This window comes from Alicyclobacillus kakegawensis NBRC 103104, from assembly GCF_001552655.1.
Lineage (GTDB): Bacteria > Bacillota > Bacilli > Alicyclobacillales > Alicyclobacillaceae > Alicyclobacillus_G > Alicyclobacillus_G kakegawensis.
The window spans coordinates 1-95,856 of sequence record NZ_BCRP01000012.1 but is presented as its reverse complement, the minus strand read 5'-3'; the positions used below and the strand labels follow the sequence as shown (position 1 = coordinate 95,856).

The window sequence follows — 95,856 nt, the reverse complement described above, 5'->3', positions numbered from 1 at the left end:
GAGTGATCCGTCATTTTCCCCGAAAGAGTAAACATAGTGTAGAATAGAACATTGAGTTGCGTGAATCCGCGGATTCGTGCGCCTGAGCGGCCCTCTCGCGCACCCCGGGGCCATGCAGACAACCGACAGCATGCGCAACACAGAAGAGGATGCACGAAAAAGGGATCACGTACATGGGGTTGAACGGGTTGACCGAGGCCAAAGACCTACTCCTGAACATCGCCAATATCCTGGTGCCGTTGTTTGTCTGCCAGGGTATCATCCATCAACGGGAGCACATCGACAGCGTGCAGGCCAAGGCCATCGCCACCGCCTGCTCAGTCGTGTCTATACTCTTGTGCATGACATTTCCCGCATCTATCGCCCACCAAAGTTACGACCTGCGCGCTGTGCCATGGATGATTTCCAGTATATATCAAGGATACTGGGCGTGCATGGTCCTGACCCTCACGGTGTACGCCTATCAGGCCATACTGCACGGTGCTGGATCCTATCCGACGCTCATCAGCTACGTGTATGTGCTGCCGGCGTTGTACGTGGTCATCGGAAACTTCCGGAACCAAAACCGGCGCCGACGCATCGCCACCGCGGTCCTGTTGACGAGCACGGCAGCCTTTGCCGTACTGGTGACGACAACACTGTTCCAAATGGCTGATGGCGAGCGGAACCTTTTCGCACCCGAGCGGTTGTTCCTCGACAGCGTCTACCTGCTCGCCCACTCAATCCTGGCCTGGATATCCGTGGCCATCATTGAGCACCAAAACGAGTTCCGGCGTATGCAGCGGCGCGTACAGGACATGGAGCAGACCCAGGTATTGGGTCAATTGGCCGCCTCCATCGCCCACGAGGTCCGCAACCCACTGACGGTCGTTCGCGGGTTTCTGCAGCTTCTGCTGGGAGACGCGGACCTCCCGCCCGAGAAGCGGCGTATGTATATCGAAACCAGCATACAAGAATTGGATAGGGCGGAAGACATCATTTCTAGGTACCTGGCAATGGCCAAATCCACCGGAGGGCAGAAAACGCGGATCGACGTGCGGGAACGAGTGCGACTCCTGGTGGACATGATGTCGCCCTACGCGGTGTTGCGCGGCATCGACATCGTGGAATTGTGCGAGCCCGAGCTGTATGTATGGGGAGACCCCAAGCGGTTGGACCAGGCGCTCATGAACATCGCAAAGAACGGCATCGAAGCGATGCCAAAAGGGGAAACCCTGCGCATCTATGGGCACCGTGAACATGAGCAGGTGGCCTTGGTCATTGCCGACGCGGGGGTCGGCATGACGCCAGAGGAAATCGAACGGCTGGGCACCCCCTACTACTCGACAAAAACATCCGGCACCGGCCTGGGCCTGATGGTCAGCTACCGCATCATCCGCGATATGGGCGGCCGCATTGAGGTGCAGAGTGAAAAAGGATTCGGCACCCGCTTCACGATTTACCTGCCGACTGCGGGACCATAGAAACCCACAGCCCATGCAGCAAGTGTCCCTTCTCCGGGGCTGATGGGCACAGAGACTGTCCACCCTCGCCGCTGGACGCCGATTCTGCCGATACAGTTCGGGCCAGGTCCACCGCAACCACCCGCTCACCGCGGATCGCAAGTACCTCCACGGACCGCGGCAGGCGTCGCGATGCGGCCGGCCACAAGCAGAGCGAGGCGCCACCCACATCCCAGACCACCGCCTCCCCCCGGAGTTCCGGGAGAGGGAGAAACGGACCATAATACTGAGACAACCGCTCACTTGTCCGCGCGGGACTTTGCACCAGTGCGTGCATGCGCGCTAGGCGGAGGTTGCCATCCGCAACCGGTGCGTCCCCCGGCTCCTTTTCTGAGCCGTGGCCGCTGTTCCGTAACTGGCCAGGTGCGGCTGGCCCTGTCCTGTCCGCCGATACAGACCCCTGTGGACGCGACCCCCACTCAATGAGAAACGGCAGCGGGAAATTCTCTCCCGCCTCGCGCGCCGGAAATAGCAGGCGCCAGGTCAACTCCAGCCCGTCTGGTCGCAGGCGTCGCCCTCTGACTGGGCCCACGAACGGAAGACCTGCCCGCCTCCACGCATCGGCCACCGTGTCCAGGGCGTCGGTGCGCAGCGCCAGCTGCGAAACCCCTTCTCCCCGAGCCAAATCGTAGAGCAACCAGCGGCCGAACTCGTTGGCGGCGGCCAGGGCGCTATCGAAGACCGCCGCCCATTCCACATACACCGATCCCAGATGAGCCAGTGTGTTGTATGTTCCCCACGTCTCGTGACGCCCGCCCTCGCTGGTCGCCAGGGGGAACCGATGCGCAAAGGTACGGCGTGCCTGGTGGGCGTCGCGCACCGCGTGGACAACGTGATCCAGCACAAACCGCATATGACATCCCCCTTGGACGCGCCAGCGTTACGACTTGGGGCCCGCCTTGAGGACGCGAATCAAGTCCGATTCGCTCATGTTCGAACGGAACGTGTAGGTCCCCGGGCGCAGGTCTTGGTCCGCGTGCGTGTCCTTCATCTTCATGTCGAACGCGATGGCGCTCTTGACCAAATGGTGCTGTTGCAAAAACACCGACAGGTCGTGCACAGGCGTTCCCAGGCGCAGAGTGTACGTGTAGGTTTTCGGCGCGATGGAAGCCGCATGCTGACTGGACGGGGATGTGGACTTCGCGGCGCCGGCGGTTTGCTTGTCACTGGCCGAAGCGGAGGATGCCTTATCCCCGCTCGCCGTTTTTCCCGCGCCCACCGAGGAGGATGTGGCGGCAGACGTCGAAGCGGACTGGGAGCCCGGTTTCACCAACTGATAGCCGTGACTCTGCGCCCACGATTCCACCCCCTGCTTGGTCAGCTCAGCCGCGGCCGCGGACGTTTTGTCACCGTGGTGCAGGCTGTCAGCCAAGAAAAACCCGATGCAACCCGCAACCACCACACAGGCCCCTGAAACTATGCGGGCAAAGGCGCGTGTGCGCGTGAACGGCACATGGTGAATCGATGTCACTGATTGCACTCGCCACTCGTCGGAGCGATAGCGCAGCCGCACATCGATGCACAACCCCCCGGAGAGGCGCGCGCGTACGTGAAACAGCATACCGCCGTCGGTCAACGGCTCCACCGCCAGCACACGCCCATGCAGGACAGCCCTCCAGACGTCGGCGCGAATATCGGGAGTGTTGGGTTTGTCAAACGCCGCGGTGTCCAAATAAGGCCGCAGCTCATCTACAAACGGCGTCTGCGGCAAGTCCGCGCAGCCAAGTTCGCGTGCTGCTTTGGCAAACGGCATGGCAACCGCCGAATTCAGCAGCGAGTACAGAGGTTGCAACGACTGAAACTCCGGATTGGCCACGGATTCTCCTCCTCCAAATGTTGAGCATGCGGGCAAGATTGTTCAGTACCCGCGCTGTCTATCCACCAGCCCCATCAGGGGCTCACCCGTTTCGTATCATCTCAGGTCATTATCCCTTTGACCATAGGCTGTTTGCTTGGAGCTTGTCAAGCATCAGGATCTACCTGCTCACTGGGCGTTGTAACCTGGCGGTGCTGTCGAGAGGCGCCGAGGGCTCGGCCAAGGCCAGCGCAGACGGGCTGCAAACAGCAACAGGGCGGCCACTTTGGCCGCCCCTGCTTGTAAGGTAGCGCTTGTGTCGTCGCAACCACGCCTCATGCGGAAACCCTTGATACGTAGGCCTGCGGTAGCATCGCACATCCGCCTCCCTTACGCCCTGTAGTATTGTCGGTCGAGGCTTGGCCCATGCAGGATCAATGCCGTTTCGTTTGGAAAGCGGTTTTACTTGTGGGAATCCGTGTCCAGTTACCCCCACATTTCCGCTGCCGGAGACGGAGTATATGAGGACCAATGCAGAAATGGGAGGTACCGGACATGAAGACCACAGGCATAGTCCGGAAGGTGGATCAGCTCGGACGGATTGCCATCCCGGCCGAACTGCGCCGCACCTTCGGCATCGAAATCAAAGACCCGCTGGCCATCTATACCGATCGTGACCGCATCATCCTCAAGCGCTACGAACCTGCCTGCATCTTTTGTGGAAATCTGGACGAGTCCATTGAGTCCTTCCACGGACGCATGATCTGCCGCGAGTGCCGCGAAGAGCTGCAACAACTGGCAATGGCGCGCATGTCCTAATCACCGATGGGCCACTGGGGCCTACCAAGGCGCCCCGGTGTGGCGGCTCAGACAGGCCCAAACCTCCGCTTCGCTCGGAAGCGCGGGAATTGCCCCGCGTTTTGTCGCGGTCAGCGCCCCCGCCGCGTTGGCGAATCGGAGTGTACGCAGCCAATCGGATGGTGTCAGCGCATCGAGATCAAAGTCAAATTCCGAAAGACGGGCCAACACCCCGGCCATGAACGCGTCCCCGGCACCGGTGGTATCGACCGCCTCCACCGGTGCACTGGGAACATGGATGACCTCCTCACCGGGTACATATACAAGCGATCCGTCCGCTCCCAGTGTGACCAACAGAGCACGCACTCGGTACGCGTCCGCCAAGCGACGAATGGCATCGGCGAAGCCTGCAGACAACCGCTGGCGTTGGCCATCGCTCTCCCACATGGACTCGGCCCTGGCTGTCCATTGCGGACAGAGGAACATCAATTCCTCTTCGGACACCTTGACCACATCGGCCAGGGTCAAGCCTTCGTGAATGCACTGCCGGGCTACCTCCAGGTCTTTCCACAGCGGGGGTCTCAGGTTGACGTCGAAAGAAACCACCCGGCCTGCCTGCTTCGCGGTCTGCGCCGCCGCCAGGGTGGTCTGCCGTGCTGGGTCGTCGGTCAGGGAAACCGACCCAAAATGGAACAGCGGTGTACTGGCCACCCGATTCCAGTCAATGTCCTTCGTCGAAAGCTGCGTGTCGGCCCCTGGGTGGCGGTAGAAGTGAAACGTACGCTCCCCGTTTGGCGACAGATGGACAAACGCCAAGGTCGTAGGCGCCGTCCGAGACACCACAAGTCCAGCGGTGTCGACGCCACAATCCATCAATGTGGTCCTCAGTTGCTGGCCAAACGCATCGGGTCCGACCATGCCCACAAAGCCAGCCGGCACGCCAAACCGAACCAACGCTGCGCACACGTTGGCCGGGGCGCCGCCCGGATTCGCAGCAAACACCGGTACCCCCAGATGGTTACCGACGGGCGGCGTCTCGACCGGGGTGAAATCGATGAGTAATTCCCCGAGCGCGATGACCTTGAGGGGCTGACCTGCCGCGGAAAATTGCGTTCTGTCCTGGAAATTGGCACGTATGCCCGTTTGCAAATGACTCACCTCAGGCCTATGTATGCATGGATTATGGATGCATGGACAGCTCCCACCACGAGCTCACGTGTACGCTGTCCTTCATGATCTCCTATAATAAAATATAATAAAATAATAACAATGGTCTCTAATGGCCTCTGCGGGATGTCCGTGTATTTCCGTGCATTGAAAAAGTGGGCATGCCAGACGCACAGCGTGCCCAAACCGGATGACGAGCGACCATCATGAAAGAATGAATCACCAGGACGAAGTGACGGCTGGCCCTTAGCCGGAGGAGGGATGCGCGTTGCCAACGGACGCATTGGGACGCTCCCTGCGCGACTTGCGGATTTCGGTCACGGACCGGTGCAATTTTCGCTGTCGATACTGTATGCCCAAAGAAGTCTTCGGACCCGATTTCGCCTTCCTCCCGCGCACCGCTCTGTTGACGTTTGAGGAGATTGTCCGCTTCACTCGCATCGCGGCCCAACTGGGCGTCCGCAAGGTGCGCCTGACCGGTGGGGAACCTCTGTTGCGCCGCAACCTGGAGGAGTTGGTCGCCCAGTTGGCCGAGATCGACGGTATCGAGGACATCGCCCTGACCACGAACGGATCGCTCCTGACAAGAGACAAGGCGGTCGCCCTGCGCGCCGCTGGACTGAGGCGCATCACCATCAGCCTGGATTCGTTGGACGACGCCGTCTTCATGGCGATGAACGATGTACATTTTCCGGTCGCCAAAGTCTTGCAGGCGATTGAAAACGCTCACGCGGCGGGTTTGCGCCCGGTCAAGGTCAACATGGTGGTCCGACGCGGCTGGAACGAGGACAGCATTATCCCGATGGCGGAGTGGTTTCGTGGCAGTGGCTGCATCCTGAGGTTCATCGAATACATGGATGTGGGCAACTCCAACGGCTGGAAGCTGGATGACGTGGTTCCGGCGGAAGAAATCCTCCGCCGCATCCACCAGCGTTGGCCGCTGGAAGCCGTGCCCCCGCGCACTCCAGGTGAGGTGGCCACCCGGTTTCGTTATGCCGACGGGCAGGGCGAAATCGGCGTCATCGCCTCGGTGACACGGCCGTTTTGCGGTCAATGCACGCGCCTCAGGTTATCGGCCGAAGGCAAGCTGTACACCTGCTTGTTTGCGTCGCACGGGTTTGACCTGCGTGCGCCGCTGCGCGCCGGCGCGTCCGATGCCGAACTGCTGGAACTGCTCAGCCAATTGTGGGGTGAGCGCCGGGACCGGTACTCCGAACTGAGGACGCAAGCCACCAGTCAACAGCCAAAAGTGGAGATGTCCCACATCGGGGGGTGATAGGCGTGGAGCAAAGCCAAACGGAGTCCTCGAGCCCGCGCGTGGCCGGCATCGTGCTGGCCGCCGGATTGTCCACCCGCATGGGCCGACCCAAGCCCCTGCTAGAATTGGCCGGTATTCCGTTTGTGCGTCGCGTGGCCGCCGCGGCGACGTCCGGAGGATTGGCGCCGGTGGTCGTCGTGGTGGGCCCCAATGAGCTGCAGGTGCGGCGCGCCCTCGCCGGCCTGCCAGGAATACGCTTGGTGAAAAATCCAAATTACGCTTCAGGCATGGCCTCCTCGCTGAGCACGGGTCTGCGGGAGGTGATGGCGCACTGCGACGCTGTGATGGTGCTGCTGGCGGATCAACCCCTGCTGCCTGCCAGCGTGGTGGCCCGACTGTGCGCCCGCTACGCTGAGAAACGAGCGGACGGCATTCTCATCGTGCGCTCCCGTTACGCCGGCCAGCCGGGCCATCCCGTGCTGTTTGACAACGCTGTGTTTCCGGAGCTGCTGCAGCTGCAAGGGGACGTTGGCGCCCGGTCGGTCGTGTCGCGCCACGCGTCCGCGCTCACTTGGGCCGACTTCGCCAACCCATGGTGGGGCAAGGATGTCGACACCCCTGCGGCCCTGGCCGAGGTATTGACGGCATGCGGAGACAGTCGTCCCCGTTAATGGGAAGCACACCCGGCGCGCATCCGGATGCAACGGGCGGAGCCAGGCAATCAGCGCCCTGTTGCCCCATCCGCATTACGCTCGCAGTATCCATTCCCAAGCCTGCTCCAGGTCGGCCCAGTTTCCGGCCGGCCGCACCGAGTGGCACGCCCCTAGCAGCGCCTGTGCCGCTGCCGTGGCCGGCCGATAGGCCGAATCTGTCGCGAGCGGGTTCAACCAGACCAGTCGCCGCGTCCACCGTCGCAACCAGGCCAGCTCCCCGGCCAAGCCGCGCTGGCTGGCGTCCGCCGTGGCTCCTTCCGGCTCCGCGGAGGCTGCCTCAAATCCGTCCGTTGCCAGCAGTACGTACGCCCCCCGCTGCAGCATACGGCGCGCGTACTGGCGGCGAAACTCGGCCAACGCCTCGGTCAGCCGCGTGCCACCGGCGAAGTCGGGGATCCGCGCCAAGGCGTCCGCCAGCGCCCGGTTGGGGCTGTGCTGGCGCAGCTCGCGGGTGATGCGCGACAGGCGCGTGGAGAAAACGAACACCTCTAAGGGCACTCGTCGTTGTAACAGCACGTGGGCGAAACTGAGCAACGCCCGGCTGTACGGCTCCATGGAGCCGCTGACATCGCACAATATCAGCACAGGCCGCGGCACGACGGCGCGGGCCGCGTACAGCAGGCGCAGGACCTCGCCGTGCCCCAAGCTGGTGCGCAGTGTCCGGGCGAGGTCCATCCGTCTTGGTCGTCGATCCGGGCGCCAGCGCCTGCCGAGCCGCATTGGCCCACCAACCGCCTCCGACCAGCTGGCCAGTTGCCGCAGCTCAGCCTCGGTCAGACGGGCGAAGTCGGTTTGGCGCAGTGCTTCCTGGTGACTGGCACCCCGCCGCCAATTCACCTGGACCGGCTCGTTCTCTCGCGTGTCTGGTCGTTCTCCCTCGCGCTCGGCCCGTCCCTTGGCGCCCAGCCACACGACCTGCGGCCTTTGCCACCGCTGCGCCCGCAGACGCGCCACATGGGCCGCCAGGGTATTCTCCGCCAGGAACGGCAGCGACGGCCCGCGGAGTGTGCGCAAGAATTGGCGCCAGAGGGCGTCAAAAACGAAGAACTCATCCGCCCGTTTCGCCACCACCGCCCGCACGGCAAAGCGGCAGACTGCCTCTTTGTCCAGGCCCACGGCCGCCAGGGCCGAAAGCGCCGCCGTCTCCTCCTCGGCGCCGATGGAGAAGCCGCAGGCCCGCAGCGCCCGCAGGAACACCAGCATGTTTTCCTCAATCAGCTCCGGATCAACCATCCACCTGCCTCCCGGCCACAGCGCCCGCCTCGGCCAACAGCCGCCGCAGCGGCGAGGAATCGGCGCCTTTGTCCCCAAGCAACAGGTCCAAGTCGTCCCGGTACTTGAGCAGGCACCCGAGCGTCGCCTCCACCCGCTCCGCATCCAGGCGTCTGGCGCCAAGCGCTGTCAGCGCTTCCGCCCACTGAATTGTCTCCGCCACCCCGGGCGCCTTGAACAGCGGTTCTTGCCGCAGGCGCTGAACAAAGGCCGTGATGCTGGCCGCCAATTGGGCCGACACCTCGGCTACCCGTTCGCGGACAATGCGCACTTCCTTGTCGAAAGACGGGTAGTCCAGCCAGTGATACAAACACCGGCGCTTGAGCGCGTCATGCAGCTCGCGCGTGCGGTTGGAGGTGAGGACGACCAGCGGTTCTTCCTGCGCGCTCAGCGTCCCCAGTTCCGGGATGGTCACCTGAAATTCGGCCAGAACCTCAAGCAAGAACGCTTCAAACTCTTCGTCGCTACGATCGACCTCGTCAATCAACAGGACCGGAGCCGGGCCGTCGGGCGCCACCGCAGCCAACAGCGGCCGGCGCAGCAAAAACTTCGGCCCAAACAGCTCGCGCTCCAGGGCAGCGCGCCCAGCGGCGTCCTCCGCCGTCCGCTCCCACAGGCGGATGTGCAGGAGCTGCAACGGGTAATTCCACTCATACAGGGCGCTGGCCCTGTCCATTCCCTCATAGCATTGTAAGCGGACCAGCGGGCGGTCAAGCACTGCGGCCGCCACCTTGGCCACTTCCGTCTTGCCGACACCCGCCTCCCCTTCGAGGAACAAAGGCCGCTTGAGGGCCAGGGCCAAAAACACGCTGGTGGCAAGCGCCGTGTCTGCGATGTAGCCGGCCCGTGCAAACGCCCGCTCGACATCGTCAGGGCCCGTAAACGGATGATTCACAGCAACACCTTCTGCAACACCCGCTTTGTATAGACACAGCACAGATGGCGGCGGTATTCCTCCGACGCGTACACGTCCGATCCTATCCATCCGTCCTCCGCCGCGTACTGGGCGGCTTCGTGGACGGTTTCCAGAGAAGCCGTCTTGCCGACCAACGCCTCCTCCACCTGGCGGGCGCGGTACGCACAGTCGGCAGCTCCGGTGACACTGATGCGCGCGTGTTCCACAGTGCCGTCGGCAGACACGGCCACTGCCGCCGCCACACCGACCACCGCGTAGCCGGAGGCGGGATGCGGACACTTCACGTACGCGCTCCTCGTGTTGGACGCCGGTATGGGCACCGCCACCGACGAAATCACCTGCCCGTCCGGCAGGGCGGTCACCATCGGCCCGAGGAAGAAATCTTCCGCCGCCAGTACGTCCCGCCCCGCTGGTCCCATCACAGTCAGTCGGGCGTCGTAGGCGATTGCTACAGCCGGCAGATCGGAGGACGGATCGGCATGGGCCAGATTGCCGCCTATCGTGCCGCGGTTGCGCACCTGCAGGTCGCCAATTCGCGCTGCGGCTTCCGCCAGCGCGGGCAGGTGGGTGCGAATGAGCGGATGCTTCGCGACCTCGGCATGGGTGGTCAACGCGCCGATGACCATCTCGTCGCCGACGCGTTGAATCCCCCGCAGCTCCTTCACCCCGCTGATGTCCACCAGGGTCGCCGGATTGGCCAGGCGCATTTTCATCAGCGGCAGCAGACTGTGCCCGCCCGCGAGCAGTTTTGCGCCCGAGTCCTCCTGTAAAATCGCAATCGCCTCGGCGACAGAACTGGCTCGTCGATACGCGAACGCTTGAGGAATCATGAGCGTTGCCCCCCTTCCTGGATGGACCGCCATACACGCTCCGGCGTCAACGGCATCTGGATTTCCCGCACGCCAAACGGCGCCAGGGCGTCCAGCACGGCGTTGACTACCGTAGGCGTCGCGGCAATTGTGCCGGTTTCGCCGATCCCTTTGACGCCCAGCGGATTGTGTGGCGACGGGGTTTCGGTGAACGCAGTTTCAAAATTCGGGAAGAAACGCGCCTTCGGCATCGCGTAGTCCATCAGCGTGCCGGTCACCAACTGCCCCTGTTCGTCATACACGGCCCCTTCCCACAGGGCCTGGCCGATGCCCTGGACGATGCCGCCGTGCACCTGGCCTTCCGCAATCATCGGATTGATGACGCGCCCGCAGTCGTCCACCGCAATGTAGCGGTCGATACGGACATCGCCCGTATCCGTGTCCACCTCAACCATGCAGATATGGGTGCCAAACGAGTACGTGAAGTTGGCCGGGTCATAGAAGGCCTGCGCTTCCAAAGACGGCTCAACGCCCTGGGGCAGATTCCAGGCCATGTGAGCCTGGAGAGCCACGTCCTGGAAGCTGACGCTGCGGCTCGGCGCCCCTTTGGCGTAGAACTGCCCATCCGCGCACTCCACGTCCTCCGTCGATACTTCCAGCATGTGCGCGGCAATCCGGCGCGCTTTCTCCAGCACCCGGTCCAGCGCCACCGCCAGCGCGCTGCCGGCCACCGGGGTCGTGCGCGATCCGTACGTGCCCCAGCCCATGGAGATGCGGGCTGTGTCACCGTGCACCACCTCGACATCCTCCACCGGCACCCCGAGTTTGTCGGCCACAATCTGGGCAAAAGTGGTCTCCTCGCCTTGCCCGTGCGGTGAGGAGCCGGTAAACACAGTCACCTTGCCGGTCGGATGCACGCGCACTGTGGAACTCTCCCACAGTCCGCCTTGGAAGCCGACCGCCCCGGCTACTTGGGAAGGGCCGAGCCCGCAGATCTCCACATACGTCGTCACCCCGACACCGACATGCCGGCCCTGAGCCCGCAGTTCCTGCTGTTTGCGGCGGAAGCCGTCGTAATCGGCCATGTCCAAGGCCCGCGACAACGCCAAATGGTAGTTGCCGCTGTCATACTCCAGCCCGGTCGGCGTGTGGTAGGGAAATTCATCCGCCGGAATCAGATTCCGCCGGCGCACCTCGACTGGATCCATGCGGATTTCTCGGGCGTACAAATCAACCATGCGCTCCAGCAGGTACGTCGCCTCCGGCCGTCCAGCGCCCCGGTAGGCGTCGGTGGGTGTGGTGTTGGTGAACACCCCATACACGTCCACGCCGACGTACGGAATCGTGTACGGCCCAGGGACAATCAGGCCGAACAGGATGGTGGGTACCCCAGGAGCCGCGGTGGACAGGTACGCTCCCATGTTGGCATAGGCGCGAACGCGAATAGCCTGGATGCGCCCGTCGCGTGTACCGGCCAGTTCCAACTCCTCCACATGGTCGCGGCCGTGCGTGGTCGCCAGGAAGTGCTCGCGCCGGTCCTCCGTCCACTTGACCGGACGCCCCAAATCCATCGCCGCAAACGCCACCAGGGCTTCATCCGGGTACACGGCGATCTTGGCACCAAAACCGCCCCCCACATCGGTTGCGACCACGCGCAAGCGATGCTCAGGGATGCCGAGAATGCCGGAGAGTATGAAGCGGTGGATGTGCGGGTTTTGGGAGGTCACCCAGACTGTCAACTCCCCTGTCGCTGGGTTGTACTGAGCGACCGAGGCACGCGGTTCCATCGGGTTGGGCACCAACCGCTGCTGGCGGATGGTGTGTCGAACCACGACCTCCGCCTGATTGAACACCTCGTCCGTGACGTTGCCAATCTGCCAGTGGAAGGCCACGTTGTCCGGCGCCTCTTCGTGCAGGACAGGAGCCCCGTCCCGCATCGCCTCCACCTGGTTCACCACGGCGGGCAGCACTTCGTACTGCACGGAAATGAGGTCAAGCGCGTCGCGCGCCGCGTAACGGCTGTCGGCGACCACCATCGCGACCCCGTCGCCGACGTAGCGCACCTTGTCGACCGCAAGCGCGTGATGAGGGGGCGTCTTCAGACTGGATTCGGGTGGAATCCAGGCCGTCGGGACGGTGCCCATGGGCTCGGCCAGGTCCCGCCCCGTATAGATTGCCACGACCCCCGGAACCCGTTTGGCTCCCTCGACGTCGAGGCTGACAATCCGCGCATGCGCGTGTGGGCTGCGCAGAATCGCTGCATACAACATACCGGGCAGCTGCACATCGTCCGTGTACTGCCCACGGCCGGTGATAAAACGTGGGTCTTCGCGACGCTTGACCACCTGTCCAAACACCGTGCTCATGCGTCCTCCCCCTCCTGGCGCAGCGAGTCTTGGGCGCCGGTCGGCGCTGAGGCCGCCACCTCGACCACGGGCTCAGGTTCAGCCTGATGCGTCCTGTCGGCCGCGTACTGAATGGCCCGGACAATGTTCTGGTAACCGGTGCAGCGACAGATGACCCCTTCCAACCCCTCGCGGATCTCCTCCTCGGTCGGATGCGGGTTTTCATCCAGGAGCCCGGCCGCGGTCATAATCACCCCCGGTGTGCAAAATCCACACTGCAGCCCATGTTTTTCCCAAAACCCTTCCTGGAGCGGGTGCAGCTTGTCAATGCGGCCGAGGCCTTCAATTGTCGTCACTTCACACCCGTCCGCCTGCACCGCCAACACGGTGCACGACTTGACCGCCTTTCTGTCCAAGAGCACGGTGCAGGCCCCGCACTGGCTTGTGTCGCAGCCGACATGCGTCCCGGTCAGCCCCAACTCGTCGCGCAGGAAGTGGACCAACAGGAGGCGCGCCTCCACCTCCCGCGTGTAGGACGTCCCATTGACCGACAGCGTGACGGAACACTTGCTTCCCTCCAAACGCCATTCCTCCTTCGCACCTGGTTCGTCCTTTCCTTTTTTGGCGTTTTGTCCAGAATCAGAAGCGTCGTCCTGACTGAACCCCCTGATTCTCTATCTCCACTCCTGCTTGCGGCCGCAGTCACGCCCTGACCGAGCCCGCGCTCTGGCATTTCCGTGTACGGGTGTCTTTTGATCTGGATGGTAGCACGCGGGTATTATTATCGCAATCCTATGTGACTATGAAAAAGCGCGTCATTTCTATGAAAGCCACGTGCTCACGTGAGGGGAGAGAAACAGAACCGCCCGACGCGCGGGGCGCCGGGCGCAACCACAGCTCACGGCCAAGCGGCCTCTATAAGCGGACGCTAGGCTCACTCCGCCAGCGTCTGGGGGACACGCGGTTCAGGCCGAGGTTCCCGGCTCCCGTGCGGGGACATCTGCCCTGCCCCGCCGCGGTGATTGAGAAACAGGTTGAGGAGCACGGCCGTGACCGATCCGCTCACAATCCCGTTTTGCAGCAGCATCTGCAGGGATCCCGGGAGGTGGCTGAACACCTGCGGGGCGACAGCGGATCCCAATCCGACCGCGACGCTGCAGGCCACCACCAGCAGGTTCTCATTGCGGCCAAAGTCCACGTGCGAAAGGATGTTCATGCCGTAAGCGACCACCATGCCGAACATGGCTATCATCGAACCGCCAAGGACGGCGCTGGGAATCACCGTCGCCAACGCCGCCAGCTTGGGGAGACAGCCGAGGATGACCAGGATCACCCCGGCGGCGACGATGACGCTGCGCGCCTTGACGCGCGTCAGCGAAACCAGGCCTACGTTCTGCGAGAAGGTGGTATACGGGAAGGTGTTGAACACGCCGCCAATCAGGATAGCCAGCCCCTCCGCCCGCAATCCTCTGACGATGTCCGCCTCCGTGATGGATTGACCGGTGACCCGGCTGATGGCGAAGTAGACGCCGGTGGACTCGACTAAACTGACCAGGCAGACCACGCACATCGTCAGCACAGCCATCGGTTGGAAGCGCGGCACTCCGAAGTAGAACGGGTGCACGACACTCACCCAGGAGGCCGAGGCCACGGCGTCGAAGTGGACGATGCCAAGCAGCCAGCCCGCCAGCGTGCCCGCGATGAGGCCAATGAGCACGGAGACGGAGCGGGCGAAACCGGTCAAGAAGCGGTTAAGGAACAAAATCAGCAGCAGTGTGCCGAGCGCCAGGCAGAGGTTGAGCGGCCGGCCGAAGTCGGAGCTGCCGCTGCCCCCGGCCGCGTCGTTCATGGCCACCGGGATGAGAGACAGACCGATGATGGTGACGACAGACCCTGTCACCACGGTCGGAAACAGGCGCAGCACCTTGCCGAAGACAGGCGCCACCAACACGACCATCAGGCCAGCCGCCAGGATGGCGCCGAAGACAGCGGGCATCCCAGACGTCCGACCGATGGCCGCGATGGGCGCGACGGCTGTGAACGTGCAGCCCAGCACCACCGGCAGACGGATGCCGACAAAGCGCGTTCCGATGACCTGCAAGAGGGTGGCGATGCCGCAGGTGAACAGGTCCGAGGCCAGCAGGTACGCCATCTGCGCCGAGTTTAGCTTCAAGGCGCTGCCGATGAGCAGCGGCACCACGACCGTCCCCGCGTACATGGCCAGCACGTGTTGCAGGCCGAGCGTGGCCACCTGTGCGCGCCGCAGCGTCTGAGCGGTCACCGTCATCAAAAGCCACTCCCGTTCTGTGAGAAATAGGGTTGTGGGCGTTGCAAAGGAGATATCCCACCCAGGGCCTTGTCCGCTGCGGGCTCCGCCGTATCCTCTTCGGCCAGGAATTCAATCCTGCCCGCGTCCATACGGCGAATGCGGACCAGGGCGCAGACTGGTACGCCGAGGGCGTCCAACTGCTGCCGTCCCTCCTGAAAACTTTTCTCGATGACCACCCCCACCCCAACCAGGTGAGCTCCGGCGCGCCGGACCATCTCACACAAACCGAGGATTGCGCCGCCCCGCGCAAGGATGTCGTCAACAATCAACACCCGCTCTCCCGCGCGCAGATACGCCTTCGAGATGGTGATAGGAACCGTCTCACCGCGCGTGTACGAGACGACCGGCACGGAGTACGCCTCGCCCGCCTGCGTGAGGGCGCGACGTTTCTTGGCGTAGACAAACGGGACAGCCAGACACAGCGCGGTCGCCATCGCGACATGGATACCGCTGGCCTCGACCGTCAGCACCTTGTCCACCCGTTCACCCGCAAACCGCGCGGCAAAAGCCTTACCAATGTCCAGAATGAGACCGGGATCGACCTGATGGTTGAGAAATGAATCGACCTTCAGCACGGTCGGCGACAGTACGCGTCCTTCCTCCCGGATGCGGCGCTGAAGCGACTGCACGGGTCATCACACTCCTGGCATGAAAAAGTTAGGGGGCCACGTCCTGCGGGGATGCCAAGCCACTACAAAAAAACCCAGACCGACAGGTTCGACCACCGTTTCCAGCAAGTGAAACCTGTCCGTCTGGGCTTTTCTCCCTCTGGTGTCCCGCGCGGATGGACCGCGCGGGCGCGTCGCTCGGTCCAGACCGCAAGTCCGCCTACGGGATGTTGCACCTACGCCATAGCGAATGGAGACGCAGTAAGCCGCACCAAGCGCCTCATTCTGATGGGCGCACGCCATCCCCGCGTGCCCTGTCGGCACGCTGCCCCTGCGCGGAACCCTAGACGCGCTTTCACTCGTAGTCAAACGATTTACGGTCGTTTGGTAGAGACTGCCGGGCCGTATCCCCCGCATTATACGAGCTCTATGCAGTTGTTCGATGTGACCACCATAGCAGAGCCGCAGGGCTTTGACAAGACGAAATGGAAACCGGGCAAAAGGAACCGGGCGGAGCATGCGGTCCGAACCAACCGCCGATCCGCCTTGCGACTCGCTTCATTCGACCCTGTGCACGGACACAGAGAGAGCCTCGACCTGTTCAACGATGCCGGGGTCGACCTCGGCGTCCGTGATCAGGATGTCCGCCACCCGCACCGGCGCGATTTTCGTGAAGGCGCGCTTTTGAAACTTGCTCGAATCCACCAACAGGATGACCTCGTCGGCGTTGGCAATCATCTTCGCCTTGACTCGCGCTTGCTCCTCTGTGGTCTCGCTGATTCCGTACTCGAGGTGGCAACCCCCGCAAGACATGAACAGTTTGCCCACATGGTAGCTGTCTAGCGAGCGCTCCGCCAGCGGACCGACAAAGGAGAGCGACCGGGCAGCCAGGTTTCCCCCCACCGAGATGACCTGGATGTTGTCCTTGCCGGCCAGTTCCATGACCACCTTGACCGAATTGGTCACCACCGTCAAAGGGATGTCAGGAAGAATCTTCGCCATCTGCCAGGCGGTCGTGCTGGCGTCGAGCATGATGTGGTCTCCCGCTTCAATCCACTCCATCGCCTTCTCGGCAATCGCGCGCTTTTGCTCAATCCGTTCAATTTCCCGCTCCGAGACCGGGATTTCCAACCCCGGCTCCCCGTTGCGAACCGCTCCGCCGTGTGTGCGCAGGACCTTGCCTTCCGACTCCAATTTATCCAGGTCGCGCCGTATCGTCTCCTCCGTTACCTGAAACAGTTCGCTCAGCTCAGAGACGCGCACACTCCCCTCCCGCTCGACAAGCTCCACAATGCGGCGGTGCCGGTCTGCCATCAACATCGAATTCATCACCGACTTACCATAGGTGGTTTTCATTGCACTACCTCGTAAACGCGGCGGCCACGCCTCCGTCCACGGTCAACATGCATCCCGTCGTCTTAGCCGCCCTGTCGGACGCCAGGAACAAAACAGCTTCAGCAATGTCTTCCGGCACCACGTTGACATGGAGGAGGGTCCGATTTTTATAATACTCTTCCAGTTCGTCCGGGGAAATCCCGTAGGCGGCGGCCCGTTCCTCACGCCAGCTGGAGTTCCAGATCTGCGATCCCTGCAGGACCGCGTCCGGCAGCACCGAATTGACGCGGATACCGTACGGGCCGCCCTCGACCGCCAAACAGCGCGCCAAATGGACCTCCAGGGCCTTGGCGCTGCTGTACGCCGCCGCGTCCTTGCCCGCGTACACCGAGTTTTTGGACGCGACAAACACGATGCTGCCGCCAATGCCTTGCCGCAGCAAAGTGGCGAACGCCGCCCGCGAGGTCAGGAAGTACCCGGTCCCCAGCACGGCCAGGTTACGGTTCCATTCGTCCAGCGTGGTCTCCGTGACCGCCGCGGAACTGGCCAGGCCCGCGTTCGACACGAGCAGGTCCAGGCCGCCGTACGCCAGGATTGTCGCCCGCAGGGCCTCCTCGACCGATTCCTCCCTGGTCACGTCCAGGTACACCGAGGTGACTGTCCCTTCACCAAAGCGATCCGCCAGTTCCCCCGCCACCTGCTGCGCGCGCTCCGTGTTGATATCCGCGATGACCACGTGCGCGCCGGCGGCCGCCAGCCGCTCGGCGGTCGCGCTGCCGATGCCTCCCGCACCGCCGGTGACAAACGCCACCTGCCGCGACAACTCTTTCTCCGGCGGGGCGAGCGATAGTTTGTAGAGTTCAAGCGGCCAATACTCCACGCGGAACGACTCCCGCTCATCCAGGGACACAAACCGCCCGAGCGTGCTCGCCCCTTTCATCACCGCCACCGCCCGCCGGTAAAGATCCACCGCGATATTGGCCATTTTCTTCGTCTTACCCGTGCCGATGACCCCGAGCCCGGGAATGAGAATCACGCGCGGGTACGGATCGGCCATAGACTGGTTACCATCTGTATGTCGCCGGAAATACTCGCTGTACTCGGCTGCATACCGCTCCATTCCGACCCGCAGACGCTCGACCAGCTGCTCCACATCCCCACTCTCCGGCTGCCAGTCGACATACAGCGGGACCCGCTTCGTATGGACAAGGTGATCCGGGCAGGCGGCCCCCACCTGCGAAAGTTCTGGAGCATCCTGGCTGTTAACGAACTGGAGCAAATCGTCGCTATCGTCGTAGGTGAGAATCGCCCGCTGCTTTTGCGACACCAGGCCGCGGATGACAGGCAGCACCGCCGCGGCGACTTGCCGACGCTGTTCGCTCGGGAGGGACGGATGCCTAGAGCCGCCGAACACGGTTTGCGGGTTCATCCGGGCGGCAATGTAATCGGCCGCCTCCTGAATCACCCGCAGGGTGTTTTCGTAGCAGGCGTCCGAGGTGTCCCCCCACGTGATGAGGCCGTGTTTCTCCATCAAGACCAATTCACACGCCGGATTCGCCGCCACCGCTTCGGCAATCATCTTCGACAATTGAAAGCCCGGACGCACATACGGCACCCAGACCATTCGCTGGCCGAACAACTCCTCGGCCAACTGGCGGCCATTGTCGGCGCAGCAAAGGGAGATGATGCTGTCCGGATGCGTGTGGTCAATATGCGGGAACGGGAGAAACGCGTGCAGGAGTGTCTCAATGGAAGACCGCGGGTGGCGCGCGTCCAGCATGCAGTGAGCGAGGTACTCCACCATCTCCTCGTCACTTAACTCATCCCGCTCAAGCAACGGCATGATGTCATCCAAACGCAACGCCGTAAAGTTTTTCTCAGTCGCGTCGGCCAAGTCGGAGCCACTCCCCTTGACCCAAAGCACCTTGACCTGACGACCCCGAAAGTCGGTCATCACCGTCTTCATCGATGTGTTCCCGCCGCCCCAGTTGCACACGGACCGGTCGGAGCCCAACCGGTTTGAGCGAACCACCAGTTGCCGCAAAGAAGTCTGAACAACGGTTGCCGTCATCAACACGTATCTCCTTTCACCTGTCGCCCTTGCCCCGATCCGCCCGTACGGGCGTCGGCCGGCATGGGCTCTGTCTGTTCCATGAGCGCAACGAGCCGCTCATAACCGAACGCCCAGCGCCCATCGTCTGGGCGCGGCGTGTATGTCGTCTGGGCAAACGAGCGGCCGATGAGCGCCGGGATCTCGTCCACCCCGCTCAACTCCCCTTGCGCAATCAACTGCGCACACAGATTCCCGACCACGGTCGCCTCGGCCGGTCCCGCCACCACCGGCTTGCCTGTAGCATCAGCCGTCCACTGGCACAAGGCGGTGTTGTTCACCCCGCCCCCCACCACGTGAATCGCATCGAACCGGCTCTGTGTCGCCTCTTCCAGACGTTCCAGCACCCAGCGGTACTTGAGCGCCAGGCTCTCGAGGATACAGCGCACCACCGCTGCGTCGTCCTCAGGCATGTGTTGACCCGTTCGCGCCGCGAAAGCCTGTATCGCCTGGACCATATCGTCCGGCGCCAGGAAGACCTCCGCGTCCGGATCGATCACGCAGGCCATTGGAGCGGCCCGCTCGGCCATGGCCACCATATCGGCAAACGACACATCGCGGCCTTGACGCGTCCAAAGACGGCGCACTTCCTGTAACAACCACAAACCCATTACATTTTTTAGCAGTCGGTAGTTGCCGACACCGCCTTCGTTGGTGAAGTTAAACTGCTCGGTCACCTCTGTAATGAGCGGCCGCGGGACGAGTGTGCCGACCAGCGACCACGTACCGCTAGAGATGTAGGCCACTTTGCGCGCGCCTGACGGCAACGCGAGAATGGCGGAGGCGGTGTCGTGTTCCGCCACATTCACGACATCGACGCGACCGGCTCCCAGTTGCGCCTGCAAGCGGGGACGCAGGCTCCCGAGCCGGTGCAGCGGCGGTACCACGGGCGGCAGCAGATCCGACGGAATCCCGAGCGCGGCAAGCAAATCGCCGTCCCAATCCAACGTGCCCTGACGCAGCAGCTGCGTTGTGGTGGCATCGGTGAACTCGCTCACCAGCTCGCCCGTCAGATAAAACGTGAAAAGATCGGGCAACAGCACCGCATGCCGCGCGCAGTCCAACAGCTGCGGACGCTCGGTACGCAAGTAAGCGAGTTGAAAAATGGTATTGATGGGCAGGATTTGAATGCCCGTCCGCCGAAACAAATCATGCTTGGAGATAGAAGCCAACACCTGTGTCATGGCCGCTACGAACTGTGGGTTTCGATAGTGCCGGGGATTCGCGACCAATTCCCCGTGACCATCAATTAAGCCAAAGTCTACCGCCCAAGTATCGATACCGAGGCTGTCAATCCCACCCTGCTGTCGAGCCGCCAACAGACCAACCCACACCTCGTGGAACAGCCGGGGAAAATCCCAATACACCGTATCGCCCAATGTGGCTGGCTGATTGGGAAAGCGGGTCAATTCCTTCAGCAAGAGCACTCGTCCGTCAAACTCCCCCAGCACTGTGCGCCCGTTGCTCGCCCCCAAATCCGCCGCAAAGCCGCGCCACCTGGCCATCACGTCCACCCTTGCCCCCCAGTCCCCCGCTGCAATCGCTTTTTCTCCTCATCACTGTGCAGGTACGCCGCCAGCGGATCCTGCGGCACGCCGAGCTCTTCGCGCACTTGGGCCAACAACGGTCGCACATCCGTCTGGAACGCGTCGTACAGAATGCGTTCGGCGCGAATGACATCGCCTTCCGCCTGCGCGTCCTCAAGTTCTTGGCGCGGCACCAACAACGCCTTGGCGAACGCCACCTGGATGTTTTCAACCGAGCGCAGGATGGCCGGAATTTTCGACTCGATGTTGTGGGACTGGTCAATCATGTAGGCTACCCGTGACGCACAGGCCGCAGTGTCAGGGTCGTCTTCCGCGCCCACCAACTCGAGACAAATGAGAAAGAGTTCATAGGGATCGATGGAGCCAACCATCAGGTCATCATCCGCGTATTTTCGGTTGTTGAAGTGGAAACCACCCAGCTTGCCCTCGTCCAACAGGGTAGCCACAACGTGCGCAATGTTCGTCCCTTGCGGGTGGTGGCCCAGATCAACCAACACCTGGGCTTTATCCCCCAGCTTCAGGCAACAACTGTACGCGGTGCCCCAATCGGGCAGGTCCGTATGGTAAAACGCAGGTTCGAAAAACTTGTACTCGATAAGCATCCGGGCACCTTCCGGCAATTCCGCGTAGACACGCTCCAGTGCTTCGACCAAATAATGCTTCCGCTTGCGAAAGTCGTCCTGTCCTGGATAGTTGGTTCCATCAGCGATCCACAGGCTGAGCACGTCCGAGTTAACCGTCCTCATGATCTCGACGCACTCGAGCATGTGGGCCACAGCCTTCTCGCGCACCTCTTTTCGCGGGTGACAGACACTCCCCAACGCGTAGTCGTCGTCCTGAAACAGATTGGGGTTGACCGCTCCAATTTGGAGACCGAGCTGTTCCGCGTAGGCTTTCAAGTCCCGGTAGTCGTCGACGTGGTCCCACGGAATGTGGATGGCCACCTTGGGACACACACCCGTCAGGCGATGCACAAGCGCCGCGTCTTCGAGTTTTTCATACGGATTGCGAGGAACACCGGGCTGCCGAAACACCTTGAACCTCGTACCGCTGTTGGCGTATCCCCAGGATGGTGTTTCGATGATGAGGGATTTGAGTTTTGATTTGATTTCTTGTAGACGATCGGTCGATGCAACCGTATGCGCAAAGTTGCAGGCACTGTCTATCATTGGACTCGCTCCTGACGGTATATTTCCACGCAACAGTAACCTTCGAAATGCGTGCTCCTTCACCTCGCAGGGGAGAAGCACTAAAGACATATCGAAACCGACCTTTAGCCGTCCCTCGCAAATACACGTCTAACGAATTAGCAATCCCCTGTGTTCAGACTCTATGTTACCCAATAAACAAACATAAGTAAATACAAACAAAGAACATCAGACTATCGATACTCAATTTTCGTCATATACATCTACATCCGATTGAAAGTGAAAGACCTCGGGAAGAAGCTGCATCGTTTGTCCGTGCTCATCACGAATTAGGATATCAGACATGAACTCTTGCCAGCGTGTATTGGCCGGATGTTCATCCAACTTCCTCATGGCTGACTCAAAGCCATCGACCTCCATGTATGCAAAGAGCGTTGTCCCGTCCCTGAATATGCTGTACGTTTTGATACCCACCTCCTGAAAAGCTCGAAGCAGGTCCTCATATACTGCTTGATGCCGAGCCTCATAATCAGTTTCCGTACCTGGCAGAATCCTTAACCTAAACGCTCGTCTCTCCACAATGTTCACCTCCACACAAATTCAGCCAGGATGCAGGGCACAAGCAACCCCTCTCCTCCCCTCATCACATACCTATAGCACTACTGTTTCCCAACCCAATAATTCCCCTACTTTCTTTAATATACCAGAATTGTGCCCGATTGAAAGTGCACAGTGATGCGTCGGCGCCTCTCTGAACCATTTCTCCATATAATCGTCTGGATGCAACCGAAAGCGCACGGGAGTCTGCGTGTTGCCGATGTTCATTATCGGGCCTGGGACGGAATCGCCTTCGCTCACGATGAGTTTGAGGTGACCGCTTCTGACCTGCGTGACGTTAAGAGTCGTTACTGGTCCATGCTTCACCTTGGCCTCCACAGAGATGCCTGTTCCCTGCTTTCCGTGATAGAGCCCCATACCCCGCAGAATTGGCTTACCCTCCGCAATAGCAATGTGAAATGGACCATCGTGTCCTAGAAGGATGGTTTCGTGCTCATAATCAATGACGACAATTTCGGAATAACTCCCCCCGACACCGAGGAGGTCACAGATTTTCATTGCCAAAGCTGTCTTTATGTCCCCTTCGCCAGCACAAGGAATGCCCCGGGCAGTGAGCAGTGAATGTCCTAAGATGAATCCACCTTGCAATTTTTCATATTCCCCGCCTGGAGCACCGTGGTAGTAGTAGGTCAAAGCATGCAGATCGTATTGACGAACCAATTTCTCCTGAGCAGCGGCAACCGTGCATGCCCATCTCAATTGTTCTGGCGTTGGTCGCTTTGCAATGGGATCTGAAGGCGAATCGCCCGATATAGTGAAAAACTCATGCACGTCGCGCAGCTTCGCCTGCACTTCGTCGGCCGTAACCTCTTGTACTAAACGCGCTAGATCACACATCTCAATCACTTCGATGTGTATTCCCGCTTGGGCCTGTATCATCGTGAAATCACTGTACAGGTCCAGCATCCCGCTATACGTATTCCCCAAAAAGCCAAAGCGACTGGAACGTAGATTCGCGATCACGCCGGCCGCTCGTACCCATTCCTCGATTTTTCGCCAAGCACGCACAGCCTCTGGGCGATCCGCTGTACTTTCGTGAGACAACGACTCAGAAGGAGTATGACGCATACCCAGCAAACCGTTCACACCCCGGAAGCGAATGCCTGCCCGCTCAAAGGCATTCGAAATTTCCGGCACAGGACACGCACCACAATGAGCGAGCCATTCACCAGTGTGCGCCTGGGAGTAGTTGATCTGCGGTGTTGGCTGCAGATTCAACACGACAACCGGGCTGTGACAGATCTGATGCACCGGAAGCACTACAGAACTTGTCGCATACGTAGCCGCATGACAGAAAATCAAATCAACGTTTTTCTCATTAAACCATTCACCGGCTCGACGCCCTCGCTGCTCTGTATCCACCAGTCCGAAATTATAGACCTCGGCGTATTCCGCCAGCTTGCTTTCAATGAATTTCCCATACGCAACCAGGCGCTCTCTAAGCCCCTCAAACTGATTCCAGTAAGCATGTAGACCAATGGAATATAATCCAATACGCGGTTGCCGTGGTACTTTAATTGGATTCACAACTCTACACCCCCTTGTCGTAGTCATTTAAAAGTTGGGAGAAGACGTCGAGGAAGGGGCTGTTGTACGGTGAATATTTCCAGTACGCTCCAATTCGATTTCTTCAAGCGTTTTCCCTTCAGTCCTAGGTGCAAAAATAAGGCCGACCAAGGAACTGACGACGAGCATCATGGTAAGAATAAGCGCTAAAGTATGAAATCCGGTAGCCGTCAGGATCGGCACAAAGAAGCTCCAAAGCCCCAAACCGATACGCACAACAGCAAACATGAATCCCTGGGCCGTACTGCGCAACTTTGTAGGAAACAACTCCCCGGACCATAACTGAAAGAAAGGCTGCTGCCCAAACCCGAAGCCAATACCATAGAGGATAACGTTAATTAAAGCTATCCAAGTGTTTAAGTCGAATAGAACAAACAGCAAGAAAGCAATAACCTGCAGCACTGCTGAGATTGCAAACAGCCAACGACGATTCACTCGATCATTAAGTGGCATAAATACAAGTAAAGTGCTTAGAACGGTGAGAAGGAAGTTAAAACACTGGAGTTCGACACTTGTGGCCTGCGACTCCGATCCCACCGTATGCAGAATATACGGCAAGAAGAATCCATTGGTTCCCGCCACGAGATTCCATAATCCATACATAACAATGCAAAAGACAAGACCACCCAAGTGCACTCGGTTCGAAAGCAATTGCTTCAAGTCAGACGATGCAAGCACTCGTCTGGAGCTCCCAGTCCCACCGACGGAACCAGACTCAACCTGCACGGCCCGCTTCCATCGTTCGGATTCGACCACGCCCCTGCGTAAGGCCCATGTAATAACGGCGACAATCAACAGGTGCACAAACAGCAATCTGACTCCCAACACACCTAAAGGCGATAAGAACAATGCCAGCAGCAAAGTGATAACGGGCCCGAGATTCCATAGCACTTGAGCAAATCCGCTCATTTTTCCTCGAGATTTACTGGGTGCCAACTCTGCAATCAGTGTCCAGGAAGCCGGGACATCCGCACCTACGGCTAACCCGACGACAATGTATCCCACAATTAACATCCAAACCTTAACAGCAAATATAATCCACAATATACCAAACGAATAGACAAGTAAATCCCAAGTATATATCTTTTTACGGCCGTAAACATCACAGATTCTTCCGCCAATAAGCGCCCCTACTCCAGCCGAAATCGCATTTGAACTAAAGGCTCCTAGAACCCCCACCAAACTGTTGCTCATATGAAATTGTGTAGCCCAGATGCTCAACCCAGATGCACCAGCGACAATCGACCCTGCATCAATGTAATTGGCCATTGAAGCTACTGCAGTCCATTTCCACTGCTTTCTAGTAACCGCTTCCGAAGACGGCATAGTCTGCACAGAATTACCCACCATAAACTCCCCTTCCCACATTAAATCATGCATAAACAAACTATAGTAAGCGGTTTCTATCGACCAAATTATATATAAAACAAGACGCAAGTCAATACTATAAACAAATAAAAACAAAGATCCAGAAGCTAGAATCTAGCGTGACTCCGTTGGTATCTGTTAGTATCTAAAGTAACAACTTGTTTATCGTGTCAGTATCCGCAAGAGCTGAGGAGACCTAAAATACAATCGTGTTATGTCCGGTATGCTGTGTAAAACAGATGATATCAGGTGACATAAAATGAGTCATGTGCTCTTCCTTTGGTAGAATGCGAGATAGACAAGGATACATCAACAGAAGAGAAAGAAGATGGCCACTCCCAAACCGTGGACGATAAGATTTTTGGTAGCCTGTTTTTGTGGGATGGGAGTGTAGTGTAGCTGATAGAGCATGTCATCAGCCAGACCCTGACTCAGGTGAAAGAGCAGTTCAAGGCAGTTCCGTACGAATAGAATAAAGAAAACCAGAGCTATCGCAACGGTACCCCGTGCGCTCACGACTTGTGTGGGGACGCTGATCCTAAGAGTGCCCGAACGAGAAACGATCAGTTTGCGACGGAGCTATATCAGAGATGTGTAAACAACGCCTGAATTCAATTGGAATAGCAGTTCCCGGGACCATCGCTATCCGTTCATATTGGATGGACGCACTTATTCTCAAGATCCTAGAGGAGGAGCGTATTCGCTCCTGGGCCAGGATGATCGCTGTGGAAATCAACAATGAAGAGGATTATCGTGCGATAAAACAATTCCGCAAGATATAGCGAAATATGATATCGGTTTCATGATTGATGATACGGATTGTGCGTTTCCGTGTCTAGGCCCACATATGGTGCCCATTTCTTGAACGCTAAATTATTTTTCAAATTAAAATTAGCCAAAAAATTCACCAATATAAAATCAACTAGCACGCCCCCGCTATCGGTCACGGGCGAGTGCCCAGACCCGGCAGGGTTTCGCATCGACCGAGGTTTTCAAAAGGCCACAGGCTAACTCACGCCAATCGCCTTCGAGGTTCCGTACCATACGGAGCTTGGGAATGTGTGCTAATATGAATCGGGCAACCTGGACAGTCGTGGAATTTCAAGAACATCCAGGATCTATTGGGACAACTGGACGTATGCAATTGTCGGCGCAGAGGTGTTTGTAACGCCCAAATCGAAACACGTTGCAGCGCCGGACGATGAGGGTACCGAGTGTTGATAGTGGGGGAATGGCGATCGCACTGGTGGCGACCGCGCAAAGACAAACCAGCCTGCCGCCCGTCTGGACGACAATACTGCGTGAAATCCCGTGCCATGTGGAGCCCATTTGTCTCCACGAACCGACTCACATCAAGGAGCTTGATTCGTAACATACGAAGATATGCTTAACGTATGTCACCCATATGTCACCCATAGGATCCGCACATATCCCCTGGTCCTCTGAGCACGCCAGCTCCTGGCTTCCAACCGCGAAATCCTGACGCTGGAGGATGCTGTTTCCAGCCTGCGGCGATGCGACTCTGCAGCCGGTCCCAAGGAATGATCCCGCTCGTCGCGTCCGCCTGCTCGACATTGCATGCGCCCGCCGCTAGCGCCGTGATCATAGCTCGCTCTGGCGACATACCACGGAGGAGTGCCGCCAAAAATCCAGCGATAGTGCAATCACCGGCTCCCGTTGTCCCCGCGACGTTCACCCGGAAACAGGGTGCATACAATTCTCGACCTGACCAGCCGTGATCTTCCCATGCGGCTTGCCACCATGCGGGACGCGCGTCATCTCCGGGAGCTCGTCCATTCGGTTGGTGCACGCCGCGGGTACGCAGGTATAGTCCTTGTTCTCCCAATTTGACTGCAATCACATTGGCCCCCATCGACAGGGCCAGGTCCGCAACCGTGGCTAGGTCATCTGCTGTCACGTAGCTGACGAATTCCCCGCCTTGCCTACGGATAGCGTCGTAGCGCTGCCGTGCCAACATGTACATGAGTTCCTCGACACTGGGCATAAACAGATCGACATGCGGTAGGACCTGTTGCAAAAAGCCCACCCAATCTGCCTGCCCTGAAGGGCGATCCGGATCCGGCATGGCCATGTCCAGCGACGTCACAGCCCCTGCTCTCCGAGCCGACTGAAACAACGCTGATAATTCCTCCCCGCCGTCTTCGTACAGCCTCCGCATCAGCGGGGGATAACCGAAATGAAACAACTCTATACCCGAGTACAAATCGGGCGCGACATCGGCCGCGCAAAACGTATCATTGGTACCCGGATAGTGTAACAGCAGTCGATCGGTGTGACGCGGATTCAGCACAACGGTGTACGAGGTTTGCGCCTCTTCATCCACAACCAAACACAATTCGGACGACTCTTCGGAACCATTTGCGCCCGCACCACCTTTCCCCCCATCACACGGCGCACGGCCGATTTGCCGCTGCAGCATCTCCCGAACCTGAACCGCGAACGGATCCGTACCAACTTTCGCAACCAAGCGGACTGGAATGCCGAGGTGATGTACAGCAACACCCGTGTTTGCCACCGCCCCCCCCGCTGCGAAGTGTGTCGGCCCGATCTCGAACAGTCGGCCCGGCGCGAAATCTCGAAACCCTACGCGACTGTCCGACATGTCTGGAATCACATCCAGACAGACATGCCCCGCTACCATGACAACAGGCTTACCAGCGCCTGCAGCGGAGTGGTCTGCCCGGTACTGGATCCCCGAAGCATGCACTTCCTTCATCGTGCCATCCTCCCCGCTCACTCCAGGAGACTTACCGTCTCCCCTGTGGCGTGTGACACGAGCGCCGCAGTGAACAGGCGGTGACTCTGCGCGGTCTCCTCTGGAGTCGCACAACGCATCGGCTGTCTCATCTCAACCCCGTTCACTACCTCGTCACAAAAGGCCGCCCACATTTGCAAGATAGAATCTGAAAATCCGAATTCAAATATAGGCCCTGTGATAGATGGGTACGCGCTCTCGTGTGCTACATCCGTCACCTCCCATGATTGCGCAGCGCCTGGTTGATACCGCAGTGTCAACAGTTGCTTTGGGTTTTTTGTGCTGTATTCTACCGAAAACCGTGTCCCAATGATGCGCAAAAACCACGTATTCGCGTGGCCCGGCGCTATCCGCTTCATCGACAGCGTCATAGGAAACCTATCCCCATTCGCCGCCTCCGCCTCACACAGTAAGAGGGCGTTGTCCCATGTGTCGCACGCCACCCGTCCGCCATGCCCGTCCGGCCGCTCCGTCACAATGTTCGACAACACCGCCCGGACGTTGCGAGGTCTCCAACCAAAGCGGAACGGAAGATGTACCACATGCAGTCCGAGGTCCCCCATACACCCGTAAGCGCCGTTGGTTTTCACCAATCTCTTCCAATTTATTTCTTTGTCAGGATTCAAGTCGCTAGAATGCCAGAATCCAGCTTCCACCTCAATCAACCGTCCAAATCGCCCCTCTTGGACGTACTTGGCGATTTGATATGCACCGGGAAAAAACGGAAACTCAGACGAGCACCGCACCAATACTTCTGGATTCTCATGGCACATCGCCAGAATCTGCTGATTGGCCACCTCGTCGATGCCAAACGGCTTCTCACCCATCAGGTGCTTACCCGCTCGGATTGCATCCACATATGTACGCGCGTGCAGATGATGCGGCAAGGCACAGTACACGGCGTCGACGGAAGGATCGGCCAGCAACTCATGGTAGTCGCGTGTGACGCGCTCCACCGTCGGCACGTTGTCTTCGAACCAACGTGTCGCTCGCTCATTCACGTCACACACAGCGACAATCGACGGTGCAAAATCCAACCCGTCCAAATGGCACCAGCGCATCGCAGCGCTTGCGAACTCTCGTCCCATCAACCCGGCTCCGATGACACCAAAGCGCAGCACTCGCCTCTGTGCCAATCGATTACACCTCTTTCCTGAGGATCCGCAGGGCATCCTCCACACTTGCCCCGCCGTGCACAATGGCCAAGAACGCCCGTGTCATCGCCTGTGGATCGTCGGATTGGAGGACGTTGCGCCCGTACACTATTCCGGAGGCACCTTGTCGCATCAGGGCGTGCGTGCGCCGCAGGATGTCTTCTTCCGACGCTTTGCCGCCACCCCGAGGCAGCACAGGACGGCCGCCTGCCGCTTCCACCACATAGTGAAAATCTTCCACATTATCACAAGGGTCTGCCTTGATGACATCTGCACCAAGCTCGACAGCCTGGCGTACGAGTGGAACAATTTTCTCCAGAGTGCCGTCCACCATATAGCCTCCGGCTACCTCGTTCGGCTGCATGACCAACGGTTCCACCATTAGTGGCATCCCATATCTCTCACATTGAAGCTGGAGTTTGGCGACATTGGCGACGCACTGATGATACAGTTTCGGCTGGTTCGGCAACCAGAGCAGGTTCACCACTACGCACGCAGCGTCCAGGCGCACAGCATGCTCCACTGCGTCCTCAATTAGTTGACTGAAGAGGTAGTCAGGCAGCTTGCGTCCGTAGACATTTGCTACATCAGTCCGCATGACCAGAGCCGGTTTGTGCTTCCCTTTTATCGACTGTAGGATGGGGCCTTGTCCCGGACTTAATTGAATAGCGTCGGGACCCGCATCCGCGATGGTTACCACTGCCTTCTCTATGTTCTCAATTCCTTGCAGGAAACTGTTTTCATTGAAAAATCCGTGATCTATGGCAACGTCAAAACATTTCCCGTCGGGTCCAAACAACCGATTTAACCGGGCTGCTTTCACTCTTCATACACTCCGCCTTAACTCGAATGTCAATCCAGATGTGGGGAGGTCACGCGTGTCGCCCGAGACTTGAACTTCCCGCGATAACCACTCGCACCCCTCGCTCCTCAAGTTTACGGACGACAGTCAGAGAGATTTCGGAATCCGTAATAAACACATCAACATCTTTCCACTGTGCAAACGTGTAATACGATTGGGCGGCGAACTTGCTCGAATCCGCAACAAGAATTACCTGTTCGGAACACTGTATCATCTCTTGCTTGATCTCCGCCTCGTATAGGTTGAAATTCATCAACCCGTTCTCTAAGGACAGCGCCGAAGCACCAAGAAAAACCTTGCGTGCCCGCAAGTCAGTCAGAAACGCCTTCGCCTTAGGACCCACAGTTGACTGAGTGGCTGAGCGCAGGTCGCCTCCAATCAAATGGAGGCTGACCGGCTTCCCCATCAGTTCCAGACCGATGGGAATGGAATTGGTGATGACCACTTGATCAGGTGACGGCTGAAACGCCTTGGCGACCTGCAACGTGGTCGATCCGGCATCGAGCAGTATCACATCTTCGGGCTGGATCAGCGACACCGCTTCCTTGGCAATCGCTCTCTTGGCCTCTACGCGCGCTGTTTCCCGAGCTACCATGGAGTATTCATGAGGTGCACCGAGAACGTAATCTGCCAGCACCAGATCCGCCAGCACCGCTCCTCCGTAAACCTTGCGAACGATGCCTTTCCGCTCCAGGACATCTAGGTCTCGTCGAATAGTCATGTCCGACACGGAGAACAGTTCCATCAACTCCGCGACGGAGACCATTCGTTTTTCACGGATTAACTCGGTAATGCGCGCTTGACGTTCAATGTTCAACATGACGACAGACCCCATATAGTAGGCAACTCAATTGTTTGCCGGAAGACCATTAGGATAGACCATCACCTTCAAGCTCCCGCTCTTGTTGGTCCGCGCTCGTTCCAAAGCGTCTTTCGCCTTCTCTAGCGGATACTGATCTGTAATCAGACTTCTCACGTCATAGTTTCCTGAAGCAAGAAACTTGATACCTTGCGAGTACGTATTTGCATATCGGAATACCCCGAAGATGTCCACCTCAAAGCTTGAGATGAATGGTACGTTCATTCCAATCTCGTCCTGTGCCGGCAACCCCACGATACCCAACCGACCGCCACGCTTCAAGGACATGAGAGCAGACTGCAAAGCCCGTGGGTTGCCAGCAGTCTCCACGGCCACATCCACTCCTGCACCATCTGTCATTTCGCGTATGACCTCCACCGGGTCCCGCTCCTGCACATTGACCGCCACGGAGGCTCCAAGGTGTTTCGCTGCCTCCAGCCGAATGGGCTCTAAGTCCGTGACGTACACTTCCGACGCCCCAAACGCTTTGGCTGCAACCACAGTTAGCAGGCCCACGGGGCCCATACCCATTACCGCGACGCGCGATCCAGGCTGGACACCCGCCCGCCTACAGGCGTGAATACCCACCGACAACGGCTCGACTAACGCCGCCTCTTCAAACGAGAGACTATCTGGAATCTGAAACACGAAGTCCTCGCGATGCTTGATATATTCCACAAACGCCCCGTCATATGGAGGTGTCGCTAGAAACTGCACCTCCGGGCACAGATTGTAGCGGCCCGATTTGCAGGCGTCACAGCGACCACAGGTAACGCCAGGTTCTACCGCTACACGATCCCCCACCTTCACGCGCGAAACCTGACTGCCTACATCCACCACGATGCCTGCGCACTCGTGTCCCAGAATGATGGGCTTCTTCACGACAAAGTCTCCGATGCGTCCGTGTTCGTAATAATGCACGTCAGATCCGCATACCCCGACCGCCATCACCTTTACGAGTACTTCGTGACTCCCCAGCTCAGGTACTGGCAGTTCCTTTATACTCACCTGAAACGGTCGCTCCAACACGGCAGCACACATCTGCTTGGGCACCTGGGTTACGGTAGACGAGGTAGACTTAACTTCGATAGCCATCTCGCTTTCCCTCCCTTATTTCTGTTTCGCATGTATAATTACGCCACTCGACTGTTTGCTAATTAGCCACAGTGGTCATGCGTAGACATCATTTCACTGCTCCCATCGAAAGACCGCGCACCAGGTACTTACGGACGAAGATACCGGCAATCACCATCGGCAGGATGATGATGGTCCCCGTGGCCATCGCCTGTCCCCATTGGACACCTTCCTGAGAAACTAGCAAGGACGCTGCAACCGGTACAGTCTGCGTGCTCTGCCCAGTAAACACGGAGGCGAATGAATAGTCATTCCAGGCAAACATCAAGCACAGAATGCCAGTTGCCACCAAACCGGGAGCCGCCATAGGTAACGTTACCCTCCAGAATGCCTCAAACTTACTGCACCCGTCCACCATCCCTGCCTCCTCAAGTGCCGGCGGGATGTCCCTGAAGAAGGTCATCATGATCCATAATGCAAATGGAAGATTGAATGTCGTATAGGCGAATACCAGCCCCGTCATAGTGCCAATGAGGCCAAGCTTGGAGAACATCAAATACAAGGGCAGCATTACAGCCGGGATAGGTGCCATGCGTGTACTAATCACCCAAAAAGAAAGATCACTTTCGCGCTTGAAATTCCCTCGTGCGAGAGCGAAGCCACCTAGTGTCCCCAAGACCAGGGAAATGATTGTGGACAATACCGACGCTACCACACTGTTCCACAGGTAATGTCCGAAATTCCCGGTCGATGAGAACATCTGACGATACGTGTCAAATGTAGGCTTAAAAAAGAATTTCGGAGGCATTGAGAACATTCCTGCTTGTGTCTTTAACGACGAGAGAACCATCCAAAGAATTGGCAATAACGCCCATATAAGCGCGATGACGACGATGATATAAATGAGAGTTGTTCCCACGGAACTCCGCTTCTTTCCAGCACGACTCCTGCCCATCACTGCTCACCCCTCGCGAAGATCCGAATGAACGTCCTGCCCAAGAAAATACTCACAATTAACATGGTAAAACCGATAGCTGCGGCTCGACCGAAGTCTTGGAATTGGAATGCGACCTGAACCAGATAGTAACCAATAGTCTTAGTGGAGTCGGCGGGCCCCCCCTCCGTAGTAATGAGAATAGTATCCACATAACGGAGGATATCCATCGACCGAATCAATAGTGCCACGACAATAGTTCGCGACACCAGGGGCAAGATTACGTAACGGAGCTTGGCCCAATAGTTCGCCCCGTCTACGTCCGCCGCTTCTAGCGGTTCCTCCGGCATCGACTGCAGCCCAGCCAAGACAATAATTGTGATTAAGGGCGTCCACTCCCATACGTCCATTAGAATAATGGCCGGCATTGCCGTAGAGGTGGTACCCAGGATATCCGTCTTTATGCCAACCAATTGTAAAAACCACGCGTACATACCATACGTAGTGTTAAGCAGGAACCTGCCGAGTAAACCGGTGACGATAGGTGCCACAAACAGCGGTAGCATCCACAATGTAACGATTAAATTGCGGCCTTTTGGAATATGGTAGATGGCCAGTGCAATTCCGGTCCCGACCAGTAACTCTACTGCCAAGCCGATGATAACAAATATCGCCGTTCGTTCCCATGAGTGCCAATAAGTCGAATCTCGCAATATCGAAACCCAATTGTGCAACTGGTAAAACGTCGGCTGATCCGGGTTCACCGTGTAATTCATTAGACTGGCATAGATCATGTAGAAAAATGGAACCATGCTGATGACGGCTAGGATGACAATGGACGGCGTTAGCATCCATATCTCTGTTGTATTGCTGCGCTTCCGTCTACGAGTGACTTTGGGCCCAGCAACCGACAGCATGTGATCGCTACGCACTTCGCTTGCATTCGATTCCACGTTGTTGCTACGCCCCTTTCACGAGAACAACAGGGTCCAGTGCATCAATAAGCCTGAACCCTATTGTTCTTTCTTGCATACTTTAGTACCTGCAGTACCTGCGGATTATTGACCGGTCAACTGGTTGGTCTGCTGCGCGATATTTTTCATCGCCTGAGCCGGTGTTTCTTCGTTTGCCAGCATCTTAGATAACTCGGTAAACACAATAGAGTCCACCTGCGGCCACTGCGGGATCTTCGGGCGCATGTACACATTCTGCGACTTCCACGCCTCCAGCGTTGCCTTCATGGCCAACAGATTGGGCATTTCCTTGGATTCCGGCGTTCCAGGCGTCATGCCCTTCTTAATTTCAGGCAGGTTGTATACGGAGTAACGGGTCGGTGTTTCTCCACCATCCTTAGATTTCAGAATCATGTACTGCGATTGCGGCGAAGTGGCCCAGACTATAAACAGCCAAGCAGCCTTTTGTTCCTCGGATGTCGCGTTCTTGTTAATTCCAATACCGGTGCCACCAAAGATGTTCGCGCTGCGAGCCGGACCGTGTGGTAGGATGGCGTATCCAACCTTACCCACAACCTTCGACTTGGCCGGGTTCTCCATCATAGAGGCATCTTCGTGCCATTCTGGCGCCATAGCAATATCACCGGCGGCGAAAGCTTCAGCGAGTCCGTTCCAATCCCACGACGTACTACCCGGAGCGGCAGCTTGAACAATGTTCTTGTACATAGTGGCAGCCGCAATCGCTTTCGACGAATCCATCGCAGACGGTCCCGGATTCGCAGCACCAAGGCTACCGAGGCTCGAAGACTTAAAATAGTCTCCACCATACGCGGCTAAAAGATCACTGAAATCGCACTGCAGGGAGTCATATTGTTTGGCTTGATCTCCGGCAGCGTACTTGACTCCCTTGATAACGCCTTGCTTTATTTTCTGGTTGATCCACTTTTCAATTGTATAATACTGCTGCCACGTCAAATTCGGGCCAGGAGTCCAATCGAAGCCCTCTTCCTTCTTGAACATAGCCTTGTACGTTGGGTTGTCAAAGATGTCCTTGCGATAGAAGAGAATCATGGTTGGACAGTCATATGGCACCGCGTAAAGATGTTGCATGTTGCCCATATATCCGTCCACGAACAACTGGCTTTGGATAAAGTCCTTTAAACCACCAGGAATGTGAGGCAAATTAGGGTCATTATTGAACGTGTTCAAGTCCACGAAGTCATATGAGTACTTGGACAAAATCTGATAGGGATCCGCGTAAATAAGCTGGTACTTGTCCGATTTTGCAGCAAAGTCCAAGGCCACTTTTTGCGCCACCGTGTTCAGGTCACTTTGTTCTATCGTCACAGTAATTCCTGTGACCTTTTCGAACTGCTTGATATTATCTGCTAACGCGGAAGATGGCGGCGTATTCTCTGATATCAAAGTCAAATGTGTACCGGCAAACTGTTTCCAGTTGAACCCCTCTGGTGCTGTGATCTTTGGCAAACCTTTCACCCATCCAGGAAAGGGCGCCTGCACCTGCTTCGTGCTGGCAGCTTTCCCCCCACTGGTGACTTGGCTTGCATTGTTGCTGTTGCTTTCGGTCCCACAGCCCGCGAGAGTCACTAAAGAACCCAACATACATATCGAAGCCGCTTTCAACATACGCTGCTTCACAACACAACCCCCCTTGACTGCCCGTAAACGTAAAATAGACATCCTCGTTCTGACCCAACACTGAAACTGGCCACAATCCACGCGCAACCGACTCGTGAAACTACAATATCAGCCTATCCGCTGAGGAAACCGTCTCTAGACAGAGAACATCCTTGGAGTCTTCCCCAGCGATACAGCTCCTCTCACCCCCAAATTCTAGTTCATTCAACAACACCAGAACACAAATAAACAATTCTTGACGTGTAGACTATAGCAAATCAACAAGACATTGTCTAGAGTTGAACATCTACAAACACCCAACCACAAGATAATCACTCATGAGGGAGTGCGATGTCATGGGAGTAGAGTGGCCATGATTTCAAGATTCGGTTGTAGGCAGGAGAAAGGAACTTCGATCCACGGGTGCCCAGGGGATTTTCTATATCTCTCCGGAACTTGTGGACCGTTACAAAACTTAACTCCCCAAACTTATATCGCTCCCCGTGCCATGCTCAAAACTTCAGTTCGTCACTCCCCATATATCTTCAAAATCTTCACTGCGCCCATACCCACCGTCACACACTTCCAACTATCACCTTTATATGTCCACGCCCGGACTCGACCTGCTTGATGGCGTCTCCAAAATCGTCGAGTGAAAATCGATGTGTAATGATGTCACGAACATTCACAATACCCCGCTGCATGAATTTAATTGCCCGATCAAAACAGTGCGTCTGCGCGAATGAACCAATAATCTTCAGTTCTTTTCGGAACACTTCATACGGACTGATGACCATTTGGTCCGATTCGTTGCACACGCCGTACACCACGATCTTCGCGCCGTACTTGGCGAACTGTGTGCAGTGCTGGAGGACAGTGACTGCGCCTGTCGCGTCGATAATAACGTCAAATCCTTTCGGGTAACGCCGCTGTAACTCGGCCGTATGCTTGGAATAGTCGGACCTATCCATACGTACTACGTCAGCTGCCGCCAGCCCCGCCACCACTTCCAATTTGCGCTCGTCGGAAGCGACCACCACGAGGTTTCCGGCGCCCGCGTGGCGCAGCAACTGCGCCAGCACGATGCCCGTCGGTCCGGTACCAAACAACAGTACATCGTCCCCAGGGCGTACATCGATCACATCCAATCCGTGCACCGCACATGCTGTCGGCTCAATCATGGCTGCTTCTTCAAACGTAAGATTGCCAATCGGGAACACCTTGTCATGCCCCGCAGCCACATATTCGGCGAAACCGCCGGGCCCATTACACCCCAGAGAGTAGAATCTTTCACAAAATAGTGGTTCATTCCGCCGGCAGTAGTAACAGTGACCACACAACACTGTGTTGTCCACCGCCACTCTGTCCCCAGGCCTGAAAGCCTCCACCCCGCTTCCGACCTTGACAATCTCCCCAGCAAACTCATGCCCAGGTATCAACGGAAACTCCGCCAGAAACTCGCCATGGTGAATGTGCACGTCCGTTTTGCAAACGCCACACGTGGCGACTCTAACAAGGACCTGATTTGCCGCAATCTCCGGAACTGGCACATCTGCCACTCGAAACGAACGCGGCGCATCATATACAACCGCTTTCACGATTCCCTCACCTTTTTCTATTCCAGGTTAGTGTGCAGCTCGACCATATCCGTCTCTGTCCGGCCAAGCCGCTCTTTTAATCGCATTGCCAGCATATCGAGCAGCATGAGCTGCACCTGTTCAAACAACGTCCCCATCGGCTGGACGGACGAAGTGCCATTCCTGTCGTCACGCATTGTCCGCGCTGGAATCAAGACTGCTTGGTCCACCATTGGAAGTAATGGTGAATCCGTGGCGGCTGTAAAGAAAGCGATCCGAGCCCTGGCCGTCCTCGCAATCTTCATCAACGCCTCTACAGTCGCAAGATACCCAGTTCCAGAACTGGTCAGAAAAAGATCACCCTCGCCTATGCGTGGTGTCGTAACGTCGCCCACCACGTGAACCGTCAGCCCCAAATGCATGAGGCGCATCGCAAATGCTTGCAACATCAGTCGTTCGCGACCCAGGCCATACACGAACACCCGCTTAGCTTGGCAGATTTCGTCCAGTAGTTGTCCCAACTGCTCCTCCTCCACGCGTTGGAAGGCCTGGCGCAATTCTTGCATCATCCGATCCCGCAGTTCGAACGTATCACACTGGCCATTTCCCATTTGTTTACAAACATCCCCCTCCGCGGGATTCATAATGTTTGGTACCTATCCACCTGCAAACCCGGTTGAAATCCCCAGGCGAATCCTCATGTCTCACCACCTTTCTGAAATACACCAACAAAAATCAACAAATTAATCAGCCGATCTGTTTAGTTTTGATAAAAAGACAGTTCTATTGTGTCTTATCAACCACAACCTTGCAAGCTCCTAGGATCACGGGAACGTATAAAAAGTGCACACATAAACATGATCAACACAAACTTAACATTTCATGGAAATCGTTCGCCGGAAGGGATGTGAATCATAACCTCCCTCCTTTGCACGTCATGGGTGGACACACAGGGGGACCCGTTGACTGGCTCCTTGGCTTACAATAAGATAGTATCTGCCCCGACCAGAAGGCGCCGAGATTGGACGCATCTTCCTTTGGAAGGACAAACAGGGCTTCTATGCCCGTTCCAGTCTTGCTAGGAGGAGGGACTGCACACATGTCGAAGCTCTTTACCCCGTTTTCTTATAAAGGTCTTGAACTGAAAAACCGCGTCGTGATGGCGCCGATGTGCCAGTATTCGGTGACCGCCAAGGATGGCAAGCCCAACGATTGGCACTTTGTCCACTACACCAGCCGCGCCGTGGGCGGGGCCGGTCTGATTATCATCGAAATGACAGATGTCGAACCGGACGGTCGTATCACCGACTACGACCTGGGGCTGTGGTCAGATGACCACATCGCTGCCTTCGCGCGCATCATTGATGCCTGCCACCGACACGGCGCCAAGGTCGGAATTCAGATTGCCCACGCCGGACGTAAAGCCGAGGACGCGGAGGTACCCGTGGCACCCTCTCCCATCCGCTTCGAAGGTCCGGGATACAAGACGCCGCGCGCGTTGAGCACGGACGAAGTGAAGCAGATGGTGGAAAAGTTCCGCCAAGCGGCCCGGCGGGCGGTGGCTGCGGGCGTGGACGTCATCGAGCTGCACGGGGCGCATGGCTATCTGATTCACCAGTTCCACTCTCCGTACACCAATCACCGCGACGACGAATACGGACAGGATTTGGCCCGGTTCGGCCACGAGGTGATTCAGGCGGTAAAAAGCGAAATGCCGGCCTCGATGCCGCTGTTCATGCGCGTCTCCGCGGTGGAGTATGTGGACGGGGGCTACGATGTAGACCATATTTTGGAAACCGGGAAACGGTACAAGGACGCGGGTGTCGACATCTTCCACGTCAGTTCAGGTGGCGAAGGGCCGGCTGGCAAGCGCAGGCCGGGAAATTATCCGGGCTACCAAGTTCCGTTTGCCCGCGCATTCAAGGAGACGCTGGGGACGCCGGTGATTGCAGTGGGCATGCTGGAGCATCCCGCCCTGGCGGAGGCGGTCGTAGCCAATGGGGACGCCGATTTGGTGGCGATTGCCCGAGGCCTGCTGCGCGATCCGTATTGGCCGATTCACGCGGCGCAGGTGCTCCAACAGGAGCCTCAGGTGCCAAAGCAGTACATGCGGGCTTTTTGACAGACGACAACATCCAGGCCGCCCGCACGCCCCGGGGCGCGACAGCCGGTAGCCGCCCGGGCGCGTGTCTGGACTCCAATACACACAGAAATATGCACAGGCCCAGCCAGACCCGCCAGGAACCTGGCGGGTTTGTCTGTTCTTACGCACCCCATGCGGGGTCAAGCGTGGCTCTCTCCGCTCATCTCTGGCGCTGTCGACGCCGCCAGTTTGCCTTCCTGATACCACTGACGCAGCGTCTTCTTCGAGAACTTGCCCACGCTGGTCTTGGGGATTTCCCTGACAAAGACCACGTCGTCGGGCAACCACCACTTCGCGACCCTCGCGCGCAGGAACTCCAGGATGTCCGCCTTCGTTACGCGTCCCTCAGCGCCATGGACCGGCACAACGCAGGCAAGGGGTCGCTCCTGCCACTTTTCGTGCGGAATGCCGATGACCGCTGCTTCGGCGACCAGCGGATGCGCCATGATGGTGTTCTCGAGATCGACCGAAGAAATCCACTCGCCCCCGCTCTTAATCAGGTCTTTGGTCCTGTCGACAATCTGCAGGTAGCCGTGCTCATCCAAGGTGGCAATATCGCCCGTGCGGAACCAACCGTCCACGAACGACTGCTCGGTCTGATCCGCATCCTTGTAGTATTCCGCCAACACCCAAGGCCCACGCAGCCACAGCTCACCCATCTGCTTCCCATCGTGAGCGACCTCACACCCGTCCTCCCCGACGACACGCATCTCCAGGCCAGGCATGATGAGACCCGTTTTTGTCCGCAGCTTCAGCCTCTCGTCTTCGGAGAGATGGGATAAGGAGCTCTTGGGTTCATTCACGAAGGTCACGGGGGTCGTCTCGGTTTGCCCGTACCCTTGCCACAGACGCACCCCCAGTTCACGTTCAAAAGCCTGGGTCAGCGACGCCGGCATTGCGGCCCCACCGGACATCAGGAAACGTACACAGCTGAAGTCGTATTGTTGTGGATGGGCCCGCACATGCTGCAGCACACCCATCCAGATGGTCGGGACCCCCACCGCGAAGCTCACCCGCTCTGTGTGTATCAACTCGCACAGGTCTTTCGCAGTGGGGCGGCTGCCCGGATAGACTTGCTTGGCGCCGATCCAGGTATCGGTGTAGGGACGCCCCCATGCGTTGACATGAAACATCGGCACCACGGGCATGGTGACATCGTACTCACGCGTCCCCAGCTCACCGGTCAGACTGGTCAAACAGTGCAGATACAGACCACGATGCGTGTAAAGAACCCCTTTCGGATTCCCGGTGGTGGCCGACGTATAGCTCAGAATGGCCGGTGTCCATTCGTCAAACTCCGGAAACTCGTAGGTCTCGGGCTGGCCGGCGATGAAATCTTCGTAGTACACGGCACCAGGCAAAGACGTGGTGGGAGTCCCCCGTTTGTCCGTCATGATGATGTAGTGCTGGACAGTCTTCAACTCCGAGACCATCGACTCGATGAGCGGCACCAAGTCCTCATCGACAAACAGCGCCTTGTCTTCCGCGTGGTTGATGGTGTACACGATTTGATCCCGGAACAGACGGATGTTTACGGTGTGAAGCACCCGCTGAGAACAGGGGACGGCAAAGTACAGTTCGAGGTGGCGATGGTGGTTCCAGGCAAACGACGCGACGCGCTCTCCCTTTTGCACACCCAAAGCGTCCAGCGCGTTCGCCAATTGGCACACCCGCCGGTGCATGTCCGCGTAAGTATAGCGAACGGTCTGGGAGTAATCCCGGGACACAATTTCCTTTTCTGGAGACACGGTAACGGCGCGATACAACACCGAGCGGAGCAGCAGCGGATAGTTCATCATCTCGAACTCGTTTCCCCCTTTGTCGGACCACGGCCATCGCCGGCGGATGAGCTTGGTTCCATGGCCGAAACTGGTTCCTTGGCTCCGTGGCCCAGCATAACTGGGCGGAGTTGCGAAAGACAAGCGGACGACAGCACAATCTCAATCTGGATTGACCATTTCGTAACTCTACCAAACAGTCGGTCGATGACGAACACAAAAGATAGCGCTTTCATTTGTGTGAAACACAAGGGTTTCCTCCTTGTATGATACACCTTATCGGCCTCCTACGTATAGATGCGGTGGATGATCTGCCCGCCATTGGGCTTGGTAGCAGCCGTCGCTGCATGGTACAGTATAGCCATGTGGTGATCTGATGACTCGGTTATCGACACATTGAACACGCTGAAGGAGGAAAACGCTTGCCATCGCTCCAACCCATCCGCACGACCAAGACCACCGAAGCCGTGACCGAACGGCTGAAAGAGGCTATCCTGGGGGGCGTGTTTGCCCCGGGCAGCAGGCTGCCCTCGGTGCGGGAGCTGAGCCAACAGTTTTCGGTCGGACAGGCGGCGGTGCGGGAGGCCCTGTCAGCGCTCAAGGCGATGCACCTGGTGACGGTGAAACAGGGCGAGGGTACCTTCGTCACGCGCTTTGACGCGTCCGCGCTCGCGCGCCAAGCGACGGCCACCGGGGTGTTGACGCGGCAGGAGATGCGCCACCTGCTGGAGCTGCGGCGAGTGGTCGAAGGCGGGGCCGCCCGCCTCGCGGCCGGTCGCCGAACGACAGCTGACATGGAGACACTGGCCGGCGCATTGGCCGAGATGGAGGCCGATATCGCCAGCGGATCGCTGGGAGAGGCGGCTGACTGGACGTTCCACCGGGCGGTCGCGGCCGCCTCCGGGAATCCACTGTTTCCGTCGCTGCTGGATACCATCGCGGAGAAGGTGCAGGCCCAACTGTATGAAAGCCGCCGGCGGCTGTTTGAACGGCCGGGCGAAGCGCAAACGCTGTTGCGGCAGCACCAGCACATCGCCCAAGCCATCTTTGCAGCCGACGGGGACGGTGCGGAAGCCGCCATGCAGACCCACCTGCTCTATGTCGAGAGTCGGTTGCACCTGGAACGTCCGTCAACACAACCGTCCGAGGAGGTATGAGCGTGAAGGTGGCTCTGTTCGTTACGTGTCTGGTCGACAGCCTGTACCCGCAGGTCGGTGAAGCGATGGTGCGCCTCCTGCACCAGCTGGGCGTCGACGTAGATTTCCCGGAGCAGCAAACCTGCTGCGGGCAGCCGGCGTTCAACAGCGGTTACTGGGACGACGCCCGTGAGGTCGCCCGCACCCTGCTCGACGCGTTCGATCCGTACGATTATGTCGTGTCTCCGTCCGGATCGTGCTGCGGCATGATTCACCATTACTACCCCGATTTGTTTGCCGGCGATGCCCAAAGTCGCCGGCGAGCGGGCGCCCTGGCCGAGAAAACCTATGAATTCTCCCAGTTTCTCGTGCGCGTGCTGGGCGTGTCGGATGTTGGCGCCAGCTTCCCGGCGCGGGCCACGTACCATCCGTCTTGCCACGGATCACGGCTGCTCGGCGTGCGGGATGAGCCGTTGGAGCTGCTCCGTCACGTGCGCGGACTCGAGTTGGTTCCCCTCGCCCACGCGGCCGATTGCTGCGGCTTTGGCGGTACGTTCGCGGTCAAAATGGGCGAACTGTCGGGTGCGATGGTGGAGGACAAGGTCCGCCATGTCGAGGAAACACAAGCGCAGGTACTGGTGGGCACGGATATGGGCTGCCTCATGAACATCGGCGGCCGCATGGCGCGCGAAGGCCGCCGGGTCCGCGTGATGCACCTGGCTCAGCTGCTGTATGAAGGGACGCAGGCACAGCACAGGAGGGAAATCGTGGGATGAGCCAAACCGGAATTCGGGAGCGGGCGAAATCGGCGTTGCAGGATCCACTCTTGCAGCAGGCGGTGCAGTTCACGACCGACAGATTGCGCACACGCAAGGCGAATGTCACCGAGACGTTCGGCCGCTGGCAGGCATGGCGGGACCGGGGTCGCGATATTCGCGCCCATACGATTGCCCATCTGGACTTCTATCTGCAGCAGTTCGCCGACAACGTCCGGGCAGCGGGCGGCCACGTGCACTTTGCGGCCGATGCCGAGGAGGCGGCGCAGGCCATCGTCGACATCGCCAAGAAGCGGCGGGCGAAGCTCGTGGTCAAGTCCAAGTCGATGGTCTCGGAGGAAATCCACCTCAACCGGCACCTGGAGGACGAGGGAGTCCAAGTGGTGGAGACGGACCTTGGAGAATACATCATTCAACTGGCCGGGGAAACGCCTTCGCACATCATCATCCCCTCGATTCACAAGACGCGGGAGCAAATCCGGGAGTTGTTCACCAAGGCGGGCGGCGAAAACCTGACCACCGACACGAAAGCGCTGACCGGCTTCGCCAGGCGGACGCTGCGGACCCTGTTTCAGAGCGCCGACATCGGCGTCACCGGGTGCAACTTCGGCATCGCCGAGTCGGGCACGGTGGTCCTGTTCACGAACGAGGGCAACGCCGACATGGTCGCCAACCTGCCGCGGACGCATGTGGTCATCATGGGCATGGAGCGCATCCTGCCCAGCTTTGCCGACCTGGAGGTGTTTTCGCACCTGCTTCCCAAAAGCGCGACCGGGCAGAACGTCATCACCTACATGTCGTGCTTCACCGGTCCCAGGCGCGACGGAGAGGCCGATGGCGCCCGCGAATTGCACGTCGTCATCCTCGACAACGGTCGCTCCCGTCAGCTCGGCGACGCCGACTTTCAGGACATCCTGCATTGCATCCGCTGCGGCGCCTGCCTCAACGTGTGCCCCGTGTACCGGCAGATTGGTGGGCACGCGTACGGATCGGTCTATCCGGGGCCTGTCGGCGCGGTGCTGACGCCGCTGCTCAACCCGGGACCCGAGTACGCGGACTTGCCGTACGCCTCTAGTCTGTGCGGCGCTTGTTTCGAAGCCTGCCCGGTCCAGATTCCGCTGCACGACATGCTGGTCAAACTGCGCCGGCGCCACGTGGCCCAGGGGTTGGCCAAGCGCGGCGAACGGGCAGCTTTCCGCGGCTTCCGGCTTGTCTTTGCCCGTGCCGGGCGGTACCGCGCAATCATCCGAAGCGGACGCCTGGGTCAGGTGCTGGTGGCCCGCCACGGCGGGATTGACGCGCGCATCGGTCCCCTGCGCGGGTGGACGCAGACGCGGCGGGCCCCGGTCCTCGCCAAGCGGTCATTCCGGGAAAGCTGGCCCGGGCTCAGACAGGAGCTCCGCCAGGGCAACCGCCCGCCCGCGGCAGGGACTGAAGGCGCACCCGCGCATGAGACGGCGGTCAACAAGGAGTGAGGCCCATGGAAGAACAAGCGTTTCTTGCCCGCATTCGCGAACGATTGGGCCGCCAGGACGGGGCTCCTGTAGCGCCGTACCGACGCGGTGCACCCGAATTTTGGACCGGGCGTTCGCTGAGCTCGGCGGATAGGGTATCCACTTTCGTCGAGCGGTTTGCCCAGCAGGGCGGTCAGGCGTGGGTCTGCCCGGATCTCACAGACCTACACAACCGACTGGAAGGGTTGCTCCGCGATCTCGCCCCGCCGGCCATTGGGGTGTGGGGCGGCGATACCCTGAAAGAGTTCCAGATTGACGGACTGCTCGCACGGTTTACGGTCCTACGCTGGGGAGAGGCGCCGGCGAAATCGTTTGCCGACACCCACGTCGGCATCACCGGCTGCGCCGCGGCAATTGCCGACACTGGGACCTTGATGATGGCGGCGGACGCTTGGCGAGGCCGATCCGTCCACCTCCTGCCGACGGTGCACATCGCGTTGCTTCACGCCCGGCAGATCAAGACCCGGCTTGGCGAGGCACTGCCGAAGCCCGGGGAGCGCGTGCCGTCATCGCTGCACTTTGTCAGCGGGCCCAGCCGGTCTTCGGACATCGAAAACGACCTGAGCATCGGCGTGCACGGTCCGGCGGCGGTATACGCCCTGGTGTTGGCTGGGCGGGCAACCTGATGTGCACATGTCGCCGGAAGGTCACAGCACCTCGATTTCCGCGTAGCGGACATCGGCAAGAGCGATGAGTCTGCGGTAGGCATCCGGGATTTCGTCATGGCCGAGGGCGGCCGCGCAGGTCAGAAACACCTCGTGCCCGTCCTCAAGGCCGCGCACGCGCAGGTTTTCCACGTGCATCCCCAAGCCCACCACCGCCTTGACTACCGATTCAATCGCGCCTTCGCTACCGACGATGACAGTAACATGGACTTCGTCTTCGCGCAGCGCGCGGGGGCCCACCCGCTTCATGATGAACGGGATCACCTCGACGCTGATGATGATGAGGGAGAGGCCCATCAGCGACTCCGCATAGTAGCCTGCGCCAATGGCGATGCCAAGACCCGAGGCGGCCCAGACAATGGCCGCGGTGGTCAGTCCCGAGATCACCTCGTTGCTGCGACGCAGGATGACGCCGGCCCCCAGGAAGCCGATGCCGCTGACAATCTGGGCCGCCAAGCGCATCGGATCCGCCCGTATCATCTGCGATCCGCCCCAAGAGGCCAGCGCGGACTCGATGGAGACGATGGTGAGCAGGCAGCTGGCTACCGAGATGACCAGGCAGGTTTTCAGGCCCAAGGGCTTGTGCTTGATCTCCCGCTCCAGGCCGAGGACGATCCCGCACAGGGCAGACAACCCCAGCTTGATTAGGATGACGTCCACGTGTTGTCCCCCTTCAGCCATTGTCTGCGCACCGTCTCCGCCACGTCTGGATGATTGGAGATCAGCACATCCACGCCCCACCGATACATCTCCGCGATGCGGGCCGGATCGTCCACCGTCCAGGCGGCCACCTGGACTCCCGCCTCGTGGCAGGCAGCCACGGTATCGGGCCGGATGAGAAGGTGCTGCAGGTTGACCGATTCAGCACCAAGCCGTCGCGCCCGGCGCCACGGCTGCCCCACGTCGCGATCAAACAACAGACCGATGGGGACGTCCGGCCAGCGCGACTTGAGATACTCCAGACAGGTGTGGCGAAACGACGAAAAGCGGACACACCGGAAGGGCACCGACATACGGCGCGCCAACTCCCGCGCCACCGGCACGACGGCGTCCACCAGCGCCCGGCCGCCCGCGCGATACACCTTGAGTTCCATGTTGACAATGGCCTCTGGCCGCGCCATCCAAATCGCCGTCAGCGCCTGTTCCAGCGTCGGGATGGGCTGAAACGCCAGGCCCTGCTCGAGGACCTGGCGTTTCAGATTGGATGAGCGGGACCCTGGACGGGTGGACGCTGGCCAATGGGCAGCCGCATTCAACCGCGCCAACTCCCGCGCCGTGTACGAAGCCACCCGGCCATGACTACCGGTCGTCCGATCCACCGTCGCATCATGCATCACCACCGGGACTCCATCCGCCGACAGCTGGACGTCCAACTCGATGCCCTCAATCGGCAGATCCAGTGCCCGCTCGAAGGCCAAGCATGTGTTCTCGGGGTAACGCCCGCTCCATCCTCGGTGCGCCTGGATCTGGGGATGTGCCATGCGATGTGATCATCTCCTCCGTCTCGGGGTGCCGAGGTTCCCGGCAGGTCCCCCGTCAACAGGCTGTCAGGCCCACCACACCTTGTCCAGACGTTCGCGAATGAGCTGCTGCTGCAAAAACTTCACCGCTTTTTGGAATCCTTCTTCAATCGACATCAGACTGTCTTCGTGTTCGATACTGATGGCCCCGTCGTAGCCGACCAGCTGCAGGGCGCTCACGATTCGCCGCCAAGTCTCCTCCCCGTGGCCGTACCCGACGGTGCGGAAGATCCAGGAGCGGTGCAACTCGTCTGTATACGGCTTGGTGTCCAGGACGCCGTTTTTGGCCGTGTTCTCGCGGTCGAACGCTGTGTCCTTGGCGTGCACGTGGAAAAGCGCCCCCGCTGCCGCCAATTCCTTGATGGCCACCACCGGATCCATGGCTTGCCAGAAGAGGTGGCTCGGGTCAAAGTTCACGCCGATGGATTCACCGCATGCTTCGCGCAGCCGAAGCATCGTTTCGGTATTGTACACAACAAAGCTTGGATGCGGCTCAATCGCAACCCGCACCCCATGCTCCGCGACAAACCGGTTCTGCTCGCGCCAGTACGGAATGACCTTTTCATTCCACTGCCACTCCAGCACCGTCAGGTTGTCGGTCGGCCAGGGGCAGGTCACCCAGACCGGGTACCGGGAGTGGTCCGACTCACCGGGGCAGCCGGAAAACGTGATGACGTTTTTCACTCCGAGCCGCTCCGCCAACAGGACCGTGTTGACGAAATCCTCATGCGCCTGCCGAGCCGCTTCGGCATAGGGATGAAGCGGGTTATCGTGACAGCTAAGGGCGCTGATCTCCAGGCCCCGGCTTTCCACCGCCTGCCGAAACGCCCGCAGCTTGCCCTCATCGGCAAGCAACTCGGCCGGATTGCAATGAGCCTTCCCAGGGTTGCCGCCGGTGCCGATTTCGACAGTCTGCAAACCGGCCTCGGCGATGATATCGAGCGCCTCCTCAAGCGGTTTCTGGCCAAACAAAACGGCAAATACTCCAAGCTTCATGGCAACCTCTCCTCGGGATCCAGGATGGCGTGAACAATTGCACACTTCTCCGTTCAATTTTAAAAGAATCGGGCGTATCGGGACAAGGGAGAGGTGAAAACGGACACCCTTCAGCGGAGCCTCACCGGGCGGCCGGACTGCGCCGATTCATAGGCAGCCAGAGCAACCTCCAGCGCGCGCAGACCGTCTACGCCGGAAATGGAAGGCATGCGCCCGGTTTGCACACAGTCCACGAAGTCCAAAATCAGCGCCGCGTCCATCGAATCGCCAAAAAAGGCGTGCTGATACCCGCCGTCTCTGTCGGAGTACACGTCCAGGTGCTGGGCAAGCGCGTCCACCTGCGTCACTCCGCCGGTGCCTATCACCTCAAGCGTCACATCCCCCCACGTTGGGTATGCGCGCGGCCGTGACCAACTGGGATCGTGAGACGCGAATACGCCATTCTCAAATTCCAGCATAAGCAGACCGCAATCGTCCGTCTCGATGTCGTAAAAACGGGTGTCGACCTCGGCGTAGACCTCCCGGACCTCACTTTCCGACAGCCAACGCATGATATCCACGACATGCACAGTATGATCCATCACGGCCCCGCCGCCGGAAAGGACCGGGTCTACGAACCATCCGCCTGGATTTTGCCCGTGATTGGTGCCGCGGATGGCCACGATTCGGCCAAGGCGTCCCTCCTCCACCGTCTGCTTCAGGCGGCAAAGGGGCGTACTGAAGCGGACAGGGAATGCGATTTGTAACGTTACCTGATGTTGCTCGCAGGCGTCAATCATGCGTTGTGCATCATTCACTGTGGTGGCTATCGGTTTTTCGCAGAGCACATGTTTGCCCGCCTCGGCCGCAGCCAGCACCATTTCGGCATGGCGGGCGTTTTCCGAACACACAATGACCGCATCAATGTCTTCCCGCTGCAACAGCCGCTGATAATCCACGCAGAAATCTCCGCCATATTGCGCCTGGGCCTTACGGCCGCGTTCCTCGTCCGTGTCTGCCACTGCCTGAATGCGCACGTTAGGCAGCTGCTTGAGGACGTCTGCGTACGCATAGGCATGCATGTGAGCGAAGCTCAGGATGCCAATACCCAACGGTTGCTTGGTCATGACCATCCCCCTCATTCTTGGTCGTATCCAGCCGTCTCGTGCAACACAACCGGCGCCCCCGTCTGGACACTGGTCAAGGCCGCGAGACTGATTTCCAGGGCTTTTAACGCGTCCTCGGCCGTCACCAGCGGCTTCTCACCGGATTGAATGCATTGCACAAAGTGCTCCAGCTCTCGTTGATACGGGCTTATCCGCAACGGACTTTCGGGCACCTCCACGCCGGCGGCGGTGTGCTCCGTCTGCCGGAATTGGCTGCTCAGGGCCGCTGCACGCCCACTCCTGAACTCGAGCAGTCCTTGCGAACCGGCGATTTCCAATTCGGTCTGGAATCCCTTCGGGTACGCCCAGGTCCCCTCGACGTGCGCCATGACCCCATTGCGAAAGCGCAGGCTGACAAACGCATGGTCCAGCTTCATCAGATCGCGCCCGAGTTGACTCTTGGCAAAGACGCGGTGGACCTCACCAAAACACCAGCGCAGAAAATCGAAATCATGGATCATGGAGTCGACGATGACCGTTCCGCTTTTGGCCACGTTCACGTACCAGTCCTCCCAGGCTGTGGGGAAAGCCCCGCCTCGCATCGCCCGCACCACACCGACGCGTCCGGCGGCACCGCTGGCCACCCAGTCATGTGCGCGCCGATATTCAGGAAAAAACCGCACGACGTGGGCGATGTACAGTTGCACACCGGCCGCCCGACAGGCGCGTATCATGGCCCGCGCATCCTCCAACGTGCGGGCAATCGGCTTCTCGCAGATGACGTGACACCCTGCCGAAGCTGCCGCTTCGACCACCTGCCGGTGCAGGTAGGTAGGAACACAAACATCGATGATGTCCGGCCGCGCTTCGCGAATCAGCTCATCCATGTCCGTGAAAGCTGCTGTATCCTTGCTCGCAGCCAGACGCCGTGCCGCATCCGCCCGGATGTCGAGAATGCCGACCAGATCGACATCCGCCATGTTGCGGTACCCGTCCGAATGGACCCATCCCATCGTCCCGGCGCCGATTATCGCCACCTTCAGACTGCTCATCCTCCGTTTCCTCCTTTTTCCACCAACCGCTTTTCATGACCGCGTCGCCTGGAGACTGCGCACGAAACGTGGGCCACGTCAGCATGGTGGCAGGCCACCTGGCGATCTCCCACCGGCCGCAGGGACGGTCGATCCCGCCTGCACACCTCAGATGCCAGTGGACAGCGCGGATGGTAGGGACACCCTGTCACGGTCGAACCGCTTGCCTCAAACGTCTTCCTGCCCACCGCCCGCAGTGGTGTCACCCCTTGCGCCGTGAAAGCAGGAATGGCATCAATCAACTCCCGTGTATACGGGTGTAGGGGGGTGGCAAAGAGGGTCTCCGACTCGCCCCACTCGATAATTCTTCCCTTGTACATGACGGCGGTCTGCTCACACATAAGACGGATGACCGCCAGGTTGTGAGAAATGAAGACGTAGGTGAGTTCCATATCCTCCTTCAAGGTTTGTAAAAGATTGAGGATCTGGGCTTGAATGGAGACGTCGAGACTCGATACGGCCTCGTCGAGGACAATCAATTCCGGCATGAGAGCGAGCGCTCTCGCGATGGCGACACGCTGCTGCTGACCGCCGCTCAATTCACTGGGAAAGGAGTTGCCCAAGGCCAGGGTCAAACCAACCTTCTCCATCAGCGCAAGCGCCGTCTCACGCCGCGATGACTTGTCACCGATACGATGAATCCACAGCGGTTCAGCGATATTTTCAGCCACGGTCAGATTAGGCACCAGCGCGGATAAGGGATCTTGTGCAACAAACTGGATCTGCCGGCGGTACGGTTTCAACCTGCGTTCAGGCAGGTGAGTAACGTCTGTACCATGCACCCATACGCGGCCTGAGGTTGGAGGGATCAGCATCAGGAGAATCCGTACCAGAGTCGATTTACCACTTCCGCTCTCGCCAACGACCCCCAGGCTCTGCCCTTTCGTAACCACAAGCGAGACGTCATCGCACGCCCTTACCTCGCCACGCTGTGTGGAAAAAGTCTTATAGACGTGTTCCAGCTGGGCCAACCGTTGGGACGTCAAACGGGCCACTCTTATCACCCTCCACACCGATATCGGGGAGCCAACACACGACTTCGTGGTTGTTGTCAAGACGGACAGTGGGTGGACGCTGGTTGCACTCCGGACGGCGTTGGCTACAGCGGCTTGCAAACAGGCACCCTTGCGGCAAGGCCCCGACCGGGTTCACCGGGTTGCCCGCGATGAAGGGGAGCTTCTCCCGCGGCCCGTCGATTCTCGGAATCGAACGAAGCAGACCGTGCAGATACGGGTGGGCGTGAGCGCTCATAAGCGAACCGGCGGGCAGGTGTTCCACCACCAAGCCAGCGTACATGACATATATTTCATCCGCCATCTGCGCCGCCACGGCCAGGTCGTGGGTCACCAAAATCATGCCCATCCCGTGTTCGGCCTGCAATTCTTTCAGCAGGGCCAGAATTTCAGCCTGTACGGTGACATCCAATGCGGTCGTCGGCTCATCGGCTATCAACAACTTGGGGCCAGCCATCAGAGCCATGGCAATCATCACCCGCTGCAACATACCGCCACTGAATTCAAACGGATAGCCCTTGAACCGGGACTCGGCGTCCGCGATACCGACACGCTCCAGGAACTCAAGGGCGCGCCACCTGGCCTGCCGTGGCGTTGCTAAATGGTGATACAGGAGCGGTTCCATCAGCTGTTGTCCAATCGTCTTGGTGGGATTCAGATAGGCCATGGGATTCTGAAACACCATCGATACTTGGTGGCCGCGCAATTTTCTCATCTGGCGCTCGGACAGGGCGAGGAGGTCTTGTCCATCAAACCAGATGCGCCCAGAAACGCGGGCCGTACGCGGCAAAAGCCGCATCAAAGCCGTCATGGCTGTGCTCTTGCCGCTGCCGCTCTCACCTACGATGGCGATTGCGCCTCCAGCCGGAAGTTCGAGGTTGAGCCCATTGACGGCGTGCACGAGTCCCTGGTCAGAACGGAACTGTACGCGCAAATCGTCTATCCGAAGTACTGCGGACACGCGCAGCCCCCCTTTCCCGTTAGCGCCGTTGCTTGGTGTCAAACGCGTCGCGCAGTCCATCACCGACAAACGTGAACGCGAGCAGGGCCACAGCGAACACAAGTGCCGGAGCAAGCAAGAGATACGGGTAAGAAAACAGTGACGATTGCCCTTCAATAATCATTTGTCCGAGGTCTGGCGTCGGCGGCTCAATGCCCAACCCGACGACAGACAAGCCGGCTTCAGTCATCATGTTTGCAGGGATACCAAACGTAACAGCGACCAGAATAGGTCCCAGAGAATTCGGAATCACGTAACGGCGTATCGCCCGCCACCACCCCGCTCCCATGGCGAGGGCGCTCTCGATATAGCCAGACTGGCGGATGGTCAACACCTGACTGCGCACCACCCGCGCCATACCAACCCAACTGGTCGCCGATACAGCAATCAACACCGCCCAGATGTTGTGACCGAGCAAAACCACCAGGATGATGCTGAACAAGAAACTCGGAAACGCGTACACGATATCGACGACACGCATCAAGACATTGTCCACAAACCCGCCCATGTAACCGGCCACGGCACCGAGCAGAACGCCCAACGTCAATTCCACGGCCTCAGCACCAAAACCGACAATGCAGGCGCTGCGCAGTCCCCACAGGACGCGGCTTAGGACATCCCGCCCCAACGAATCGGTGCCCAGCCAGTGTTGCAGACTCGGCGCTTGGTACGTCGCTGAGAAATCAGACTTAAAATAAGGATACGGAGCAATCAAGGGCGCCAGAATGGCCAACAGCACCAGCACGGCAATCACCGCCAACCCCGCAAGCGCCAAGGGATTGCGGGAGAAACGGTGCCATCGCATACGCAGGATGGATCTTCGCCACATCGCCCGCGACAGGCTGTCAGGCCGCCCAATTTCCACCGCCATATCCTTGCCCCCTTCTAGACAGATACCACTGCAGATGGTGAGGAAACGTCATTGCACATACCTGGACCTGCGAATGCGGGGATCGAGCACGCCGTAGATAAGATCGACAATCAGGTTCATGACCATGATGACCAGTGAATACAGCAACGTCGAATCCATGATGAGCGGATAGTCCCTGGTTGAGGCCGCATCAGTGAAAACATGAGCCAGGCCCGGCAAGCCAAACAGCTGTTCGATGAAGACGGTGCCCATCATCAGGGCGGCCAGGTGGGGCCCCACCACCGTGACAAACGGCAGCAGTGAATTGCGCATGGCATGCCCAAAAGCCGCCTGCCACAGGCTTCCCCCCTTGGCAAATACCGTGATGATGTACTCGGAATGGAGACTTTCTATCAAGCTGTTGCGCATGTAACGCGACATCGAACCCATCATCGGGATGGCCAACGACAGTACCGGCAAGATGAAATACTGCGGACCTTGGTATCCGAGGACTGGCAACAGATGAAACCAGACCCCAAAGACAAGCATCAGAAACACAGCCACGACATAAGACGGCACCGCCGTCCCTATCATGGCCACAAACATCGTGCTTCCGTCGATCCAGGAGTTCTCCCGCACAGCCGCAAGCGTGCCAAATACAATCGACAGCACCATCGCAACAGCAATGGAAGTCACAGCCAGGCCCAGGGAGAGCGGAAAAGTTTGGCGAATCAACGTCATCGTATCGGTATTGGGGAATTCGAACGAATATCCCATATGAAACGTGATGAAGTGCCAGACATAGTACCAATATTGAACATACCAGGGGTCATGGAGATGATATTCCTGCGCCAACTCTTGCGCGACCACATTGTCCAGGCCCATGCTGGTGGCCGCCGCGGCGATGTTGCCCACGTATTGGTTCAATTGCAGAAAGCTCCCGGGTGCAGCCTTCATCAAAAAGAACGTGACCAAGCTGACGACAAAAAACGCCACGATGATGTACAGCACACGCCGGATCAGATACTTGAACAACCCCATCCACCTCTCATCACCCAGGGGGCAACCCCCCTGGGCTGCAAGTGAACCTTTTACTTGGACCCGCTTGTCGCATGAATGTCGTTGAACCAGTACGGGGGATTAGTCAAGATAAAGTAGTTAGGCGCGTACCCGGTGAAGTTAGAACGCAGCAAAACCGGATTTTTCGGCGTGTATACCGGGATGTCGTAGGCCCGCTGCTCACGTGTTACATAGAACTTTTTCAAGAGGTTCTCGTCTTGCGTCTGGTACGCTTTGACGCCTGTTTTCACGTAATCAATGTATTCCTTCGGCAGGTATTTTTCGTATATACCAACCTCTTCCGACTCTTTCTTTGTCGGATCCAGGCTCGTGTTGCTGTCAATCTGATACCAGCGTTGATAGACGTCGGGAGGCAGGAACTGACTGTGCAATCCACCGTTGCTGTACAACCAATCACCCAAGTTTTGCGGAAGTTTCAATTCCGGATAAGAGCCCTGCTGGGAATTGTTCACCCATCCTACCTCATTGGCAGGCAGTTGCTTTTTCATGTCGGTCAGGTACTGACCCCATTCTTCGCCCTTGAAAACCACCTTGACCCCGAGCGTCTGTTGCCACATCTGTTGAATGGCCTCCGCCACGTTGTCGGTGGTCGACCCGACCAACAGCACGACGGTGGGAAAGCCCTTGCCGTTGGGATACCCTGCCTTGGCGAGCAATTGCTTCGCCTTTTCTGGGTTGTACGAAATGCCGGTGTCTTTCACCCAAGACTCTTGCCATTGCATAAGGAACGGATCGTAGGCAGGAATGGCGGTGCCTTTGAGAACGCTCTTGCATATCGCCTCCTTGTCGATGGCCATTTCAAACGCCTTTCGCACATCCTCGTTTTGCAATGCATTGTTCTTCGAAGGCATGACTTCCAGAGTGTATTGGGCTTGTGTATTCCAATAATGCAGCTGTTTCTTCAGCGTCGGGTCGGCATTGACCGCTGCCACGTCCTGCGGGCTCAGGAGGGCGCAATCCAGGGTTCCATTTTTGAAAGCGAGCAGTTGGTTAATGTTCGATGAGAATTGCACGGTGATCTTCTTGAGACTCACCTTGCCCCAGTAATAGGGGTTGGGCACCAATGTCGCCGAGGTCTTATTTTTGAACGAAGCCAACTTGTACGGCCCGTTTCCCACCACCTTGCTCGGATCTGACCAGTCATCGGGCTTCATATTCTCGACAACCTTTTTATCCACGGGGACAATCCAAGCGGACGTGTTCAGCGTCATGTCACGCAACAGGTGCTCGTCTTTATGACTGAGCTTCACCTGCAGGGTGTGATCGTCCAGAGCCTTGACTCCCAACGCGCTCATCGGCTTCTGGCCAGTCCGGCACTCGACGATGTTGGCAATCGGCACGTCAGTGATAGGCACCGGGCCATGCTTGGTCTCCTGGGAGGTTTGCAGGCTGACTGCACGCTGGATGGAGTAAACGAAGTCCTGTGCCGTCACCGGATCGCCGTTTGAAAACTTAGCATCCTGGCGCAGATGAAACGTCCAGAGGGTGTAATCGCTGTTGTGTTCGATCTTGTCGGCTACCCCCAACTCATACTTGCCATTCGGACCTCCGTGCACAAGTCCCTCAAAAACCCCGGCCGAATCCAGGAACATCTGGAACGTCCAGAGTGCTGGATCAAAACCGCTGCTGCCGTCGTTCCAGTACAGGGAAAACGTATCCGAGGTGCCCTGTTGCGAAGTCTGGACGGGCGTGTTCGTCTCGTTCTGCCCCGTATTGCCTCCGCTGCAGCCGGCAACCAGCCCAGCCGCTGTCAGCACAGTGAGTGCCTGCAACCCCACCCATTTTCCTGCTTTCATATCAGACCCCCCTTTATCCTTTCGCGCTGGTTATATTCATCCAGCGCGCCAGCGCCTGCACACTTTCCACCACGCCCCGCGCTTCGTCGCCACCACCTTCGTATTCCAGCGAGATGCACCCGTTGTACGCGGCCTCCTGGAGGCGCTTGAGAATACCCTCCAAAGGGATCACTCCGCGGCCACAGATAACCGACTTGTAGCGAGTGCCGTCGCTGGCCAGATACCCGTCCTCTCCAACGGTCCTCTGAAAGTCCTTCGCATGCACATGGACTATCCTCGGTAGCAGCGTTTCGAGGGCCGCGAGCGACGACTGCCCGACGAGGATGAAGTTCCCGGTGTCAAAGGCAGCCCCCAGAGCCGTGCTGCCCACTTCATCCAGAATCTTCTGTACTTGTTCCCCACGACCAGCCAGCTGGCCGTGGTTTTCGAGGGCCAGGGTCAGCCCCATTTGTTCGGCCGCTGCGGCGGCTTCCCGCAGTCCTTCCACGATGTACTGGAACCCAGCTGCAAAATCGGACTCGGGCTTCGCGTCGCCCGCAAACACGCGCACCACCTGGGTCCTCAGCGCCTCCGCAATCGCCAACCCGTCGAGAACGGATATCAGCGCCTGCTCCCGCAACGATGCCTCGGTTTGCACAAAGTCATTGCTCACCGCGTAGGCGCCGACCTGCATCTGATGGTCATCCAGAAATTGTATAACGGCAGGCAACTCCTGGTTTATGTCGCGCCAAAACACGTCCAACAATTCCACACAGTGAATGCCCTGCTGCGCACAGAAGCGCAAGAAGTCCATCACATGCCAACCCTGGTCGTAAAACTTTCGGTGCATGCTCCACATGCTCACACACAGCTTCACGTCATTTCCCCCCACCGTTTTCAGATGACGCCTGCGACGCTGGAGAACCCAGGCGGACTTCGCGGCCGGTCGCGGCCGACTGTGCAATGGCCAGCAGCATCTGGACGACCTTGGCCCCCTGGTCGAACGTGCACAGCGGTTGCCTGCGCTGCTGAATGCACTCAACAAAGTGATAGATTTCGTCCTGATAAAAGTGATTGCTCTCGACCGACAGTTTTGATTCCGTCAGCACCCGATTGTGTTCTGTGTAAAACACGGGCGGATCCAGCGTGATGCCGCCGGCCTCGCCGAACACATCCACCTTCAGCGCATCATCCTGCGGGCCGTTGACCGCCCAACTGACCTCAAGCTGCAACACGAGACCCCCTGCGAAACGCAGGTACGCCGTGGCAAAATCCTCGACGTCAAACACCTGATTATCCCGGTTGTCGGGGTCGGAAGATTGCCAGCGCGACGCCGTCAGCGTTTGGTAGCGGCCGATTCCCGCCACCAGTTGCCCCGAGGCGCTGAGCAAATCGGGCATGCCAACCAGCCACCATGCCAAATCGAGAGCGTGCACACCAATATCCATCAAACAACCGCCGCCGGATTTGGACTTATCCGTAAACCACCCGGCCGGCGTGCCCCGCTGCCGCAAGATGTGTGCCCGCACATAGTACAACCGGCCCAAGTCACCTGCGTCGATGAACCGCTTTATGGCCTGCACATCGCTGCGGAAACGGTGCGTCATACCCACCATACAGATGCGTCCACCACGCTGAGCCGCCTCGACCAAGCGTCGTGCATCGCCCACGTCCGTGCACAGTGGCTTTTCCACCAGCACATCCACGCCATGCGCAAGCGCTGTTCGCACCAGCGCTGCGTGTGTACGATTCGGCGTACAAATGCTCACCGCATCCAACTGTTCTGCTTCCAACATGGTCTGCACATCGGTATAGACAGCTTTCACACCAAATTCTTCGGCCAGATGGCGTGCCCTGTCCGCATCCAGGTCGGCCACAGCCGCCAGTTCCACATCCGGATGGCTCCGATAGTTGGGCAGGTGCGCGACCTTGGCAATAGTCCCTGCTCCAATCACGGCAACTCGCAGCTTGCCCACCAAAATCTCCCCTTTCAGTGCTGTTCCTAGCCATATACGGCCTCGTCTTGCAGAATCAGGGCTGCGGCGCCGATGACACCGGACCAAGCCCCAAACCGAGCCGCCGTAATGGAAACGGCCTGCACCAAAGACGGCATACCAAGCCCGTGTACACGCTCCGCGAGTTCGGGTACAATAGACGGATTTGCCGCCACCACCCCCCCACCCACAACCACGACCGTCGGATTGAACACGTGAATCAGGCTGGTCACACCGTACGCCAGCGCCGCATTCGCCTCGTCCAGCGTCTCACAGGCCAATTTGTCGCCTGCTCTGGCCCACGCAAAGACCAGGGCCGCCGTCACACGATCGAGGCCGTGCTTAGACACATACGCCCGCGCTGCAGCCGAGGCGTCCCCGGGCCGTGCCATGAGTCGTTCCTGCAGCCGCTCCACCATGCCGCGGCCAGAGGCATAGACCTCCATACACCCGTTCGATCCGCACGTGCACCGCGGCCCGCCGAGATTGACGCAGACGTGTCCGAGCTCAGCCGCCCCTCCCCAGGTCCCGTGCAGGATACGGCCACCGGTTACCACCCCGCCACCAATCCCGGTGCCAAGGGTGAGACCCAAGGCATGCTCATGACCCTGGGCGGCTCCGGCCCACACCTCTGCCAATAAGGCGACATTCCCATCATTGTCTATGCGCACAGGCAGTTCCACTTCCGCACGAATCCGCTCGGCAAGGGGAATTCCACCCCACTCGGGCAGATTGATTGTGGCCGAACGCACGGCGCCCTTTTTGCTATCCACTTGACCGGCCGTTCCCACACCGACGCCACGGATGCACAGGTCGTGTCGTTGAGCGTGTTGCTTGATTTGCCCTACCACCTGCACCACCGCATGAAACGCCTCCTCACCCCCCGCCTCTGGAGTCGGCACTGTCTGCGATGCGAGCACTCGGCCGCTTCCGTCCACTAGCCCTGCTGCAATCTTTGTGGCACCGATATCCACGCCGACAGCACATTCATGCACGCTGCTCACCCTTTGCGGCCTGTTCTTGCAGACACTCATGCAGGGACTGGACAAACGACTGGGTGATCTCCTGTGGCCGCGTGATGGCCGAGCCGACCACCACGGCCCAGGCTCCGAGACGCAGGCACTCGGCCGCTTGGCGCGGAGTTCGAATGTGTCCCTCCGCAACCACTGGCACGTTCAGGGACCGGCTTAACGAAACAATCAACGAAAAATCCGGTCCATCGCGTTCTGCGGAATACGGGGTGTACCCGGAAAGTGTAGTGGCGACAACATCGGCTCCAGCCTGGGCTGCCAGCACCCCCTCCTGGTAAGTGGAGATGTCTGCCACCAAAAGAATCTCTGGATACTGCTGCTTCACCTTCAGGACAAAATCGGCTCCGAGTTGGCCTCCGGGGCGCGGACGCAGGGTTGCGTCAACCGCGACCATGTCCGCACCAGCCCCCAACACCTCTTCCACATCATCAATCGTCGGAGTGATGTACACGTCGCTGCCGTGAACCGTTCGCTTACAAAGACCTATCACAGGCAGATGGGTCGCCGATTTAATCTGTCGAATGTCGGTACTGCCATTGGCGCGAATCCCAACTGCCCCGCCGCGCTCGGCCGCAACCGCCATCCGTGCCATAATGTCCGCCCCGTATAGGGGCTCACTCTCCAGTGCCTGACACGAAACGATAAGACCTCCGCGAATATTCTGCAATATAGATTCTTGTGTCATCTCTTCCCACCCAGTGCGGATTGGCTGTTCTTTGCCGCTTCCCGTACCTAGCTATTCTCTGCAAAAGAGAAATATCCTCCTAAATATTTTTATTTGACGGATTGATTTTTCATGACAAACAGACATACCATCAAAGCAAATGAGGTGATGCGTATGGATGGCCCCGGAGTTTCGTTCGCTGTGCTGTCGGACCTGCACTTCATGGCGTGGAAAGAGACGCTCGTGCCGGTGGAATGGGTCCCCCAGGTAGTCGACTGCCTTGAAGACGCTATGGCACAGCGTCCCGACTTTATCGTGCTTAACGGCGACCTGACCAACGGAAAACGCAGAGATTATGATCTGGCATTTGCATCGATTCACAGGGCACTGTCGTGTCCGGTGTATTCCACAATGGGAAACCATGAATATTACGGTTACTATGAACCGGACGACTATGCCCCGGCTCCGTTCAGCCTGCAAGGGGCACAACAGCGTTTCCTGGAGTACACTGGGTTGCCGAGCATCTATTACGCCGTGGAGCGCAACGGATACGCGTTCCTATTCCTGTCCTGCGAAGCGTACGCGCCCGACTTAAAAGACGCCGGCTGGCTGTCCGACGCGCAACTCGCCTGGCTGCAGCAAGAGCTGGACCGGATTCCAGCCGGACCGGTATTCCTCTTCATGCATCAACCGCTCAACCATACCGTGGCCCAATCCGAAAATACCCTGCCGCAATCGGATGCCCTGCTCACCATCCTCAAGTCTCGGCCCCAAACACTGGTGTTCAGCGGCCACACACACTGCCGCATGGACCGCGTCGACCAGCTGGTGCATCAGGATGGAACCTGGTTTGTCGGCGGAGGCTGCCCGCACGGGGAACACCCGCAGTTTCGCTTCGTACAGGTGTACGAGGACCGTATTGTTCTCCGGCTGCGCGACTGCCGTCAAAAACGGTGGAACAGCGACTATGAATTTGTGTTTTCCTTGCCAACCCTAACGTGTTCATCACCTCATTCTGGAGGTGGAGAGGAATGAAGCCAACAAAATGGTACAGACTCGTCGGGTGCGGCTCTGCCACAGCCAGCGTAATCGCGCTGCTCGCTTCCCCGGCAGCGGCGAGTCCAACCCAGCAGGATGTTGATCTCGCGTTGCACCGCCCGTACCAGGTCTCCACGTCGGTCGTCGACGACGTCTACCACGCCTCGGAAACAGCCAACTTTCCCGACGACGGAACGAAATTGACCGATGGCGTGATAGGCCCCGCCTCTTGGAGCAGCGATGGTCCATGGGTGGGTTACCTGCGCCAGGACCAACACAGTGTCACAATCGATTTGGGACAGACGGGGACCCTTCACAAGTTGGACGCTTGGTTCTTGCAGGATACGGCGTCTGGCATCTACTTTCCGCGACAGGTGCAATTTTCCGTCTCCTCGGACGGCAAGCACTGGTCCCGCGTCGGGACAGCGAGCCCGTCAATTCCAATCAGCCAAAAGGGAATCTTCACAGAGCCGTTGACGGTTGACCACCTGAACGTCGCCGCCCGTTACGTGCGTTATACGTTCTATGACGATGTGTTTGTCTTTTTGAGTGAAGCGGAAGCGTTCGGCCTTCCCGGCGTTCAACCGGGTGCCCAGCGCCCTCGCCCCAATCCCATGCCACCGATGCACGACGTTGGTTATCCGAAAGCCGCATCCAAACAGGTTGCCGGACGGCGGGCCGAAGTCCTGATTCCCAGCGGCTACTATGCGAGCGACCCCGAGCTTGGTGTCTGGCATGCCAATGAATTGCTGCCATACGTTGCTTACCTCAACCAGAAACAGGAGATCCGCGGACGCATGTTCGACAGCTTTTTGTTCACACCCTTTGACACGGGACCCAGCGGCGGCAGCTACGGCACCGGCAGCGCCACCCAGGCTGACTGGAAATATTTTGCGGACCAACTGTTTCAACCTGACCTGCAGCTGGGCGCTTTGGACGCCGCCGTCGCTCAGACCGACGCCGCCCTGCACCAGAGAAACTGGAAAGCCAAGGTTGTCATCGGTATCCCCCTTCCGGGCCTCATCAGCAACTGGGGAGAAGGTCTCGACTTTAACCCAGACCATGTCGGTCAGGCGCAGTCGCTTGCCAACCGGGAGGCTGCAGTGCGCTGGTATATCTCATATGTGAAACAAAAATTCGCGTCCGCCGGCTACAAACACCTGCAGTTGAGCGGGTTTTATTGGCAAAATGAAAGCGTTGATTTGCAATGGACGCCCAATGATGAAAGGCTCATCCGCGATACCGGGAGATTTGTACACGCTCTAGGTTCCTACACGTTCGACTGGATCCCGTACAATGAAGCCACCGGGTTCCGCGACTGGCAATGGATGCAGTTCGACACCGCCTTGATGCAACCCAACTACGCGTTCACCACGGGTGCCACTGTGCAGCGTCTCGAATCCACGGCGCAATTGGCCAAGCACTACGGACTGGGGATTGAGATGGAAATGCATTGGGATATCACCCGCACCGACAGCCTCGGTGATTGGGCGCGGCAAAACTACGCCGACTACCTGAATGCAGCCTACCAGTACCACTACCAAAACAGCTTTCTCGCCTGGTACCAGAATACAACCACACTGTTGGACTGCGAGAACAGTTCAACGCCGGCAATCCGCCACGTCTACGATGAGACGTACGACTTTATCCACGGGAACTACCATCCCCAGGAAAACCCAGGCACTTCCGGTTAAAGACAACTTCACATGAAGCTCGCCCGTCCGTTCCTTCATCGGCCCGGACGGGCAAGCCGGGTCAGTACAGTTTGTCCAGCACCGACTTGGCCGTGGTGTTCAAGGCGCGAAAGGCAGACTCCCGGTTGCGCATAGCCACAACCGTGGACAGGATGTCCAGCACGTGGATCTGGGCCAGTTTCGACGAAAACGCCCCGCCCTGCAGCGGTGTTTCCTTGGCGGCCCCGAGCAGAATCGCATCCGCGTACTGGGTGACAGGCGAACGTGCGTGATGGGTGATGCAGATGACATAAGCCCCGTTTTGCTTCGCAATCTCCACCGCATCGACCAGATCTTTGGTGCTTCCGGACGTTGTGATGCCGACCACCACATCCTCCGGAGTGGCCAGGGACGCGCTCATCGCGATGACATGAGCGTCAGACGCGCAATGGGCATCAAAACCAAGGCGCATGAAGCGGTACTTGGCGTCTGCTGCCGTGATGCCGGAAGAACCCACGCCAAAAAACATCACTCTTCGACAGCGAATCAGCGCCTCCGATGCCTTTTCCAGCTCCACTTCCTGCAGCAGGCTGTGCGTATCCTGAAGCGTCTGTGTGTTGTGCGCCGTGATCTTCTCGGCCATCGTCCGCACATCATCGGAATCTTCAATCCGCCCGTGCACATGCTGGCTGGGAGAAACCAGGTCCTGCGCGACGGCCAGCTTAAACTCCTGGAAACCGCGGTACCCAAGCTTGCGACAGAAGCGGATGACGGTGGTCTCACCGACTCCGGCCTTTTCAGCCAAATCGGTGACCGAGGAATAGACGGTGGTCTCAGCGTCGCCCAAAACCGCATCGGCCACCTTCTGTTCAGCCTTGGAAAGCGATGGATAGACGCTCGCAATCATCGTCAAGGAACGCTGACCGGTACCTGTTTTGTTCATGTCCCCATCCCCACAGTGAATGTAATCTTCATTATTCTATCATGCGCCGGAAATATCCGCCGTGATTGAACAAAAAGAAGGCTCCTCCACGGGGTGTGGCGCATGATTCACAGCGCCCCTCAGGCGCTCGCCCTGTTCCGGCACGGCGGTGATTTCCGTCTGGTCTACAACTGCAGAATGCGGCGCAACTGGCGCGCGACGTCGTCCGCAACCTGGGTACCGCCGTACCGGTACGGTGTGCACTCCGCGGTCAAATAGTCGTCATACCCGATGCCGCGCAATGCCTCGAGGACCTGGGGCCAATTGACGTCTCCCGCCCACAGCGGCACAAATCCGTGGATGTTGCCGACCGACTGCGCGTAATCCTTGACATGCACCTTGCAGATTCGCGGCCCAAGGATGCGAATCCACTGCTCGGGGAAACCAAAAGCCAGCACGTTGCCCACATCCAGGTATACCCCAACCCAAGCCGATCCTATCGTATCCACGTACGCCTTCATCTCGAGCGGAGAGAGCAAAAACTTGTTCCAAACGTTCTCAATGGCGATTTTGACTCCTCGGCGCTGCGCCTCGCCCGCCAGTGCCTCCAGCTCCGCGAGGCTTCGTTCATAACATTCGTCATACGGGACCTCCGCGGTGACCACGCCCGGCACGACCAAAACCGCGTCCATTTCCAGCCAGGACGCTATCTCCAGCTGCCTGTGCACGATGGTCCGGGCCTTCTGGCGCACCTCAGGTTGCGGGGCGGAAAGCGGGAAATTCCACAACAGTCCAGTCGCCAAACTCTTCAGTTCCAACCCGGCGGCGTGCGCCCGCCTCGCAATCTCCCGTACATCCGACGGAGTACTGTCCATCGTCAATTCGTCTCCGCCGGCCTCCTGGAGATTCAGCTCAACCCCGTCCACCCCCGCCCTCTGACAGGCGGCAAACACATGCGCCAACCCGACCCAATCGCCGAAACACCATTGGTTCAACCCAATCTTCATGACCTTCCTCCTTCATTACGCCAAAAACCGGTACTGGGCCGCGACCAGGTGATAGTAGTGGCCGCGTTGCGCCAATAATTCAGCGTGCGTTCCACGCTCGACAATCTGCCCATGGTCGAAGACCAGGATCTGGTCCGCTTCGCGAATGGTTGATAGACGGTGCGCCACGACAAACGCGGTGCGACCGGAGAGGAGCACCTCCAGCGCCTTTTGGATGAGATGTTCCGTATACGTGTCAATGCTGGCGGTGGCCTCATCCAATATCAAGATTTTGGGATCCGCAAGGATGGCGCGGGCGAACGAGATCAACTGCCGCTGGCCCATCGACAGCCGACTGCCCCGCTCGCGGACCTCCGTGTAATACCCGTTTTCCATCTGCCGGATGAACTCGTCCGCGTACACAGCACAAGCGGCGGCTATCACATCCTCGTCGCTAGCGGAAGGATTTCCGTAGCGAATGTTGTCCATGATTGTGCCCGAGAAGATGAACGTGTCCTGCAGCACCATGCCAATCTGCTGGCGCAGGCTGTCGGACTGGACCGTACGGATGTCACAGCCGTCAATGCGGATGGCGCCTGCGGTCGGATCATAAAAGCGGGAGAGCAGGTTGATGACCGTGCTCTTGCCGGCACCGGTGTGGCCGACCAAAGCCACTGTCTGGCCGGGCTCCACGCGGAAACTGACGCCATCCAGCGCCTTGCGGCCAGGTTCATACTCGAATTCGACATTGACAAACTCGACCCGTCCCTCAATCGTCGGCAATTCGGGAGCGTCTAGGGCATCCTGTACGACCGGTTTGCTGTCCAAATACTGGAATATTCGTTCGGACGATGCGGAGGCCACCAACAATTGATTGTAAACCTGGCCGAGCTGGGCAATCGGCGTCCAGAAATTTCCCAGGTAATTGGCAAACGAGACCAACAGACCGACGGTGACCTCTCCTGCGGTCAACAGGTGAACCCCGTAGCCGAACAGCAACGCGCTGCCGACCGCCCCGGTCAAATCCACCAGCGGGCTGAACACGATGCTGCGCCGCTGGGCGCACAGGAACATGCGCATGTAGTCTTGGTTCATGTCTTCGAAAAATGCCTGATTCTCGTCCTGCCGCGCGTACGCCTCGGTCACGCGCACGCCCTGAATGCTCTCCGCAAGGTGCGCGTTCATCTTCGACGTGCGCAGCCGCACCTGCTGCCAAGCCCGGCGGATTTTAACCGTCAACCGCATGGACAGCAGGAACATGAACGGCACCACGACCATCGTCACCAACGCCAGCCTGGCGTTCAGACTGACCATGATGACGATGATGCCGACCAGCGTAAACATGTTGGTGATGGAGTTGATGACCCCGTTCGTGAACAGGTCCTGCAGCGAGTTCACGTCGTTCATGATGCGCACCAACACCGATCCGGCCGGTCGATTGTCGAAAAACGTCAGCGACAGTTTCTGTACGTGGCTGAACAGCTGCCGACGCAGGTCGCGAATGACGTTCTGTCCCAACAGATTGGTGTAGTAAATGCGCCGGTTACTGGCATAGAAGTTGGCAGCGTAGAGCGCCGACAAAACGGCGCAGTAGGCGATGAGACGGCCGGTGTGTCCAATGGCGATGGCTGAGTCAATCACGCGCCCGACCACGTACGGCGCCACCAGCGTGACCAGAGCCGTCGCACAGGTGGCGGTGAACGCGAATACAATCACCTTTGGATACGCCAGCATGTAGCCGAGCAGCCGGCGGATCTGCCCCCAATCAAACTTCTCAATCCGCTCGTCTTCACGGTACACAAACGGAACCCGCAGTTCTGCTTGAACGTCCGATTTAGACATGATGGCCTCCCTTTTGCGGCGCGCGTCCGCCAGCCACCGCAGCCAGGTGCGTGTCGTAATCACGAAACTGCATGTCAAAGATGCGGCGATACAGCCCCTGCCGCGCCAGCAGCTCCTGGTGGGTCCCCCGCTCCACAATCCGGCCGCGGTCAATTACCAAGATTTTGTCCGCCCTTTTCAGCGTCGAAATCCGGTGCGCGATGATCCATGTGGTGCGCCCGCGCATAACTTCCTGCAGCGCTTGCTGAATCTGATACTCCGTCTCCATATCGACCGCACTGGTCGCGTCATCCAGGATGAGGATGGACGGATTTTGTAGGAGGGCCCGGGCCAAAGCTATGCGCTGCTTCTGGCCGCCGGAGAGCCCCAGGCCGCGCTCACCGACAACCGTCGCATAGCCATCGGGCAACTGCTCGATGAACTCAGCCGCGGCCGCCATCCGCGCTGCCCGTCTGACCTCTTCCAAGGTCGCGTCCGGGCGGCCGTAGGCGATGTTTGAGAAAATGGTGGTGGAGAATAGGAACGGCTCCTGGAACACCACCGCCACATTGCGGCGCAGCGCCTCGAGATCCCACTGTCGGACATCCTTGCCGTCCACCAGCACGCGGCCCGAGCTGACATCATAAAACCGGGGCAGCAGATTGACCAGCGTCGACTTTCCTGATCCGGTCAAGCCCAGCAGGGCCACGGTCTCTCCGGGGGCCACCTCCAGGTTGATGTCCTCCAGCACCCGGTTCTCGCCGTAGTCGACGTGCACGTGCTCCAGACACACGTGTCCACGCATCGGCGGGCGCTGGGCGGCTGTTGGCGTGGTGATGCCCACCGGCGCCTCGAGAACTTCCAACAGGCGTCCCCCAGCGGCGCGCGCTTGCGTCCAATTGTTCAGATAAAACCCCAGCTCTGAGAGCGGCCACAGGATGTACCACAGGATACTCAGAAAAGCGACCAGGTCGCCCAGCTCCATGCGCTGATGCATGACCAGCCAGCCGCCCACGAGCAGAATCAGCACGATGCCGAGATTGCCGATGATGCCCACCACGGGGAAAAACCACTTCCAGATGTTGCTGGCGCTCATGTTCGAATCAAAATAGTCGTCATTGCGGTGGGTGAACTTGTCGATCTCGAAGTCTTCCCGGGCGAACGACTTGACTGTGCGGATGCCCATGATGGTTTCCTGCACACCCGAGTTCAGCGTCCCGAGGCTTTGGCGAATGCGGCGGAAGGCCTTGTGCAGCCGGCGGTCGAAGAACACCCCGGCAAACCCGAGAACCGGCATCAGGCAGAGCATGACCAGCGCCAGCCAGCCGTTCATCCACCACATCATCGCCATGCTGAAGCCGACAATCAGCCCCAGATTGACCAGGTTGTTGATGCCGAAAGCAAGAAACATGCGGAACGCATCCAGGTCGGCCGTCAGGCGAGACATCAGGTCACCGGTGTGGATCTCGTCGTACCAGCTGAACGTCTGCCGGTTGAGTTTATGGTACAGCGCGCTGCGCAAGTCGTAGGCGGTGCGGCTGCCGAACACCTGACCGGTGTACTGCTGCCCGAAGTTGAACACGCCTTTCACCAAAGCGGCGGCCAAAATCGCTGCAATCAACCACGGTAGCTCCCCGTACGCATGGCCGACGATGACCCGATTGACAATCAACTTCAACAAGTAGGGATAAACCAGTCCGAGTGCGGTCGTGACCACTAATAGGCCCATGCTAAGGTACATCCAGGGTAGATAGGGACGGTAAAAGCCGGACAATCGTCGAAACTCTCCCGCCAAGCCAAGCCCTCCCCGTGTATCTGCGCCCTGGGTAACCAGGGCGGTTTTCCTCTCCGCATTCTGATGTGGCGGAGAATTGACAACGTAGTTGAGATTTAATCACAAAAGGGGAGGGCTGAGAATGACGTATCTGGTTGCGTACTTTTCAGATCTGGCTATGTTTCGCCATGCGCCGCTCACTGCATCTGCTGGCGATACTGTTTCGGAGAGACACCGTAACGATCCCGAAAGACACGGTAGAAATAGGAATAACTGCGGAACCCGGCCGACTCAGCCGCCTGTTCCAACGTCATGGCGCTGAAACGGATGCGGTCAGACGCCAGTTTGAGCCGTACGTCCACGATGTACTGAACGATGGTGCAGCCAAACGTCTCCTTGAACAGGTGGACCGCCCGCGACACGCTCAGCCCGACCTCGTCCGCGACATCCTGCAAGGTGAGTTCGTCGCCGATGTTCTGCTCGATGAACCGTTTCATGCGGTGGGCCGCCAACGACTCCGGACTGACCAAACGGGTCTGCCAGTCGTCCAGACTGCGGTCGATAAACAGGCACAGCACGCGCAGCAGGTAGTCGCTGATGCGCTCATCCGTCCGGCCAATCCGCCTTTTCTCCCAGGCCACCTGACGCCACAGGGAGAGCATCCCGTCATCCAAGGGAATCGTCGCGAGGCGCGGACGGCAGCGATCCCGCCACCACGCGTCCAGCCAAGGCCCATCGCAGAAGATGTAATAATCCGCGCTGCGCACCGGTGTCTGGTACGCGGACGGATCGCCGATGCGCAGTTCGTACGGCTGTTTCGGAGCCAGCAACAGGATGTCCCCAACCCCAAGCGGGACACGCCGGCCGTCAATCACAGTCTCCGCCTGACCCTCCACCTGCAAGCGCAGCAAATAGGTCGTAAAGCCTTCCCGCTTCACCGAATAATACGGGCGGTCGTGATAACCATATCCGGCCACCCGCACATACGCCCCCACTGTATCGTCGTTCACGTGCTGCCGTCACCTCCACGCCAGTTTACACTGCCTTGTTCATCGGGTCTAGGTGTAAATTGAGCGCTTCCATGAGGTTTTTGCTCGAGTTGCAGCGCATGCGGGAAGATTGTAGTAACATAAAAAAAAGAGTATTCTGTTCACTGCGGACCGCTAGGAGGCGACGGGATGGCGCTGTGGAGAGACATGGGCCTGGAGGGGAAACGCTGCCTCATCGTGCACCACGACGACCTGGGCATGTTAGCCGCGCAAAATGAGGCGTACGCCCAATTGGGCCTCCCGACCGGGAGCATTATGACGCCGGGCGCCTGGGCGCCGCAGGTCAACGTGGGCGACTTGGGTGTGCACCTGACGTTGACGAGCGAATGGGCGTACCCGCGTATGCGCCCGCTGACGGGCGGGCAGAGTCTGTGTGACGAAACAGGCCATTTTTGGCCCACCCTCGAGCAGGCGTGGCAACACATCCGAGTGGAAGAGGCGAAAGCGGAGATGGAAGCACAGATAGCGGCCTGTCGACGCATGGGGGTGGAGCCCACCCACCTGGACACGCACATGGGCGCCGTCTTGCGGCCCGACATCGCAGCCGTGTACCACCAATTGGCACGGGAACTGGGAATCCCGGTTTTGCTTCCAGAAAGCCTCACCGATGCAGGCCTCCCAGGCTATCTGCTGGAGCCCCTTCTCCGCATCTTGGAAGCGTCGCCTCTGCCCAGGGTGCGACTCATTGACAGCTATCCCGTACCGGCCGATCAGCGCGCATCCTGGTACATCGACACCTTAAGTGGCCTTCCGCCGGGCGTGTACCACCTCATTCACCACGCCGCCGTCCCGACCGATGAAGCACGCGTACTGCCGGATTGGCAGAAACGGGAGGCCGACTTGGAAGCCCTGCGCCACCCGGATGTCCGGCGACTCCTCGGTGAGTTTGTACTGCTGACGTACCGCGAGGTGCAAGCGGGGATGCGACAGTACAGTCCCTTCTAGACAGATGAGAGAACACAGTACGGGTCAGCGCAGCCAAACTTGGAGGACGACGGAGGGACCGCAGCCCGGCCCAGCTACCGACGCTCGTTTCGCCACGCACGGACCCACGTTTGGTAAAACTTTTTCCATTCGGTCGCAACCCCGTCCGGCGCTCGTATGCCCAGCGCCTCCTCCGCCGGCGGGGTCGTGTCAGAGCGCGCTTGCCCCTGCTTCCGAGAGTCCTGGACTAGGCCAGGCTTACCCGTGTCACGACCGCGCAACGGTGCGCCAGACTCGCGAGATGAGTGTCGTGACCGATTTTTGATCACCTGAAGGCTACCCCTTTCGCTGTACACTTGGTCCGTCATGATAAACAAGTCGCGCAGGTTCGTACCCGAGTAACGGAACCTCTGTTATACCCTGTTCCGCAGAAAAGAACCGCCAAGCTGTCTTCTGATGTCCGCTGGCATATGATTTTTTCATACAATCATTCCAGCAACAATGGATCTTTTCGATCTCGTGCGCAGGACGTAAGCGCTGTCAAAATCTGAACCTCGACTGACTCTGTTTTACAATAAACCGAACCTGTCAGGCAAATCGGGTGATGTCTCCTGTTATCAGGAATTGAAGGAGGAAGGAGACAATGGAGTGGTATCAGTTGCGGTACTTTCAAACCGTTTGTACGACTCTCAACCTAACGAAGGCCTCTGAAGAACTGGCTATCACACAACCCGCACTCAGTCGCGCCATCGCAAAACTGGAGGATGAGCTGGGTGTGCCGTTATTTGAACGGACCCGTCGCGGCATGGTTCTGAGCCGGTTTGGCCAAACCTTTCTTCCATACGTGAAGCGAGCTGTCGAAGAGATTGAACGAGGGCGAGCAGAATTGGAACGCATGATCAATCCGAGGCATGGCGTCGTATCGCTAGGGTTTATATACACATTAGGTACCCAATACATCCCCAGCCTCATCAATACATTTCGCAACGGGGACATAGACATTGAGTTTCGATTGGTGGAAGGCTCAACGACGACATTAATGGAAATGTTGTTGTCTTGCGATATTGATCTCGCTCTTTGCTCTCCGCACGATGATTGTCATCACATAGACACCATCCCTGTGCTAAACGAGGAATTGTACCTCATCGTACCAAAGTGTCATCCTTTAGCCTCCAGGCACGAGATCGCATTAGCGGAAGTAGCAGCGGAACCGTTTGTCATGTACAAGCCGGAGAGCGGCTTACGGAGCGTCATCGAACGATATTGCCAACAGAGCGGCTTCCAGCCCCACATCGTGCTGGAAGGTGTCGAGGACACAACCATTGCCGGGTTGGTGGCGGCAAACCTGGGCATCGCCATCGTACCACGCATCCCCAATCTCGACTTGGAGAGAATCTCTCTGATTCGCATCAGCACTCCGCCATGCAGCCGCACGGTTCACATGGTATGGCGAAAACACGAGCGTATGCTGCCGGCGGTTCAACGCTTTATCGAATTTGTCAAACACCACTCGACTTTTTGTCTAGATGTCGCTCCGTCAACTTAATGGAACGTGGGCTTCAGGTTTCATACGGGTGCCGCCAGCAGGATTGCTGGCGGCAAACAACGGGGATTGACTAAGAGACAAGGTGAATCCTACGGCGCCTTTAGGCCCTTATTTTACCATCCGGCACGACCAAAGTGTCAGACGCGTGCCCGAGTGGATCCAGGTCGGTTAACAGGAAAACGTAGCTGAGTATGCCAGCCACCAAGATGAGCGCAGCGAGCAAGAACGCGTACATGAACGACCCAGTCGCTTGGACAATAAATCCGGTGGCAATCGGTGCCACGATAGCCATCGCATTGTTCCCAAAAGTTAGAATTCCGATTAAAGAGCCGACCATGCCCTTGGGCGCGATGAAAGTCGGAATGCTGTAAGCGATCGACGACGTAATCACCAGCGAGCCCAACGCGATGGAAATAAAGGTGACCGCCACAACCGGCTTATGGGTGAGTGCGGCGCCGATGACCGACAACCCAAGCAGCATGCAGATGACGAGAATCGTCTTGCGCACGCGCAGGGAATCATGCCCTTTGTTCACCAGCTTATCCACGAGCCAGCCGCCAATCAATAACTCGGAGATCGTACCCACGAGCCAAGGAACCGCCGAATACCATCCGGTCTTCAGAACGGACATGTGCAACGACGTTTCTAGATAACCAGGCAGCCAGGTCAAAAAGAGCCACCACGAGTAGCCGTATGCGGCGAACCCGATAAAGACACCCCAGACTTTCCGTTGGGTCAGGAGAAACCGGATGTTTTTCCACACGCCTCCCGGCGCTTCTCCCTGCAACTGTGAACCGCCTTCAACAATGTACGCGTATTCCTCTTTCGACAGGTGCTTGTCTTCATGCGGATCGCGATAACGGATCCAGAAGAGGATCACATACAACAGACTGAGAGCAGCCGTGAACCAAAAGCCGCCGCGCCAACCCCATTGGGTGACGACCAGTGCGAGCAAGGGGGCACCGATGGCGTTTGAAAACTTGGATTGCGCATCGAACAAGGAGACGGCTCGCCCCCGTTCATGGCGAGGGAACCAATAACCAGTGGCCTTGGTTGAACCAGGAAAGTAAGGAGCTTCTCCAATACCCAACAGAACGCGCGACAGGATGACCAAAGCTTGTCCATTCGCCATCGCCGTGAGAACACAGGCGACGGTCCAGACAATCGTCCCTATCCGCGTCACCCATTTGACACCAATCTTATCCAGCAAAGTTCCGGCGGGAATCTGCAACACCGCATAGGACCAAGCAAACGCAGACAACAGAATCCCCATCTGTCCTGGGGAAAGATGAAATTCCTTCGCGATTGGCTCTGTAGCGATGGACATGTTCGTACGATCGAAATAATTTATGATGACACCCAGCGAGAAGAGCAGTGCAATCAACCAGCGTCGATTTTTCATCAATGGCCAACACCCCAATCTCACATTTCCGACAGTAGTAACTTGCAGATTTTTGTGTCTACTCTGCGGTGCCCAGGTTCAGTCATATCAAGCCGGATTGCTGCGACACTCCACAAGCGATTGTACGAGCGCTTCCCACCCCCTGGCGCCGAAGTATTCCAAAGAGACATATCCACTGTAGCCTCTTTGCTGTAGCATACGCAAAATCGAAATGTTATCAACATCGCCATGCCGGCTCAAAGCGGAAACGGGCTGACTGCGATACCAACAGTCGTGATCCCAGCGGTAGTTTTTCAGATGGACGTGACGGACAAAAGGGTAGAGTACGGACAGAGCTGCCAAAGGATCAACACCGTCCACGTGAAAATTGGCGGCGTCATATATGATGTGGAGGTTTTCGTCACCGGCAGCACTCATCAATTCGAGAACGGCTTGCGGATGATCTGCAAACGTCTGGTAGTGCGTCTCGACCCAGACCTCGACCCCCGCGGCCCGCGCCAGAGTCACAGCCTGCAGTAGAGCGCTTAACGATTCATCCCACAATTCTGGACTGGCACGATGGGAAGGAAGATGCCCAAAAAACGTGCGTACAGCTCGCGCTCCCAATATCTCTGCGGCCTGCAGCGCCTTACGGAATTCTTCCAAGTCTCTGTTTCTGCCGTGCGCGCCATCAGAAAAATATGTGTAGCCACTGATGACGGGGATGTGGATGTGGCTGGCGCGCAGGCGTTCCGCCAATTTCCCCAATCCCCCGATACAACACTTGCTGTAATCCTCGACGTGCCCGATCCACAAATCCAATCCGTCAAGCACGGCTCCTTCCGCGCGCCAGCGAGAAAACACCTGTAACACCCATTCCAATGAATGCGATTTCATTCCGGTTGTGCAGACGCTCCATTTCATTGTGTAGGGCCTGCCCCCTATCCATTCGCTAGTTTGGTCATGCGTACATCCTGATGATGCCGGCGTGTTGGTTACGGCGCCGGGTGTCCCTGCCATCGCAACAGGGCCTTGCCGGGCTGTCCAGACAACGTGTATTCATAGGCGCTGTGAAACTCTTCAAACCACACATCCGTGCCAATGATGTTTTGCAACATCCGCTGCAACTGTGGGTCGGTCAACCGTTGCAGCGCATCGTCGAAGTCCTGGCGCACATAGATAATGGAACCATGGAGGGAAACCTCTTTCCGCACGAACCGCTGTACAGGAAAAACCGCTTCCTGGGCCATTCCGACAAGTACAACCACTCCACCAGGCTCGATGAGCCTCAGGGCCTGCTCGACCGCTGATGGACTTCCCGCAGCTTCAACGACGACGGAAAATGAATCGTCAGGATAGTCCTCCGGTGAACGCGCCTCAATTCCTGGTATGATGGACCGGGCCCAACGTAATCTTTCCGGTAGCACGTCCGCGACCGCGACATCGCATCCATTGTCGCGTGCCAAGAGCGCGCACAGCATCCCTTCCGTGCCGCACCCTAATATCAACATCCGACCTCCAGGTTCAACGGGAGCTCGTTTGAGTGCGTGCACAGCAACCGCCAGGGGCTCCGTCAACACCGCCAGGCGGTCGGGAACCTCATGTGGCACCCCCACGACGTACTTTGCCGGCACGACGAATTCTTCAACAAATCCCCCCGGAATATTAATGCCAAGAGACTCCTTTTGCTTGCACAGGTTCGTTCGCCCACGTTGACACTGTGCACACAGCCCACAATACGTGTTCGGATTTACCACCACCCGCGCGCCAATGGGCAACTGGACGGCTTCTCCTGTGGCGATTACCCGCCCCAACAACTCGTGCCCCGGCCGTACCGGGTACTTCGCATGCCTGAGCTTGCCCTGGTACACTTTCAGGTCGGAGCCACAGATACCGCCATACAGCAGACGAATACGCACCTCGTGCGGCTGCAGGGGCCGGTCGTCCTGCAAAAGCTCATGTAGTTCCAAGCGGCCTGGCTCCGTAAGCAAGAGTTCGAACATGCAAGCCCTCCCTTTCCAGTCTGCAGCGATGCCCCCACTCGTAGTTGCGCGATTTTCAGCAAACAGGGCGAATACGCTACCTGCGCACCGGTATCGCTTGAGCCGAGTGTAGCACCGGGCGGGCGCTGGAATCCAATGCATCTTCGTGTCTGAAGGTATGCATGAGAGTTATATCAGCCAAGATTCTCTGGCCGGGCTGTAATAGCGCAATCCCTCCAGTGGGTCCGCCGGCGAATGCTCTCTGCCATCTCACTCGCCGATCCATTCCCTCCTTAAGCTGAACAGCTCTTTCAGCTCTTCATCGGACAAGTCGGTCAACCACTGCTCCCCGGTGCCGACAATCCGCTCGGACAGCGCCGCCTTTTCCAGCAGCATCTGGTCGATGCGCTCCTCCAACGTCCCCATCGAGACAAACTTGTGCACCTGCACGTGCCGCTGCTGCCCAATCCGGTAGGCGCGGTCCGTCGCTTGCTCTTCGACGGCTGGGTTCCACCAGCGGTCAAAGTGGAACACGTGGCTGGCCGCCGTCAGGTTGAGACCGACGCCTCCCGCCCGCAGCGAAAGGACGAAGACCCCGGCCAGATGGGCCGGATCCTGAAACTGGGCAACCATCTCTTCCCGATCCGCCTGCGACACCGCACCGTGCAGAAACAACACGGGTTCCTTCAGGCGCTGGCCGAGCACCTGCTGAATCATTCGCCCCACCTCCGTGAACTGCGTGAAGATGAGGCACTGACCACCTTCCAGCCGCAGTTCCTCCACCATCTCCAGCAGCCGGTCAAATTTGTTGGATCGACCTTTGTACCGCCGTCCGCGCTCCTTCAGATAGACGGCGGGATGGTCGCAAATTAGCTTCAGCCGCGTCAAAGCGGCGAGAATCAAGCCCCGGCGCTGCATGGCCGGTACCCCGTCCATGGAGGCCAGCAGTTCATCCAGCACGGCTTGATAGAGGGCCGCCTGTTCGCGGGTCAGATGCACATACTCGCGCGTCTCCGTCTTGTCCGGCAGATCCAGTTCAATGGTGGAATCCGTCTTCATCCGGCGCAGCAAAAACGGCTGCACCAAGCGCTGCAACTGGTGCGTGCGCGCCTCGTCCTGATGCCTCTCAATCGGAGTCACGAAACGCTCGGTGAAGCTTCGCCAGCTCCCCAGATAGCCGGGGTTCAAGAAGGCAAACAGTGACCATAATTCGCTAAGGCGGTTTTCCACCGGCGTGCCGGTGAGCGCGATGCGGTGTCTCGCCTGCAGCCGGCGCACGGCCTGCGCCTGCTTGGTCGCCGGATTCTTGATGTTCTGCGCCTCGTCCAGGCAGACCGTCCCAAACCGAATCCTCCCCAGGTCTTCCTTGTCCAGGTGGACCAGGTTGTAGGTGGTCACGATGACGTCCGCTCGCCCCGCCACTTTGGCCAGCGCGTCACCATGCGCCCGCTCGCTGCCGTAGTGCACGCATACGCGCAACCCAGGAGCGAACTGGCGCAGCTCCCTCTGCCAGTTGCCGAGCACGGAGGTCGGACAGACAATCAATGCCGGTCCGTCCTGGCGGCCGCAGGCCAAGAGATACGCAATGAATTGGACGGTTTTGCCCAGGCCCATGTCATCCGCCAGGCAGGCTCCCAAACCCAATTCCCGCAGCCAGCACAGCCAGCGAAACCCCAACTCCTGATAGGGGCGCAACCGGCCCCGAAAACCGGCTGGAACGTCTCGTAGCGGGACCCCTTCGACACGGGCGAGGCCGTGCAGAGTTTTCTGCATAGCCGCCGGAAACACAAATCGCACAGCGCCGTCCGCCTCGTCCACGCTCCCGCCAGTGTCGGGCCGGATGGCCGCATCCTGGCCATCCGTGCCTTCCAGCAGCGCGTGCTGAAGGACATCCATCATCGTCAGACCGCGCCGGCGCATGGAATCCAAACGCCGACGCAAGCGCCGAAGATGGTCTGGGTTGAGCACCAGCCACTGGCCGTTGAGGTTGATGAGACGCTGGTTTCTGTCCACCAGGCGCCAGAACTCCTGTTCATCCAGTTCCGCCCCGCCCAGCGCCACCTTCCAGTCGAAGTCCAGGGTCTCGGCCAGCCCCACCCATGTCCGCCCACCCTGCGGCGGCTTGACATGGGCGCGCACCTGAGGCCTTATCTCCCTATCCAACCCCCACCAGGCGGGAACCATGACCTCACAGCCCGCCTGGGTCAGACGCGGACTAGACTCGGTGAGGAACCGCCACGCCCCGGCCACATCCAAGGAAGCGATGCCGTCCTGCCAGCTCAAGCCGAGAAGCCACGGGTCCTCCCTCAGCCAACGCTGGGCGCGCTGCTGCGCCGCCTCCAGGTCCGCCAGCCATTCCCCAGGAAACGAGGCGTCCGCCCGTGCCTCGGCCGCGGTCCAAACGCGCCCTGGCTCCACGTCCGCCTTGAACACCACACGTAGCAGCCAAGGTCGTTCAGCGACGGGCGGATCGACCAGCTGGAGGGCGGGCTGCACGGGAGAGACATAAGTGTCCCAGCCGATAGCCGCCAGCCACTCCTCGCCTTCCATCCAAGACGGCAGCTTGCGCGCTGTCAACAGCGGCCGTGTCGCAAGCACCTCTTCCCACGCCTGCTGGACCTCCGGGTGGGCGGCTACCTCCTCCCAGATCACCGCGTTGCCCCATGCCTCCAGCGCCGCCCGCAGCGGCTGAGGAGGGGTCGAGTCCTGCAGCCAGCGGATGCGCCAGGTCAGGTTGGGCGCCTGCGGGTGAGCGACCGGCGCCGAAGCCCATTCACTGTCCTTTTCACTCGACTGCGGCGGTTGGAGCCGAAGCGCCGGCTCAAAGCGGCCCTCGTCCAAGGCCTGGGCAAGCACGGGCGCCCAGGTGAACGCCTCTTGACACGCCTCGGACCAACGCCAGTCGGTGTGCCGGTGATAGTGGGGACGCCGGAAGTAGCGCAGCGCATGCGCGGGGGACAGGCGAAAGCCGACACGCCCGTCGCAGGGCTCCGTCTCGACCCAGGTCCCGTACTCGGAATCCGGATCCCACGCGAACACCCGCAGCGCCAGTTCTTCTGTGGACAAGGGAGCAGGCAGCTCCGCCGGGCCCAGCCACACCGCCCCGTCCGCGAGGCGCTTCAGGTCCATCTGGATGGTGATCATGGCGGCATCACTTTGGCCTTTTCCATCTCTTCCATCAACGCCCGCAGGCGCCGGTGGCGGGCCGTGAAGCGACCTATGTACGCCTCCCAGACGTCCGCTTGCTTCAGCTTGCGGTACTGCGTGCGCAGTTGCTTCAGGCGCCGGCAGGCCAGGCGGTAGTGCTCGCGGGTGCGCTGCCCGACCAGGCGGTGGACCTCCTGGTGCAGGATGGGCAGCAGCACCTGTGGGGCCCTCTTCTCCACCCATTTGCGCTCGTCACTGGACACCGCGTCAAGCCCCCCGGCCGTCATGACGTAGTCCGCCCAGTCGACAAAAGCGGCATGCTGCAACAGGTAATCACGATACTGGCCAGCCGTGGTCGGAAGATGGGCGCGAAGAAAATCGCGGCACTCACGCTGCGCACTCTCCACGTGGCGCGCCAACACCATCCAGTGCTCCGCGAATACACCCGCCCACGCCTGTCCCGGCTGCAGCAGGGCACTGACATCCCTGAGCAAACGCCCGCACAGATCCCACCGCCCGCGCTGCTCCAACGCCTGTAACACGCGCACCGCCCCATCAAAATCCGCTCCCTCCAGCTCGCTCAGCCGACGCAGGCCTTCCTCTTCCTCACCGGCGAGGATTTGCAACAACGCCTGCAGACGGCCGACGCGGGCCAAGCCTTCCCTGGCGGTACATCCCTCCGCGTGCAGGCGCCGCGCCTGCTGCTCCAGGTATACCCGCTCTTGTCGCAGCCGTTCCGGATACAGACGCAGCCAATACAGCCACATCCACTCCAGCGCCGCCATCGACGTCGGGACCAGCCCCAGTTGATCGAACAAGCGCGCGTGCAGCCAGGCTATCCAATCTCCCACCCATCCTTCGTCCAGGAAAGATACATCCTCCGCGCTGGCCGAGAGCTGCCGCAGGTTGGACTCCAGCTGCCGGGCCTCGCCCTCGGCAGAGCGAACGGAATAGGACAGGGAGATAGGAGTTTGCCCGCCCTGTCCCCGTTCCAACCGCTTGACCATTGTGACTGTGCGCACGACCACCGCGGCCAGCTGCCGTTTGGTGGGCGGCCACGACGTCGTTTGCTGGAGCAGCCTTTCACACACCCGATCCAGCTCGTATCCGCGGTAATCCCCCCATGAAGACAGGCTATCGATCTGCGATTCCACGTACCGCGCCCAATCGGTCAAGGCGGCGCTTGGGCGAAAATCCCCCACCGGGGCCACCTCATCGGTCTTTAAGTCCCGCGCGACTCTATTCAATCCCTGCAGTCTGGGTCCATGGACCAGGTCGTCCAGGGTGTCGAATGTAACCCCGGCCTCTTCCAGCACTTGCAGCGCAACGGCCGCCATGTGCTTGCACAAGTCCCCGTACGGGCAGGTGCATAGACTGCGCCCCGGAAACCTGTCCACGTCCAATTGGACGCTGTAGGATTCGGTCCCTTCCACGGTCGCGGTGACCAGGGTGCCCTCCAGCGCCAGAGCCGTAACACGGTTGTCAGCCAAGTAATGGAGCCCTCGCGCCAAAATGTGGGGCTGGATTTCGCTCTTGATGGACTCCGCCAAGTGCAACCAGGTCAATCGAGAAGCCATGCCGACTCCCTTCACCACCAATGCGTCTCTTGCACAGGGTAACTTATTCGCTCCGACCGGGCGACGGACCTGCCTGGGCCCGCCAGCGAACCGGGAAGACAGGCAAGTTCGCAGGAAATCCCGAAGAGGAGTACACTGCAAGGGGAGGGTTGCCATAGGCGGTTAGCCCTCGACAGAAGCGACAAACCCGCGGCCTTCTCGGCAACGATTTTCAGTCAGGGGCGATGCTGATGAAGCTGAGTGTACTTGACCAGTCTCCCATCGGACCGGGCGCGACCCCGCAAGCGGCGTTGCAGGAGACGGTGCGCCTGGCGCAGGCGGTGGAGCAGTTGGGGTACCACCGGTTTTGGGTGTCGGAGCACCACAACACCAAGCGGCTGGCCGGCACCACTCCAGAAGTGCTGCTGGCCCACCTGGGCGCCAAGACCCGGCGGATTCGGATTGGATCCGGGGGCGTCCTGCTTCCTTATTACAGCCCACTGAAAGTGGCGGAAAACTTTCGCATGCTGCACTCCCTCTACCCGGACAGGGTGGACCTGGGGCTCGGGCGGGCGCCGGGGGGCGACATGCACACCATGCGGGCGCTGCAGGACCGAGGCCGCGTGTCCGTCGACGACTACCCGGAGCAGGTGCAGACACTCATCCACTTCCTGCACGACGATGTCCCAGCGGATCATAGATACCACGGCGTCCACGCCATGCCCGTGGGCCCCGGGACGCCCGAGGTGTGGCTGCTTGGGTCCAGCGACGCCAGCGCCTACTACGCGGCCACGCTCGGCACCCGTTTCTCGTTCGCGCAGTTCATCAACGGCCATGGCGGCCCTGAGGTGGTGCGGATGTATAAGGAGGCGTTTCGCCCCTCCCCGTACCTGGAGCACCCCGAAGCCAACGCCGCCATCTTCGCGCTGTGCGCGGAGACCGAGGAGGAGGCCCAGCAGTTGGCGGCCATCATGGACCTGCGGCTGCTGTGGCTGGAGCAGGGCCGCGGCGGCGAGATCCCGACCGCCGAGGTCGCCGCATCGTATTCGTACACACCGTGGGAGCTCCGACGCGTGAAAAGCAACCGGGCGCGGATGGTGTTCGGCACCCCCGCCCAGGTGCGCGAACAGTTGGTCACCTTGGCCCAGGCCTACGGCATCGATGAGTGGATCCTCGTGACCATCACCGACAGTTTCGAATCGCGCCTGCGCTCGTACGAGTTGATTGCCGAGGCGTTTGGCATCGCGCCGTAAGCGAAGCCCAGTCCACCGCGCCCGGGCCTCCGTTTAGGAGCCGGTGCGCTGGCGGCTGGCTGCCTCCCACAGCCCGTTCAGGTAGGCCGCCCCCAGCGCCCGGTCGTACAAGCCGTAGCCGGGTCGGCCCCGTTCCCCCCATATCATGCGCCCGTGGTCCGGCCGAATTGGCCCGTCGTAGTCGAACTCGGCCAGGGCTTTCATCACCTCGTACATATCGACCGATCCGTCCGCGCTTCGGTGCCCACTCTCGTGAAACCGTCTGGGCCCGGTCACGCGCACGTTGCGCGCATGCACGAAATGAACGCGCCCCCGCGCCAGGAATTCCCGCAGCAGCGACGGGATATCGTTGTCCGGGTTGGCGCCGAGAGACCCGGTGCAGACGCACAACCCGTTGCTGGCCACATCGCACAGGTCGAGCAGCCGCCGCAGGCCCGGGCCGTCGCCGAGGATGCGGGGCAAGCCGAACACAGGCCAGGGGGGATCATCCGGGTGCACCGCGAGCTTCACCCTCGCCTCCTGGGCCGCCGGGGCGACCGCCCGGATGAAGTACGCCAGGTTGGTCCAAAGCGTCTCGGCGTCAACCTCCCGGTACGCCCGCATCAGGCCCTCCAACTCGTCGTCACCGTAGCTGGCGTCCCATCCCGGCAGCTTCCACTCCCCACCAAGCGGGTCCATGCGCGCGACCTCGTCCTCGTCATAAGCCAGCGTCAGCGATCCGTCCGGCAATCGATAGTCCAGGCGGGATCGGGTCCAATCGAAGACCGGCATGAAGTTATAACAGACCGTCTGGATGCCGGCCTGTCCCAAGCGGCGCACAGTGCTGATGAAATTCTCGATGTAACGGTCGCGGGACGGCCGCCCCAGCTTGATGTCCTCGTGCACAGGCACGCTCTCGATCACCGTCAGCTCTAAACCCTGCTCGGCGATCTCCCGTTTCAGGGCTGCGATGCCTTCAACCGGCCACACCTCCCCGACCGGGACGGTGTAGAGTGCGCTGACAACCCCCACCATGCCGGGGATTTGGCGGATCTGCCAGAGACGGACCGGATCATCGTGGCCGTACCAGCGGAAGGACATCTTCATCCCCGGCGGGCCTCCTCCACCAGCCGGACGACCGTTGCCGCCAGTTCCCGCACGCGGGCAAAGTCCCCTGCGGCCACCGCGTCTTGGGGGGTCAGGGCGCTGCCGACGCCCACCGCCAGGGCGCCGGCTGCCAGGTAAACCCCCACCTCATCCGGCCGGATGCCGCCGGTGGGTACAAACAGCGTGCCTCGGAACGGCCCCAGCAAATCTTTCAGGTATCCGGGTCCAAGCGGCCCCGCAGGGAACAGTTTCAACACCTCCGCCCCCGTCCGCAGGGCTCCGGCCGCCTCACTGGCTGTAAGGACACCAGGTATGTACAGATGGCCCTGTTCCCGCGCCGCCTCGACCAGCTCCGGGTCAAAATGCGGCCCGACGAGAAAATCCGCCCCGGCCGCAATGGCCTCTTTAACCTGCCCCGCCGTCATCACCGTTCCCGCACCGAGCAGCAGCTCCCCGCCCAGGCGCTCCCGGATGGTCGCTATCACCTCGGCTGCGGCCGGTGTGTCCATCGTCAATTCGACCGCCTTCACGCCCCCTTCCAGCAACGCCTCCACGACCCCATGCACCGCGTCGCCGGGCAGTCGGCGCAGCACAGCGATGACGCCCGCCTCTCCGATGCGCTCAACCAGGCGCCCCGTCGTTTCGCTCCTCATCTCCATACCCCTTCCGTTCCTTTCAGCTCCGCCAACGCCTCGGCGCGGGAAGGATAGCCGGTATGGTCGCCGACCCGGGTGACCGCGTAGGCGCCGACCACCGCGCCCAGGCGCGCCGCCTGCTCGATGGGCCAGCCTTCCATCAGGCCGGCGATAAAGCCGGCGTTAAAGCCATCCCCGGCGCCGACCGTATCGACCACGCGTGGTACCGGACAAGCGGGGACTTGGGTGAGGCGCCCGCCTTCGCTCACCTGGGCACCTTCCGCCCCCCATTTGACCACAACCCCTTGGCCGAGAAATCCAAGCCCACGCGCCGCCCGCTCCACCGCGTCCGCCGCTTTGGTGCCAAACAGGGCCATGGCTTCCTCATCGCCGAGGAAGAACCAGTCCAAGCGGGGCAAGACGTGATCCACCAAGCTTCTCCAAGCCGGCTTGTCGGCCAGTTTGTAGCGGATGTTCACGTCGAACGAGACGGTGCTCCCTCCGGTCCTGGCCGCGTCCAGCAGGTCGTCTGCGGCCTCCCTGGCCTGGGCGCCGAGCATCCAGGTGATTCCGGTCGCATGCACCCAGCGGTAACGCCCGGCCGCCACTTCCCGGGCGAGCGGGCGCACGTCCCAGAGTCCCTGCGCCATCGGAGACGTGGAACGGTAATAGTACACTGAGGTCGCCTGTTGGAGCCCGCTCCACTGTTTGAACAACAAAGCGGTCGGAGCCTCCGACTCTTGCACCCAGCGCACGTCAATCCCTTCCGCCCGGGCCTGGCGAATCAACAGTTGCCCCCACGGATCTTGGCCAACAGCCGCGGCAAACGCCGCTTCGACGCCCAGCCTGACCAAACCCACGGCGGTGTTCAGTTCTGCCCCTGCCGCGTACGGAGTCAGCGGCGAACCTTCGCAGTAGGCCCCGGGGTGACTGGGGACCATCGCCACCAGTGGTTCTCCAAATGTCAGTACACTCCGCGCTGTCACCGTGTCTAAAACCTCCCCTGCTCGTGGGCGGGCGCCGACGCATGTGCCACCCGGCGGACCACCGCCTCCGCCCCCTCCGATTGAATCGCTCGGATGTTCTCGGCGACGGCCGGAGCCAATCCAGGCAGTCTCCGCAGGTTCACTCCCCACATCTCCTCCCGCGCCAAGAGACTCTCCACGACGGCCAACAGCCCCACCTCCGGCTCGCCCTTCCAAGCGTCAAGCAGGACCTGCACCTGCCGCTCATCGTCGCGAATCGGCCAGCCTTCGGCCTGAGCCCGCGGGTAATACATCAGCAACGCGGCCAAGGCGCAGACCAGACGCGGAGGCAGCACGCCGTAGCGGTCGACGTACGAGATCAGCGTCGGCACCAGGCGTACCCGCGTCTTGGCGATGGTATTGAGGGTGATGCTCAACAGCTCGTGCTCCAGATACGGGTTTTGAAAACGCTCGAACACCTGGGCGGCAAACGACCGCAACACGGGCGACGGGAGCGACTCCGAGTGGAGGGCCGGGACGATTTCCGCCTCGGCAAGCCCCCTGACAAATCGCGAGAAATATGTGTCGGCCATCACCTCGCCCACCGTCCGTCGGCCGGCCAGCAGCGCCAAGGCCGACATGGCCGTGTGCAGCCCGTTGAGGATGCGCACCTTCTGCAGCCGGAACGGGGTCACATCGTCCACCATATGGACGTTGAAGCCCAGGCTGGAAAACGGCCAGCGGGCGGGCAGGCGCTCGTCGCCGCTGAGGGCCCACAGGTGATAAGGCTCGCCGACGGTCAACAACTCATCCCTGTAACCCATGCGCGCAAACAATCCCTCCGCCTCCGCCGCGGCTGGATACCCCGGCAGGATGCGGTCCACCAGCGTGTTGCAGAAGCGATTGGCCCGCTCCACCCAGTCTGAAAACGCCTGCGGCAGCCCCCATTCCCGAGCGTGTCGCAGCACCAAACGGCGCAATTCGTCCCCGTTGTCGTCAATCAACTCACAGGGAATGAGCGTCATCCCAGCCTGCTCGTCACCGGCAAAGTGTTGATAGCGGTGATAGAGATACGCCGTCACCTTGGCGGGGAAGGACTCGGGCGGCCGCACCGGATGGTGCGCCTCCTTTTCGTATACCAGCCCACGCTCGGTGGTGTTCGAGACCAGGATATCGATTTCCGGCGCTTCGGCCAAGCGCAAAATTTGCGGCCAATCGGTGTACGGGTTGAGGGCGCGGCTGACCGACGCGATGACGCGCGCCTCATCCACCCGCCGGCCGTCCTCCAGCCCGCGCAGCCACACCGTGTACAGCCCGTCCTGAGCGTTGAGCCGGCGTACATTGTCGGCCCCGCTGCGGCGCGGCGCCACCACGACGATGCGGCCGCCAAAGTGACCGCGCTCGTTCAACTCGTCCACCAACCAGTCGACAAACCCGCGCAGGAAGTTGCCTTCGCCAAACTGGATGATGCGCTCCGGCCAACTTCTCACCTGTTCATACCGATCCGGCTGGTGCTGCTTCAACCACTGCATCGACAAACGCTCCACCCAGCGGCCTCCTTTCCATGGCTTGAGGGCACCTGGTCTTTACGGATAGCACGTTGCCCCGTCCGTCAGGCGTGGTGGACCCAGGCGTGGTCCGGATCGTCATGCGGAATCATGATCCGGTCGATGTCCCCGGCCATGACCCACAGGTAATACAGCTCGTACCCGGCGGCCGCGCACACCGGGTGGTACCCACGCGGTATCAAGAACACGTCTCCGTGCTCCACCCGGTACACTTCATCGAGGGAGCGATCCTTTGTGTAAATCGCCTGCAGTCCGAATCCCTGCCGTGGTTTCAAGCGGTAGTAGTACACCTCTTCCATGCACGCCTCGACGCCGGGCTGGTAATCGTCGTGCTTGTGCGGCGGATAGCTCGACCAATTGCCCGGCAGGTTGAACGTCTCGCCGACGATGATGCGCTGGACCTTACCCTCTGCCTCCTTGACCACCACGTCATGCACGTACCGGCTGTAGTTGTCCCTGCCGACGAGGCGAGGCTTCACCTCATCCGGTCGCACGACAAACGGTGCGTGCCCCTCGCTGGCGGGCGCCTGACAGACCGCGACCTCAAGCGGCCCGGCGCCCGTGTTGGCGACGGTGAAAGGCGCGCGCACAGGCACGTAGACGGCAGTCGCCCGCTCCGCGAAGACGTCGCTGCGTTGAAGGCCGTGATAGGTTGCGTCTCCCACCTCCACCTCGCACTGGCCGGACAAGAGCAGCAACACAGTCTCCACATCCGCAAACTGGTCTTGATGCCGCTCGCCCGGGCCCAGGCGCAGGACGCCAAAGCGCAGGAAGCGCAGTCCGCCTGGGTTCGTGCGCCCAACCAACTCCCGGTAACCGGTGAACTCCTGAGACTTGACCAACAGCATGTTGCCATCCCTCCATTTGTGCTGGGGCCGCGCGATGACCCGCGCGGCCTGAACGTGCCCCGTTCTCGCCACCTGGGCGTAGCGATGGACTTTTGGCCTCGGCTCCGCTTGCAGCCTTGATGGCTACAGCGTCACCCCGTCTTTGAAAATCGCGATTTCACGGTACCCAAACCGCTCGTTTTGGGTCTGCGACAAGCCCGAAGCCACATCGACGATCTGCCGATACAACCCGGCCGCCAGGTCAACCATCGACGCCCCGCCGACGAGGCGGCCGGCATCAAAGTCCATCCAATGGCGCTTGCGCTCGTACAGGTCGCTGTTGGTGGCAATCTTGAGCGTCGGCACGGGGCCGCCGAACGGGGTTCCGCGCCCGGTGGTGAACAGCACCAACTGCGCCCCGGCCAGCGCCAGGGCGGTCACGGAAACCAAGTCGTTCCCCGGCGCCTGCACCAGCTGCACCCCACCACCCTGGGCGAGATCCCCATACGGGAGCACGGCGGTCACCGGGCCGTGCCCGCCTTTTTGCACACAGCCCAACGATTTTTCTTCCAGCGTCGTGATTCCGCCTTCCTTGTTGCCTGGGGAAGGGTTTTCGTAAATGACCTGGCCGTGCCGGATGTAGTAGTCCTTGAAATCGTTGATGAGCTGCACAATGTCCGAAAACGTCCGTTCGTCCTGCGCCCGGTTCATGAGAATCGTCTCCGCGCCAAACATCTCCGGCACCTCGGTCAACAACGCCGCAGCCCTGCGATTTGTGAACAGATCAGCCACCTTGCCCACGAGCGGATTGGCCGTGATGCCCGAAAATCCGTCCGATCCCCCGCACTTCAACCCAAGGCGCAGCTTGGCCACCGGGACCCAGGTGCGGCGGAACCGGCGGGCGTAGTCGCCCAACTGGCGCAGGTGCGAAAGGCCAGCCTCGAACTCGTCCTCCACGCTCTGCAGCGTCATGAAGCGAACCTTGGCCGCTGGGACATCGCCAAGCTGGGCCTGCAGCCAATCTATCTGGTTGTTTTCACAACCCAATCCGACCACCAGCACCCCAGCCGCGTTGGGGTGGCGGGCCAGTCCGGCAATCGCCTTTTGTGTGTAGCCGAGGTCATCCCCCAACTGCGAGCAGCCGTACGGATGGGGAAAGGCGTAGACACCGTCAATCCCAGCCCCAGCCAACTCGGCATGCGCCGCCTGCGCCAAACGCTCCACCATCTTGTTGACACAGCCCACCGTGGGCAGCACCCAGATCTCGTTGCGGATTCCCACCTCGCCGTTCTCGCGCACGTAGCCCTCAAACATGTCCGGCAGGGCCTCCAAATTCCCTTCCATGTGACCCTGGGCAAGGCTCGGCGCATACTGATAAGACAACTTGTCTCCCAATTTCGTTTGCACGTTGTGCGTATGCACCCAAGCGCCGCGGCGAATCGGCTGCGTCGCCCGCCCTATTGGGTGGCCGTACTTGAGGATGTCCTGCCCCACCGCCACATCGCTGAGCGCAATCTTGTGGCCGCGCGGGATGTCTTCAAGGGCCGTCAGTCGCCCTTCCGCCAGTTCCACCGTGTCGCCTTTCGCAACCGCTTGCAACACGACCGCGACGTTGTCCTCCACGTGAATCCGCAAGGCCCGCCGCGCAGCCGCCTCCATTACCGGCATGCACTCGCCTCCCTGGCCCCATGCGTACAGATGCCGTCTGCCAACCGCTTGTGGGCGCATGCGCTCCGGCGGCGGCAACGGCCTCCTTTTGATTTGTGGTATCGTGTTGGATTATACCACATAATCTCTCAATCGGTCCTACGCATTTTTCACCAATACCCAAGGCCGCGTCAGGGTGACCTGATCAACCCGGACCTGGGTCTGTGGATAATGATGCGTGCCTGTCAACCACTCACGGCCAGATGCGGTAATCAGAAAGGTATCTTCTGCTTTCGCTCCGGCCACCGAAGGATTCCAGGCGACAGCCGCGAGGCTCGGCACGGGTAACGATTGCTCCAGGTCGGCGCGCACCTCGCGCGATTGAAATCCAATCAGTCCGCCCTGGTGATGCTCCGTCCAGGCGTCAGGAAATCCCTGCTCCGCGTACGCGGCCTGCGCCTCGCGCACAACCTCAGCCAGCGGCACGCCAGGCTGCGTGGCCGCCAGCATCCTGGCCTCCACGCGCAGCACCGCGTCGTATCGCCGGGCTAACTCTTCTGGCAGACCCGCAAAGGCGACCGTGCGTGTGGCCGCGGCCACCAGGCCGCTGCCTCGAGCACACAGCGAGACAATAGCGTACCGTCCCAACCGCTCGGAGGTCGGCAGCGGATGGCGATACAGGCCCGCGCGGCGCTCGCCGGCGGCCAGGAGCACCACCGCGTCCAATCCCTGGGCCACGCACAGAGCAGCCACGCGGGCCGCCAAATCAGCCTCCGTGTCCTCCGCGCGGGCCAAGCGGCACGCCTCCTCCACCGCCCAGGATGTCCGCCGTCCGAGCTGGCGATAGGCGTCAACCTGCTCCGCGTCCAACCGGATGCGCAGACGCAGCATCGCTTCCGCCGCCTCGCTGTCGGTCACCACCCGGCCCTGCTCACGCCACCGGCGTACGACCGCTTCCCTCGCGGCCCCATCGAACCACGGGTAAGCATGGACCGAATCGGCTGACAGACCTTCCTCTGCCGCGAGCCGGACCTGTTCTATGTTGCTGACAGCGCTTTCTATCCGCTGCTGGCTGATGAAAACCGCCGCCAATCCCTGTTCGGCCGCCACATTGACATGGAATCTCCCGCCAAACAGCCACGCCAAATTGATGGCCCGCTCGATGATCAATCCGTCCCAACCTTGTTCCTCAAGCATCGACCGGACGCGCTCAATTCTGTCCGTATACGCCACGCGCGTCAGCCCCCTTTCTCGGTCGCTACAACTTCTGCCAGAATCACCTGTGCGCCCTGCCGCCGCAGCGGCTCCACGGCCTCGTTCGGGACCGACGCGTTCAGCACGATGCCGTCCACCTCGTCCACACGCGCGTACGAGACCAAAGCCGCACGCCCCAACTTGCTCCCATCCACCACGCAGTAGACCGCGTCCCCAGCAAGCATCATCGCCCGTTTCACCTGCCGCTCCGCGCTGGAAGCCGTGGTCAGTCCTTGGTTGACGGACACCCCGCCCGCTCCGAGAAACACCACGTCCACGTGGTAACGCCCAATCATCTCCACACATTCGGGGCCGACGACGCAGGGAGTGCCCCGCTGGTGAGTGCCGCCCAGCACCACCAACTGGACATGGACCGACGTGGCCAGCTCCGCGGCGATGACCAGGTCGTTTGTCACCACCGTCACCGGTCGCGCCGCCAACCGCCGCGCAATCTCGAGCGTGGTCGTGCCGCTGTCCAGCATCACCGTGTTCCCGTCGCGAATGAAGTCGACCGCCCGCTCGGCTACCGCAGCTTTTTCCGCCACGTTTTGGTGCATGCGCTGCTGTGCCGGCGGCACGACATGCACCGGCTCGGCCAACATCGCGCCGCCGTGGGTGCGCCTCGCCAGACCCTCCGACTCCAGCTTGCGCAGGTCACGGCGCACCGTCTCTTCTGACACCCCAAACCGGCTCTTGAGATCCGCAATACGTACCGATCCTTCCCTCAGCAAAATCTCCTTCAGCTTGCGCTGGCGCATCTCCCCTAGCACGGCCAATCTTCCTTTCCTGGACCAAGCAGCCTACCCTTCAAGAAAACCTCACCATCTCGCAAAAGTCAACACAAAATCCCGAATCCCCTCAGCTTCACGCGCGGTCCCTGGACGCGCCGCCATCCACCCCGGCGCCATCCGCCCGCATCGCCTGCTGGCGGTAAGCATCCAAGCGCGGCCAGATTTCCTGCATGCCGGCCGCAAACGCTTGGTAAGCCGCGAACCCGGCCCCGTATACCTCCTGCTCCCGCGAATCCGGAACATACTCCTCCTGCACGGGGTTGACGGATCGCAACTCCTCTTCGGTCACCCAGCCCAGGGCCCGGGCGGCCAACAAAAAAGCGCCGTAGGCGGCCGCGTGTCGAACCCTCGGTTGGTGAACTGGCACCCCGTACAAGGACGCTTTCATGCGGTTCCAAGCCCTGTTCCCCGTCATCCCGCCGACGACGCGCACCGCGTGGATGGGTTCCACATAACGGCGCATCCGCTCGAGTACGGCGCGCAGCTCATAGCCAATCGATTCCAAAGCGGCCCGTACCAGGTGTTCGGGCCTGTGCCCCAGTGTCAATCCGCCGATAACCCCAGTGGCGCTGGCGGTCGCGGAGCTACCCTTGCGCCCCATGAATAGAGGCAGCATCAGAACGCCCGCAGCCCCGGGCCCCACTGACTCCAGGACACGTTCAAGCTGTTGCGCACCGGACGCAGGTGCCCGCAGCAAACTTGTCACCCACTCCAGCACAGCCCCGGAGGCGGAAATCCCTTGCTCCACTATCCACTTGCCGTCCAACACGTGCGGGGCGCAGCTCAGGCACTCCCCTTGGACAATGCGTTCCACCTCACAGGACATGTTGCTGGTGGTTCCGGACGACTCCATGATTTCCTGCGGCCGCACTCCGGAGCCCAGCACTTCGCATGGCCTGTCGCCGCCGCCGAGCAGGACGGGGATGCCCGGCGACAAGCCCAGTTGCCCGGCCGCCGTGCGCGACAACCGGCCCACCGTCTCCTGCGGCGAGTGCACCGGCGGCAGCTGATGCAGCCCCACTTCACAAGCCTGGAGCAGTTCCGGCCGCCACGCCAGCCGGTGGATATCGAACAGGAGGGTGCGGGCGGCCAAAGTCCAGTCGGTGGCCACCTCTCCAGACAACCAGTATAAGATGTAGTCTTTCGGCTGCATGTACCAGCGAGCTTTGGCGAACACGTCCGGACGCCGGCGGCGCAGCCAAAGGATTTTGCCGGCAGCATACGCTGCGCCGGGGGCGAGCCCAGTCCACTCCTGCACTCGGCCTTGAAAGGCGTCCTGCAGGGCGCCGGCCTCGGCAATTCCACGTCTATCTAGCCACAGCAAGGCAGGCATGAGCGGACGCATGTCCGCTCCCACCGGCACCACCGTCTCTCGTTGGGACGTTAGGGCAATCATCCGCACAGCTGCGGGCGGGGCCTCGCCAAGAAGCCGGGAAACCGCCTGTTTCAGGGTGCGTATCCAATCATCAGGAAACTGGCACACCTCCCCGTCGGGCGTGACCTGTCGGGGGTACGGAACGGTAACACCATGCAGCAGATTGAGACCTGCGCCAAACAGCATCGCCTTGCAGGCGGATGTGCCCAAATCTATGGTTAATACCGCTTCCTGCGCACGCACGCGACTGCACCCCCATAACGAATTCGGTCTGGCACCGGGCAGGATGGTGCCATGCGCACGAAGCGCCGCAAATCACCGGCCAGTTCGCTTCAATTATACGAACAGGGCGCCGCCATGAGAAACACCGCCGGGGATGCTCCCCCAGCGGTCTCCGATCCGCCAGTTTCCAAGCTCGTCTTAGCTGCCACTGCTGTACCCTATCATCTGCGTGAGCCCGCATGTGGAGTAGATTCTTGGCCATTTTCTTTTGCTTTGTTCAATACTGTTCCACTTCAATCAACCCCACTCGCCTCAATGAAAACGAGGCTTGTAACAGTTAAGGCTCTCCGCTCATTTAGACAGTGAAGTGAATGAGCTTTCTGGGGAGGGGTATGTAGCAATAAATGACGTCTCGGTGATTGGAGCAGGGCTTGCAGGCATCCTTGTGGTGAATCTATTGCCAAGTGTGGGTAGATCTGAGTTTTGCTATAGAAGGCGCTGAATATAGTCGGACGGTCTCTTACCTTACAAAATGGAGGACCAATTCCAGCGGCAACGCGTTGTTCCGCGGTAAAGGGCAGAGCCGATGTTAGACGCGTCTTACTCCAACAGAACGTGAAGGACAGACGGAATGCACGGTCTTGAATGGATAGTCGCAACACTTTTCACGGGTCTGAGTTCCTATATTCTCATGTTCACCTTTTGTTTTGAGGACAACAAAGATCGCACGATCACGTTTATTCTGCTGTTCATTACGGAAACATCTTTCGCCATCTTTGTCACAGGTGCTGGTCTGAAGTCTCTTACAAACGGCACCCTCCTGTCAGTGGACACGGTACTGCTCTTCTTGTCAGCCGCACTGGCCGTGATCCGCAGACACCGGCTGCTTCCATCCGTTCAATGGCATGGGTTTCGATCTCTTCAGTTGGACGGTATTGGCATCGCGTACGGTCTTGTTCTGGTCCTTCTGTTGGTTCTGGCTGCCTATGTCGGACATTTGTTACCGCCCTACGCATACGACGAACTGAACTACCATCTGGTGGCTGTCGCATCTTGGATACACAACCATCGGATTGTCGACACTGAGGCGACGTTGTGGGCCAATGTATATCCCAAAAATGCGGAACTGGTGTTCACCTGGCTCTACATGTCTGTCAACGGCGACGCCTGGATTCATCTTGGGCAGTGGTTGTTCGGGATCGTCGGGATCGTGGCAACGATGGCATGTGCGAGAATGCTGGGTCTAAACAGGTCCAGGGCTGTGATGACGGGAACGTTGTTTTTTGCAACGCCAACGGTTCTGCTGCAGGCAACAACGGACTACAACGACCTGGCATTCGCGTCCATGTTTCTGGTCTTCTTTTATTTCTATCTAAGGTTCGTACAGGAAAGACCCAATCTCCGTTACACGATATTAGCCGGCGTCGCAGCCGGTATGACACTTGGCATCAAGTCTTCCGCTCTCGTTTATATCGCGGTTTGCGGCCTAGTGATGGCTGTATGGACGGGATGGCAGCTCCGCAGCAGGCGGGTGACTTGGTGCAGGATGGGGTTGCACGTCGTCCTTTTCATCGTGCCTGTGCTGTTGCTCGGAACGTATTGGTATATTCACACCTGGGCGGTCTACGGGAATCCGCTGTACCCATTCACTGTGGCCTTGCACGGACATGTCATTTTTCCGGGCAAAGGAACCGTCAATCAACTCATCATGGTTCCAAATACTCCGGCGTCACTGCTCCACCTACCTTGGTGGCGGGAGGTGTGGATCTCGTGGACAACCATTCCGACTTATTTCGCCTACGACATGCAAATCGGCGGATACGGCCTGCAGTGGACAATCGCCGAATGGCCTGCTCTAACGATTTTTTGCGTGTATTGCCTGCTCCGGCAACGACTCCTGCTCGTGCGGGCAATCCTGCCCTTGGTGGTCATCTTCGTGCTGCAGCCGGCGAATTGGTGGGGAAGATACACGCTATTCATGGTCTCGTTGGGAGCGTGGGCGTTTGTCTACATGGTTTCTTTGATTTGGCGTCCGTGGCTGCGCAGGGCACTGTCAATCGGGCTTCTCGCTGTGATTGGTGGCTCGTATGTACTCGGCGTGGGGCTGTTTTTTCTTCTTCATAAACGCGATTCCAGTCTCGTTTCGCAAGCCATCCTTCGCGCGTTGCACACGCCGCCCCAGGACCGCACGGTCGGCAGCGTCGTGTTCCCCGAGTACGCATGGGTGGACAAACTTTCCGCACCCACGACCATTGGCTGCACCGACCACGTTCCCTTTGTGTACGCCCTTTATGGGCGTGGCGCGAAGAACACGGTATTCCTTGTTCAGAGCAACACCGTAGCTGCTTTTCTTCGCCAAGTGCGCACGCATTACATCCGTTTTTTGATGACTGAAAAGAAAGAGACCTATGACCAATGGGCCACTCAACACCCTGAAATATTCCAACTATACCGCTCTGAGGGGAATTATAATGTCTATAAGGTTTCGACGTAATTCATTATGGTTGCTTTTCACGCAGCTTCGCCCAGTCCAGTGGACCAAAAATACGCTCGTGTTGGCGGCCTTGATCTTTACGATTCCAAGGGTATCCGTGGCGATGCTGGAGAAAACTATTGCCGCATTCATCCTGTTCTCGTTGGTTTCGAGTTGCGTTTACATCTTGAACGACTTCATCGATCTGGAAGTGGATTGCAACAACCCGGACAAGCGCCACCGTCCTATGGCATCGGGCAGGTTGGACATTCGCTTGGCGCTGGGTTGCGGCTTCTTCCTGCTGCTGCTTTCGCTGATTTTAGGTTTCACGTTGAACGCATGGTTCGGGGTCGCTCTCATCGGATACTTCATGATCAACGTCGTTTATTCACTCTGGCTAAAAAACATCGTAGTAATTGACATTTTCACCATCGCAGCCGGGTTTGTGCTCCGCGCCGCGGCCGGAGGATTCGTCATATCCGTGCGTTTGACACCCTGGTTCTTGTCGTGTGCCATGATGTTATCTCTCTTTCTCGCGACTGGCAAGCGCAAGTATGAATACATGATATGGCACAAAGGAAACGCAGCTTCGCGGAGGGTCCTTGAGCAATACTCTCCTGAGTTGCTGAATCAACTTAGCAGTGTCACTGCGGCCTCGGTCATCATGATGTATTCCATGTTCACGTTCTCATCCGGACATTCGCAGTATTTGATGATGACCATTCCGTTGGTCATGTACGGGATCTTTCGCTACTTTCAACTGATGCATGTTGAGAACCAGGGCGGGCGGCCGGAAATTGTATTGGTAAAGGACAAGTACATCCTCGGGACCGTCGTTCTCTTTACGGTCATGGTCATCACACTGCTATATTGCTTTGGATGACGCGATTCGTAACTTGAAGCCAAAGACGACACATAAATTTAGGCTAGAGATACTTAATTACATAATATTCTGAATAGCAACTGGGGAATGTGCGAGTTGCTCCATTCATCCCAATTCAAACATCCCTTGTAGGTATATGAGCGCATATACGTAACATGTTTCATTAAATGCGCATCCTAGAGGTGAAAAGAGGTGAATAGTCAATTGGAGCGTGAACGAGATGCCCTTTTGGCACAATGGATTGATTCATACTCGAATCGCCTCACTCAGTTGGCTTATACATATTTGCGGGACTGGGGAAAGGCCGAAGACGCAACTCAAGAGGCTTTCGTTAAAGCCTATCGTTCAATGCATCAATTGAACAACCTAGATCAGCCATATCCATGGATCGCGAGGATAGTGATCAATGAATGTAAAATGATGCTACGCAGGTCGAGGCGTGAAGTGATTACATCTCTGTTACCTGAAGAGACGGTTCTCAGTTCGGAAGATGAATACTTTTACAAGTCAGATTCCGAGAGAGTACATGATTCCATCCTGGCCTTGCCTGAAAAGTACCGTACGCCCATCGTCCTTTACTACATACAGGAATTGTCCACGCAGGAAATCGCAGAAGTGATGGGCATACGTCCGGGCACCGTACGGATCCGGTTGATGCGTGGGAGAGAACGATTGCGACTACATCTGGAACGGGGTGAAAAAGGTGAATATCGACGAAAGAATTCGAAATTCCAAGCCGTACTTCTCGGCCCACATGGTGAACACAGCCACTATGAAAGACAGGGTGTTCACGGCTCTGAGGGACGACTCCACAACCCCTACTCTGCAACGCCGATCTCACCGTCGGAAACGGTGGGGGTTCGTGTCCGGGGCAGCCGCCCTGCTTGCCGTGGCTAGCACGTGTGCTGTGGGATTTGTTTCTCCGAATGCAGCAAATCTCCCCATCATCGGTGCAGTATTCGACTTACTCCGCGATCAGAACATCGCCCCGCAAGATATTCAACAAGCGGTGATAGAAGGCTACGGGCAACGGATAAATCAATCGGTGACGGACAACGGGATCACGCTGACCATCGGGAACGTCTACTGTGACCAGAACCAATTGGCGTTCGATATGGTCGAATCGTCGGTAAACGGGGATACGGCGGACCAAGTTTTCGTTCCGTCTGACCAAACCACGACGCTCACCATCAATGGACAGAGGTCGCTCATAAACATCAGCGGTGGAGAATTTTGTCCAACACAAAATGGCCGCTATGCAGGCATCGTGTATAACAACGCATTCAACACCTGGCCCTATCGGCCATTTCCTAAAAACTTTCAGCTAGATGTCCAGATTCATCAAGTTGGTTCAATCCACGGCAGTTGGCACTTTGTAATTCCCGTATCGCAAGCGAGGGTACTTGCCGCGACGAAGGTTTTCTCCCCGATGAAAACTGTGTCGGATAATGGGCGCACGGTTAAGGTCAAGAGAGTCATTGTCGGGCCTGCGCAGACTTTGATCGACTATCAAGTGACCGATCCGGTGGCTTCGGTTGGTACGATTGGTGGCAGCCTGGGTATTCCGGATATCAGTCATATCACCGTATTGAACAACAACTCCGGAGTGAGACTGCTCGATGCCGGTGGTGGCCCAATTAGCTCGGCGCAAATACGTGGCGACACAGTGGTTCAGGAGTTCCAGGCTGTATTTATGACTCCTCGTTCACTTCCAGCGTCGTTTACGATTCAAGTCGGATTAGGTCCGAAGAACACAGCAATTGTGGTCCCATTGAAGTGACACAATACAAAGAAAAAAGAGAGATTGGCGGTTGGTCTACACACTGGCCGCCACTCTTTTAGGTTTACGGAACGAGTCACCATTTGTGTTCAGTTTGTGAGCAGGCTCTCAACCTGCCCCTACTGACGGCCAGCATGTTACAGTCATTTTGCAGAC

At 59.1% G+C, this 95,856-nt stretch carries 79 protein-coding genes and 1 riboswitch; of the genes, 18 read left to right on the top strand and 61 right to left on the bottom strand.

Annotated elements, in window-relative coordinates:
* Window positions 1–149: 149 nt before the first annotated feature.
* On the top strand, window positions 150–1,463 hold the full coding sequence (locus AK2_RS10760; RefSeq protein ID WP_067934207.1) for an ATP-binding protein: 1,314 nt from the start codon (window positions 150–152) through the stop codon (window positions 1,461–1,463).
* On the opposite strand, the gene AK2_RS10755 is transcribed toward AK2_RS10760, so the two are convergent.
* Complete coding sequence (locus AK2_RS10755) at window positions 1,432–2,355, bottom strand: VOC family protein (protein ID WP_067934205.1); 924 nt, start codon at window positions 2,353–2,355, stop codon at window positions 1,432–1,434. The two genes, AK2_RS10760 and AK2_RS10755, sit on opposite strands and share 32 nt — an antisense overlap.
* 27 nt (window positions 2,356–2,382) lie before the next feature.
* Window positions 2,383–3,318 (bottom strand): MltG/YceG/YrrL family protein, encoded by a 936-nt coding sequence (locus AK2_RS10750; protein ID WP_067934203.1) that lies wholly within the window; start codon window positions 3,316–3,318, stop codon window positions 2,383–2,385.
* Between the two features lie 534 nt (window positions 3,319–3,852).
* Here AK2_RS10750 and AK2_RS10745 point away from each other — a divergent pair.
* On the top strand, window positions 3,853–4,116 hold the full coding sequence (locus AK2_RS10745) for an AbrB/MazE/SpoVT family DNA-binding domain-containing protein (RefSeq protein ID WP_067934201.1): 264 nt from the start codon (window positions 3,853–3,855) through the stop codon (window positions 4,114–4,116).
* A 21-nt stretch (window positions 4,117–4,137) separates the two neighbouring features.
* Here the strand turns inward: AK2_RS10745 and AK2_RS10740 are convergent, their stop codons facing one another.
* Window positions 4,138–5,244 carry a carbohydrate kinase family protein gene (locus tag AK2_RS10740; protein WP_067934199.1) on the bottom strand — a complete coding sequence of 369 codons (1,107 nt, stop codon included), beginning with the start codon at window positions 5,242–5,244 and terminating at the stop codon, window positions 4,138–4,140.
* A 286-nt stretch (window positions 5,245–5,530) separates the two neighbouring features.
* Here AK2_RS10740 and moaA point away from each other — a divergent pair, with 286 nt between their 5' ends.
* Together moaA and AK2_RS10730 are read left to right on the top strand one after the other, a co-directional pair.
* Window positions 5,531–6,538, top strand: coding sequence for a GTP 3',8-cyclase MoaA (gene moaA, locus AK2_RS10735; RefSeq protein WP_067934197.1), 1,008 nt, complete (start codon window positions 5,531–5,533; stop codon window positions 6,536–6,538).
* A gap of 5 nt (window positions 6,539–6,543) precedes the next feature.
* Window positions 6,544–7,191, top strand: coding sequence for a nucleotidyltransferase family protein (locus tag AK2_RS10730; protein ID WP_067934194.1), 648 nt, complete (start codon window positions 6,544–6,546; stop codon window positions 7,189–7,191).
* Window positions 7,192–7,266: 75 nt separating this feature from the next.
* Here the strand turns inward: AK2_RS10730 and AK2_RS10725 are convergent, their stop codons facing one another.
* From AK2_RS10725 to hxlB, 24 genes are all read right to left on the bottom strand, one after another.
* Window positions 7,267–8,466, bottom strand: coding sequence for a vWA domain-containing protein (locus AK2_RS10725; protein WP_067934192.1), 1,200 nt, complete (start codon window positions 8,464–8,466; stop codon window positions 7,267–7,269).
* Entirely contained in the window at window positions 8,459–9,400 is a 942-nt protein-coding gene (locus AK2_RS10720) for an AAA family ATPase (RefSeq protein ID WP_067934189.1), read from the bottom strand. The genes AK2_RS10725 and AK2_RS10720 overlap by 8 nt, the downstream gene beginning before the upstream one ends.
* Window positions 9,397–10,251 (bottom strand): FAD binding domain-containing protein, encoded by an 855-nt coding sequence (locus tag AK2_RS10715; RefSeq protein WP_067934187.1) that lies wholly within the window; start codon window positions 10,249–10,251, stop codon window positions 9,397–9,399. Before AK2_RS10715 ends, AK2_RS10720 begins: the two co-directional genes overlap by 4 nt.
* Window positions 10,248–12,596 carry a xanthine dehydrogenase family protein molybdopterin-binding subunit gene (locus tag AK2_RS10710; RefSeq protein WP_067934185.1) on the bottom strand — a complete coding sequence of 783 codons (2,349 nt, stop codon included), beginning with the start codon at window positions 12,594–12,596 and terminating at the stop codon, window positions 10,248–10,250. The genes AK2_RS10715 and AK2_RS10710 overlap by 4 nt, the downstream gene beginning before the upstream one ends.
* The gene (locus AK2_RS10705) at window positions 12,593–13,156 is read right to left on the bottom strand and encodes a (2Fe-2S)-binding protein (RefSeq protein ID WP_083521094.1); all 564 of its coding nucleotides are present in this window, start codon (window positions 13,154–13,156) and stop codon (window positions 12,593–12,595) included. The genes AK2_RS10710 and AK2_RS10705 overlap by 4 nt, the downstream gene beginning before the upstream one ends.
* 353 nt (window positions 13,157–13,509) lie before the next feature.
* Entirely contained in the window at window positions 13,510–14,862 is a 1,353-nt protein-coding gene (locus AK2_RS10700; RefSeq protein WP_067934182.1) for a nucleobase:cation symporter-2 family protein, read from the bottom strand.
* Complete coding sequence (locus AK2_RS10695; protein ID WP_067934178.1) at window positions 14,862–15,533, bottom strand: xanthine phosphoribosyltransferase; 672 nt, start codon at window positions 15,531–15,533, stop codon at window positions 14,862–14,864. Before AK2_RS10695 ends, AK2_RS10700 begins: the two co-directional genes overlap by 1 nt.
* A 321-nt stretch (window positions 15,534–15,854) precedes the next feature.
* Window positions 15,855–15,956, bottom strand: a riboswitch (purine riboswitch).
* A gap of 114 nt (window positions 15,957–16,070) precedes the next feature.
* Window positions 16,071–16,832, bottom strand: a complete 762-nt coding sequence (locus AK2_RS10690; protein ID WP_067934215.1) for a DeoR/GlpR family DNA-binding transcription regulator — start codon at window positions 16,830–16,832, stop codon at window positions 16,071–16,073.
* A gap of 40 nt (window positions 16,833–16,872) precedes the next feature.
* Window positions 16,873–18,918 carry a bifunctional aldolase/short-chain dehydrogenase gene (locus tag AK2_RS10685; RefSeq protein ID WP_067934176.1) on the bottom strand — a complete coding sequence of 682 codons (2,046 nt, stop codon included), beginning with the start codon at window positions 18,916–18,918 and terminating at the stop codon, window positions 16,873–16,875.
* Window positions 18,918–20,462 (bottom strand): rhamnulokinase, encoded by a 1,545-nt coding sequence (locus AK2_RS10680; RefSeq protein WP_083521095.1) that lies wholly within the window; start codon window positions 20,460–20,462, stop codon window positions 18,918–18,920. Before AK2_RS10680 ends, AK2_RS10685 begins: the two co-directional genes overlap by 1 nt.
* Window positions 20,462–21,673: an L-rhamnose isomerase gene (gene rhaI / locus AK2_RS10675; RefSeq protein ID WP_067934172.1), complete on the bottom strand. Its 1,212-nt coding sequence runs from the start codon at window positions 21,671–21,673 to the stop codon at window positions 20,462–20,464. Before rhaI ends, AK2_RS10680 begins: the two co-directional genes overlap by 1 nt.
* Before the next feature lie 222 nt (window positions 21,674–21,895).
* Window positions 21,896–22,231: an L-rhamnose mutarotase gene (locus tag AK2_RS10670; protein ID WP_083521093.1), complete on the bottom strand. Its 336-nt coding sequence runs from the start codon at window positions 22,229–22,231 to the stop codon at window positions 21,896–21,898.
* A 72-nt stretch (window positions 22,232–22,303) separates the two neighbouring features.
* Window positions 22,304–23,797 carry an L-fucose/L-arabinose isomerase family protein gene (locus AK2_RS10665; RefSeq protein ID WP_245632868.1) on the bottom strand — a complete coding sequence of 498 codons (1,494 nt, stop codon included), beginning with the start codon at window positions 23,795–23,797 and terminating at the stop codon, window positions 22,304–22,306.
* Window positions 23,798–23,824: 27 nt separating this feature from the next.
* Complete coding sequence (locus AK2_RS10660) at window positions 23,825–25,183, bottom strand: MFS transporter (RefSeq protein WP_217994688.1); 1,359 nt, start codon at window positions 25,181–25,183, stop codon at window positions 23,825–23,827.
* Between the two features lie 1,429 nt (window positions 25,184–26,612).
* Window positions 26,613–27,941 (bottom strand): carbohydrate kinase family protein, encoded by a 1,329-nt coding sequence (locus tag AK2_RS10645; protein ID WP_067934159.1) that lies wholly within the window; start codon window positions 27,939–27,941, stop codon window positions 26,613–26,615.
* Between the two features lie 17 nt (window positions 27,942–27,958).
* Window positions 27,959–29,116 (bottom strand): Gfo/Idh/MocA family protein, encoded by a 1,158-nt coding sequence (locus AK2_RS10640; RefSeq protein WP_245629136.1) that lies wholly within the window; start codon window positions 29,114–29,116, stop codon window positions 27,959–27,961.
* 4 nt (window positions 29,117–29,120) lie between these two features.
* The gene (locus AK2_RS10635) at window positions 29,121–29,957 is read right to left on the bottom strand and encodes a class I fructose-bisphosphate aldolase (protein ID WP_067929568.1); all 837 of its coding nucleotides are present in this window, start codon (window positions 29,955–29,957) and stop codon (window positions 29,121–29,123) included.
* 49 nt (window positions 29,958–30,006) lie between these two features.
* On the bottom strand, window positions 30,007–30,816 hold the full coding sequence (locus AK2_RS10630) for a DeoR/GlpR family DNA-binding transcription regulator (RefSeq protein ID WP_067934154.1): 810 nt from the start codon (window positions 30,814–30,816) through the stop codon (window positions 30,007–30,009).
* Window positions 30,817–30,843: 27 nt separating this feature from the next.
* Window positions 30,844–31,950 (bottom strand): NAD(P)-dependent alcohol dehydrogenase, encoded by a 1,107-nt coding sequence (locus tag AK2_RS10625; RefSeq protein ID WP_067934152.1) that lies wholly within the window; start codon window positions 31,948–31,950, stop codon window positions 30,844–30,846.
* 88 nt (window positions 31,951–32,038) lie between these two features.
* Window positions 32,039–32,884, bottom strand: coding sequence for a carbohydrate ABC transporter permease (locus AK2_RS10620; RefSeq protein WP_067934150.1), 846 nt, complete (start codon window positions 32,882–32,884; stop codon window positions 32,039–32,041).
* Window positions 32,884–33,816: a carbohydrate ABC transporter permease gene (locus AK2_RS10615; protein WP_245629135.1), complete on the bottom strand. Its 933-nt coding sequence runs from the start codon at window positions 33,814–33,816 to the stop codon at window positions 32,884–32,886. The genes AK2_RS10620 and AK2_RS10615 overlap by 1 nt, the downstream gene beginning before the upstream one ends.
* Before the next feature lie 105 nt (window positions 33,817–33,921).
* On the bottom strand, window positions 33,922–35,475 hold the full coding sequence (locus tag AK2_RS10610) for an extracellular solute-binding protein (RefSeq protein WP_067934148.1): 1,554 nt from the start codon (window positions 35,473–35,475) through the stop codon (window positions 33,922–33,924).
* 554 nt (window positions 35,476–36,029) lie between these two features.
* Entirely contained in the window at window positions 36,030–37,052 is a 1,023-nt protein-coding gene (locus tag AK2_RS10605) for a zinc-dependent alcohol dehydrogenase family protein (protein ID WP_067934147.1), read from the bottom strand.
* A 17-nt stretch (window positions 37,053–37,069) separates the two neighbouring features.
* The gene (hxlB, locus tag AK2_RS10600; protein ID WP_067934145.1) at window positions 37,070–37,642 is read right to left on the bottom strand and encodes a 6-phospho-3-hexuloisomerase; all 573 of its coding nucleotides are present in this window, start codon (window positions 37,640–37,642) and stop codon (window positions 37,070–37,072) included.
* A 488-nt stretch (window positions 37,643–38,130) separates the two neighbouring features.
* Between hxlB and AK2_RS10595 the strand changes: the two genes are divergently transcribed.
* Entirely contained in the window at window positions 38,131–39,153 is a 1,023-nt protein-coding gene (locus tag AK2_RS10595) for an NADH:flavin oxidoreductase/NADH oxidase (RefSeq protein WP_067934143.1), read from the top strand.
* 161 nt (window positions 39,154–39,314) lie between these two features.
* On the opposite strand, the gene AK2_RS10590 is transcribed toward AK2_RS10595, so the two are convergent.
* Window positions 39,315–40,973, bottom strand: coding sequence for a long-chain fatty acid--CoA ligase (locus AK2_RS10590; protein ID WP_067934140.1), 1,659 nt, complete (start codon window positions 40,971–40,973; stop codon window positions 39,315–39,317).
* Between the two features lie 401 nt (window positions 40,974–41,374).
* Here AK2_RS10590 and AK2_RS10585 point away from each other — a divergent pair, with 401 nt between their 5' ends.
* The 4 genes from AK2_RS10585 to AK2_RS10570 are packed head-to-tail and all read left to right on the top strand — an operon-like array spanning window position 41,375 to window position 45,004.
* Complete coding sequence (locus tag AK2_RS10585) at window positions 41,375–42,109, top strand: FadR/GntR family transcriptional regulator (protein ID WP_067934138.1); 735 nt, start codon at window positions 41,375–41,377, stop codon at window positions 42,107–42,109.
* Window positions 42,110–42,111: 2 nt separating this feature from the next.
* Window positions 42,112–42,864 (top strand): (Fe-S)-binding protein, encoded by a 753-nt coding sequence (locus AK2_RS10580; protein ID WP_067934136.1) that lies wholly within the window; start codon window positions 42,112–42,114, stop codon window positions 42,862–42,864.
* Window positions 42,861–44,339, top strand: a complete 1,479-nt coding sequence (locus tag AK2_RS10575; RefSeq protein WP_083521090.1) for a LutB/LldF family L-lactate oxidation iron-sulfur protein — start codon at window positions 42,861–42,863, stop codon at window positions 44,337–44,339. The genes AK2_RS10580 and AK2_RS10575 overlap by 4 nt, the downstream gene beginning before the upstream one ends.
* A 5-nt stretch (window positions 44,340–44,344) precedes the next feature.
* Complete coding sequence (locus AK2_RS10570) at window positions 44,345–45,004, top strand: LutC/YkgG family protein (protein WP_067934134.1); 660 nt, start codon at window positions 44,345–44,347, stop codon at window positions 45,002–45,004.
* A 21-nt stretch (window positions 45,005–45,025) separates the two neighbouring features.
* On the opposite strand, the gene AK2_RS10565 is transcribed toward AK2_RS10570, so the two are convergent.
* From AK2_RS10565 to AK2_RS10500, 14 genes are all read right to left on the bottom strand, one after another.
* A complete protein-coding gene (locus AK2_RS10565) occupies window positions 45,026–45,703 on the bottom strand; it encodes an MgtC/SapB family protein (RefSeq protein WP_245632867.1) in 678 nt (225 codons plus the stop codon).
* Entirely contained in the window at window positions 45,688–46,524 is an 837-nt protein-coding gene (locus AK2_RS10560) for a glycerophosphodiester phosphodiesterase (protein WP_067934129.1), read from the bottom strand. The genes AK2_RS10565 and AK2_RS10560 overlap by 16 nt, the downstream gene beginning before the upstream one ends.
* 66 nt (window positions 46,525–46,590) lie before the next feature.
* A complete protein-coding gene (locus AK2_RS10555; RefSeq protein ID WP_067934127.1) occupies window positions 46,591–47,559 on the bottom strand; it encodes a sugar phosphate isomerase/epimerase family protein in 969 nt (322 codons plus the stop codon).
* A gap of 110 nt (window positions 47,560–47,669) precedes the next feature.
* Entirely contained in the window at window positions 47,670–48,650 is a 981-nt protein-coding gene (locus AK2_RS10550; RefSeq protein ID WP_067934213.1) for a Gfo/Idh/MocA family protein, read from the bottom strand.
* Window positions 48,651–48,676: 26 nt separating this feature from the next.
* A complete protein-coding gene (locus AK2_RS10545) occupies window positions 48,677–49,696 on the bottom strand; it encodes a Gfo/Idh/MocA family protein (RefSeq protein WP_067934125.1) in 1,020 nt (339 codons plus the stop codon).
* Window positions 49,693–50,730: an oligopeptide/dipeptide ABC transporter ATP-binding protein gene (locus AK2_RS10540; RefSeq protein WP_067934123.1), complete on the bottom strand. Its 1,038-nt coding sequence runs from the start codon at window positions 50,728–50,730 to the stop codon at window positions 49,693–49,695. Before AK2_RS10540 ends, AK2_RS10545 begins: the two co-directional genes overlap by 4 nt.
* Entirely contained in the window at window positions 50,681–51,709 is a 1,029-nt protein-coding gene (locus AK2_RS10535) for an ABC transporter ATP-binding protein (protein WP_067934120.1), read from the bottom strand. The genes AK2_RS10540 and AK2_RS10535 overlap by 50 nt, the downstream gene beginning before the upstream one ends.
* A 19-nt stretch (window positions 51,710–51,728) precedes the next feature.
* Window positions 51,729–52,619: an ABC transporter permease gene (locus AK2_RS10530; RefSeq protein ID WP_067934118.1), complete on the bottom strand. Its 891-nt coding sequence runs from the start codon at window positions 52,617–52,619 to the stop codon at window positions 51,729–51,731.
* Between the two features lie 48 nt (window positions 52,620–52,667).
* Window positions 52,668–53,633, bottom strand: a complete 966-nt coding sequence (locus AK2_RS10525; protein ID WP_169794773.1) for an ABC transporter permease — start codon at window positions 53,631–53,633, stop codon at window positions 52,668–52,670.
* Between the two features lie 56 nt (window positions 53,634–53,689).
* Window positions 53,690–55,474 carry a peptide ABC transporter substrate-binding protein gene (locus AK2_RS10520; RefSeq protein ID WP_067934113.1) on the bottom strand — a complete coding sequence of 595 codons (1,785 nt, stop codon included), beginning with the start codon at window positions 55,472–55,474 and terminating at the stop codon, window positions 53,690–53,692.
* 13 nt (window positions 55,475–55,487) lie between these two features.
* A complete protein-coding gene (locus AK2_RS10515; protein WP_067934111.1) occupies window positions 55,488–56,330 on the bottom strand; it encodes a sugar phosphate isomerase/epimerase family protein in 843 nt (280 codons plus the stop codon).
* 1 nt (window position 56,331) lies between these two features.
* Window positions 56,332–57,429: a Gfo/Idh/MocA family protein gene (locus tag AK2_RS10510; protein WP_067934109.1), complete on the bottom strand. Its 1,098-nt coding sequence runs from the start codon at window positions 57,427–57,429 to the stop codon at window positions 56,332–56,334.
* A gap of 26 nt (window positions 57,430–57,455) precedes the next feature.
* On the bottom strand, window positions 57,456–58,442 hold the full coding sequence (locus AK2_RS10505) for an ROK family protein (RefSeq protein WP_067934107.1): 987 nt from the start codon (window positions 58,440–58,442) through the stop codon (window positions 57,456–57,458).
* Entirely contained in the window at window positions 58,435–59,163 is a 729-nt protein-coding gene (locus AK2_RS10500) for an N-acetylmannosamine-6-phosphate 2-epimerase (RefSeq protein WP_067934105.1), read from the bottom strand. The genes AK2_RS10505 and AK2_RS10500 overlap by 8 nt, the downstream gene beginning before the upstream one ends.
* 153 nt (window positions 59,164–59,316) lie before the next feature.
* On the opposite strand from AK2_RS10500, the gene AK2_RS10495 reads away from it, so the two are divergent.
* Both AK2_RS10495 and AK2_RS10490 read left to right on the top strand, forming a co-directional pair.
* A complete protein-coding gene (locus AK2_RS10495) occupies window positions 59,317–60,177 on the top strand; it encodes a metallophosphoesterase family protein (protein WP_067934103.1) in 861 nt (286 codons plus the stop codon).
* The gene (locus AK2_RS10490; protein WP_067934100.1) at window positions 60,174–61,874 is read left to right on the top strand and encodes a DUF4855 domain-containing protein; all 1,701 of its coding nucleotides are present in this window, start codon (window positions 60,174–60,176) and stop codon (window positions 61,872–61,874) included. Before AK2_RS10495 ends, AK2_RS10490 begins: the two co-directional genes overlap by 4 nt.
* Before the next feature lie 61 nt (window positions 61,875–61,935).
* On the opposite strand, the gene AK2_RS10485 is transcribed toward AK2_RS10490, so the two are convergent.
* The 5 genes from AK2_RS10485 to AK2_RS10465 form a co-directional block, all read right to left on the bottom strand.
* The gene (locus AK2_RS10485) at window positions 61,936–62,796 is read right to left on the bottom strand and encodes a MurR/RpiR family transcriptional regulator (RefSeq protein ID WP_067934098.1); all 861 of its coding nucleotides are present in this window, start codon (window positions 62,794–62,796) and stop codon (window positions 61,936–61,938) included.
* A 164-nt stretch (window positions 62,797–62,960) separates the two neighbouring features.
* On the bottom strand, window positions 62,961–63,782 hold the full coding sequence (locus tag AK2_RS10480) for a sugar phosphate isomerase/epimerase family protein (protein ID WP_067934096.1): 822 nt from the start codon (window positions 63,780–63,782) through the stop codon (window positions 62,961–62,963).
* A 15-nt stretch (window positions 63,783–63,797) separates the two neighbouring features.
* Window positions 63,798–65,603, bottom strand: a complete 1,806-nt coding sequence (locus AK2_RS10475; protein ID WP_067934094.1) for an ABC transporter ATP-binding protein — start codon at window positions 65,601–65,603, stop codon at window positions 63,798–63,800.
* On the bottom strand, window positions 65,596–67,377 hold the full coding sequence (locus AK2_RS10470) for an ABC transporter ATP-binding protein (RefSeq protein ID WP_067934092.1): 1,782 nt from the start codon (window positions 67,375–67,377) through the stop codon (window positions 65,596–65,598). Before AK2_RS10470 ends, AK2_RS10475 begins: the two co-directional genes overlap by 8 nt.
* Before the next feature lie 176 nt (window positions 67,378–67,553).
* On the bottom strand, window positions 67,554–68,366 hold the full coding sequence (locus AK2_RS10465) for a helix-turn-helix transcriptional regulator (protein WP_067934090.1): 813 nt from the start codon (window positions 68,364–68,366) through the stop codon (window positions 67,554–67,556).
* A 168-nt stretch (window positions 68,367–68,534) separates the two neighbouring features.
* On the opposite strand from AK2_RS10465, the gene AK2_RS10460 reads away from it, so the two are divergent.
* Together AK2_RS10460 and AK2_RS10455 are read left to right on the top strand one after the other, a co-directional pair.
* Complete coding sequence (locus AK2_RS10460) at window positions 68,535–69,350, top strand: carbohydrate deacetylase (RefSeq protein ID WP_067934089.1); 816 nt, start codon at window positions 68,535–68,537, stop codon at window positions 69,348–69,350.
* Between the two features lie 622 nt (window positions 69,351–69,972).
* Window positions 69,973–70,875, top strand: a complete 903-nt coding sequence (locus AK2_RS10455; protein ID WP_067934087.1) for a LysR family transcriptional regulator — start codon at window positions 69,973–69,975, stop codon at window positions 70,873–70,875.
* 100 nt (window positions 70,876–70,975) lie between these two features.
* Here AK2_RS10455 and AK2_RS10450 read toward each other — a convergent pair whose 3' ends face one another.
* From AK2_RS10450 to AK2_RS10430, 5 genes are all read right to left on the bottom strand, one after another.
* Complete coding sequence (locus tag AK2_RS10450) at window positions 70,976–72,277, bottom strand: MFS transporter (RefSeq protein ID WP_067934085.1); 1,302 nt, start codon at window positions 72,275–72,277, stop codon at window positions 70,976–70,978.
* 87 nt (window positions 72,278–72,364) lie between these two features.
* Entirely contained in the window at window positions 72,365–73,015 is a 651-nt protein-coding gene (locus AK2_RS10445; protein ID WP_245632866.1) for a sugar phosphate isomerase/epimerase family protein, read from the bottom strand.
* A 236-nt stretch (window positions 73,016–73,251) separates the two neighbouring features.
* Entirely contained in the window at window positions 73,252–74,259 is a 1,008-nt protein-coding gene (locus AK2_RS10440; RefSeq protein ID WP_067934082.1) for a zinc-dependent alcohol dehydrogenase, read from the bottom strand.
* Between the two features lie 249 nt (window positions 74,260–74,508).
* Entirely contained in the window at window positions 74,509–77,382 is a 2,874-nt protein-coding gene (locus tag AK2_RS10435; RefSeq protein WP_067934080.1) for a DEAD/DEAH box helicase, read from the bottom strand.
* Entirely contained in the window at window positions 77,379–78,980 is a 1,602-nt protein-coding gene (locus AK2_RS10430) for an SWIM zinc finger family protein (protein ID WP_067934078.1), read from the bottom strand. The genes AK2_RS10435 and AK2_RS10430 overlap by 4 nt, the downstream gene beginning before the upstream one ends.
* Before the next feature lie 209 nt (window positions 78,981–79,189).
* On the opposite strand from AK2_RS10430, the gene AK2_RS10425 reads away from it, so the two are divergent.
* The gene (locus AK2_RS10425) at window positions 79,190–80,194 is read left to right on the top strand and encodes an LLM class flavin-dependent oxidoreductase (RefSeq protein WP_174521154.1); all 1,005 of its coding nucleotides are present in this window, start codon (window positions 79,190–79,192) and stop codon (window positions 80,192–80,194) included.
* Between the two features lie 33 nt (window positions 80,195–80,227).
* Here AK2_RS10425 and AK2_RS10420 read toward each other — a convergent pair whose 3' ends face one another.
* From AK2_RS10420 to AK2_RS10380, 9 genes are all read right to left on the bottom strand, one after another.
* Window positions 80,228–81,280, bottom strand: coding sequence for a mannonate dehydratase (locus AK2_RS10420; protein WP_067934074.1), 1,053 nt, complete (start codon window positions 81,278–81,280; stop codon window positions 80,228–80,230).
* Complete coding sequence (locus AK2_RS10415) at window positions 81,277–81,933, bottom strand: bifunctional 4-hydroxy-2-oxoglutarate aldolase/2-dehydro-3-deoxy-phosphogluconate aldolase (RefSeq protein WP_067934072.1); 657 nt, start codon at window positions 81,931–81,933, stop codon at window positions 81,277–81,279. The genes AK2_RS10420 and AK2_RS10415 overlap by 4 nt, the downstream gene beginning before the upstream one ends.
* The gene (locus tag AK2_RS10410; protein ID WP_245632865.1) at window positions 81,930–82,901 is read right to left on the bottom strand and encodes a sugar kinase; all 972 of its coding nucleotides are present in this window, start codon (window positions 82,899–82,901) and stop codon (window positions 81,930–81,932) included. The genes AK2_RS10415 and AK2_RS10410 overlap by 4 nt, the downstream gene beginning before the upstream one ends.
* A 5-nt stretch (window positions 82,902–82,906) precedes the next feature.
* Window positions 82,907–84,427 (bottom strand): tagaturonate reductase, encoded by a 1,521-nt coding sequence (locus AK2_RS10405; protein WP_067934069.1) that lies wholly within the window; start codon window positions 84,425–84,427, stop codon window positions 82,907–82,909.
* A 65-nt stretch (window positions 84,428–84,492) separates the two neighbouring features.
* The gene (gene iolB, locus AK2_RS10400) at window positions 84,493–85,296 is read right to left on the bottom strand and encodes a 5-deoxy-glucuronate isomerase (protein ID WP_067934067.1); all 804 of its coding nucleotides are present in this window, start codon (window positions 85,294–85,296) and stop codon (window positions 84,493–84,495) included.
* Window positions 85,297–85,419: 123 nt separating this feature from the next.
* Window positions 85,420–86,934 (bottom strand): UxaA family hydrolase, encoded by a 1,515-nt coding sequence (locus tag AK2_RS10395; RefSeq protein WP_067934209.1) that lies wholly within the window; start codon window positions 86,932–86,934, stop codon window positions 85,420–85,422.
* A 147-nt stretch (window positions 86,935–87,081) separates the two neighbouring features.
* Window positions 87,082–88,155, bottom strand: coding sequence for a M24 family metallopeptidase (locus AK2_RS10390; protein WP_067934065.1), 1,074 nt, complete (start codon window positions 88,153–88,155; stop codon window positions 87,082–87,084).
* 5 nt (window positions 88,156–88,160) lie between these two features.
* Window positions 88,161–88,946 carry a DeoR/GlpR family DNA-binding transcription regulator gene (locus AK2_RS10385; RefSeq protein ID WP_067934063.1) on the bottom strand — a complete coding sequence of 262 codons (786 nt, stop codon included), beginning with the start codon at window positions 88,944–88,946 and terminating at the stop codon, window positions 88,161–88,163.
* Window positions 88,947–89,040: 94 nt separating this feature from the next.
* A complete protein-coding gene (locus AK2_RS10380) occupies window positions 89,041–90,585 on the bottom strand; it encodes a xylulokinase (RefSeq protein ID WP_067934061.1) in 1,545 nt (514 codons plus the stop codon).
* 610 nt (window positions 90,586–91,195) lie between these two features.
* On the opposite strand from AK2_RS10380, the gene AK2_RS10375 reads away from it, so the two are divergent.
* The 4 genes from AK2_RS10375 to AK2_RS10365 all read left to right on the top strand — a co-directional run bounded on the left by AK2_RS10375 (window position 91,196) and on the right by AK2_RS10365 (window position 95,700).
* Window positions 91,196–93,058 carry a glycosyltransferase family 39 protein gene (locus tag AK2_RS10375; RefSeq protein WP_067934059.1) on the top strand — a complete coding sequence of 621 codons (1,863 nt, stop codon included), beginning with the start codon at window positions 91,196–91,198 and terminating at the stop codon, window positions 93,056–93,058.
* Entirely contained in the window at window positions 93,036–93,920 is an 885-nt protein-coding gene (locus AK2_RS10370; RefSeq protein ID WP_067934057.1) for a decaprenyl-phosphate phosphoribosyltransferase, read from the top strand. Before AK2_RS10375 ends, AK2_RS10370 begins: the two co-directional genes overlap by 23 nt.
* Window positions 93,921–94,112: 192 nt before the next feature.
* Window positions 94,113–94,817, top strand: a complete 705-nt coding sequence (locus AK2_RS16505) for an RNA polymerase sigma factor (RefSeq protein ID WP_083521084.1) — start codon at window positions 94,113–94,115, stop codon at window positions 94,815–94,817.
* Entirely contained in the window at window positions 94,783–95,700 is a 918-nt protein-coding gene (locus AK2_RS10365; protein WP_169794772.1) for a DUF4179 domain-containing protein, read from the top strand. Before AK2_RS16505 ends, AK2_RS10365 begins: the two co-directional genes overlap by 35 nt.
* Window positions 95,701–95,856 lie beyond the last annotated feature (156 nt).

Excerpts from the sequence above, each read along its gene's own strand:
- AK2_RS10760 (WP_067934207.1), top strand. The coding sequence starts at position 150 with ATGCACGAAAAAGGGATCACGTACATGGGGTTGAACGGGTTGACCGAG.
- AK2_RS10755 (WP_067934205.1), bottom strand. The coding sequence starts at position 2,355 with ATGCGGTTTGTGCTGGATCACGTTGTCCACGCGGTGCGCGACGCCCAC.
- AK2_RS10745 (WP_067934201.1), top strand. The coding sequence starts at position 3,853 with ATGAAGACCACAGGCATAGTCCGGAAGGTGGATCAGCTCGGACGGATT.
- AK2_RS10725 (WP_067934192.1), bottom strand. The coding sequence starts at position 8,466 with ATGGTTGATCCGGAGCTGATTGAGGAAAACATGCTGGTGTTCCTGCGG.
- AK2_RS10715 (WP_067934187.1), bottom strand. The coding sequence starts at position 10,251 with ATGATTCCTCAAGCGTTCGCGTATCGACGAGCCAGTTCTGTCGCCGAG.
- AK2_RS10710 (WP_067934185.1), bottom strand. The coding sequence starts at position 12,596 with ATGAGCACGGTGTTTGGACAGGTGGTCAAGCGTCGCGAAGACCCACGT.
- AK2_RS10700 (WP_067934182.1), bottom strand. The coding sequence starts at position 14,862 with ATGACGGTGACCGCTCAGACGCTGCGGCGCGCACAGGTGGCCACGCTC.
- AK2_RS10690 (WP_067934215.1), bottom strand. The coding sequence starts at position 16,832 with ATGTTGATGGCAGACCGGCACCGCCGCATTGTGGAGCTTGTCGAGCGG.
- AK2_RS10685 (WP_067934176.1), bottom strand. The coding sequence starts at position 18,918 with ATGACGGCAACCGTTGTTCAGACTTCTTTGCGGCAACTGGTGGTTCGC.
- AK2_RS10680 (WP_083521095.1), bottom strand. The coding sequence starts at position 20,462 with ATGGCCAGGTGGCGCGGCTTTGCGGCGGATTTGGGGGCGAGCAACGGG.
- rhaI (WP_067934172.1), bottom strand. The coding sequence starts at position 21,673 with ATGATAGACAGTGCCTGCAACTTTGCGCATACGGTTGCATCGACCGAT.
- AK2_RS10645 (WP_067934159.1), bottom strand. The coding sequence starts at position 27,941 with ATGAAGGAAGTGCATGCTTCGGGGATCCAGTACCGGGCAGACCACTCC.
- AK2_RS10630 (WP_067934154.1), bottom strand. The coding sequence starts at position 30,816 with ATGTTGAACATTGAACGTCAAGCGCGCATTACCGAGTTAATCCGTGAA.
- AK2_RS10625 (WP_067934152.1), bottom strand. The coding sequence starts at position 31,950 with ATGGCTATCGAAGTTAAGTCTACCTCGTCTACCGTAACCCAGGTGCCC.
- AK2_RS10620 (WP_067934150.1), bottom strand. The coding sequence starts at position 32,884 with ATGGGCAGGAGTCGTGCTGGAAAGAAGCGGAGTTCCGTGGGAACAACT.
- hxlB (WP_067934145.1), bottom strand. The coding sequence starts at position 37,642 with ATGGGAAATGGCCAGTGTGATACGTTCGAACTGCGGGATCGGATGATG.
- AK2_RS10595 (WP_067934143.1), top strand. The coding sequence starts at position 38,131 with ATGTCGAAGCTCTTTACCCCGTTTTCTTATAAAGGTCTTGAACTGAAA.
- AK2_RS10590 (WP_067934140.1), bottom strand. The coding sequence starts at position 40,973 with ATGATGAACTATCCGCTGCTGCTCCGCTCGGTGTTGTATCGCGCCGTT.
- AK2_RS10575 (WP_083521090.1), top strand. The coding sequence starts at position 42,861 with ATGAGCCAAACCGGAATTCGGGAGCGGGCGAAATCGGCGTTGCAGGAT.
- AK2_RS10570 (WP_067934134.1), top strand. The coding sequence starts at position 44,345 with ATGGAAGAACAAGCGTTTCTTGCCCGCATTCGCGAACGATTGGGCCGC.
- AK2_RS10560 (WP_067934129.1), bottom strand. The coding sequence starts at position 46,524 with ATGGCACATCCCCAGATCCAGGCGCACCGAGGATGGAGCGGGCGTTAC.
- AK2_RS10555 (WP_067934127.1), bottom strand. The coding sequence starts at position 47,559 with ATGAAGCTTGGAGTATTTGCCGTTTTGTTTGGCCAGAAACCGCTTGAG.
- AK2_RS10545 (WP_067934125.1), bottom strand. The coding sequence starts at position 49,696 with ATGAGCAGTCTGAAGGTGGCGATAATCGGCGCCGGGACGATGGGATGG.
- AK2_RS10530 (WP_067934118.1), bottom strand. The coding sequence starts at position 52,619 with ATGGCGGTGGAAATTGGGCGGCCTGACAGCCTGTCGCGGGCGATGTGG.
- AK2_RS10520 (WP_067934113.1), bottom strand. The coding sequence starts at position 55,474 with ATGAAAGCAGGAAAATGGGTGGGGTTGCAGGCACTCACTGTGCTGACA.
- AK2_RS10500 (WP_067934105.1), bottom strand. The coding sequence starts at position 59,163 with ATGACACAAGAATCTATATTGCAGAATATTCGCGGAGGTCTTATCGTT.
- AK2_RS10495 (WP_067934103.1), top strand. The coding sequence starts at position 59,317 with ATGGATGGCCCCGGAGTTTCGTTCGCTGTGCTGTCGGACCTGCACTTC.
- AK2_RS10490 (WP_067934100.1), top strand. The coding sequence starts at position 60,174 with ATGAAGCCAACAAAATGGTACAGACTCGTCGGGTGCGGCTCTGCCACA.
- AK2_RS10485 (WP_067934098.1), bottom strand. The coding sequence starts at position 62,796 with ATGAACAAAACAGGTACCGGTCAGCGTTCCTTGACGATGATTGCGAGC.
- AK2_RS10480 (WP_067934096.1), bottom strand. The coding sequence starts at position 63,782 with ATGAAGATTGGGTTGAACCAATGGTGTTTCGGCGATTGGGTCGGGTTG.
- AK2_RS10475 (WP_067934094.1), bottom strand. The coding sequence starts at position 65,603 with ATGTCTAAATCGGACGTTCAAGCAGAACTGCGGGTTCCGTTTGTGTAC.
- AK2_RS10460 (WP_067934089.1), top strand. The coding sequence starts at position 68,535 with ATGGCGCTGTGGAGAGACATGGGCCTGGAGGGGAAACGCTGCCTCATC.
- AK2_RS10455 (WP_067934087.1), top strand. The coding sequence starts at position 69,973 with ATGGAGTGGTATCAGTTGCGGTACTTTCAAACCGTTTGTACGACTCTC.
- AK2_RS10450 (WP_067934085.1), bottom strand. The coding sequence starts at position 72,277 with ATGAAAAATCGACGCTGGTTGATTGCACTGCTCTTCTCGCTGGGTGTC.
- AK2_RS10440 (WP_067934082.1), bottom strand. The coding sequence starts at position 74,259 with ATGTTCGAACTCTTGCTTACGGAGCCAGGCCGCTTGGAACTACATGAG.
- AK2_RS10435 (WP_067934080.1), bottom strand. The coding sequence starts at position 77,382 with ATGATCACCATCCAGATGGACCTGAAGCGCCTCGCGGACGGGGCGGTG.
- AK2_RS10420 (WP_067934074.1), bottom strand. The coding sequence starts at position 81,280 with ATGAAGATGTCCTTCCGCTGGTACGGCCACGATGATCCGGTCCGTCTC.
- AK2_RS10415 (WP_067934072.1), bottom strand. The coding sequence starts at position 81,933 with ATGAGGAGCGAAACGACGGGGCGCCTGGTTGAGCGCATCGGAGAGGCG.
- iolB (WP_067934067.1), bottom strand. The coding sequence starts at position 85,296 with ATGCTGTTGGTCAAGTCTCAGGAGTTCACCGGTTACCGGGAGTTGGTT.
- AK2_RS10395 (WP_067934209.1), bottom strand. The coding sequence starts at position 86,934 with ATGGAGGCGGCTGCGCGGCGGGCCTTGCGGATTCACGTGGAGGACAAC.
- AK2_RS10375 (WP_067934059.1), top strand. The coding sequence starts at position 91,196 with ATGCACGGTCTTGAATGGATAGTCGCAACACTTTTCACGGGTCTGAGT.
- AK2_RS10370 (WP_067934057.1), top strand. The coding sequence starts at position 93,036 with ATGTCTATAAGGTTTCGACGTAATTCATTATGGTTGCTTTTCACGCAG.